This is a genomic window from Acinetobacter sp. SWBY1 (assembly GCF_002946595.1).
GTDB lineage: Bacteria > Pseudomonadota > Gammaproteobacteria > Pseudomonadales > Moraxellaceae > Acinetobacter > Acinetobacter towneri.
Window position 1 is genome coordinate 2,074,902 of record NZ_CP026616.1, and the last position, 115,343, is coordinate 2,190,244.

93 protein-coding genes, 2 tRNA genes and 7 pseudogenes (2 of these 102 cut by a window edge) are annotated in these 115,343 nt (G+C 40.6%); 72 read left to right on the forward strand and 30 right to left on the reverse strand.

What is annotated here, in order from left to right; translation table 11 throughout:
• From C3Y93_RS10040 to dnaJ, 3 genes are all read left to right on the forward strand, one after another.
• A protein-coding gene (locus C3Y93_RS10040; RefSeq protein WP_104852811.1) for an efflux RND transporter permease subunit crosses the window boundary here: on the forward strand, window positions 1-2,424 show its 3' portion. The gene continues 711 nt to the left of window position 1, outside the view; only the last 2,424 of its 3,135 coding nucleotides appear in the window; its start codon lies off the left edge, out of view; the stop codon is at window positions 2,422-2,424.
• 134 nt (window positions 2,425-2,558) lie between these two features.
• Complete coding sequence (locus tag C3Y93_RS10045; protein WP_026438412.1) at window positions 2,559-2,936, forward strand: hypothetical protein; 378 nt, start codon at window positions 2,559-2,561, stop codon at window positions 2,934-2,936.
• Between the two features lie 129 nt (window positions 2,937-3,065).
• Window positions 3,066-4,181: a molecular chaperone DnaJ gene (dnaJ, locus tag C3Y93_RS10050; protein ID WP_004970338.1), complete on the forward strand. Its 1,116-nt coding sequence runs from the start codon at window positions 3,066-3,068 to the stop codon at window positions 4,179-4,181.
• Between the two features lie 94 nt (window positions 4,182-4,275).
• Here the strand turns inward: dnaJ and C3Y93_RS10055 are convergent, their stop codons facing one another.
• Window positions 4,276-4,572 (reverse strand): hypothetical protein, encoded by a 297-nt coding sequence (locus tag C3Y93_RS10055; protein ID WP_104852812.1) that lies wholly within the window; start codon window positions 4,570-4,572, stop codon window positions 4,276-4,278.
• 277 nt (window positions 4,573-4,849) lie between these two features.
• Here C3Y93_RS10055 and tnpA point away from each other — a divergent pair, with 277 nt between their 5' ends.
• The 9 genes and pseudogenes from tnpA to C3Y93_RS10100 all read left to right on the forward strand — a co-directional run bounded on the left by tnpA (window position 4,850) and on the right by C3Y93_RS10100 (window position 13,738).
• Window positions 4,850-5,233: an IS66-like element accessory protein TnpA gene (gene tnpA / locus C3Y93_RS10060; protein ID WP_104851828.1), complete on the forward strand. Its 384-nt coding sequence runs from the start codon at window positions 4,850-4,852 to the stop codon at window positions 5,231-5,233.
• Entirely contained in the window at window positions 5,230-5,565 is a 336-nt protein-coding gene (gene tnpB, locus C3Y93_RS10065; protein ID WP_000618091.1) for an IS66 family insertion sequence element accessory protein TnpB, read from the forward strand. The genes tnpA and tnpB overlap by 4 nt, the downstream gene beginning before the upstream one ends.
• A gap of 74 nt (window positions 5,566-5,639) precedes the next feature.
• Window positions 5,640-7,061, forward strand: a pseudogene (tnpC, locus tag C3Y93_RS10070) (IS66 family transposase); the annotation flags it as partial.
• A 575-nt stretch (window positions 7,062-7,636) separates the two neighbouring features.
• The gene (gene ltrA / locus C3Y93_RS10075) at window positions 7,637-9,298 is read left to right on the forward strand and encodes a group II intron reverse transcriptase/maturase (protein WP_104852814.1); all 1,662 of its coding nucleotides are present in this window, start codon (window positions 7,637-7,639) and stop codon (window positions 9,296-9,298) included.
• Between the two features lie 104 nt (window positions 9,299-9,402).
• Window positions 9,403-9,630, forward strand: a pseudogene (locus tag C3Y93_RS10080) (transposase domain-containing protein); the annotation flags it as partial.
• Between the two features lie 14 nt (window positions 9,631-9,644).
• Window positions 9,645-10,723 (forward strand): IS4-like element ISAba1 family transposase gene (locus C3Y93_RS10085; RefSeq protein WP_104852815.1). Its coding sequence is split into 2 segments (ribosomal slippage): window positions 9,645-10,173 and window positions 10,173-10,723, totalling 1,080 coding nucleotides; the frame shifts between segments, so codons are not numbered across the junction.
• A 72-nt stretch (window positions 10,724-10,795) separates the two neighbouring features.
• Entirely contained in the window at window positions 10,796-11,158 is a 363-nt protein-coding gene (locus C3Y93_RS10090; RefSeq protein WP_104852816.1) for a GtrA family protein, read from the forward strand.
• Window positions 11,155-12,084 (forward strand): glycosyltransferase family 2 protein, encoded by a 930-nt coding sequence (locus C3Y93_RS10095; RefSeq protein ID WP_104852817.1) that lies wholly within the window; start codon window positions 11,155-11,157, stop codon window positions 12,082-12,084. The genes C3Y93_RS10090 and C3Y93_RS10095 overlap by 4 nt, the downstream gene beginning before the upstream one ends.
• Window positions 12,074-13,738, forward strand: coding sequence for a DUF6044 family protein (locus C3Y93_RS10100; protein WP_104852818.1), 1,665 nt, complete (start codon window positions 12,074-12,076; stop codon window positions 13,736-13,738). The genes C3Y93_RS10095 and C3Y93_RS10100 overlap by 11 nt, the downstream gene beginning before the upstream one ends.
• A 272-nt stretch (window positions 13,739-14,010) precedes the next feature.
• On the opposite strand, the gene C3Y93_RS10105 is transcribed toward C3Y93_RS10100, so the two are convergent.
• On the reverse strand, window positions 14,011-15,336 hold the full coding sequence (locus C3Y93_RS10105) for an ISNCY family transposase (RefSeq protein WP_104852819.1): 1,326 nt from the start codon (window positions 15,334-15,336) through the stop codon (window positions 14,011-14,013).
• A 155-nt stretch (window positions 15,337-15,491) separates the two neighbouring features.
• On the opposite strand from C3Y93_RS10105, the pseudogene C3Y93_RS10115 reads away from it, so the two are divergent.
• A pseudogene (locus C3Y93_RS10115) lies at window positions 15,492-15,752 on the forward strand (integrase core domain-containing protein); the annotation flags it as partial.
• A gap of 28 nt (window positions 15,753-15,780) precedes the next feature.
• Here C3Y93_RS10115 and C3Y93_RS10120 read toward each other — a convergent pair.
• A pseudogene (locus C3Y93_RS10120) lies at window positions 15,781-16,050 on the reverse strand (IS4 family transposase); the annotation flags it as partial.
• Between the two features lie 66 nt (window positions 16,051-16,116).
• Here C3Y93_RS10120 and C3Y93_RS10125 point away from each other — a divergent pair.
• From C3Y93_RS10125 to C3Y93_RS10135, 3 genes are all read left to right on the forward strand, one after another.
• Window positions 16,117-17,049, forward strand: coding sequence for an IS5-like element IS17 family transposase (locus tag C3Y93_RS10125; RefSeq protein WP_104852821.1), 933 nt, complete (start codon window positions 16,117-16,119; stop codon window positions 17,047-17,049).
• 329 nt (window positions 17,050-17,378) lie between these two features.
• On the forward strand, window positions 17,379-18,200 hold the full coding sequence (gene dapB, locus C3Y93_RS10130) for a 4-hydroxy-tetrahydrodipicolinate reductase (protein ID WP_104852822.1): 822 nt from the start codon (window positions 17,379-17,381) through the stop codon (window positions 18,198-18,200).
• 131 nt (window positions 18,201-18,331) lie between these two features.
• Window positions 18,332-18,979, forward strand: a complete 648-nt coding sequence (locus tag C3Y93_RS10135; RefSeq protein ID WP_104852823.1) for an START domain-containing protein — start codon at window positions 18,332-18,334, stop codon at window positions 18,977-18,979.
• A 93-nt stretch (window positions 18,980-19,072) separates the two neighbouring features.
• Here C3Y93_RS10135 and C3Y93_RS10140 read toward each other — a convergent pair whose 3' ends face one another.
• The 4 genes from C3Y93_RS10140 to C3Y93_RS10155 all read right to left on the reverse strand — a co-directional run bounded on the left by C3Y93_RS10140 (window position 19,073) and on the right by C3Y93_RS10155 (window position 24,612).
• Complete coding sequence (locus tag C3Y93_RS10140; RefSeq protein WP_104852824.1) at window positions 19,073-20,515, reverse strand: capsule assembly Wzi family protein; 1,443 nt, start codon at window positions 20,513-20,515, stop codon at window positions 19,073-19,075.
• A 349-nt stretch (window positions 20,516-20,864) separates the two neighbouring features.
• The gene (locus C3Y93_RS10145) at window positions 20,865-23,051 is read right to left on the reverse strand and encodes a polysaccharide biosynthesis tyrosine autokinase (RefSeq protein WP_104852825.1); all 2,187 of its coding nucleotides are present in this window, start codon (window positions 23,049-23,051) and stop codon (window positions 20,865-20,867) included.
• A gap of 50 nt (window positions 23,052-23,101) precedes the next feature.
• Window positions 23,102-23,530 (reverse strand): low molecular weight protein-tyrosine-phosphatase, encoded by a 429-nt coding sequence (locus tag C3Y93_RS10150; RefSeq protein WP_104852826.1) that lies wholly within the window; start codon window positions 23,528-23,530, stop codon window positions 23,102-23,104.
• On the reverse strand, window positions 23,530-24,612 hold the full coding sequence (locus C3Y93_RS10155) for a polysaccharide biosynthesis/export family protein (protein WP_213064875.1): 1,083 nt from the start codon (window positions 24,610-24,612) through the stop codon (window positions 23,530-23,532). Before C3Y93_RS10155 ends, C3Y93_RS10150 begins: the two co-directional genes overlap by 1 nt.
• A gap of 294 nt (window positions 24,613-24,906) precedes the next feature.
• Between C3Y93_RS10155 and C3Y93_RS10160 the strand changes: the two are divergent.
• From C3Y93_RS10160 to galE, 25 genes and pseudogenes are all read left to right on the forward strand, one after another.
• Window positions 24,907-25,786: pseudogene (locus C3Y93_RS10160) on the forward strand (IS5 family transposase).
• 190 nt (window positions 25,787-25,976) lie between these two features.
• Window positions 25,977-27,254 carry a Vi polysaccharide biosynthesis UDP-N-acetylglucosamine C-6 dehydrogenase TviB gene (gene tviB / locus C3Y93_RS10165; RefSeq protein WP_104852828.1) on the forward strand — a complete coding sequence of 426 codons (1,278 nt, stop codon included), beginning with the start codon at window positions 25,977-25,979 and terminating at the stop codon, window positions 27,252-27,254.
• Window positions 27,255-27,294: 40 nt separating this feature from the next.
• A complete protein-coding gene (locus C3Y93_RS10170) occupies window positions 27,295-28,326 on the forward strand; it encodes an NAD-dependent epimerase/dehydratase family protein (RefSeq protein WP_104852829.1) in 1,032 nt (343 codons plus the stop codon).
• Window positions 28,327-28,587: 261 nt separating this feature from the next.
• The gene (locus tag C3Y93_RS10175; protein ID WP_104852830.1) at window positions 28,588-30,387 is read left to right on the forward strand and encodes an ABC transporter ATP-binding protein; all 1,800 of its coding nucleotides are present in this window, start codon (window positions 28,588-28,590) and stop codon (window positions 30,385-30,387) included.
• 63 nt (window positions 30,388-30,450) lie between these two features.
• A complete protein-coding gene (gene pseB, locus C3Y93_RS10180; RefSeq protein ID WP_104852831.1) occupies window positions 30,451-31,449 on the forward strand; it encodes a UDP-N-acetylglucosamine 4,6-dehydratase (inverting) in 999 nt (332 codons plus the stop codon).
• 1 nt (window position 31,450) lies between these two features.
• Window positions 31,451-32,611: a UDP-4-amino-4,6-dideoxy-N-acetyl-beta-L-altrosamine transaminase gene (gene pseC / locus C3Y93_RS10185; RefSeq protein WP_104852832.1), complete on the forward strand. Its 1,161-nt coding sequence runs from the start codon at window positions 31,451-31,453 to the stop codon at window positions 32,609-32,611.
• Between the two features lie 2 nt (window positions 32,612-32,613).
• Window positions 32,614-33,306 carry a pseudaminic acid cytidylyltransferase gene (pseF, locus tag C3Y93_RS10190; RefSeq protein WP_104852833.1) on the forward strand — a complete coding sequence of 231 codons (693 nt, stop codon included), beginning with the start codon at window positions 32,614-32,616 and terminating at the stop codon, window positions 33,304-33,306.
• Window positions 33,279-34,409 carry a UDP-2,4-diacetamido-2,4,6-trideoxy-beta-L-altropyranose hydrolase gene (gene pseG, locus C3Y93_RS10195; protein WP_228153764.1) on the forward strand — a complete coding sequence of 377 codons (1,131 nt, stop codon included), beginning with the start codon at window positions 33,279-33,281 and terminating at the stop codon, window positions 34,407-34,409. Before pseF ends, pseG begins: the two co-directional genes overlap by 28 nt.
• Window positions 34,403-34,915 (forward strand): UDP-4-amino-4,6-dideoxy-N-acetyl-beta-L-altrosamine N-acetyltransferase, encoded by a 513-nt coding sequence (gene pseH / locus C3Y93_RS10200; protein WP_104852834.1) that lies wholly within the window; start codon window positions 34,403-34,405, stop codon window positions 34,913-34,915. Before pseG ends, pseH begins: the two co-directional genes overlap by 7 nt.
• 2 nt (window positions 34,916-34,917) lie before the next feature.
• Window positions 34,918-35,967, forward strand: a complete 1,050-nt coding sequence (pseI, locus tag C3Y93_RS10205; RefSeq protein ID WP_104852835.1) for a pseudaminic acid synthase — start codon at window positions 34,918-34,920, stop codon at window positions 35,965-35,967.
• Between the two features lie 199 nt (window positions 35,968-36,166).
• Entirely contained in the window at window positions 36,167-37,120 is a 954-nt protein-coding gene (locus C3Y93_RS10210) for a glycosyltransferase family 52 (RefSeq protein ID WP_104852836.1), read from the forward strand.
• Window positions 37,121-37,193: 73 nt separating this feature from the next.
• Entirely contained in the window at window positions 37,194-38,147 is a 954-nt protein-coding gene (locus C3Y93_RS10215; protein WP_104852837.1) for a glycosyltransferase family 2 protein, read from the forward strand.
• 4 nt (window positions 38,148-38,151) lie between these two features.
• On the forward strand, window positions 38,152-38,880 hold the full coding sequence (locus tag C3Y93_RS10220) for a hypothetical protein (protein ID WP_104852838.1): 729 nt from the start codon (window positions 38,152-38,154) through the stop codon (window positions 38,878-38,880).
• A 118-nt stretch (window positions 38,881-38,998) separates the two neighbouring features.
• Window positions 38,999-39,976: a glycosyltransferase gene (locus C3Y93_RS10225; protein WP_213064876.1), complete on the forward strand. Its 978-nt coding sequence runs from the start codon at window positions 38,999-39,001 to the stop codon at window positions 39,974-39,976.
• Window positions 39,977-39,981: 5 nt separating this feature from the next.
• A complete protein-coding gene (locus tag C3Y93_RS10230) occupies window positions 39,982-41,073 on the forward strand; it encodes a glycosyltransferase (protein WP_104852840.1) in 1,092 nt (363 codons plus the stop codon).
• 244 nt (window positions 41,074-41,317) lie between these two features.
• Window positions 41,318-42,514, forward strand: coding sequence for a hypothetical protein (locus C3Y93_RS10235; protein WP_213064877.1), 1,197 nt, complete (start codon window positions 41,318-41,320; stop codon window positions 42,512-42,514).
• The gene (locus C3Y93_RS10240) at window positions 42,511-43,653 is read left to right on the forward strand and encodes a glycosyltransferase family 4 protein (protein WP_104852841.1); all 1,143 of its coding nucleotides are present in this window, start codon (window positions 42,511-42,513) and stop codon (window positions 43,651-43,653) included. The genes C3Y93_RS10235 and C3Y93_RS10240 overlap by 4 nt, the downstream gene beginning before the upstream one ends.
• Window positions 43,653-44,264: a sugar transferase gene (locus tag C3Y93_RS10245; RefSeq protein WP_104852842.1), complete on the forward strand. Its 612-nt coding sequence runs from the start codon at window positions 43,653-43,655 to the stop codon at window positions 44,262-44,264. Before C3Y93_RS10240 ends, C3Y93_RS10245 begins: the two co-directional genes overlap by 1 nt.
• On the forward strand, window positions 44,257-44,913 hold the full coding sequence (locus C3Y93_RS10250) for a NeuD/PglB/VioB family sugar acetyltransferase (RefSeq protein WP_104852843.1): 657 nt from the start codon (window positions 44,257-44,259) through the stop codon (window positions 44,911-44,913). Before C3Y93_RS10245 ends, C3Y93_RS10250 begins: the two co-directional genes overlap by 8 nt.
• Before the next feature lie 38 nt (window positions 44,914-44,951).
• Window positions 44,952-46,127, forward strand: a complete 1,176-nt coding sequence (locus tag C3Y93_RS10255; RefSeq protein WP_104852844.1) for a DegT/DnrJ/EryC1/StrS family aminotransferase — start codon at window positions 44,952-44,954, stop codon at window positions 46,125-46,127.
• 254 nt (window positions 46,128-46,381) lie between these two features.
• Window positions 46,382-48,256 (forward strand): nucleoside-diphosphate sugar epimerase/dehydratase, encoded by a 1,875-nt coding sequence (locus tag C3Y93_RS10260; protein ID WP_104852845.1) that lies wholly within the window; start codon window positions 46,382-46,384, stop codon window positions 48,254-48,256.
• An 88-nt stretch (window positions 48,257-48,344) separates the two neighbouring features.
• Entirely contained in the window at window positions 48,345-49,226 is an 882-nt protein-coding gene (galU, locus tag C3Y93_RS10265) for a UTP--glucose-1-phosphate uridylyltransferase GalU (RefSeq protein ID WP_104852846.1), read from the forward strand.
• Between the two features lie 141 nt (window positions 49,227-49,367).
• Window positions 49,368-50,636 carry a nucleotide sugar dehydrogenase gene (locus tag C3Y93_RS10270; protein WP_104852847.1) on the forward strand — a complete coding sequence of 423 codons (1,269 nt, stop codon included), beginning with the start codon at window positions 49,368-49,370 and terminating at the stop codon, window positions 50,634-50,636.
• A 14-nt stretch (window positions 50,637-50,650) separates the two neighbouring features.
• Window positions 50,651-52,357, forward strand: coding sequence for a glucose-6-phosphate isomerase (gene pgi, locus C3Y93_RS10275; protein ID WP_171287423.1), 1,707 nt, complete (start codon window positions 50,651-50,653; stop codon window positions 52,355-52,357).
• Window positions 52,350-53,375 (forward strand): UDP-glucose 4-epimerase GalE, encoded by a 1,026-nt coding sequence (gene galE, locus C3Y93_RS10280; RefSeq protein ID WP_104852849.1) that lies wholly within the window; start codon window positions 52,350-52,352, stop codon window positions 53,373-53,375. Before pgi ends, galE begins: the two co-directional genes overlap by 8 nt.
• Before the next feature lie 90 nt (window positions 53,376-53,465).
• On the opposite strand, the gene C3Y93_RS10285 is transcribed toward galE, so the two are convergent.
• Window positions 53,466-54,836: a phosphomannomutase CpsG gene (locus C3Y93_RS10285; RefSeq protein WP_104852850.1), complete on the reverse strand. Its 1,371-nt coding sequence runs from the start codon at window positions 54,834-54,836 to the stop codon at window positions 53,466-53,468.
• Between the two features lie 250 nt (window positions 54,837-55,086).
• Here C3Y93_RS10285 and C3Y93_RS10290 point away from each other — a divergent pair, with 250 nt between their 5' ends.
• Complete coding sequence (locus C3Y93_RS10290) at window positions 55,087-56,316, forward strand: hypothetical protein (protein ID WP_104852851.1); 1,230 nt, start codon at window positions 55,087-55,089, stop codon at window positions 56,314-56,316.
• A 465-nt stretch (window positions 56,317-56,781) separates the two neighbouring features.
• Here C3Y93_RS10290 and C3Y93_RS10295 read toward each other — a convergent pair.
• From C3Y93_RS10295 to C3Y93_RS10310, 4 genes and pseudogenes are all read right to left on the reverse strand, one after another.
• Window positions 56,782-56,955 (reverse strand): annotated as a pseudogene (locus C3Y93_RS10295) (VF530 family DNA-binding protein); the annotation flags it as partial.
• Window positions 56,956-57,424: 469 nt separating this feature from the next.
• Window positions 57,425-58,807 (reverse strand): IS200/IS605 family accessory protein TnpB-related protein, encoded by a 1,383-nt coding sequence (locus tag C3Y93_RS10300; protein WP_104852852.1) that lies wholly within the window; start codon window positions 58,805-58,807, stop codon window positions 57,425-57,427.
• 218 nt (window positions 58,808-59,025) lie between these two features.
• On the reverse strand, window positions 59,026-59,289 hold the full coding sequence (locus C3Y93_RS10305) for a Txe/YoeB family addiction module toxin (protein ID WP_000203952.1): 264 nt from the start codon (window positions 59,287-59,289) through the stop codon (window positions 59,026-59,028).
• The gene (locus C3Y93_RS10310; protein ID WP_016658858.1) at window positions 59,276-59,539 is read right to left on the reverse strand and encodes a type II toxin-antitoxin system Phd/YefM family antitoxin; all 264 of its coding nucleotides are present in this window, start codon (window positions 59,537-59,539) and stop codon (window positions 59,276-59,278) included. Before C3Y93_RS10310 ends, C3Y93_RS10305 begins: the two co-directional genes overlap by 14 nt.
• Window positions 59,540-60,181: 642 nt before the next feature.
• Here C3Y93_RS10310 and C3Y93_RS10315 point away from each other — a divergent pair.
• Entirely contained in the window at window positions 60,182-63,529 is a 3,348-nt protein-coding gene (locus C3Y93_RS10315) for a DEAD/DEAH box helicase (RefSeq protein ID WP_075167630.1), read from the forward strand.
• Window positions 63,530-63,594: 65 nt separating this feature from the next.
• Here the strand turns inward: C3Y93_RS10315 and C3Y93_RS10320 are convergent, their stop codons facing one another.
• Window positions 63,595-63,906: a helix-turn-helix domain-containing protein gene (locus C3Y93_RS10320; protein ID WP_104852853.1), complete on the reverse strand. Its 312-nt coding sequence runs from the start codon at window positions 63,904-63,906 to the stop codon at window positions 63,595-63,597.
• 349 nt (window positions 63,907-64,255) lie between these two features.
• A tRNA-Gly gene (locus C3Y93_RS10325) sits at window positions 64,256-64,331 on the reverse strand.
• A gap of 235 nt (window positions 64,332-64,566) precedes the next feature.
• Between C3Y93_RS10325 and C3Y93_RS10330 the strand changes: the two genes are divergently transcribed.
• From C3Y93_RS10330 to C3Y93_RS10350, 5 genes are all read left to right on the forward strand, one after another.
• Window positions 64,567-64,878 carry a BolA family protein gene (locus C3Y93_RS10330; protein WP_104852854.1) on the forward strand — a complete coding sequence of 104 codons (312 nt, stop codon included), beginning with the start codon at window positions 64,567-64,569 and terminating at the stop codon, window positions 64,876-64,878.
• 13 nt (window positions 64,879-64,891) lie between these two features.
• Window positions 64,892-65,284: a SirB2 family protein gene (locus C3Y93_RS10335; RefSeq protein ID WP_104852855.1), complete on the forward strand. Its 393-nt coding sequence runs from the start codon at window positions 64,892-64,894 to the stop codon at window positions 65,282-65,284.
• 101 nt (window positions 65,285-65,385) lie between these two features.
• On the forward strand, window positions 65,386-66,222 hold the full coding sequence (locus C3Y93_RS10340) for a ParA family protein (protein WP_104852856.1): 837 nt from the start codon (window positions 65,386-65,388) through the stop codon (window positions 66,220-66,222).
• Window positions 66,223-66,237: 15 nt separating this feature from the next.
• The gene (locus C3Y93_RS10345; RefSeq protein WP_104852857.1) at window positions 66,238-66,633 is read left to right on the forward strand and encodes a hypothetical protein; all 396 of its coding nucleotides are present in this window, start codon (window positions 66,238-66,240) and stop codon (window positions 66,631-66,633) included.
• 225 nt (window positions 66,634-66,858) lie between these two features.
• Window positions 66,859-67,449, forward strand: a complete 591-nt coding sequence (locus C3Y93_RS10350; protein ID WP_104852858.1) for a LysE family translocator — start codon at window positions 66,859-66,861, stop codon at window positions 67,447-67,449.
• 101 nt (window positions 67,450-67,550) lie between these two features.
• On the opposite strand, the gene C3Y93_RS10355 is transcribed toward C3Y93_RS10350, so the two are convergent.
• Entirely contained in the window at window positions 67,551-68,186 is a 636-nt protein-coding gene (locus tag C3Y93_RS10355; RefSeq protein WP_019837132.1) for a DedA family protein, read from the reverse strand.
• A 231-nt stretch (window positions 68,187-68,417) separates the two neighbouring features.
• On the opposite strand from C3Y93_RS10355, the gene C3Y93_RS10360 reads away from it, so the two are divergent.
• Together C3Y93_RS10360 and guaA are read left to right on the forward strand one after the other, a co-directional pair.
• A complete protein-coding gene (locus C3Y93_RS10360) occupies window positions 68,418-68,840 on the forward strand; it encodes a DoxX family protein (RefSeq protein ID WP_104852859.1) in 423 nt (140 codons plus the stop codon).
• A 224-nt stretch (window positions 68,841-69,064) separates the two neighbouring features.
• Window positions 69,065-70,633 carry a glutamine-hydrolyzing GMP synthase gene (guaA, locus tag C3Y93_RS10365; RefSeq protein WP_104852860.1) on the forward strand — a complete coding sequence of 523 codons (1,569 nt, stop codon included), beginning with the start codon at window positions 69,065-69,067 and terminating at the stop codon, window positions 70,631-70,633.
• Between the two features lie 232 nt (window positions 70,634-70,865).
• Here the strand turns inward: guaA and C3Y93_RS10370 are convergent, their stop codons facing one another.
• Entirely contained in the window at window positions 70,866-72,158 is a 1,293-nt protein-coding gene (locus C3Y93_RS10370) for a GGDEF domain-containing protein (RefSeq protein WP_171287398.1), read from the reverse strand.
• A 246-nt stretch (window positions 72,159-72,404) separates the two neighbouring features.
• Here C3Y93_RS10370 and C3Y93_RS10375 point away from each other — a divergent pair, with 246 nt between their 5' ends.
• The 3 genes from C3Y93_RS10375 (at window position 72,405) to C3Y93_RS10385 (ending at window position 74,553) form a co-directional block, all read left to right on the forward strand.
• Window positions 72,405-73,352 carry a pirin family protein gene (locus C3Y93_RS10375; protein ID WP_104852862.1) on the forward strand — a complete coding sequence of 316 codons (948 nt, stop codon included), beginning with the start codon at window positions 72,405-72,407 and terminating at the stop codon, window positions 73,350-73,352.
• A 32-nt stretch (window positions 73,353-73,384) separates the two neighbouring features.
• Window positions 73,385-73,783, forward strand: a complete 399-nt coding sequence (locus tag C3Y93_RS10380; RefSeq protein ID WP_104852863.1) for an OsmC family protein — start codon at window positions 73,385-73,387, stop codon at window positions 73,781-73,783.
• Between the two features lie 122 nt (window positions 73,784-73,905).
• Complete coding sequence (locus C3Y93_RS10385; RefSeq protein ID WP_104852864.1) at window positions 73,906-74,553, forward strand: glutathione S-transferase; 648 nt, start codon at window positions 73,906-73,908, stop codon at window positions 74,551-74,553.
• Between the two features lie 102 nt (window positions 74,554-74,655).
• Here the strand turns inward: C3Y93_RS10385 and C3Y93_RS10390 are convergent, their stop codons facing one another.
• Both C3Y93_RS10390 and argS read right to left on the reverse strand, forming a co-directional pair.
• Window positions 74,656-75,264, reverse strand: a complete 609-nt coding sequence (locus C3Y93_RS10390; protein WP_104852865.1) for an SPOR domain-containing protein — start codon at window positions 75,262-75,264, stop codon at window positions 74,656-74,658.
• A gap of 34 nt (window positions 75,265-75,298) precedes the next feature.
• Window positions 75,299-77,089, reverse strand: coding sequence for an arginine--tRNA ligase (gene argS, locus C3Y93_RS10395; protein WP_104852866.1), 1,791 nt, complete (start codon window positions 77,087-77,089; stop codon window positions 75,299-75,301).
• A 195-nt stretch (window positions 77,090-77,284) separates the two neighbouring features.
• Here argS and C3Y93_RS10400 point away from each other — a divergent pair, with 195 nt between their 5' ends.
• A complete protein-coding gene (locus C3Y93_RS10400; protein ID WP_104852867.1) occupies window positions 77,285-77,566 on the forward strand; it encodes a DUF2798 domain-containing protein in 282 nt (93 codons plus the stop codon).
• 204 nt (window positions 77,567-77,770) lie between these two features.
• Complete coding sequence (locus C3Y93_RS10405) at window positions 77,771-79,471, forward strand: NAD-dependent malic enzyme (protein ID WP_004970216.1); 1,701 nt, start codon at window positions 77,771-77,773, stop codon at window positions 79,469-79,471.
• A gap of 88 nt (window positions 79,472-79,559) precedes the next feature.
• On the opposite strand, the gene C3Y93_RS10410 is transcribed toward C3Y93_RS10405, so the two are convergent.
• Together C3Y93_RS10410 and C3Y93_RS10415 are read right to left on the reverse strand one after the other, a co-directional pair.
• Window positions 79,560-80,327 carry a hypothetical protein gene (locus C3Y93_RS10410; RefSeq protein WP_104852868.1) on the reverse strand — a complete coding sequence of 256 codons (768 nt, stop codon included), beginning with the start codon at window positions 80,325-80,327 and terminating at the stop codon, window positions 79,560-79,562.
• 536 nt (window positions 80,328-80,863) lie between these two features.
• The gene (locus C3Y93_RS10415) at window positions 80,864-84,355 is read right to left on the reverse strand and encodes a PAS domain-containing hybrid sensor histidine kinase/response regulator (RefSeq protein WP_104852869.1); all 3,492 of its coding nucleotides are present in this window, start codon (window positions 84,353-84,355) and stop codon (window positions 80,864-80,866) included.
• 185 nt (window positions 84,356-84,540) lie between these two features.
• Here C3Y93_RS10415 and C3Y93_RS10420 point away from each other — a divergent pair, with 185 nt between their 5' ends.
• The 3 genes from C3Y93_RS10420 (at window position 84,541) to C3Y93_RS10430 (ending at window position 87,493) form a co-directional block, all read left to right on the forward strand.
• On the forward strand, window positions 84,541-84,873 hold the full coding sequence (locus C3Y93_RS10420) for a DUF485 domain-containing protein (RefSeq protein ID WP_096902224.1): 333 nt from the start codon (window positions 84,541-84,543) through the stop codon (window positions 84,871-84,873).
• A gap of 1 nt (window position 84,874) precedes the next feature.
• Window positions 84,875-86,584, forward strand: coding sequence for a cation acetate symporter (locus C3Y93_RS10425; protein ID WP_004970210.1), 1,710 nt, complete (start codon window positions 84,875-84,877; stop codon window positions 86,582-86,584).
• Between the two features lie 210 nt (window positions 86,585-86,794).
• Window positions 86,795-87,493 carry an ion channel gene (locus C3Y93_RS10430; RefSeq protein WP_104853272.1) on the forward strand — a complete coding sequence of 233 codons (699 nt, stop codon included), beginning with the start codon at window positions 86,795-86,797 and terminating at the stop codon, window positions 87,491-87,493.
• Between the two features lie 90 nt (window positions 87,494-87,583).
• Here the strand turns inward: C3Y93_RS10430 and omp33-36 are convergent, their stop codons facing one another.
• Entirely contained in the window at window positions 87,584-88,471 is an 888-nt protein-coding gene (gene omp33-36, locus C3Y93_RS10435) for a porin Omp33-36 (protein ID WP_104852870.1), read from the reverse strand.
• A 1,106-nt stretch (window positions 88,472-89,577) separates the two neighbouring features.
• Between omp33-36 and C3Y93_RS10440 the strand changes: the two genes are divergently transcribed.
• Window positions 89,578-91,275 carry a GGDEF domain-containing protein gene (locus C3Y93_RS10440; RefSeq protein ID WP_171287424.1) on the forward strand — a complete coding sequence of 566 codons (1,698 nt, stop codon included), beginning with the start codon at window positions 89,578-89,580 and terminating at the stop codon, window positions 91,273-91,275.
• Between the two features lie 77 nt (window positions 91,276-91,352).
• Here C3Y93_RS10440 and uvrA read toward each other — a convergent pair whose 3' ends face one another.
• Window positions 91,353-94,187 carry an excinuclease ABC subunit UvrA gene (uvrA, locus tag C3Y93_RS10445; protein WP_104852872.1) on the reverse strand — a complete coding sequence of 945 codons (2,835 nt, stop codon included), beginning with the start codon at window positions 94,185-94,187 and terminating at the stop codon, window positions 91,353-91,355.
• 142 nt (window positions 94,188-94,329) lie between these two features.
• A complete protein-coding gene (tenA, locus tag C3Y93_RS10450) occupies window positions 94,330-95,004 on the reverse strand; it encodes a thiaminase II (protein WP_104852873.1) in 675 nt (224 codons plus the stop codon).
• Between the two features lie 304 nt (window positions 95,005-95,308).
• Between tenA and C3Y93_RS10455 the strand changes: the two genes are divergently transcribed.
• The 7 genes from C3Y93_RS10455 (at window position 95,309) to C3Y93_RS10485 (ending at window position 103,319) form a co-directional block, all read left to right on the forward strand.
• Window positions 95,309-96,394 carry a DUF475 domain-containing protein gene (locus C3Y93_RS10455; protein WP_004970195.1) on the forward strand — a complete coding sequence of 362 codons (1,086 nt, stop codon included), beginning with the start codon at window positions 95,309-95,311 and terminating at the stop codon, window positions 96,392-96,394.
• A gap of 215 nt (window positions 96,395-96,609) precedes the next feature.
• Window positions 96,610-97,974, forward strand: a complete 1,365-nt coding sequence (locus tag C3Y93_RS10460; protein WP_104852874.1) for an MFS transporter — start codon at window positions 96,610-96,612, stop codon at window positions 97,972-97,974.
• 51 nt (window positions 97,975-98,025) lie between these two features.
• Complete coding sequence (ssb, locus tag C3Y93_RS10465) at window positions 98,026-98,577, forward strand: single-stranded DNA-binding protein (RefSeq protein ID WP_004970192.1); 552 nt, start codon at window positions 98,026-98,028, stop codon at window positions 98,575-98,577.
• A 238-nt stretch (window positions 98,578-98,815) separates the two neighbouring features.
• Window positions 98,816-99,379 carry an alkyl hydroperoxide reductase subunit C gene (ahpC, locus tag C3Y93_RS10470; protein ID WP_004970191.1) on the forward strand — a complete coding sequence of 188 codons (564 nt, stop codon included), beginning with the start codon at window positions 98,816-98,818 and terminating at the stop codon, window positions 99,377-99,379.
• 316 nt (window positions 99,380-99,695) lie between these two features.
• Entirely contained in the window at window positions 99,696-100,460 is a 765-nt protein-coding gene (locus C3Y93_RS10475) for a pirin family protein (protein WP_416224605.1), read from the forward strand.
• A 423-nt stretch (window positions 100,461-100,883) separates the two neighbouring features.
• A complete protein-coding gene (locus C3Y93_RS10480; protein WP_004970183.1) occupies window positions 100,884-102,191 on the forward strand; it encodes an FAD-dependent oxidoreductase in 1,308 nt (435 codons plus the stop codon).
• 297 nt (window positions 102,192-102,488) lie between these two features.
• Window positions 102,489-103,319 (forward strand): SAM-dependent methyltransferase, encoded by an 831-nt coding sequence (locus C3Y93_RS10485; protein ID WP_104852875.1) that lies wholly within the window; start codon window positions 102,489-102,491, stop codon window positions 103,317-103,319.
• A gap of 70 nt (window positions 103,320-103,389) precedes the next feature.
• On the opposite strand, the pseudogene C3Y93_RS10490 reads toward C3Y93_RS10485, so the two are convergent.
• From C3Y93_RS10490 to C3Y93_RS10500, 3 genes and pseudogenes are all read right to left on the reverse strand, one after another.
• Window positions 103,390-103,647, reverse strand: a pseudogene (locus C3Y93_RS10490) (PAAR domain-containing protein); the annotation flags it as partial.
• Between the two features lie 363 nt (window positions 103,648-104,010).
• Window positions 104,011-104,086: transfer RNA gene (locus C3Y93_RS10495), tRNA-Thr, on the reverse strand.
• Between the two features lie 205 nt (window positions 104,087-104,291).
• Complete coding sequence (locus tag C3Y93_RS10500; RefSeq protein ID WP_004970172.1) at window positions 104,292-104,519, reverse strand: hypothetical protein; 228 nt, start codon at window positions 104,517-104,519, stop codon at window positions 104,292-104,294.
• Between the two features lie 394 nt (window positions 104,520-104,913).
• On the opposite strand from C3Y93_RS10500, the gene C3Y93_RS10505 reads away from it, so the two are divergent.
• The 3 genes from C3Y93_RS10505 to C3Y93_RS10515 are packed head-to-tail and all read left to right on the forward strand — an operon-like array spanning window position 104,914 to window position 110,100.
• On the forward strand, window positions 104,914-107,796 hold the full coding sequence (locus C3Y93_RS10505) for a type VI secretion system Vgr family protein (protein WP_104852876.1): 2,883 nt from the start codon (window positions 104,914-104,916) through the stop codon (window positions 107,794-107,796).
• Window positions 107,796-109,409, forward strand: a complete 1,614-nt coding sequence (locus tag C3Y93_RS10510) for a glycoside hydrolase family 19 protein (RefSeq protein ID WP_104852877.1) — start codon at window positions 107,796-107,798, stop codon at window positions 109,407-109,409. Before C3Y93_RS10505 ends, C3Y93_RS10510 begins: the two co-directional genes overlap by 1 nt.
• Window positions 109,396-110,100 (forward strand): hypothetical protein, encoded by a 705-nt coding sequence (locus C3Y93_RS10515; RefSeq protein ID WP_004970164.1) that lies wholly within the window; start codon window positions 109,396-109,398, stop codon window positions 110,098-110,100. Before C3Y93_RS10510 ends, C3Y93_RS10515 begins: the two co-directional genes overlap by 14 nt.
• A 54-nt stretch (window positions 110,101-110,154) precedes the next feature.
• Here the strand turns inward: C3Y93_RS10515 and C3Y93_RS10520 are convergent, their stop codons facing one another.
• On the reverse strand, window positions 110,155-111,075 hold the full coding sequence (locus C3Y93_RS10520) for a Dyp-type peroxidase (protein ID WP_104852878.1): 921 nt from the start codon (window positions 111,073-111,075) through the stop codon (window positions 110,155-110,157).
• Between the two features lie 160 nt (window positions 111,076-111,235).
• On the opposite strand from C3Y93_RS10520, the gene C3Y93_RS10525 reads away from it, so the two are divergent.
• Together C3Y93_RS10525 and C3Y93_RS10530 are read left to right on the forward strand one after the other, a co-directional pair.
• Window positions 111,236-111,856, forward strand: coding sequence for a LysE family transporter (locus C3Y93_RS10525; protein WP_104852879.1), 621 nt, complete (start codon window positions 111,236-111,238; stop codon window positions 111,854-111,856).
• A gap of 114 nt (window positions 111,857-111,970) precedes the next feature.
• On the forward strand, window positions 111,971-112,357 hold the full coding sequence (locus C3Y93_RS10530; RefSeq protein WP_158660400.1) for a hypothetical protein: 387 nt from the start codon (window positions 111,971-111,973) through the stop codon (window positions 112,355-112,357).
• A gap of 8 nt (window positions 112,358-112,365) precedes the next feature.
• Here the strand turns inward: C3Y93_RS10530 and znuB are convergent, their stop codons facing one another.
• From znuB to C3Y93_RS10545, 3 genes are read right to left on the reverse strand one after another with little or no spacing between them, the layout of a single operon-like run.
• Complete coding sequence (znuB, locus tag C3Y93_RS10535) at window positions 112,366-113,166, reverse strand: zinc ABC transporter permease subunit ZnuB (RefSeq protein WP_104852881.1); 801 nt, start codon at window positions 113,164-113,166, stop codon at window positions 112,366-112,368.
• A 3-nt stretch (window positions 113,167-113,169) separates the two neighbouring features.
• Complete coding sequence (znuC, locus tag C3Y93_RS10540) at window positions 113,170-113,958, reverse strand: zinc ABC transporter ATP-binding protein ZnuC (RefSeq protein WP_104852882.1); 789 nt, start codon at window positions 113,956-113,958, stop codon at window positions 113,170-113,172.
• Window positions 113,934-114,428 carry a transcriptional repressor gene (locus C3Y93_RS10545; RefSeq protein WP_004970151.1) on the reverse strand — a complete coding sequence of 165 codons (495 nt, stop codon included), beginning with the start codon at window positions 114,426-114,428 and terminating at the stop codon, window positions 113,934-113,936. The genes znuC and C3Y93_RS10545 overlap by 25 nt, the downstream gene beginning before the upstream one ends.
• Before the next feature lie 135 nt (window positions 114,429-114,563).
• On the opposite strand from C3Y93_RS10545, the gene C3Y93_RS10550 reads away from it, so the two are divergent.
• Window positions 114,564-115,343, forward strand: partial view of a metal ABC transporter solute-binding protein, Zn/Mn family gene (locus C3Y93_RS10550; protein WP_104852883.1) — the 5' portion only. It continues 60 nt past the right edge of the window; the window shows 780 of its 840 coding nt (coding positions 1-780); the start codon lies at window positions 114,564-114,566; its stop codon lies off the right edge, out of view.

Genomic DNA, 115,343 nt, shown 5'->3' on the forward strand with positions numbered 1-115,343 from the left:
CATAGTGTTGATGAACTGAAACAAATGCCATTGTTGGTGAATGGCACCACTATTCAACTGGGCGATGTTGCCGAGGTCTATCGTGGGTTTAGCGAGCCGGCTCAGCCACGTATGCGCTTTATGGGCGAAAATGGCATCGGCATTGCCGTGTCTATGCGTAAAGGCGGTGACATTCTGGCTTTAGGTGAAAATCTGGAAGCTGAATTTGCTCGTTTGCAGAAGACTTTGCCTTTAGGGATGCAGTTGCAAAAAGTGTCTGATCAACCTGTTGCGGTCAAACACAGTGTGAATGAGTTTATGAAAGTCTTGGCCGAAGCAGTGATTATTGTATTGCTGGTCAGCTTCTTTTCACTGGGTTTTCGCACAGGTTTGGTGGTGGCATTTTCCATTCCACTGGTCTTGGCGATGACTTTTGCAGGTATGCATTTGTTTGATGTCGGGCTGCATAAGATTTCACTTGGTGCGCTTATTCTAGCCCTCGGATTGTTGGTGGATGATGCCATTATCGCCATTGAAATGATGGCAATTAAGATGGAGCAGGGCTATAGCCGCTTGCAAGCCGCAGGTCATGCGTGGCGAACGACTGCTTTCCCTATGCTGACTGGGACATTGATTACCGCAGCAGGTTTTTTACCCATTGCCACGGCAGCCTCAAGTACAGGGGAATATACCCGTTCAATTTTCCAAGTGGTGACCATTGCTTTGGTGGTGTCATGGTTTGCTGCCGTGCTGTTTGTACCCTATCTGGGCGATAAATTATTGCCAGATTTTCAGCGCCATGCACAGCGAGCGCCGTGGTATCAACGTCTTTGGGCGCGTGTACGCAAACAAGCTGAACCGCAGCCTGTGCTACAGCACGCAGGTGAATTACACGACCCATATCAAACCCGCTTTTATCAAGTGTTTCGTGGATGGGTTAATACTTGTGTGCGCTATCGAAAAACCGTCATTGCAATCACAGTTGGCATATTTGTACTGTCAATTGCGATGTTTAAATTGGTACCACAGCAATTTTTCCCACCTTCCAATCGGGCAGAAATTTTAGTCGATTTAAAACTTGAAGAAGGTGCGTCTTTAACAGCCACAGAAGCAGCCGTTAAAAAAGTTGAAAAGTTCTTGGCGCAACAACAAGGCATCGACAATTATGTAGCCTATGTTGGCACAGGTTCGCCGCGTTTCTATTTGCCTTTAGATCAGCAATTACCGCAGGCCAGTTTTGCCCAATTTGTGGTATTGGTATCGTCTTTAGAAGACCGCAATGAAATTCGCCGTAATTTATCTGAACAAATTCGCTTGTTATTGCCAGAGGTGCGTACTCGCGTGTCATTATTGGAAAATGGCCCACCAGTGGGTTATCCATTGCAATTCCGCGTGTCAGGAGAAGACTTGGCACAAGTGCGACAATGGGCACAGCAAGTCGCAGCCACCATCAGTGCCAATCCAAACAGTACCAATGTGCATTTAGATTGGGGTGAGCCGAGCAAAGTCATTCAATTGCAGATTGATCAAGACCGTGCCCGTCAAATGGGGGTGTCGAGTCTGGATTTAGCTAACTTCCTTAATAGCTCTATCAGTGGCGCGGCTATTAACCAGTATCGTGAAAAACGTGAACTGATTGAAATCCGTTTACGTGGTGATCAAACCGAGCGCCTAGATGTCGCATCTTTAAGCAGTTTGGCTATACCGACTTCACGTGGAACATCGGTGCCGTTGGCGCAAATTGCACAAATTGAATACCGTTTTGAAGAAGGCTTAATTTGGCATCGTAACCGCTTGCCGACCATTACCGTACGTGGTGATATTCGTAGCAATTTGCAACCTGCAACGGTGGTGGCAGAACTGTCTGAACCGATGGCGGCCCTGCGTGAAAAGTTGCCAAGTGGCTATTTAATTGAAGTGGGTGGCACGGTTGAAGAATCGGCACGTGGGCAAAAGTCAGTCAATGCAGGCATGCCATTTTTCCTTGCCGTGGTGATGACTTTGTTGATGATTCAGCTGCGTAGCATGTCCCGTGCATTCATCGTGTTTTTAACTGCACCGCTCGGCATTATTGGCGTGGTATTGTTCCTGTTGCTGTTTAACAAACCCTTTGGTTTTGTGGCGATGCTCGGCACCATTGCCTTATCGGGCATGATCATGCGCAATTCTTTGATTTTAATTGATCAGATTGAGCAGGATATTCGGGCTGGGGAATCGCAGTGGGACGCGATTATTAACGCTACGGTGCGCCGTTGTCGTCCAATTGTACTGACCGCTTTGGCGGCAGTATTGGCCATGATTCCACTTTCTCGCAGTATTTTCTTTGGCCCGATGGCTGTGGCGATTATGGGCGGATTAATTGTCGCGACCCTATTAACCCTGTTCTTTTTACCTGCGTTATACGCCCAGTGGTTTAAAGTGAAAAAAAATCCACATAATCTGTAAAAGTGACATAATAACGGGTGCGAAACTTGGAAAATTTCAATATAGTAGCACCTTATATTTTCAGCCTTTGCATACGTTACAGCATGCGCCAGATTAAAAAATAAAGCATGGCACAGATGGGGTTAAATCACATTATGAAGCAAGATAACTTGGTAAAGTTTCGCCGGTCTGTCGCGATCTCTTACGTGTTTATGTTTTTTGCTTTATTTACTGTGGTGAGTGGTGCATTGGCGTATTGGTATGCACGAAAAGTGATTGTGGTCGATAGCACTGAAGTCTGGTTACAGGCACAGGCTTTATGGATCATGCGTAATGTGGTGATTTACAGTGTATTGGCATTGTTTGCTGCATTGTGGTTTATTCCATTGGCCTTCTTTCCTTGGGATGCCTTTTTATGGGTCAAAGCCTGCACCGTAGCAGGTGTGGTCTTTGCCGTGATTGCCTTCTTATTTTTAATCAATGCTTGGATTAAAGGGCTATCCAAATTTTTGAAAAATAAAGCTGTGTTCTAATGGCTTGAACTTCATCTAAAGCACTTCAGCTAAAATTTTTAACAGCTTTCCCTTGTAAAACTCAGTTTGACCCCAATTTCAGACTTCAGTTAAGTTTTAAATAGAATTCCGTGAGGAGCATCGCCAGACATGGCTAAACGTGATTATTATGAGGTTTTGGGCGTCTCTAAAACCGCTAGTGATGATGAAATTAAAAAAGCCTACCGTAAGTTGGCGATGAAATATCATCCAGACCGTAACCCGGACAATCCTGAAGCTGAAGAGAAGTTTAAAGAAGCTTCAGAAGCGTATGAAGTTCTGTCAGACAGCGAAAAACGCAGCATGTACGACCGTATGGGCCATCAAGCCTTTGAAGGTGGTATGGGCGGTGGTGCTGGCGGCTTCGGTGGTTTCAGTGCGGAAGATATTTTCAGCCAGTTTGGGGATATTTTCGGTGGAGCCTTTGGTGGGGGGGGGCGTGGCCAGCAACGTCAACGCCGTGGTTCAGACTTACGCTATGTGATGGAATTGACGCTTGAAGAAGCAGTCAAAGGCGTTAAGAAAACCATCACCTTTACAGCACCTGCGCCATGTGAAGCTTGTGATGGTAAAGGCTCAGAAAATCCAAATGATGTTGAAACTTGTCCAACCTGTCATGGTGCGGGTCAAGTACGCATGCAACAAGGGTTCTTCTCGGTACAGCAAACTTGTAGTACCTGTCGTGGTCAGGGCAAAATCATCAAGAATCCATGTAAAAAATGTCATGGTTCGGGGGTGTCAGACCGTCAGCAAACTCTTGAAGTGACCATTCCTGCAGGGGTGGACAACGGCGACCGCGTACGCTTAACAGGTAAAGGTGAAGCCATTCGTGATGGTCAATCGGGCGACCTATATGTAGAAGTGGTGGTGCGTGAGCACGAAATCTTCCAGCGTGATGGTGCTGATCTGTATATGGATGTGCCTGTTAGCATTGCCGATGCTGCTTTAGGTAAGGAAATTGAAATTCCGACTCTAGATGGTCGCGTGAGCCTGAAAGTACCTGAGGGAACACAAACGGGTAAATTGTTCCGTTTGCGTGGTAAAGGGGTAAAACCTGTGCGTACCAGTATGCAGGGCGATTTACTCTGCCGTATTGTGGTGGAAACACCTGTGAATTTAACGGCACGTCAGCGTGAATTGTTAAAAGAGTTACAGACGACGATGGAAGGTGAGGGCAGTCAGTCATCACCAAAGAAAAAGTCTTTCTTTGATCGTTTGTTTGATTAAGGAAACCTAGGTTAGGTATGTCAAAGCACGACCTGATCTAAACTCAAAAATAAAGGCGATCTTGAAGATCGCCTTTGTTGTATCTGCTGTACTCTTATTCGACTTCAGGTACATCTATTTCTAAAACATCTGCATTTTCTGAGCTTGCAGTTTCAACGGCAGTTTGTGGCTGAGCTGTATTTTCAGGCGCTACAACATTTACAGTTTGCGCTGCTTCTGTTTCAAGCTCAGGTGCATCCACATCAACTGCTAACGGTTCTTGTAGCGTTACGCTAATACGGACTTTAGATAGGCTTTCTAGTGTATCGCCTGCTTGAATTGCTGGTTCTGCCAAAACGTGTCCTGCGGTCATACTGAGCAGTAATGCTGCGACCATTTTCTTTGAATGCATGTAAATCCCCTTTCATTTTTGCAATTGTTCTCATGCGTGCAGGCTAGTCTGCGCATACAAGTTTGCAAATTTGTGAAATTCACCTCTGTACACGACAAAAATAGATAACTCATTGAAATAATGTCACAATAATTGTTCTCTAACGACGAATACTATGACACATCTCAATGAGTTATATCTTATCTTAAACAGTAAGCGTCCGCTGAACACACCTTCTGAATTCATCCTATAAGCCTTAATTTAGTCCCCACTTAGAAACAAGTGGGGACTTAAATTTATGACTACAAATAATCAGACATCCATCGCATCTCTTGCGAAAAAACGAAGAACATACAGTGCTGAATTTAAACAGCAGATCGTTCAGGCTTGTAAAGCACCGGACGTTTCAATTGCTTCAGTCGCTTTGCAACATGGATTGAATACAAATCTTGTATCCAAATGGATTCGCTTAATTGATGCTAAGCCAGGGAGTGATCGCTCACCACTACCGAATAAACCTGCATTTATTGCCTTATCTTGCTCTGCACCATTAGATCCTACTCCTACTGACATGTTAAAAGTTCAAATTACTTTACCCCACTCAAAAGCAAAAATTGGCTTGAAATGGCAAGTATCGAAAATATCTGCTTTAGCAGAATTACTCAAGGTACTTGCAACATGATCCGCATTGATGAAATCTGGTTGTCTACTCAGCCCATGGACATGCGTGCAGGTATGGATACGACCATGGCTCAGGTGGTGAGAGCCTTTGGCTACATCAAACCGCATTGTGCTTACCTGTTCTGTAATAAACGTGGCCATCGCATGAAAGTACTGGTACATGATGGACTGGGCATCTGGCTGTGTGCCCGGCGGCTGGAACAGGGCAAATTTCACTGGGCTCAAGTTCACCAAGGTGAAACCGTGGCCCTCAGCCCGGAACAGTTACAGGCACTGATCCAAGGTTTGCCCTGGCAGCGCATTGGACGACAGCAGGTGGTGACGATGCTTTAAACCAGGCTGTTCCATTCTGCTATTCTCCAAACGTTCTATTTCATTCTTCTCATGACCTCAGGCATACTGCGGTCATGAATACGCTGCCTGACTTAAGCCAACTGACCCATGAACAACTGCTGGAATTCACCAGGCAGTTGGCGATGCAGCATCAGTCTCTGGCACAATCAAATCAAGAATTAGAAAAATCAAACCAGCAATTAGATGCCAGAGTTCAACATCTTGAAGTCACCAATCAGCAATTAGATTCTAAAGTTCAACATCTTTCTATTCTCAATCAAAAATACGAGCATGAACTCGCACTATTTAAACAGCACAAATTCGGCAGTAAAAACGAACATCTCACTGCAAAACAAATCCACCTGTGGGATGAAGCGGTTGAAGAAGATATTGCCGCGGTTGATCTAGAACTGGAACGGCTAAATGCAGATAAAACCGATGCAGTGACACACAAAGCCAAAACCAATAAACCTAAACGTCGACCACTGCCCGATCATCTACACACCATCCGTATTGAGCATGAACCTGCATCAACCCAATGCAGTTGTGGCTGCCAGTTACGTCGTATCGGCGAAGATATCAGTGAAAAACTGCATTTCAGACCGGCACAGTTCTACAAGGAACAGCATGTCCGTGGCAAATGGGTCTGTGATCAGTGTGACACCCTGACTCAGCAAGCGATGCCTGCCTATGTGATTGATAAAGGCATTGCTTCACCTGAACTGCTCAGCCATGTGCTGGTATCGAAATATGCCGATCATTTGCCGCTGTACCGTCAACGCCTGATCTATCAGCGGGCGGGAATCGAACTTTCTAGATCAACTTTATCTGACTGGATAGGTCGCTGCGGTGTAGAACTGGAACCTCTGGCCAATGCCTTAAAAGAGGTGGTACTACAACAGCAGGTGCTGCATGCAGATGAAACACCGGTTACCATCATGCGGATGGGTGAGAATGATAAAAAACCGAAGAAAGGTTATGTCTGGGCCTATGCCACTACACAGTACAATCCAGTTCAGGCGGTGATCTATGACTTTCAGGATAGTCGTTCAGGCCAGCATGCTGCAGAGTTCTTGAAAGGCTGGCAGGGCCATCTGGTCTGTGATGATTACAGTGGTTATAAAGCACGCTTTAAATCAGGCCAGGTCATAGAGGTGGGCTGCATGGCCCATGCACGTCGTAAATTCCATGAACTGCATGTAACTGGGAAAAGTCAGGTCGCTGAACAGGCATTAGTGCTGATTCAGAAACTGTATGCGATAGAAGCAGAGCTCAGGAAAAAGACCGATGGTACAGCGGAAGACCGCCGCGAATACCGACAACAGCATAGTCAACCAGTGATGCAACAACTATATGAATGGCTCAACCAACATCATCTGACAGTGCCATCGAGTTCTCCCACCGCCAAGGCGATCAATTACACTCTGAAGCGTTGGCCAGCTTTAAGCCGCTATCTGGATGATGGCAATCTACCTATAGATAATAATTGGGTGGAAGTGCGACACGAAGTCGCTTAATGAAGTTGTTCCCCCTGCGGGAACCACCCGTGTCACCGGGTGAATCTAGAAGGCTGAATAAAGAGCGCCTTCGACAATGTAACGAGGCACCGTAAGGTGCGGGGTATCAATCGTGAGAGGCGTACTCTTCTGGCAGCCATAGCCGGACAAGGGCTAGATAATCGGTATGGTGAACACATGTGAATCTGCGCAACGATCGTTAAATTGAACGAGCGGAAATGGCTAATACGCTCGAACCAAAACGGTAATGGAGGTGGGAATCGCGTCTTTCTACTACGCATTCGTGACCCATACGCCTCCCGGTCGATAGCAGGCACCTAAGCCGATGTACTTCAGTAAGCGGAACGTGGAAATCCCGTATTACCCCCATTGGGAAAGCAGTTTGCAAAAACTGCCCATGGTGATGCGGGCGAAGGAACGAGGAAAAAGCGAATGCCAGTCTGTAATGGGTTGGATAGAGGTTGAAACATTACCCCACGCGAAAGCGGGCTGACGTCCTTATGGTCTCTCATCACAAGAGAGTGTGTAGAACCCTTTTAATGGAGGGAGAGCAAATGAATGCAGCAGTATCAGCGTGTGCACCTTCCAGCACATCGTGGGACAGCATCGATTGGATTGCTGTACAGCGTCATGTCAGAGGGCTGCAAGCGCGTATTGTGAAGGCGGTACAAGACGGCAGGCATAACAAGGCGAAAGCTTTGCAATGGCTGCTGACTCACTCGTTTAGTGGCAAAGCATTGGCCGTCAAACGAGTGTCTGAAAACAAAGGCAAAAACACGGCTGGGGTCGACAAGGTGACTTGGAATACACCCAAGGCCAAGACCGGTGCGATGATGTCGTTGAAGAGGCGAGGTTACACGCCCCTTCCGCTTCGGAGAGTCCTTATTCCGAAGAAAAATGGCAAGATGAGACCTCTCGGGATACCCACGATGAAATGCCGGGCCATGCAGGCGCTCCATCTGCTGGCTTTGGAACCCATCGCGGAGACCATCGCTGATCGGAACTCTTATGGGTTCAGACCGCAACGCTCAACCGCGGATGCTGCAGCACAGTGCTTTGGTGTGCTGTCAAGAAAAGTAAGTGCGGAGTGGGTGCTAGAGGGTGACATTCAAGGCTGTTTCGACAATATCAGCCATGAATGGATGATCGCCAACCTCCCAATGGACAAGGTGATTCTACGGAAATGGCTCAAAGCCGGTTACGTCTACCAAAGCAAGCTGTTTCCCAGTCTTTCCGGAACACCGCAAGGAGGTATTATCTCCCCGGTGCTGGCCAACATGACCTTGGACGGACTGGAAACGATGCTGGCTAAGAGGTTCTCTAACGCCAAATGGACAGGCAAAAAGCTGCAACTGGTACGGTATGCGGATGATTTCATCATCACGGGGTATTCTAAAGAGTGGCTCGAAAATGAAGTTCGTCCTGCCGTGGTTGAATTTCTGGCGCAGCGCGGTCTCGTGCTCTCTCAGGAAAAGACCAAAATCACGCACATAGGGAACGGGTTCGATTTTCTTGGCTGGAACGTACGTAAGTACAACGGCAAGCTACTGATCAAGCCGTCAAAGGCAAACATCAGCGCTCATCTTGACAAGCTGCGAGCATTAATCAATGCAAACAAAGCGACACGACAGGCCACTTTGATCGGTTTGCTCAACCCGATTCTAAGGGGTTGGGCCAACTATCATAGTCATGTCGTTGCCAAGAAGGTTTTCAACCAGGTAGACAACGCAGTGTGGGAAATGCTCTGGCGATGGGCTGTACGTCGCCACCCTCGCAAGACACTCCGATGGGTCAAAGATCGGTATTTCAAAGTACAAGGAGCGCGTCGATGGGTGTTCTCATGTGATGAACAGTCCGCCGATGGTCGGAAGCGACAATACACATTAGTGTCTGCCTCGGACACGCCAATTGTGCGACATATCAAGATCAAGGCTGCTGCTAACCCTCATGACCCCGCATGGGATGAGTACTTCGAATCCCTATGGGGTAAAAGAATGCTGGTCTCCGCAAAGGGGCGAGCCAAGCTGTATCGGGTGTGGCTAAAACAAGGTGGTCGCTGCTGCGCCTGTCTTAAACCAGTCACCAAAGATACACCATGGCACAGCCGTCATATTGTGAAGCTAAGTCATGGTGGAACGGATGCAGTTGCTAATCTTGAGATTTACCATCTGTATTGTCCGAGGAGTGTTCAGTTTGCCAATGTCAACGATGTATAACCGGGTGCCGAATGGCGCCTTAGCAGAGGCTTGAGCCGTGTGCTGGGAAACTCGCATGCACGGTTCTTAGGGGGTTGGACGTAGGTAACTGCGTCTGACTACCCGACAACCAGATGCGACCTTGGGCGTTGGGACGTAAGAATTGGCTATTTGCAGGTTCGCTGCGCAGCGGTCAGCGAGCAGCCAATATCATGACATTAATCCAGTCAGCAAAGCTGAATGGGCTGGATCCGTATGCCTATTTAAGTGATGTTCTGAAAAGGTTGCCGACACATAAAGTGACCCAAATAGAAGAATTACTGCCACACCGCTGGAAATCCGACCAAAATTAAAAAATAGGCATGAGATTCAGCGGACGCTTACCTTAAACAAATCTCTAAAATGGAACAAGTCACATTTAAAGTGCTTTGCGCTCATCATGCTTGTGATTATTTTAAAGCAAACATGTAATCTTTCTTCTGCATCTAAAGCCTTGCCCATCAAGTGCTTACCACAATCATTTTATCGACGTATACAGCGCTTCTTTGCAGGTCAGTATTTTGATTATCGTCAAATTTCTCAGTTGATTTTCAATATGTTTTCATTCGACCAAGTGCAACTGACTTTAGATAGAACCAATTGGAAATGGGGAAAACGAAATATTAATATCCTGATGCTCGCAATCGTTTATCGTGGAATAGCGATACCTATCCTTTGGACATTGCTTAATAAACGTGGAAATTCAGATACGAAAGAGCGTATTGCTTTGATTCAACGCTTTATAGCCATTTTTGGTAAAGACCGTATTGTGAATGTGTTCGCAGACAGAGAGTTTATCGGTGAGCAGTGGTTTACATGGTTAATTGAACAAGACATCAACTTCTGCATTCGTGTTAAAAAAACTTCATTGTCACCAATCATTTAGGAAAGAATCATAAAATTAGTGATTTATTTCGCCATCTTAAAGTTGGTCAAATTGAATGTCGTAAACGACGGATTTTGGTTGGTCGGGTGAAACTATATATAAGTGCACTACAGTTAGAAAATGGAGAGCTTTTACTCGTCGTTTCTCCTCAGTTTAATGCCAATGCTATTCAGGATTATGCATTACGCTGGGAAATTGAAACCTTATTCAGTTGTCTCAAAGGACGCGGGTTTAATCTTGAAAATACGCGCTTGACAGACCCTAGACGAGTGAAAAAATTGATTGCGGTGTTAGCTATAATCTTCTGTTGGTGTTACTTAACGGGTGAATGGCAACATAATCAAAAAAAAGCGATAAAAATAAAGAAGCATGGACGACTCTCAATGAGTTTATTTCGCTATGGTTTAGACTATGTTCAAATGGCGATTCAGCGTTTAATTGGTTTTGGGAAAAAAGAAGAGTTTAAGGAAATTTTGGCAATTTTAAGAAAGCAGAATCCTGATAGGATAAGGGTTCTGTGAAATTTGTCGTGTACAGAGACATGAATTATATGTAATAATTGCGACTTTATTTACAATAAATAATTGAAACAAATGTTTAAACTATTTAGTCGATATTTTTCGATTGGTATACTAAACACATCTCTTCATTGGATAGTTTTTCTCCTTTTAGTAGTCTCTTTAGATATTTCACAAATGATTGCTAACCTTTTAGCATTTTCTGTTGCTGCTACATTCAGTTTTTTTGCAAACTCCAAATGGACATTTAAATCTGATGTAACTTTATTCCGTTATTTTAGTTTTGTAATTTTTATGGGGACTATGGCAGTAACTTTAGGATATATTGCAGATAAATTGAATTTACCGGCCTTAGTTACTTTAATGACTTTCTCTATGATAAGTTTGTTTCTTGGTTTTATTTATTCTAATTTTTTTGTATTTAGAGATAAAAAATGAAAATTTCGTTAGTTGTTCCTGTTTTTAATGAGGAAGAAGCTATTCCTATTTTTTATGAGTCAGTAAGAAATTATGAAGGTTTACAAAAATATGATGTGGAAATCATTTTTATTAATGATGGTAGTAAAGATCTAACAGAATCAATTATTCACAAACTATCAACTACAGATAATCTAGTTAAGGTATTAAGTTTTACTAGAAACTTTGGAAAAGAACCGGCTTTATTTGCAGGGATAGAGCATGCAACGGGTGAAGCTGTAATTCCAATTGATGTTGATCTTCAGGATCCCATTGAAGTTATTCCACTATTGATTGAAAAGTGGCAGGCCGGAGCTGATATGGTTTTAGCTAAACGAAGTGACAGAAGTACTGATAGCTATTTAAAAAGATCGACAGCTTTGGCATTTTATCGATTACACAACAAAATTAGCTCGCCGAAAATTGAAGAAAATGTTGGTGACTTTAGGTTAATGTCTCGGGAAATTGTGGAAAATATTAAGAGGCTTCCTGAAATAAATCTTTTTATGAAAGGAATTCTTTCGTGGGTTGGCGGAAAAATTGAGGTTGTTGAATATGTCCGTCCTACAAGAAGTGCTGGTCAAACCAAATTTAATGGATGGAAACTTTGGAATCTTGCGTTAGAGGGTGTAACAAGTTTTTCAACCATACCATTAAGAATTTGGACGTATGTTGGACTTCTAATTGCAACCTTATCATTTTTATACGGTTCTTGGTTAATTATAGAAACAATTATTTGGGGAAATGATGTAAAAGGATATCCATCATTACTAGTTTCAATCTTATTTCTAGGGGGAATTCAACTAATAGGAATAGGTGTTTTAGGTGAATACATAGGTAGAATCTATATAGAAACTAAGAATAGACCAAGATATATTTTAAAAAGAGATTTTAAAAATGAAATATAAGCTAGAACTATATTTTTACTTTTTTAGTGTATTTATTTTAATACTATTTTTTAGCTTAAATTACTCAAACCTTTTTATTGAGATACATGATAATTTAGATCAGCATTTTGGTTGGTATAAACTACTATCAGACAATAATGCATGGTTTTCTAAAAATAACTATTTATTGCCATATATGGGGGAAACTGAAAGAGGTATTCTCTTACCAGAAACACAACTTGTTAACTTCATATTTATATATTTGGATCCATTACTTGCACATTGTGTTCTTATAGTTACCAAATTTACAATTGGTTTTTTTTCATTTTTAATTCTAGCAAATTATCTTTTTAGCAACAAAAATATTCCAACAATCTATGTATGTTTAATTGCTATTTCATTTGCATTAATGCCTGGTAATGAAAACTTGTATATAGCTCAGGCTTCTGTACCACTGATTTTATATTTATACTTAAAATATATTAATAAACAAAGTATAGTTTTTTTAATTTTAATACTTGCATACCCAATACTCTCTGAGTTAACAAGATTTGGAATGTTTATTTTGGTTTACATGGGATTCCATTTTATATATTTAATATATAAAAAAGATTCTCGATATAAATATAGTTTTTTATCCTTGATTTTCTTATCTTTAGGATACCTTTTAGTAGAATACAGACTAATATTTAGTATGGTTTTATCTAGTGAAGATACGATCAGAAAAACAATGATATTGCTAAAAGAAGGTAATTTATTAAAAGTATTTATTAAATCGATAGTCTCTGGACAATATCATTTTTCAAATTTAACTTTTGTTTTTATACCTTTCACGCTGTATCTTATTTTTATAAAAATAAAACAAGATATTAAACTACCAACACCAATTTATCTGCTTTTCGGACTAATAATTGTTAACTGTTTCATATATGCAGTGTATACCACAACTGATGTTAAGTATCTAGTATGGGAATATGTTTCACCGCTATCTGGTTGGAACTTTTCTAGATTTATATGGTTTAATTCTTTCTTTTGGTGCTTGGCAACATTATCATTAATCTCATACCTACACAAAAGCTCTAATAAATTTATAATATTATTTTTTCTATTTGCTCAATTAGTACTTACCATCGTGTATCCAACATATGGAAATGATTTTTATAGGACAATTAAATGCAACTACCTATCGAAGTGCGAGAATCAATTCTCGTACAATGAATTTTATAGCATTAATTTATTTGATAAAATCAAAAACACAATAAAATATAATAAAGATGAAAGAGTTATAGCTTTTGGATTTCATCCAAGTGTTCTTACTTATAATGGTTTTTATACTATGGATGGATACCACAATGCATATTACCAAAAATATAAAAATGAATTTAGAGGCTTGATTAAGCCTGGACTAGATCAATCTGAAAAATATAAAGCATATTTTGATAATTGGGGTGGTCGAGCTTATATTTTTTCAAAGGATTCAGATTATAAACCACATAGATCAATTAACACAAAATTCGTTTACTTACCAATTGACTTTGAAGCCGCTAAAAATATGAACATTAAATATGTTATTTCGAATGATCCAATTGTTTTAAATAACAAATTAAAATTTATTGGATTATTTTCGGATCCGAGTTCTCCATATAAATTAAGAGTATATGAGTTGGTTTACTAGATAAATAATAGACTTCTTGCGTTAGTCAAAATTTAAACAGCCCAAAGCTACATTTTATAAGGTTTTATCCAATTCAAAAATTAGGTAAAACGATACTTTCGCAAGAGGTCTAATCTATTACGATAAAAATGGAAGCAATTTGCTTCTATTTTTAAATTAATTAGGTGGTTTATGTCGCACTTCAAGTTTTACTCTGCGGAGATTTGTAATAAACCTACTTAACATAATGGCGGTTATACGCAATTTTTGTGTTATTCCTAAGTAGAAATGTCCTATATGGACAATTCCAAGTCAAGCACAGGATTTAGATTTCGTTCTTTGATTGCTATTTTCTGTGCACGTCTGCTTGGCATCTTTTGAGAACGATTGCGTTTGTTTTGTTGTTCCAGTTCTTCATGCTGTTGCTGGATATGATTCAGAACAGCACCCAACCGTTTATTCTCAACAATCTCTCGCTGATTCAGCTGACTTAATTTATCGAAGAGGCTGTAATTGATCTTTCGGCCATCATGCATGAGGGCTACAGTACCATCCGGGTATTCCAGGAACTCAAGATACTTACCGATCAACCTTTGATTTTCTTCGGTGTTTTCCAGGAGATATACGCATTTATCATAAGTAATCGTCAGGCTATTCGTGACTCTGCGGGGTTCACGCCAAGTAAAAATATCATCTAATTCTTCGGCTGTTTCAGTGATAGGCCGATGTAGATCCTTAGGATTAAAAGCCATCTTGGCGAACTTCTGATTGAACTGCTCAATGCAGCAGGGTAGCCAGGCATTAGCTTGCTCAATCGAGCTGATACCTTCCAGACGCATCTCCTTGATCAGACGGTCCTGAAGGGTTCTGTTGGCACGTTCCACACGGCCTTTGGCCTGTGGTGAATTGGCGAAGATGATATCGATATTCAGGGTACTGAGTACGCGTCCAAACTGGGTAATCTTGGTGTCTTTCTTGCTGCTTTGATTCACCCTGAAGACTGAATGTTTGTCGCTGTAAAATGCCAACGGCTTACCATGCTGCTCAACATACAAGCGTGTTGAAATCATATAGTCAAAGGCTGATTCTGATTCACAGAAGCGTAAATGCTGCAATTTTCCTGTAGCATCATCGATAAACACCAGCAGACAGCATTTAGCAGCGCGTCCTTCAAACCAGTCATGATATGAGCCATCAATTTGGATCAGTTCACCAAAGCAATCCCGGTTGTAACTAGGCTGATACGGGCGTTTCAGGCGCTTGGATCGAGGAATCCATAAGTCAGCTGCAGTCATCCAGGAACGCAGGGTTTCTACTGAAAGATCGAATCCATGTACGGTGGTGAGCTTTTCATGCGCTAAAGTGGGTCCGAAACCATGGAGTTGGTCAGAAACAATATTGAGGCACTTGAGTCTGAGTTCTTCAGGAAGTTTGGAATTGCTGATTTGGCCACGACCGGCATGGGCTAATGCAGCGGGACCTTGAGCTTTGTATTTCTGCAGTAAGCGTCTGATCTGACGTTCTGAAATATGAAGTAGCTGAGCAGCCTGGGATTGAGTTATGCGTTGATCGCAGATTTCCTGCAAGACCGACAATCGTTTAAGTTCTTTATCCGACATAGACACCAACATATCAAACCGTCCGCTAACGAAATTGCAAAAGTGCATATTCTAAAAGCGGACATTTTTACTTTGGAGAAACCGGACATTTCTATTTTGGAGTTACATTTTGACTTCGCATAAGGTGTATTATGTTAATTGTAGGAAAACTTCAAATTAGAGCATCAGTCGGTACAACTGGTGATTCATACGATAATGCTCTGGCTGAAACAGTGAATGGCTTATACAAAACAGAGGTGATTGAATATTTAAAAGCAGATTGGCAAGGTTTAGCAGATGTACAACTTCCGACACTAAACTGGGTAGATTGGTTCAATAAAAAGTGTGTACACAGTGCACTGGGTTATGTATCGCCTTTTGAGTTTGAAGCAATGTACTATGATAAGATTAACCCGTTATTAGGTCTGGTGGCCTAACTTAAATAAAAAAGTCTCCGACAAACCCGGTACGGTTCACTTTGTCGAATGAAAAAATATTGAAAATCAACTGAGAAATTTGACGATAATCAAAATACTGACCTGCAAAGAAGCGCTGCATACGTCGATAAAATGATTGTGGTAAGCACTTGATGGGCAAGGCTTTAGATGCAGAAGAAAGATTACATGTTTGCTTTAAAATGATCACAAGCATGATGAGCGCAAAGCACTTTAAATGTGACTTGTTCCATTTTAGAGATTTGTTTAAGATAAGATATAACTCATTGAGATGTGTCATAGTATTCGTCGTGGCTTTGTTGCACAAACCTATCTGTAAAGGCTTTTTCAGCGATATAATTTTCAAATGAAGAAGCCTACACACAAAATCTACCGCACAACCAATTGGCCCGCATATAACCGAGCACTCATGAGTCGCGGAAATATTGCCATTTGGTTTGATCCTGCTACGCAATGGTATGCTCCATCAAAAGGCAAACAAGGGCGAAATCAAACCTACTCCGACGCAGCTATCCAATGCTGCTTAATGATTAAATCCTTATTCCGTCTATCTTTACGTCTGGTCACTGGCTTTGTGCAAAGTCTGATTAAACTTTGCGGATTAAATTGGACCGCACCAGATTACAGTACGCTTTGTAGAAGACAAAAGCATATTGATATTGCAATCAGCTACCCAAAAAGTAGCGATGGGCTGCATCTACTCGTAGACTCTACAGGCATGAAGTTTCTAGGTGAGGGCGAATGGAAACGCAAGAAACATGGAGCTGAATATCGTCGCCAATGGCGTAAACTACATATTGGTATAGATGCCAAAACCCTTCAAATACTCGCTATTCAACTCACTACAAATAATGTGAGTGATTCACAAGTACTTGGTGATTTACTCGATCAGATTCCTCAAGATGAGCAGATTGACTCTGTTTATACCGATGGAGCTTATGACACCAAGCAATGCCGTCAGGTCATTGCAGATCGGCAAGCACATGCGGTGATTCCACCTAGAAAAAATGCGAAACCATGGAAAGATACAAAGAGTAGCTCGCTAGCGCGAAATGAATTACTTCGAACAGTTAAACGTTTAGGCAGGACACTATGGAAAAAATGGTCAGGCTATCATCGCCGCAGTTTGGTGGAAACCAAGATGCATTGCATCAAATTATTAGGCGATAAATTAATGGCAAGAAGCTTTCCTAGTCAGGTGAATGAAATTCATGCACCTGTAGCAGTCCTCAACAGATTTACGGAATTAGGTCGACCACTTACCCAAGTTACGCCTTAAATTTGGCTCAATTAGGGGCGCTTTGCATTTCAAATCTTTGTGCAACAAAGCCATTCGTCGTTAGAAAACAATTATTGTGACATTATTTCAATGAGTTATCTATTTTTGTCGTGTACAGAGGAAATTCACATAAAAAACAGCTTTTTGCTGCTAAATTTTTAATGGAAATCTCCTAAAAATTAGCCAGTATGATCTAAAGTCTGACTTACTCCCCCAAAGACAGTAATTTTCCGATAAAAATAAACCCAGAAACTTGGCAGACAAACTTAGTCTAGGCAGCGAGTTTTGCTATAGTAAGCACAATTTAGAATCTATTTTAGGAATATGCTATGTCAGCAACTCCACGCATTGGTGTATTAGGCGCAGGCGGCCGTATGGGACGCATCTTAATTCAAGCCGTTCAAGAAGCAGGTTACCAGTTGGCAGCCGCAGTAGAACGTCCAGAAAGCAGCTTATTGGGTGCAGATGCAGGAGAGTTGGCAGGTGTAGGTACACTCGGTGTGAAAGTCGTGGGCAGCCTAGAACAAGTATTAGCTGACTGCGATGTCGTGATCGACTTTACCGCACCAGCCGCCACTGCACAGCACTTAAAGCTTTGTCGTGAAGCAGGCGTGGCGATTGTGATTGGCACCACAGGCATGAATGATGAACAAAAAGCATTCTTAGAAGAATCGGCTCAACAGACGCCAGTGGTGTATGCCGCCAACTATTCAGTTGGTGTAAACGTATCTATTAAACTGCTGGAATTGGCAGCCAAAGTCTTTGGTGATAGTGTAGATATTGAAGTGATTGAAGCGCATCATCGTCATAAAGTCGATGCACCATCAGGCACGGCATTAATGATGGGCGAGGCCATTGCAGCAACCTTAGGTCGTGATTTAAAACACGATGCTGTTTACTGCCGCGAAGGACACACAGGGCCACGTGAACGTAAAAGTATTGGTTTCCAAACCATTCGTGGTGGCGACATTGTGGGTGAACATACCGCGATGTTTATTGCCGATGGCGAGCGTGTGGAAATTACCCACAAAGCTACCAACCGCATGAACTTTGCTGCAGGTGCAGTCCGTGCTGCAGCGTGGGTGGTGGGACGCGAAGCGCGTAAATACGATATGAAAGATGTCCTTGGATTTAGCGATATACAGATTTAAAACTGCGCAGTAATACGAAATAGATAAAAATTACTTGAACAATTTTTAATCTACCGCTAAAACTAGGGTCTGATGTCATGGATGATAAAGCATCAGACCCGATCTAAAACTAAAATAAGATGTAAAATAAAATGAAAAAATCTCTGCTCATGCTTGGGTTAAGCACCTGTATTTGTGCAGCTTCTGCGCAAAATATTGAACATGCCAAACTGAGCATACATAAAAACAATATTAAAGTCTGGACCTTTCAACAGCAGTCTAGCCCTGTATTCTTATACAGGGCAGAAACGACCTTTAATGTGCCTTTAGAAAAAGCCGCTGCCTTAATTTTAGATGTCGATCATGCCGTGAAATGGGTGCCTTATGTGGGCAGTGTCAAAGTCTTGTCACGCGATGACCAAAAAGGTGAGTTCTTGCTGTATATGGTGCTGGATTTTCCTTTTCCACTAAAAGATCGTGATTTGGTGGTCAAAGGCAAAATGAGTAAAGATGCGCAAGGTATGATTAGTATTCAAAATAAAGCCATTGAGGGTGGCTATCCATTGAACCCAGATTATGTGCGTATTCAGGACTACGAAGGCGACTGGACCTTTCAGAAACTGGGCAATCACAAAGTCAAAGTCAGTACCTATGGCTATGCCAACCCTGAAGGCTCGATTCCTTTAAGTTTTGTGAATATGTTTGTGCAGCAGCAACCGTATCAAATGCTGCAGAAAATGAAAATTGAATTAAGCAAAAGCGGTAGTTATAAGACATTGCCTGAAATTTTGCGTCAATGAATATTTGAGTTACGCTGAATTTGTAATCTTAGAAAAAATGGATGAAATCGGTGCCGATCTCATCCATGAAGTATTTCGGTCTAGCGGGTAGGCTTAATATGAAAACAGCCCTTTTTCTAAAGGAAACTCAATACCAATAGACGCACCACCATCATTGTCATGAATATCTGAATCGCTGATCCAGCCATTCAGTTTAAGTGGAATATCTGGGCGTAAATAATGCGTCCAAGTTAAATCTAAAGCCTTTAACTCATCTTTTTCAGGGAAAGCTTGGTTGGTTGTGCGGTTTGATTCATTCAATTTGGCAAACAGCATACGTGCATTCACGCGGTTGATACGATCAAAACGTATATCCCCACCCACTGAAATCATTTGTCCATCACCGCCCATGGCATGCGCTAAAGGATAGCCATGTTGGTAGAAGCCACCTTTATAGGTGCTATGATTATAAGTGATACCTTGTGCTTTACCGTTAGTACGGGTATCTGCCCATTCGGTATAGAGTTGGAACGGCATATCTTGATAGCTTGATGAGTAATCTACCCCAGCTAGATACATTTTTTTAGCGGGTAAGCCACCCGCTTCATCTTCACCTGCATATTGTGCATAGACAGCCATTGGAAATTGTAGCAAGGGCTGTAGGTTCAAACGCGCATCAAAGCCTGCAATTTGGTTAGATGGGTCGGGTTCGCCTGTGCCGCCGTTGTCTTTATTGCCAACAAAAGCATCCCAAAGTGAGTTCAAGCTTTCTGGACGATCTTCACCCCCCCATTGAAAGGCACGTGAAGCACCCAATTCCAAATAAGGTAGCGGTTGTGCAGTGACACGTAAACCAATCAATTTGGCATCGGGTACAGTATCATAATCATGCAACTGACCTGCAAAGGCTTGATATTGCCATGGACCAATCCATGACAACCATTTGTTGCTGAAAGCTTGTTGTTCAGCACGTTGCATGGTTACGCCGTAAACTGGGCGGCTAGCATCGCCACGAATTAAACTGCCGTCATGTGCAGGCCCCCAGTAGGTTGGAATTTGCCCTGCAATGAGCCATTGATTCCAAAGCTTGGCTGCAATATAGGAACCTTCAATATTGACATCTTGATCGTTATCAATTTGTGGGTCTTTTTCTGCATTGACCCGAATTTTAGCATCCCAGTGTTGATTGCCTGCATTGAGTTCCAAGCCTGCTTGATATTGCGCTTTTTGTTGGTCGCCAAACGCTTGTGGAATATTTTTTTGATCAGTTTCTGCAAAAAGCGAGGCTTTGAACACTTGGTTATTGGCATTTAAATGTGCCACCACTGCATCGATGACTTTTTGTTGATTGTTGTTGCTGACTTTGGCTTGAGAAAGTGCACGTTGAATTTCATCACCACTCATAGGCCAAGTTGAAGTACTAATTTGAATCACGCCTTGCTGATTTAGCCAGTTTAAATCGGTACGAAGGTTTTGGTCATTTAAGACAATGCCTTGGGCAAAGGTTAAGGATGAGCTTAATGCCAGTGTCGCCAACAGCGCTTTGGGTGGAAACATGCTTATATATTCTCAGCGTTTATAAACTGTAACCAAGATAGGTTTTTGAGTGGATTTTTGCAATGTGAATTGTTGAGTATTGTTGTAAATTTCAACAGAAAATTCTTCTGTAAAAGGGGGGGAGAGGTTAGCACAAGCATAAACTTTGTAATGGAGCTCATCCCTGAGGAAGAGTTTAAGCACAGCTTTAAACTCTTGCGTAAGAAAGGGAGGTTAGGAGGGATTTTTAACTTTTGTGGCTTGCATCATATATTATTCACCCTTAGTAAAAATCCCCCTCTTTGCGCCATACATGGCTCATCTTTGACAAAGAAGGAAGCCTAGCAAAAAGGGAGGTTGAGTAAATAGTTTAATCATCATCCTTATTGGCTTTATAGGCATAAGCATAGTTATAACCATAGCCATAACCACCCGCTTCACGTTGAATATCATTCAAAATAAAGCCATTTACTTTCACACCAGCTTGTTCAAAACGGTTGACAGTCAGTTCAAGCTCTTTCATTTGAGTCTTGGCATAACGTGCCACCACCAAATTCACACCCGCATATTGTGAAATAATAATCCCATCGGTGACGGCAAGAACTGGCGGGGTATCAATCAGAATATGGTCAAACTGGCTCGACAAGTGCGTGAGCATGTCTGCAAATTTTTGCGTGCTTAACAATTCTGATGGATTAGCAGGACTTTTACCACGGCTGATGAAGCTTAAATTTTCAACTTCAGTATCGTGCACAACACTGCCTAACTCTTGTTGACCATTCAGGTATTCGGTTAAGCCAGGCTTAGGGTCGTAATTAAAGTATTTGTGCATATAACCACGACGTAAATCGGCTTCAATCAGTAATACGCGCTTATCACTTTGCGCCAAAATGGTCGCTAAGTTGGTCGAAATAAAAGATTTACCTAATTCGGGTGCAGGACCAGAAATCATAATGATATTGTTTTTGGCACTGCTTAAAGCAAAGTGAATCGCAGTACGCATGCTGCGTAGACTTTCAATCGCAATATCATCACTGTTTTTCACTGCAAGAATAGGAATATTCTTCTTCTTTTTCAGATTTTTAATACGGCTTTTTTGCACAGATGAATGTGGCACAGTGGCATAAACAGGTAAATCCAGTTCATTTTCAATTTGATTCGAGTCTTTAATACCTGAGCGCAACATATTACGCATAAGTGCAAATAAAAGGCCAATAAACGTTCCCATAAATAATGAGATAACGAGAACTCTCATTTTTTGAGGTTTAATAGGTGCAATAGGTTCAACAGCTTGGTCTACAATTCTTACGTTACCAATTTCACCTGCTTTTACAATGCGCAGTTGTTGGTAAGAGTTAAGCAAGCCTGTATACAGCTGTTGTTTGACTTCTACTTCACGGAATAGTTGTAAATATTGGCGTTGTAATTCTGGCAAGCGTTTAAGGGTGCCATCTAATTCTGCAATACGTTTATTAATCACATCCAATTGTGCATTCATTTGCTGCATAGCTGGGTGTTCATTAGTGTATTTAGCTGAAGTTTCTGCGATTTGTTGTTCAAGAGACGCTTTTGTGGTTTCAAGGCTAATACTTTGAGAAATATAGAGATTTGATTCTTGTGTAACATCGACCGTATTATATTGTTGGCGGAATCGGTTAAATTCACGTTCTGCCACATCTAACTGTTGTTGCAGTTCAGGGAGTTGATCTTCCAAAAACTTTAAGGTTTGTGCCGTTTCTGCAGTACGACGTTCAATATTTTGTTGAGTATAGGTTGTTAGAATAGCATTGAGTACCTGAGTAATATGTTTTTTATCAACACCTTGATAGGTTAAACTAACAATACCTGCCCCATTCCCTTTTTCTGAAACTTGGTATTGAGATAACAAAGATCTAACAGCAGCAGGCAAGCTTTGCTTAGATATATTATAACTTGTATCAAAATGGTCTTGACTAAAAATAGCCACTTTCCACAGCCCAAATTCAGACTGTAATTGATTGGCTTGGTTTAAAGGTGCAGAAAAAACCACCTTTTCGGTTGCTGCATCGGTTAGGCTGTATTTGCCTTGTGCAAATTTTAAAATTAAGTTTTTATCTTGAAAATATTGCGGGATATCGAACTGACGAATATCAAAACTTTTTTGATTGTCTTTAAATAGCACTGACTGAGATGAATATTCAATGTCATATTCATGCTTGGCAATTAAACGATTCCAGAAACTGTCTTCTGTACCCGAAACGCGGATATTTAAATTCAGATGGTCAATCACGTTACCCAACACCAAACGTGATTTTAAAATTTCAATCTCTGCTTGAGCTGGCGATGCTTGATCAATCGCTGTGGCTAAATTTGCTGATAGGACTGAGGAAGCACCTTTATTGCTTTCAACTTGAATGAGAGCATCAACCTGATAGATATTTGGTGTGGTTCTTAAATACAGTAAAGCGCAGAAGATACTGAGTAGAGCGCAAAGGGTAATCAGTTTCCATTGCGCAATTAAGGAAAAAAATAATTCCTTTAAATCAATGCTGTCTTCGGTGTTGGCGGTTTGGCTCATAGTTTAAACATCAAAAAAGTAGAATTTTAAAAAAGTTGGAATATCAAAAATTAGATATATTTTTTCCAGTCCGCAATATAGGTTTTAATCAACTGACAGGTTTCATCAAATACGGCTTGATCGGACCGATACGGGTCAGCCACGTTTTTACTTTGCCAGTGCCCTAATCTAAAGGTTTTGCCCTTGGCAAAGGGCCAAGTTTGTTCCACATGCTTTTGTTGATTTTGGCTCATCACCAAAATCAAATCGGCTTTTTTAATCAGTTCTGCATTGAGTTTTTTGGCTACGTGTGGACTCATGTCTATACCGTGACGTTGCATACATAAACGTGCTTTGTCATCGGCTGAATTGCCCACCAAGCCTGAAATGCCCGCAGATTCAATCTGTAAGTGTGGATATTGCTGTTTTAAAAAGTATTCTGCCATGGGGCTACGGCAAATATTGCCAATACACACCACCAAAATGTGATTAATTTTCATTAATTCCCCAAGCGTTCAAAACCAGAAATAGCATTAGAGAATGGGACAATTTGATTAATAATACGTTGCCAGCGGACTAAACCTGTCGGATCAACGTAAACAATATCATTGCTGCGCATTTTAAATTGATTGGCAAGACCAAAGTCTCCTATACTGGTCAAGTCAAGATTATAAATTTCGGTTATTTGATTGTTTGGTTGGTAGCGTACTACATAAATTTTACTGCGGCTTGCAGTAAAAGGATTGACACCTAAACTTTCACCCAAAACATCGCCTAAACTCATACCTCCTGTACGCATCGCTAAAGCGTGGTTTTTTCCAGCCTCACCCATCACGTATACTTTTTGATCTTCTCTGGCATTGACGTAAATGGTATCGTTAGCCTGAATAAGTAGATTATGTAAAGAATATCCAGCCCTTTCTAATTCGATACTGTTAAGGATGTAACTTCTTCCGTCACGAATTAGAGTAATCGAAGCATTGTCACCTTGTTGGGCATTAATACCACCCGCCATACCTAAAGCATTATATATACTGACAGGCTGGTCTGTTAAATAATATACACCACTCTGCCCAATATTCCCTTGAACTGAGTAGCGTTGTCCTTGATAAGAGGAAACTCGAGCAATCACATCTGGGGTTTTTAAATAACGGGATAACTGACCACGAAGTTCACGGTTAACTTGGCTTAAAGATTTACCAGCAGCTTTATAGCGGCCAATAATCGGAAACTGAATATAGCCGCTTTGGTCAATTTGATAACTATTTTTAGCGTCAGAATTACTTCCCGAAATTTCAGGATATGCCCATAAATAAATAGAAATAATATCGCCTGAACTTAAGGTGTATTGACGCTGTGGTGTATGAAATAAATGCGCATAGTCTTGTTGAATATTGTGAACTGCAGGCTGCACCGTAAGCATTGAGTCTTGGGTGAGTTTAATAACATTGACTGCGGTGCCCAAGTCGGTGGTATAGACTCCTTCATTTGGTAAGTCATAAGTTTGTAAGCCAGAGGTGACAGCGCACCCCGTAGTGGCAATGCCACATGCCAATAAAACAGCCAGTTCAAAGTGTCGCACGCGAAATTCCATTATTAATTTTTTAAAATATTTTAAATCAATTGCTGCCATTTTACCGAACTTGTCAAATAGGTACATAGCAATTTGTAATCATTTTGTAGATTTAGTCACAACTTTAAAGCAAAACAAGATAATCTAGGACTTATGCATTGACGAATTCAAAAAATTATTAAAATACTTGGCTTTGTTGCACAAACCTATCTGTAAAGGCTTATCTAGCAATATAATTCTTTAATGAATAAGCCCGCACCTAAAACCTATCGCACAACCAATTGGTCTTCTTACAACTGAGCTTTGGTGAATCGAGGAAATATCTTGATCTGGTTTGACCCGACTACTCAATGGTATGCACAACCAAAAGGCAAACATGGTAGAAATCAAACTTATTCTGATGCGGCTATTCAATGCTGCCTTATGATCAAATCACTATTTCGACTCGCTTTACGCATGGTCACTGGCTTTGTTCAGAGCCTCATTAAACTTTGCGGCTGAGCAGCCCCGAATATCAGTGATATTCGTATTCGACTATTTGTAGAAGACAAAAGCATATTGATATTGCAATTCGCTATCAAAAAAGTCGTGATGGTTTCCACCTACTCGTCGACTCTACTGGCTTGAAGTTTTAGGTGAAGGTGAATGGAAACGTAAGAAACATCAGCCTGAATATCGTCGCCAATGGCGTAAACTTCACATTGGTATAGATGCTGAAACGCTGCAAATACGGGCTGTTCAGCTCACGACAAACAATGTCAGTGATTCACAAGTACTCGAGGATTTACTTGATCAAATTCCACTTGATGAGCAGATTGATTCTGTCTATACAGATGGTGCTTATGACACGAAACACTGCAGAAAAGTCATTTCAGATCGACAGGCACATGCGGTGATTCCGCCAAGAAAAAATGCGAAGCCCTGGAAAGACAAAAAGCTGAGATCTTTAGAAAGAAATGAATTGTTGAAAACGGTTAAATGCCTAGGAAGAGCAATTTGGAAAAAGTGGTCTGGGTATCATCGCTGAAGCTTGGTAGAAACCAAGATGCATTGCATCAAATTATTGGGAGATAAACTCAGTGCACGGAGTTTTCAAAGCCAGGTGAATGAGATTCATGCACGTGTGGCAGTATTAAATAAATTTATGGAATTAGGCCGAGCTCATACCCAAGTTGTCACTTAAATTTGAGTCGCTTAGAGTAGTTCTATTTTTTAAATCTTTGTGCAACAAAGCCATATTGCACCATTAAAATCTGGGACTAAACACCTAATTTGAGCACAAATCATAATAGAAATTTCATAAATTTCTGCTAGTATCCCTGCCGAAAGATTCATTCTTCATAAAATACAGATATAAATTTAAAGGCGCTAAAATGCTACAACTCTCTGAGCTAAAAATTGCCGTTATTGGTTTAGGCTATGTCGGTTTACCCTTGGCAGTTGAATTCGGAAAAAAATTGCCAGTGGTGGGTTTTGATATTCAACAAAAACGTATACAAGAATTACAAAGTGGGCAAGATCACACTTTAGAAGTGTCGCCAGAAGAGCTACAACAGGCGACTCAGCTCTCTTATTCAGCCAATTTAGAAGACTTAAAAAGCTGCAACTTTTTTATTGTAACGGTTCCTACGCCCATTGATGACTATAAACAACCTGATTTAACCCCACTTATTAAAGCCTCTACCAGTATTGGGAAAGTACTTAAAAAAGGCGATGTGGTGGTGTACGAGTCTACGGTATACCCAGGTGCAACTGAAGAAGCCTGTATTCCAGTTTTGGAACAAGTGTCAGGCTTAAAATTTAATCAGGATTTTTTTGCAGGCTATAGCCCAGAACGGATTAACCCAGGCGATAAGCTACACCGAGTCACCAATATTTTAAAAATCACTTCAGGCTCTACTCCAGAAGTAGCAGATTTTGTAGATCAGGTTTATAACTTGGTGATTGAAGCAGGTACACATAAAGCCGCGAGTATAAAAGTGGCTGAAGCAGCCAAGGTCATTGAAAATACCCAGCGTGATGTGAATATTGCTTTAATTAATGAATTGGCCGTTATTTTTAATAAGTTGGGTATAGATACTGAAGCGGTATTGCAGGCTGCGGGAACCAAGTGGAATTTTTTACCTTTCCGTCCAGGTTTAGTCGGTGGGCACTGTATTGGGGTGGATCCATATTATTTAACCCATAAAGCACAGTCTATTGGTTATCATCCTGAAATTATTTTAGCGGGTCGTCGTTTAAATGATGGTATGGGCGCTTATGTGGTGACTCAGTTAGTCAAAGGGATGATTAAAAAGAAAATTCAGGTAGAAGGTGCTAAAGTTTTAGTCTTAGGCTTAAGTTTTAAAGAAAACTGCCCCGATATTCGCAATACAAAAATTATTGATATTGTGACTGAACTGAAAGAATATCAAATAGATGTAGATGTGCATGACCCTTGGGTGGATATGCAGGAAGCCGAGCATGAATATGGCATCAGCCCTGTACAGTCAGTGAGTGACAATAGCTATGATGCGATTATTTTAGCGGTGGCACATGAGCAGTTTAAACAGATGGGTGCAGCGCAAATTCGTGCTTTGGGTAAACAAGCGCACGTGCTATATGATTTAAAATATGTGCTAGATGCGAAAGAAGCCGATATTCGACTTTAAGTAAAGTGCAAATAAATAAAGAATAAGGAATGATAAGTTAATGAGCCAATATCGAACAGTATGTGAGCAATTACAACAAGCACCAAAAACTTGGTTAGTGACAGGCGTGGCAGGTTTTATTGGCTCAAATTTGTTAGAAACTTTACTTAAGCTGAATCAGAAAGTTGTGGGTTTAGATAACTTCGCGACAGGTCACCAGCATAATTTAGATGAAGTACAAAACTTGGTAAGTGCAGAGCAATGGGCAAACTTTAAGTTCTATGAGGGTGATATTCGTAACCTAGAAGATTGCCAAAAAGCCTGTGCAAATGTGGACTATGTATTGCACCAAGCAGCTTTGGGTTCTGTACCACGTTCTATTGCAGACCCAATTACTACAAATGCTGCCAATATTACGGGTTTTTTAAATATGTTGGTGGCAGCCCGTGATGCAAATGTATCTAGCTTTACTTATGCTGCCAGTAGTTCTACCTATGGTGATCATCCTGCATTGCCAAAAGTGGAAGAAAACATTGGTAACCCACTTTCACCTTACGCTGTTACCAAATATGTAAATGAGTTGTATGCAGATGTATTTGCACGCACATATAGTTTTAAGGCCATTGGTTTACGTTACTTTAATGTGTTTGGAAAGCGTCAAGACCCGAACGGTGCATATGCAGCGGTGATTCCTAAATGGACGGCTGCCATGATTGCAGGTGATGATGTTTTTATTAATGGTGATGGTGAAACCAGTCGAGATTTTTGTTTTATTGAAAATACCGTTCAAGCCAATATTTTAGCTGCTGCCACACAAAATGAAGAAGCGAAAAACCAAGTTTATAATGTGGCAGTGGGTGACAGAACAACATTAAATGATTTATTCAATGCGATAAAAGCAGCGCTCAATGAAAATGGTGTGATTTATGCAAAAGAACCAATATATCGTGAATTTCGGGCAGGAGATGTACGGCATTCGCAAGCTAGTATTAACAAAATTAAAACCTTATTAGGTTATGAACCTGAGTTTTTGATTTCTCATGGTATAGAGGAAGCAATGCCTTGGTATATACAGTTTTTAGGAACAAAGTAAAAGAGTTGTATTTGTTCTATAACTCATTTTTATATAGCTGGCTATTATGATTCCATGTTCAAATAACAACCATTTTAGCTTTGATATCTTAATAGACCTTTTGCGAAAGTATAGTTTTATCTAATTTTGAATTGGCTAAAACCTTATAAAATATAGCTTTTGACTGATTAAAATTTGACTAACGCAAGAAGTCTAATTTATGTATTTAAAGAATGTATGTGTGTTATTAATAATTTAGTTATTTTAAAATAGAGTTGTAGAATGTTGAAAATGATTCGAGAGCTATTCTCTCTCCTTAGTGCCCGCCAGCGGAAACAGTTTTACATTTTGCAAATACTGATTGTAATTATGGCATTCACTGAGTTAATTGGGATTGCTTCTATTGCACCATTTATGGCATTGGTTGGTGACATAAGTTTGCTTGAAAAAGAGGGTGTATATTCCAAACTCTATCAATTATCGGGCATTGAAAATCCGGCAGATTTTTTATTCTATTCTGGTTTATTTGTACTATTTACTCTTGCATTTTCGACAATTATTTCTATGTTTACTATTTGGCGATTGTCTTTATTTGGTGCAAAAGTTGGAGTAGAGATTGCAGATCAATTATATGAGCATTATATGCAGCAGAATTGGTTGTTTCATGCAGGTGGAAGTAGTGCTCAATTGACAAAACAGATTTCCATAGAAACAATGAGAGTTACCAGTGGTATAATCCAACCCTTAATGCAAATAAATGCAAAAGTAGTATTAGTTATCTTTATTACGATTACATTACTCATGCTTGATCCAGTAATTGCTCTCACGGGATTGATGATATTTGTAAGCGCATATATTTTATTATACAAATTGGTAAAAAAACGCTTACAAAAAAATGGACAAAACCTATCTGATGTATCTATTGAACGCTTTCGTTTGATGAATGAAGGTTTTGGAGGGATCAAAGATGTTCTGTTGCTAAATCGTCACTATGATTTTATCGAGCGGTTTCAAAAGTCTGGGAAAATATTAGCCTATGCTCAAGGTGGTAATATTTCAATAAGTCAAGTACCCCGTTACTTTATGGAGTTAATTGCTTTTGGTGCGATGATTGGCTTGGTATTGCTATTACTTAAATTACATCAGGGGAATCTAGGCGAGGTACTTCCAGTATTGGCAGTATATGCTTTGGCTGCATTCAAGCTACTTCCTGCATTACAGCAAATTTATTCGAGTATTACTCAAATAAAGGGTAATGCTGCTGCATTTGAATCAATTAAAAAAGATCTTGCAATGACATTGAAAAAGTCAGAGTCATCAGCAGTAAATCATAAATTACAACAATTACTACTTAAAGAAAAAATCAGATTACAAAATGTAACTTTTAGCTATCCTGGTAAATCTAAACCCGCAGTACATGACTTAAATATGGTAATACCTGTGAACAGTGTTGTAGGTGTTGTGGGGTCATCGGGTTCTGGAAAGTCAACAACAATAGATTTGTTATTGGGTTTGCTTACACCACAGCAAGGTGAAATATATATTGATAATATACGTATCACTGAAACTAATATACGTACATGGCAAAATACAATAGGTTTCGTTCCACAAAGTATATATTTAAGTGAAGGTACAATTGCAGAAAACATTGCATTTGGTTTACCAGCCAAAGATATTAATCTAGATCAAGTACAGAAAGCTATTGAGTTAGCTAACTTAACCGAATTAGTAAAGCAATTGCCTAATGGTATAAATACGAAAGTGGGGGAGCGAGGTGTACAACTCTCCGGGGGGCAACGCCAACGTATTGGTATCGCAAGAGCACTTTATCATGAAGCAAATGTGCTTATCTTTGATGAGGCAACTAGTGCTTTAGATGGAATTACTGAAAAAATTATTATGGATGCGATTCATGATTTTAGTGGTAAAAAAACGATTATTATGATTGCCCATCGACTAAAGACAGTGCGTAAATGTGACGTTATTTTCATGATGGAACAGGGTAAAATTGTTGATCAGGGGACTTATCAGCATTTGTTAGAAACTAACCCAAAATTTAAAGAAATGGCTGAGCATGCTTAATGTATAGCCTGTTAAACCATCAGGACTTAAGAGTGAAAGTTAAAATTCAAGAAGGTAAACTTAATGTTAAGTAATAGTACAATTCTTATTACCGGAGGTACGGGTTCATTTGGTAACACCTTTGTGCCGATGACACTTGCAAAATATAATCCTAAAAAAATTATTATTTTCTCACGCGATGAAATGAAGCAATGGGACATGGCCAAAAAATATCAAGGAGATGACAGAGTTCGTTTCTTTATAGGTGATGTCCGTGATAAAGAGCGTTTGTACCGTGCTTTAGATGGGGTGGATTATGTAGTTCATGCGGCTGCCACAAAAATTGTACCTACGGCCGAATACAACCCATTTGAATGTGTGAAAACAAATATTAATGGTGCGATGAACTTGATTGATGCCTGTATTGATAAAGGTGTAAAAGGTGTCGTTGCACTTTCAACAGATAAAGCAAGCAGCCCAATTAACTTGTATGGTGCGACGAAGCTTGCATCAGATAAATTGTTTGTAGCAGGTAACTCCTATTCTGGCGAGCATGGCACTAAGTTTTCTGTTGTGCGTTATGGGAACGTCATGGGTTCGCGTGGTTCGGTCATTCCATTCTTTTTGTCTATTAAAGATAGTGGTGTATTACCTATTACCGATGAGCGTATGACGCGCTTTATGATTTCTTTAGAGGACGGAGTTGGGCTAGTCTGGCATGCATTTGAAGACATGATTGGTGGTGAAATCTACGTTAAGAAAATTCCATCAATGAAAATGACGGACTTAGCTCGTGTGGTTGCACCTGAAGCTAAGCAAGAAGTTATTGGTATTCGCCCTGGCGAAAAACTGCATGAGCAAATGATTAGTGCGGAAGATGCTTATTATACTTATGAATACCCAGAGCATTTTAAAATTTTACCGACAATTAATAAGTGGGCAACAGATCCAGCGCGTATTAAAGATGGCAAAAAAGTACCAGAAGGTTTTGTATATGCAAGTGATAACAATACCGAATGGATGAGCGATGTTGAATTGCAAACTTGGATAGAAGCTAACCGTGAGAAAATAGGAAATATTTAATATGTTTATCCCATATGGCAAGCAAAATATTAATCAGCAAGATATTGATGCTGTTATTCAAGTGCTGCAGTCAGATTTTCTTACGCAAGGTCCACAAGTTCCTTTATTTGAAAAAACTGTCGCGGAATACGTTGGAGCAGAATATGCATTGGCGGTGAATAGTGCAACTTCTGCTTTGCATATTGCTTGCTTGGCATTGGGATTGCAAAAAGGAGATGTATTGTGGACGTCTCCTATTACTTTTGTGGCTTCTGCGAATTGCGCTCTTTATTGCGGTGCAGACATCGATTTTGTAGATATTGATCCACAAACTTATAATTTGTCTGTAGATGCACTACAGAAAAAACTAGTACAGGCTAAGTTGGAAAATAAATTACCTAAAATAGTGATACCTGTGCATTTGTGTGGACAGTCATGCGATATGGAAAAAATTCATGCGCTGTCTAAAGAATATGGCTTTCGTATTATTGAAGATGCATCTCACGCGATTGGAGGAAAGTATCAATCAGCCTATGTAGGTGCATGTAAATATTCTGATATTACAGTTTTTAGTTTTCATCCAGTCAAGATTGTGACTACTGCTGAAGGTGGGATGGCATTAACCAATAATGCAACCTTGGCACAGAAGATGGACTTGCTTAGAAGTCATGGGGTTACCCGTAATACGGCATTAATGAATAAAGAGACAGAAGGACCGTGGTATTATCAACAGGTAGAGTTGGGTTTTAATTATCGTATGACAGAGTTACAGGCGGCTTTGGGCGTTTCTCAAATGCATCGATTAACTCAATTTGTAGAAAAACGTCATATAATTTCAAATAAATATAATGAAATTTTGAAAGATTTACCTGTCATTTTACCGTACCAGATTCCTGAAAGTTATTCAGGTTTGCACTTATATGTAATTCGTCTGAAGTTAGATGAACTAAAAGCTTCGCGTAAACAAGTTTTTGAAGCATTACGCGCCAAAGGTATTGGTGTAAATGTTCACTATATTCCTGTACATACGCAGCCCTACTATGAAAATCTAGGTTTTAAATTGGGAGATTTTCCTGTAGCTGAAGCCTATTATGATTCAGCGATCAGCTTACCAATGTACCCTGATTTGACAGATGCTCAGATTCAATATGTGTATGAGTCACTGAAAGAGGTTTTGGTATAACAATGCAGTTGGCTGTGATTCCTGCACGTGGTGGAAGTAAAAGAATACCACGTAAAAATATAAAGATGTTTCATGGCCAACCTATGATTGCATGGTCAATTCAAGCAGCTATAGAGAGTGGTTGTTTTGATGAGGTTTGGGTATCTACAGACGATGAAGAAATTGCGGAAGTTGCACAAGTTTATGGTGCGAAGGTGCCTTTTTTAAGACCTGTACATTTGTCGGATGATTTTGCAACCACTGCAGATGTAATGTCACATGCAGTAGAGGAATTTGGCAAGATAAATCATGCTTTACCAGATTATATTTGCTGCTTATATGCGACTGCTCCGTTTGTGACCAAAGCAGATTTGGTGCAGGGGCTAGAAAAGATTAAAAATAATAGTAATTTGAATTATGTATTTAGTGCAACAACTTACCCATTCCCAATTCAACGTGCAATCAAATTGAATGAAAATGACACAGTAGAAATGTTTTCACCACAATATTTTAATGTTCGCTCTCAAGATTTAGAAGAATCTTGGCATGATGCTGGGCAGTTCTACTGGGGTACTGCGGGAGCTTGGTTTAATAAAGAGATGATTTTTTCCACTCAATCTAGTGTTGTAGAGTTACCGCGTTTTAGAGTACAAGATATAGACACACAAGAAGACTGGGATCGTGCTGAATGGTTATTCAAAGCAATACAGCAATGAACGTTGTCTTTCGGGTAGATGCCTCTATTCAAATGGGTACAGGGCATGTCATGCGGTGTTTGACTTTAGCTGATGCTTTGAAGAATCGGGGGGCAGAATGCTATTTTATTTGTCGTGAGCACCCTGGCAACTTGATTGGTCTAATTACCCAACGAGGCTATCATGTTGATGCATTGCCTTATATGGATTTATCTCAAGAAGATAAGTTGCAAAACCATAATGCTGATCTTGCGCATGCTGCTTGGCTAGGCGCAACACAAAAAGCAGATGCGAGTTTATGTATTCCTATTATGGAAGCATTAAAGCCAGATTGGTTGATTGTTGATCATTACGCTTTGGATATACGCTGGGAACAAGTATTGCGGCCATATTGCAAACGAGTAATGGTTATTGATGATCTAGCCGACCGTGAACATGACTGTGACTTGCTGTTAGATCAGACATTTGGGCGAGATTTAAAGGATTACATAGCACGAGTTCCAGTCTCTTGTGAAATTTTGTGTGGTGCTGAATATGCTTTATTACGTCCTGAGTTTTCTCAGTGGCGTGAGTATAGTCTTGAACGTAGAGAAAACAGTCAACTTAAACATCTGCTCATTAATTTAGGTGGGGTGGATAAAGACAATATCACGACCCAAATACTTATAGCACTTAAGCAATGCGCTTTACCTTCTGAATTAAAAATTACAGTGGTGATGGGTGGGACTGCACCATGGATTAAAGAGGTGCGCCAACAAGCTCAAGATATGCCTTGGACAACCGAAGTTGTGGTGGGTGTAAATAATATGGCTGAGTTAATGGCAAAAAGTGATTTAGCTATAGGCGCTGCTGGTTCTACTTCTTGGGAGCGGTGCTGTTTAGGGCTTCCTTCTATCATGGTCGTATTGGCTGATAATCAGAATTTGATTGCAAAAGATTTACATAATTGGGGGGCCGCTATTTCGATTCAGCAGAAAGAGATAGAGCACAATTTGCCATTTATTCTGAATCAGTTATCGACTTCTCAGCTAAAACATATGCAATGTAAAGCATTACAAGTTACGAAAGGCTTAGGTGTGAAAATATTGCTAAGTTATATTAATAGTGAGTCAGACTTATGCTAGATCACACTAAAGCTAAGCTTAGAAAATTAGAAAATAAAGATTTGAGTACCATTTTAGAATGGCGCAATCATGATGATATTCGCAAATGGATGGTGAATACGTCAATTATTTCTTACGATGATCATTTAAAGTGGTTTATTCGCAATCAAAACCGTACAGATAGACATTTTTTTGTTTTTGAATATATGGAGCAACAGGAAGGTTATATATCTTTCCAAAAAATTGAAAATAGTAAAGCTTATGAGTGGGGATTTTATATAAAACCGAATACTCAAAAGGGTATGGGTTTTCTATTGGGTGAGGTGAGTTTGGCATTTGCATTTAGACACTTGAATATTGGTAAAATATTTGGTCAAGTGCTTTCATTTAATCAGAAATCGATAAAATTTCATCAAAATCTAGGCTTTTTTCAAGAAGGTATTTTAAGAAAGCATTTTAAAGATGAGCGTGGTGAATTTGATATTTTTCAGTTTGGATTGTTCCAATCTGAATGGTTGGAGAGATAAGAGTGAATAAGAAAATACAGATCAATGGTCGAGATATTGGAACTGATTTTCCTCCTTATATTATTGCTGAATTGTCCGCCAATCATAATGGTCGTTTAGAAACAGCATTAAAAATTATAGAACAGGCAAAAATCTGTGGTGCTGACGCTATTAAGTTACAAACCTATAAGGCAGACACTATTACCCTAAATAGTAAAAATGAAGAATTTATGATTCGTGGAGGGCTATGGGATGGCCAGTCATTATATGAGCTTTATCAAAAGGCACATATGCCTTGGGAGTGGCATAAGCCTTTGTTTGATTATGCTCGTGACCTAGATATTACTATTTTTAGTTCTCCTTTTGACCGAACAGCGGTAGATTTACTGGAAGACTTAAATGCTCCTGCATATAAAATTGCTTCTTTTGAAGCTGTAGATTTGCCTTTAATTAAATATGTGGCTGCTACAGGTAAGCCAATGATTATTTCTACAGGTATGGCAGATAAAGAAGAAATTGCAGAAGCAGTACAAGCCGCCTATGATGGTGGATGTAAAGAGTTGGCAATTTTACATTGTGTGAGTGGTTATCCTGCACCAGCAGAAGATTATAATTTAAGAACGATTCAGGATATGGCTTCAAGTTTTAATATTCCTGTTGGTTTGTCTGATCATACTTTAGATAATACAACTGCTATTGCCTCCGTTGTATTGGGTGCTTCTATTATAGAAAAGCATTTTACTTTAGATCGTAATGGCGGTGGGCCTGATGATAGTTTTTCATTAGAACCTGAAGATTTGAAACAATTGTGTAATGGTGCCAAAACTGCATGGCAGGCTTTGGGTCAGGTAGATTATGGTCGTAAATCTAGTGAGCAAGGCAATGCACAATTTAGACGTTCACTTTATTTTGTGAAAGATATGAAAGCTGGTGATGTTATTGATGAAACTTGTATCCGTAGTGTACGTCCAGGTTTTGGTTTACCGCCAAAATATTATGATGAGCTGATGGGTAAAAAAGTGCTTCAGTCGATTGAAGCTAATACACCTGTATCTCAAAGATTTATTAAATAATTTGCATTGGACCTCTTGCGAAAGTATAGTTTTATCTAATTTTTGAATTGGCTAAAGCCTCATAAAATATAGCTTTTGGCTGCTTAAAATTTGACTAACGCAAGAAGTCTATTATTTATGTATATTTTTAAACCAACTGATTTCTTGAAATTTTTACACTTTATTTATTTTATAGTTTTAAAAGGCAACCCTATTCGCTATGTATTTTAAACCAGTTGAAACAGTTTTTCTATGCAGAACACCTTTGCAAGCACGAATCTGTTTGGAGATTATAAAAAATAATAAAATCATTGAGTTTGATTTTATTTATTTTACTCAAAATAATAGCGAGTCAGATAAAAGGTATTTTTTAGAAATTTCAAGAAGAGCAAATAAGTCTGCTTATATTTTTGTTAAAAAACAAAAAAAAGATATTATTAATCATATTATTTCTGTTTGGAATTTTAGCAAGGAAGGCTTTGAAAAAAACTATCTGAATATCTATATAGCTAGTATAGATAGTTTGTTATTTAGGTTTATTATTAAAAAAAATCCTCAGGCTTCAATTTATGGTTTTGATGATGGTACAGCAAATATTACTCAATCCAGTTCATATCATAATGTAAATGAATCGGGAAAAATTTGTTTTTATAATAAGTTATTTGGAATATCAAGCATTAATGATATTAAATCTAGAATATTGATGCATTATACTATCTATTCAGATTTTTGTAATATTGTTTCAGAAGATAAACTTTGTTTTTTAAATTTATTTGATAGTATAAGATTAAACCCAAGAAATGAGAAAGAGATAACTTATTTTATTGGGCAACCATTTCATGAATATTTAGCTTTAAGTGAAATAAGTAAATTAAAATCCTGGTTGATTGGGCAGTCAATAGATTATTACGTTATGCATCCTCGAGAAACAACGCCATTGTTAGAAGTTAAATTATTGAATAAAGAGGGTATGATTGCTGAAGATGCAATCTTTAAAAATGCAGGTGAGTCAAAAGTGCGTATAATATCAGCATATAGTACAGTATTATTCAATATAAGTTCTCAACATGCAGAAAAAATTTATATTTCATTAAAAAACGATAACTCAGAAATTAAGCGTCGTTCTTTGATTGAAAAAACAGGATCACAAATTATTGAAATTTTTCATAAATAAATTGTAAAGAAAAAACTTTAACTAAATAATTGGAAATTTGGTTGAGTACTCAATTTAATGTAGGATAGTCTAAATGTTTAGTGTGGTAATACCCTTATATAATAAGGAAAAGTACATAGGCCGTGCTGTCGAAAGCGTATTAGCTCAAACCTATCAAGACTTTGAACTAATAGTGGTGGATGATGGTTCAACCGACGCAAGTGTAAGCCAAATAAACAGCATTTTTGATCCAAGGTTGCGAATAATCCAGCAAAAAAACCAAGGTGAGGGACCTGCAAGAAATGCTGGTATACAAGTAGCTAATAGAGAATGGATTGCTTTTTTGGATGCAGATGATGCATGGCTCCCTGATCATTTGGATGAATTAAGTAATATAATTAATAAGCATCCTAACGCTAAAATGCTTTCAACATCATGTGCTCAAATTGAAGACAGTAATGAAAAATTTAATGTAAAAAATTCTTTAAACAGTCATATTAGAGAGATTGATTATTTTTATGAAGCCTCTATAAAAATAGGCATTATTAACTCTACATCATTAGCTATAAATAAGTGTGTTTTTTTAGATGTTGGTGGATTTAATCAATTTAAAGCTGGTGCGGATCTAGAGTGTTGGGCAAGAATTGCACTAAAGTATAATGTTGCAATATCTAATAAAATAACATGTTGTTATTTCAGAGATACGGGAGGCGTGATGCAATCACTTGCTGCTAAAAAGGCTACAAAACCAGTAACGACTTTGTCAGATATTTCTCCTTCAGTAAATATGTTGGTTCAACAAAGTAAAAGAGATTCCTCTATTCTCCATAATCAAAGTATTCGTCGATATATCAATAGTCGCCTTTTTAATGGAGTAAAGGCAAGTTTGTTTAAAAATGAATATTTGAATGCAAAGAGTGTCTCTAAATTAGCACTACCTCAGTTGAATTTGTTATACACCTTGCTTTTTATCTTCTCTTATACCCCGACCTTTTTTTTAAAAGCTGGTGTAAAATTAGTACAATTTTTAAGGAATAAGAAGAGATGATAATATGATACAGCGTAAAATATTTTGTTTTTGGACCGGTGATAATGAAATCCCAGAGATTAGAAGAAGATGTGTTGAGTCCCTTGCCGACTCTGGGCTTATGGTATGCTTAGTCACTAATCATAACCTTCATGAATTTATCCCAGAAGACAAACTTCACCCAGCATATTATGCTTTGAATTTAGCACATAGGGCAGACTACTTAAGAGCTTACTTTATGCATCACTTTGGTGGTGCATATTGTGATATCAAGCCATTAACAAGTTCGTGGTTAGATGTTTTTCAAGAATTAGAAAACAGTAATACCCTACTTGCTGCTGGATACCCAGAAGTCGGTCGTTGGGGAGTCGGAAATTGTTACCAAAATGCAATTTTGCTAAATGAAGATGGGATATTTAATAAGTTTTATTATTATGTGAAGTGGCGATTCTTGCAGTTGAATTACAAAAAGCTTATTGGCAACGGGGCTTTTATTTTTAAGCCACAAACCCCTATTACTCAGGAATGGTGGAATGAACTCAATTCTCGGTTGGATAAAGTACATGATAAGTTATTAGCACATCCTGCTAAATATCCAAAAGAGCGTATGGGACTTGTTTATGATGGAGTTGTTTCCCAGTACCCAGTTCCATGGAGTTACTTGTTAGGTGATATTCTCGCTCCCATTATATTAAAACACTCCTCTAAAGTACTAAAAAATTTACCTCCACCATCATTTGAAAACTATCAATGATTTATAAATTAAATATAGGCGATTTAAAATGATATGTATTTATTCCCCAAGTTCGAATATATGGGGTGGGGGGCAGATTTATATAGAAAACTTATGTCGTTATATGAATGAGAATGGCTTGCCTACAGTTATTTCAACATCAGAGCCAGAGACTTTTTCTTGTCCAACTATATCTATGCCAGCAGTTTCCTCTAAAATTAAACGATTATCTACATCATTTTCTTTAGCGAGGTCACTCAAGAATCACGGTATTAAGATTATAGTACTGAATGATCTTTCATCGCTTTGGTTGGCACCTATATTTCGATTATATGGTTTAAAAGTGGTTTCACTCTTACATATATATTTACAGAAGCAAAATTCTGCGGGTTTAGGTCATGGAACTATAGAATATTATTTATTAAAATTTTCCAGTTTCTTCTGTAATAAAATATTTACTGTTAATAAGGAAAATATGAGGGTATTCCCTAAAGATATGGAATTTGTAGGGAATTTTATCTCTCCGTGGTTTTTTAGTTCACCTATTCAGCCTAAAAAATATGATATAGCGATTATCTCAAGGCTTTCAAGAGAAAAGAATATTCCTTTATTTATAAAATTGGTTGCCCAATTAAATACAATAAGTAGCAAGCCGATTAAAGCATTGATTCTTGGTAAAGGAAGTGAACGAGAAACAATCCAAAAAGAGATTGAGACTCTAAATCTCCAAGATAATATTGAGTTACGTGATTGGGCAGATCGAAAAGACTTACCTGCTATTTACGATAGTATCAAGTGTTTTGCGATTACCAGTCATCATGAGGGGTTTGCGACTACTTTACTTGAAGCTCACGCAAGAGGAGTGCCAGCAATAACGACCAAGAGTGCAGGTTATTGTGCTGAATTCTTAGAGAATTTGGGTGGAGTCACCGGACAGTCTTTTATTCCTGAAGATGTGGCAGATACCGAATTTCAAAAGAAGGTACTTGTGTTGATTGATAATGCTCAAGATTACCACGATGCCTGTATTAGCAAAGCGAAGCTATTTAGTGAGGAAAAAGTATTAGGGAAAATCAGTGCTGGTATTGAGTCCCTTTTGAAAAATACCAAAGAGTGATTTAAATGAAAATTCTAATGATCATAACCGGGTTAGGGATGGGCGGGGCTGAGCATCAGGTGTGTAACTTAGCAGATGACCTAACGTCCCGCGGTCACAGTGTTAAAATTGCTTATTTGTTGAAGCCTGTAATCGTAAAACCTAAATCGGAAAAAATTGATTTAATTTGGTTGGGGGGGGGTAAATCATTACTCTCTATATTCAGTGCTTTTTTTTGTTTAGTAAAAATTATCAAAAAATATAAGCCGGATGTTGTACATAGCCATATGTTTCACTCCAATATTTTGTCACGTTTAGCGAGAATTTTTATTTCCATTCCTCATTTAATAGGTACTACTCATAGCAATAATGAAGGTAACAAACTGCGTATGTTTGCTTATAGAATAACTAATTCCTTGACTGATATATTTACCGGTGTTAGTCAAAGTACTATAGCTTCATTTGAAGCTAAAAAGGCTGTACATAAAAATAAAATGATTTCTATCTATAATGGTGTTGATATTAATTATTTTAAATTTAACGAAAACTCTAGGAAACAACTAAGAACAGAATATAACTTGCAAAACAAAAAAGTATTTATTGCAGTTGGTCGGTTTCATGAGGCTAAAGATTATCCTAATTTACTCAATGCATTTGATATACTCCTAAAAACACATATTAATATTCATTTGTTAATAGTGGGTGATGGAGAACTCCGTAATACCATAGAAAAAGTAATTTTAGAAAGAAATTTAGGTGGTTATATTACATTACTAGGTATTAGAAAGGATATCCCTGAGTTATTGTCTGCAGCTGATATATTTGTTTTACCTTCAGCTTGGGAAGGGTTTGGTCTAGTTGTTGCTGAAGCTATGGCTTGTAAACGTATAGTAGTTGCAACAGATTGTGGTGGCGTAAATGAAATAGTTGGTGAAGCAGGCTTTCTGGTCACGCCCAAAGATTCTAAAGCTCTTGCTTCTGGACTGGATCAAGCTTTGAAATTAAACCTTGAGGAGCGAAAAAAATTAGGTGAAACTGCACGATTTAGGATTGTGCAACACTATGGATTAGAGGCAGCGACAGAAAAATGGTTGTCGGTTTATTCAGCACGATCATGAAATGTAGTGATTGAATCAAATCATATGTTTGAAACTTAATCTTACATAACTAAAGTAAATATCAGTTATGAATAGTATAGTTTGTGATGTTTTTTAAATATCTTATTCTGAATGTTAATATATTGATTTGTTTAATTCAATTTACTATAAGTGATCATTCCTGTTAAAAACACATCCTATTTAACCTTGATTATTCGTATTATTCTTATTTTAATACGGATCTCATTAATAATAAGTGGTATTCATGGCACTATTTTCAACAGCATGGCATTTAGTTGGGATATTTTTTGTTTTCTTGTTAGGGGCATTAATTGCTCTTAGTATAAGACGTTTGTTTTATTGTAATCCTGTTCGCACATTAGCTCTTTATTGTTGGCATGCTTTTTTTTCAATAGTCTATGCAATTTATGTTGTAAATAAAGGGGGAGATGCAACTAGATACTATAATAATAGCTTATTAGATGGAACAAGTTTTGCGTTCGGAACACGTGGTATAGAGTTCTTTACATCATTTTTTAGCCAAGGTTTAGGGCTATCTCTTCTAGGTACTTTTTTTGTCTTTCAAATTTTTGGTTTTATTGGTTTATTGGCTTTTGATGCAGCTTTAAGAGAGGTTACAAAGAATAAAACAAAAAAAACCCGCCAGCTTGCAAGTTTGATAGTTTTTTTACCATCAATTAGTTTTTGGTCAGCTGCTATAGGTAAGGATTCTTTATCCTTTATGGCAACTGGTTTAGCATTATGGGCTGCTTTAAAGCTTAATAAGCGTATTGCCACTATGGCTGTTGCTATATTAGTTATGTTATTTGTTAGACCGCATATAGCGGCAATGATGGTAATTGCTTTAGCCGGCTCATTTGTTTTTCAATCTAACATTCCTACTTTGCAGCGTATTTTTTTTGGTTCTATTGCTTTGGTTTCAACAGTTATGTTAGTGCCTTTTGCTCTAAACTATACTGGGATTGGAGATAATGCTGGTGCAGAAGAAGTAATGACTTATATTGAAGGCCGACAAGCTGAAAATTTATCTGGTGGTTCAAGTGTTGATATTGCCAATATGAGTCTTCCAATGCAATTATTTACTTATTTGTTTCGCCCTATTATTTTTGAGGCAAGGAGTATTTTTTCTTTATTAGCAGCTATAGATAATTTAATTTTACTTTATTTGTTCGTTATCGGTTTTAAAGCCGTAATTAAAAAACCTTTACCTATTCATTTATTAGAACATAATAGAATGTTTTTATGGATTTATTCTTTATTGGCGTGGTTTATATTGGCTTCGACTACAGCCAACTTGGGAATTGCAATCAGACAAAAATGGATGTTTACACCGATTCTAATTTTCTTATTGATCTCACTGATTGGTAAAGAAAGAAAAATGAATAAAGGGGATAATCTTGCATCCAATAAACTCTCTTTTAGAAAGCGAAATAATTTATGAAATTTTTAATGATTTCCAGCTTTCTCCCCTCTGTGCTTAACTTCAGAGGAAAACTACTCGAAGCGATCCATCAGCAAGGCTATGAAATCCATATTATTGCCCCTGAGGTTGCGTTATTTAAAGCAGAGCAGCAAAAACTTGAAGGTTTGGGCTATTATATACATGAAGTACCTATGCAACGTACAGGTACAAACCCCATCGCAGACCTAAAAACATTGTGGGCAATGTATAATATAATAAAAAAAATCAAACCAGACTATGTACTGTCTTATACCATTAAGCCCGTAATTTACGGTACACTGGCTGCATGGTTAGCTAAAGTACCCTATCGTTTTGCACTGATTACAGGTTTAGGTTATGCCTTTCAAAATGTCGAACACGGCAGCAAGCGTAGTTTCTTCCAAAAAATAGTACATGGTTTATATCAGCAAGCCCTTTCACATAGCAATAAAGTCTTTTTCCAAAATCCTGATGACTTAAAACTTTTTCAAGATTTAAAACTTTTGCAACTCAATTTGCCTACAGTGGTGGTGAATGGTTCAGGGGTGAATGTTACGGACTTTAATGTATTACCTTTTCCTGTGAATGCACAAAATAATCCTAAACTTTCATTTTTACTCATTGCTCGGTTATTGGGTGATAAAGGTGTACGAGAATATGCAGAAGCAGCGAAGCTAATTAAACAACAGCACTCAGAAGTTGAATTCAACTTGGTGGGTTGGATTGATGAAAACCCTGCAGCAATCCAACAATCAGAATTGGATACTTGGGTTACTGATGCAAGACTGAAATATTGGGGTAAGCTTTCAGATGTACGACCCGCTATTGCAGAAAGTTCAGTTTATGTTTTACCTTCTTATAGAGAAGGAACACCGCGTACAGTTTTGGAAGCGATGGCAATGGGACGTGCAATTATTACCACAGATGCTCCTGGCTGTCGAGAAACTGTAATTCAGGGCGAAAATGGCTTTTTAGTTGAAGTAAAATCTGTGACGAGTCTAGTCGATGCGATGCAAGAGTTTATAAATAAGCCTGAATTAATTGAGCAAATGGGGCAGCGATCTAGAGAAATAGCTTTAAATAAATATGATGTACATCAAGTGAACCGACATATGATGCAAGAAATGGGTTTAATATAATGCTAAAACGCCTCCTCGATATTATTATTGCTTCTATTGCCCTGATTTTACTGTCACCGTTGTATTTTTATGTGGCACATAAAGTGAAAAAAAATCTAGGTTCACCAGTTCTATTCCGTCAGGTACGCCCGGGTTTACACGGCAAACCTTTTGAAATGATTAAATTTCGCAGCATGAAAGACGCGGTAGATGCACAAGGCAAACCCCTACCAGACAGTGAGCGACTAACCCCTTTTGGCAAAATGCTGCGTTCTAGTAGTCTGGATGAAATGCCAGAATTATGGAACGTCATTAAGGGCGATATGAGCATCGTCGGACCACGCCCACTACTCATGGAATACTTACCATTATATAACCAAGAACAAGCCAAACGCCATTTAGTCCGCCCAGGTATGACAGGGCATGCACAGGTCAATGGACGTAATGCCATTAGTTGGGAAGAAAAATTTAAACTCGATACGTGGTATGTAGAAAATCAATCGGTTTGGTTAGATTTTAAAATTATGCTGAAAACGGTTAAAAAAGTGCTCGCCAAAGATGATATTAACGAAGCAGGCGAAGCGACTATGACTAAATTTACAGGTACACAGTCGGATCAACAGCATGACTGAACTGTATGCAATCTATGGTGCTTCAGGGTGTGGGCGTAGTTTAATGCCAGTGGCAAGAGCCCAATTAAAGCGTTTGGGCAATCCTGCTGAAATTGTATTTATAGATGATAGCTTAGTTGTAGAAACTATAATCAATTCGCATCGTGCCATGAATTATGCAGCATTTAAAGCACACCCAGCGACTCAAAAACAGGTGTTGATTGCGATTGCCAATAGTCAAGTACGTGAAAAAATTTCAAGACAACTTGAACAAGATGCAATTGAGCTCTGGAGTGTTCAGGCAGATAATGTCGTACTGATGGATGAGGTTGAAATTGCCGCAGGTGCAGCACTCAGCCCTTTTGTGAGCATTACCTCAAATATAAAAATTGGTAAATGCTTTCATGCCAACTTATATAGCTATGTAGAACATGATTGTGTGATTGGTGACTTTGTGACTTTTGCCCCAGGGGTTCAGTGTAATGGCAATATTCACATTCATGACCATGCCTATATTGGTGCGGGTGCGGTGATAAAACAAGGTACGCCAGACCAACCTTTAATTATTGGTCGGGGGGCGGTGGTTGGTATGGGCGCAGTAGTGACTAAAAGTGTACCTGCAGGTGTGACCGTTGTTGGTAACCCTGCGCGATTGTTGAAAAAGAACTAATTTTTAAGACGAATACGATTAATATTTTAGGATAAAGCATGTTAAATACTGCATTTGAACCATGGCCAAGCTTTACTCAACAAGAGGCAGATGCCGTATCTCAAGTTTTACTGTCCAACAAAGTTAACTACTGGACAGGGCAAGAATGCCGCGAATTTGAAAAAGAATTTGCCCAATTTGCGAAAACCCAATATGCCGTGGCACTTGCCAACGGTACTGTCGCTTTGGATGTTGCACTAAAAGCCCTGAATATTGACGCGGGTGATGACGTGATTGTCACTTCACGCACCTTTTTGGCATCTGCCAGCTCGATTGTGACTGCCGGGGCCAATCCAGTTTTTGCCGATGTAGAACTCGACTCGCAAAATATTTCTGCCCGTACTATAGAAGCAGCACTGACCCCAAATACCAAAGCGATTATTTGCGTGCATTTAGCGGGCTGGATGTGTGATATGGATCCGATTATGCAACTGGCGCAGGACAAAGGCCTGTATGTTATTGAAGACTGTGCACAGGCACATGGTGCCATGTACAAAGGCAAGCCTGCCGGATCAATTGGCCATATTGGTGCCTGGTCCTTCTGTCAGGACAAAATTATGACCACCGGTGGCGAAGGTGGCATGGTCACCACCAATGATGAACAGCTCTGGAAAAAAATGTGGTCATATAAAGACCATGGTAAAAATTACGACAGCATTTATAACAAACAGCATCCACCAGGGTTTCGCTGGTTACATGACTCCTTTGGCACCAACTGGCGCATGATGGAAATGCAAGCTGTGATTGGACGTATACAATTACAGCGCATGCCAAAATGGACACAAAAACGTACCGAGCATGCACAGCGCATTTTGGCAGCCTTTCAGGACAGTCCATATTTTACTGTGCACTATCCAGACAGTGACTATGTACATGCCAACTACAAGTGCTATGTGCAGGTCAATAGCGAACAGTTACCTGCAGATTGGTCACGTGATCGTATCATGCAGGAAATTAATGCCCAAAATGTCCCTTGTTTTAGTGGCTCATGTTCAGAAGTATATTTGGAACACGCCTTTGATAGTACAACATGGCGACCTGCACAGCGTTTAGCAAATGCACAGCAATTGGGCGAAACCAGTTTAATGTTCTTGGTCCATCCAAACTTAAGTGATGACAGTATCACAAAAACTATTGCGGCGATTCAGCAGGTGATACAACAGATGGCAGGCTAAGCCATACTGATGATGCAGTCTTCTGGTGGTGATCTTCATCTTGTGATAGGGCTTAAAGGGCTGCGTCAGATGAGTTGGTGCATTTACATCACTAGACTATTACATGCGATAGAGTTACCTAATCTTTAAACCGAAAATAGAGTAAAATATGTAAATGATATATTTTACTTTGATAAAAATAGTGTGAACTGAGGGTTGTTTTAAGATGTCTCATCCAAAACATCCTCAGTAAAAAAATTGAGAAGCCTCATCCCGTGAAATCCATTATCGAACCTGCTGTAGAATCCCCACGCGCTGCCAAACTCGCATTTTTAGTTGTGCTGGATTTCTGTGTATTTCCTGTATTACTGTGGCTATGTTATGCCATTCGCCAGTTTGATTTAGGCGCAGAAGTGGTGCCCAACTTGGCTTTTGGTTCGGTATGGGCAAGTGTGATTGCCGTTGTATCGCTGTTTATTTTTGGGGTGTATCGCTTTATTGTGCGCACCTACAGCGAACTGTTTATGGTCAAGCTAGGGCTCGGTACATCTTTGGCTGTGGCAGGGTTGTATGCGTTGGCTTACTTTACCGATGCCTTTATCCCCACTTCTATTCCGCTCATGTTCGGCTTTCTCATGTTCGCTTGGGTTTGGTTTAGCCGCGGTTTTATTCGCTTTATCGTGCGTTCTTATTTACAGGCCGATGTACAAAAAAAACGTGTGGCGATTTATGGTGCAGGCAATGCAGGTCAGCAAATTGCAGGAGCACTCTACAATTCCGATGAACACTTACCCGTATTATTTATAGATGATGATCCGTCACTCACTGGGCAACAGTTGGGACGTTTAAAAGTCTATGATGCAGAAACAGCATTAAAAGTCATGCCGAAAAAGCATATTGATGAAATTTTGATTGCGTTGCCTTCTGTCGGACGCATGCGTAAAAGCGAGATTGTCAAATTTTTAGAACCTGCACATATTAAAATTACCGAAATTCCAGGACTGACCAAACTGGTCGATGGTGAAATTCACGTATCGGATATTCAGGAAGTCGATATTATTGACTTGCTCGGGCGTGACCCTGTGCCGCCAGTACCCGAACTGTTGGCTAAAAATATTCAAGACAAAATGGTCTTGGTCACAGGCGCGGGTGGTTCCATTGGTTCTGAATTGTGTCGCCAAATTGTCAAAAATAAACCCAAAGCTTTGGTAATTTATGAACTGACCGAATTTGCGTTGTATAGCATTGACAAAGAATTACGCTTAAATAGCGATGTCACGATTATCCCGATTTTAGGTTCAGTGCTCGATCAGGCCAAACTAGAGCGAGTGATGGAACAGTATAGGGTTCAAACCGTGTACCATGCGGCTGCTTACAAACACGTGCCGTTGGTAGAATGTAACCCATTGGCAGGTTTGAAAAACAACGCCATTGGTACAGCATTTAGCTTAAATGCAGCGGTCAAAACAGGTGTAGAAACCTTTGTACTCATTTCTACCGATAAAGCCGTGCGCCCCACCAATGTCATGGGGGCGTCTAAACGTATGGCAGAATTGTATTGTCAGGCGATGGCAGAAGCGCAAGATCAGACCCAAATCAGCATTGTTCGTTTTGGGAATGTTTTGGGTTCATCGGGTTCGGTGGTGCCGTTGTTTAAACAGCAAATTGCCAAAGGTGGGCCTATTACCGTGACTCATCCTGAAGTCACCCGTTACTTTATGACCATTCCAGAAGCCTCGCAATTGGTGATTCAGGCGGGTGCTTTAGGTCAGGGGGGCGATGTATTCCTGCTGGATATGGGGGAACCTGTACGCATTCAGGACTTGGCCCGTCAAATGATTGCACTGAGTGGGTTAAAAGTACGGGAAACAGGCAGCCAGGAAGGTGATATTGAAATTCAATATTCAGGCTTACGCCCAGGCGAAAAACTTTACGAAGAATTGTTGATTGATGCCGATAATACCGAAGTGACCCAGCACAGTCGTATTTTACGTTCTTATGAAAAAATGTATCCGTTGGATGAATTGCTGATGGTGTTTGAGCGTATGCATGACTTAACCGCAATTCAAAGTGATATCGACTGGGCTTTAGCACAGCTTGAACACTATGTGGATGGTTATGCCCGTGGGACAGAAATTAAGGTGAACTAAATTTCAAAAACTAAGTTGAAGTAAGTCAGTTCAACTTGCTGATGAGTAAAATTTAACTAAAAAATTTGTTTGAAATTAGGTATCTAAGATGATTAAAAAAGCCATTTTACCCGTTGCTGGTTTAGGCACCCGCTTTTTACCTGCCAGTAAATCTATCCCTAAAGAAATGGTCACCGTGGTCGATCGTCCTGCGATTGAATATGTAGTGCGCGAGGCAGTTGCAGCAGGGATTGAGCAAATTATTTTGGTGACCCATTCTTCTAAAGCCTCCATTGAAAACTATTTTGACCGTAACTTTGAGCTAGAAACCACTTTGGAACAAAAACAAAAAATGGATTTGCTCAAAGAAATTACCGAAATTTTACCTGCGCATGTCAGTGTCGTGAGTGTACGTCAGCCACAACCTTTAGGATTAGGGCATGCGGTTTTATGTGCTCAATCTGTAGTGGGCAATGACGCCTTTGCAGTGCTGTTACCCGATGTATTGGTTAAAGATGATGCTGCACAAAATGACTTGGCACGCATGATTCAGCGTTTTGAGCAAAGCAACGCTGCACAGATTATGGTCGAAGCAGTGCCAAATCATCTGGTCGATCAATACGGTATTGTCGATGTAGCCACTGCACCGGCTGAAGGTGAAAGTACAGTGATGCAGGGCATTGTTGAAAAACCTGCAGTGGGCACGGCACCTTCTAATTTATCGGTGGTGGGGCGTTATGTCTTGCCTGCAGAAATTATGACTTTGCTCGAAAATACCCCTAAAGGAGCAGGCAATGAAATTCAATTGACCGATGCCATTGCCATGTTGCAGCAAAATAGTGTGGTCGAAGCTTACCGTATGCAAGGTCAGACTTTTGACTGTGGCAGCAAGTTGGGTTACTTAAAAGCAGTGTTGCATTATGGACTCGATCATCCAAAATTAGGTGATGATTTTAAAGCTTTGATTCAAGAGTTAAAGCTTGAATCATAAAGGTGATTAATGGGGGGGGGAAGATTAGAAAATCTCTCCTAGACTCCCTTCTTACGCAAGAATTTAAAGCAGTGCTTAAACTCTTGCTCAGGGAGGAACCTTGTGAAATAAACAGCATCAACCAATGCATAGGAACACATTTTGAAAGTCGCAGTCTTTGGAAAAACCCTCTATGCAGGCGTGATGTCTGCACTCTTGGCAGAATGTGGGCATCAAGTCTATTGGTGCGATATCTTTCAGGATGCTGCCCATCCACTCGAACAGCAACATCTCAGCTTTCAAGACCAAGCCTTGAGCCTGTTATTACAACAACAATGCAGCAAGGGCTTTTTACACTATTGTGATTTTGCTGCATTGCCTTTAGACGTTGATGTGTATCTACTCAGTTTGAACCCGACTGAAGAAGCACACGCCTTAACCGTTTTGGGGCAGTTGCAACAACGTCCGATCATTCACCCTAAATTGATGATCAATGCCTCGACTTTGGGTTTAAATGGCACACAGCGCCTGCAAAAAATCTTGCCACAAGATGACTGGATGTATTTGCCCGACATGATTCAAGAGGGTAATGCCATTCAAAGTATGACCCGTGCACAGCAACTCACGGTGGGTTGTGAAAATGAACGTGCACAAGTCAAACTCAAAGAATTACTCCGCCCTTTATTTCCCCGTGCACAGCAATACCTGTTTATGCCCGTGTTGGATGCAGAATTTACCAAACTGAGTATTTCCGGCATGTTGGCGACTCGTATCAGTTATATCAATGACTTGGCAGTGGTGGCAGAAAAACTCGGGATTGATATTGAACATGTGCGACAGGGTATGGCGGCAGATAGCCGTATTGGTGCATCATATATGTATCCTGGTGCGGGGTTTGGTGGTGAAAACTTTAGCCATGATATTTTGACGCTTGCCAGTACCGTATCCACCACAGGGGTGAAAAGTCAGCTGTTGGCGCAGGTCTGGGACATTAACGAACAACAAAAAGAACTCATGTTTAGAAAGTTGTGGAATTATTATCAGGGCGATTTAAACGGCAAAACTGTGGCGATTTGGGGCGCAGCCTTTAAAGAAAATACTGCACGGGTGCAACATTCTGCCATTCATGTGATGTTGCCTGCGTTGTGGGCGCAGGGTGTGACGGTCAAATTGCACGACCCACAAGCCTTGCCTGAAATTGTGGCACAGTATGGTCAGCGCGATGATCTAATTTTATGTACAGACCAATATCAAGCCGTCGAAGGTGCATCGGCATTATGTGTGCTGACCGCGTGGAAACAATATTGGAGTTTGGATTATCCAACTTTGTTGCAGCAGATGCAGCATCCACTGATTTTGGATGGTCGCAATATTTATGATCCTGAATTTGTGAAGGCACAAGGTTTTGCTTATATGGGAGTCGGTCGCTAATGATTCGTAGCACAATGCCACAGACGCAAAGCTCGATCTCCCCAAATGACAATGCCTTGCCGCAGTTACAACAATTGCAGCAGCAGTTTCAGCAGCTGCATTTAAATCAGCTCTTTGCTCAAGATCCGCAGCGTTTTCAGCGTTTCTCGGTGGCTTTGGACAGTGTGCTGTTTGACTATAGCAAGCATCGGATTGATGCCAAGGTGTTGCAGACTCTGGTTCAGTTTGCACAGCAGAGTCAGCTTGCTGAGTGGATTGGACGTTTATTTTCAACGGCAACGGGCTCAGAGAAAATCAACTATACCGAACAGCGCGATGCGATGCATTGGGCCTTGCGTTTGCCTGCGACCAGCCCAGCATCAAGTGCTTCCGAACAGACCGATGCCTACGCTGCATTGACTGAGCAAGTCCATACCCAGCTTGAGCGTATGTATGCCTTGGTGGAAAAAATCCATGCAGGCCAATACCGTGGTGCCACGGGTGAAGTGATTCAGGATGTGGTCAATATTGGTGTGGGTGGCTCAGATTTAGGCCCATTGATGGTGACCCAAGCCTTATCTGATTTTAAAGTGGCAACTGAAAAACCACTGAATGTACATTTTGTGTCCACCATGGATGGCAGCCAGCTATCTGAATTGCTGCATCGTCTGCGTCCTGAAACTACTTTATTTATTATTTCGTCCAAGTCTTTTGGCACCATTGATACCTTATCCAATGCGCAAACGGTGAAACAATGGCTAGAAAAGGCCTTGGGTACACATGCGCAAATTCTGAAACATCACTTTATTGGGGTATCCACCAAAGCAGATAAAATGACCGCTTGGGGCATTTGTCCTGAAAATCAGCTCTTGCTTTGGGATTGGGTGGGTGGTCGCTATTCGCTATGGTCGTGTATTGGCTTACCGATTGCCCTGACCATTGGCGTTGCGGGTTTTCAACAGTTTTTAGCAGGTGCACATGCGGTTGATCAGCATTTTCAAACGGCTGCATTTGATCAGAACATCCCAGTGCTGATGGGCTTGCTGGGGGTGTGGAATAATAATTTCCTGAATATTCAGACTCATGCGGTGTTGCCTTATGATGGACGTTTAAAATACTTCGCTTCGTATTTACAGCAATTAGAAATGGAATCTAATGGCAAGTCGATTCAGCGTAATGGCGAGGCGGTTAGCTTGGATACCTGCCCGATTGTTTGGGGTGAGGTTGGGCCGAATGCACAGCATGCGTTCTATCAATTGTTGCACCAAGGGACACATGCGGTCAGCTGTGATTTTATTGCCCCTGTGCAGCGTTATAATGCCAATCAATTTACCTATGCGGAAAATGCCGAGGCTTTGGTGGAGCAGCATCATTTGGCCTTGTCCAACTGCTTGGCGCAGTCGCGGCTTTTGGCCTTTGGTAATCAGGCCTTAGATCAGCAGGAATTAGATGGCTTAGCGGCATATAAGCAGTACAGTGGTAATCAGCCAAGTAGCAGTATTTTATTGCAAGAACTCAATCCGTATAGCTTGGGCATGTTGATTGCCCTGTATGAACACAAAGTCTTTGTGCAATCGGTGCTGTGGAATATCAATCCTTTTGACCAATGGGGCGTAGAAAAAGGTAAGGAAATTGCCAATCAGCTCTTGCCTATTTTGAATGGGCAGCAACAGGATTTATCGGCACTCGATGCATCGACTCAAGGTTTATTAAAAATTTTATTAGGAAAAATAGATGGCTAATGTTTTAGTAACAGGCGGTGCGGGCTATATCGGTTCACATACCTGTGTTGAGTTGCTGAATGCAGGGCACAGCGTGGTGGTGCTAGATAATTTGTCCAATAGCTCGGCAGAGTCATTGGCGCGGGTGCAGCAACTGACGGGCAAAACCTTAGAGTTTATTCAGGGTGATATTCGTGATGCTGCTGCTTTGGATGCTGTGTTTGCTGCACATCAAATTGATGCGGTGATTCATTTTGCAGGACTTAAAGCAGTGGGAGAAAGCCAACAAATTCCACTGAGCTATTTTGACAATAATATTGCGGGTTCAATTAGCTTGATGCAGGCGATGCAACGCGCGCATGTGTTTAAACTGGTGTTTAGTTCATCGGCTACAGTATATGATGAAGCCAATATTTCGCCCTTGCATGAAGAGATGCCAACGGGCATGCCAAGCAATAACTATGGCTATACCAAACTGATTGTGGAACAGCTCTTACAAAAAGCAGCCCTTGCCGATGCACGTTGGTCAATTGCGTTATTGCGTTATTTTAACCCTGTGGGGGCGCACAAAAGTGGCTGCATTGGCGAAGACCCACAAGGTATTCCAAATAATTTAATGCCTTATGTCACCCAAGTAGCGGTGGGACGTCGTGAAAAACTGTCAATTTTTGGGCAGGATTATGCTACGCCAGATGGTACAGGCGTGCGCGATTATATTCATGTAGTCGATTTGGCCAATGCGCATTTATGTGCCTTGAATAACCGTTTGACTGCACAGGGTTGCCGTGCTTGGAATATTGGTACGGGTAATGGAATTTCGGTGCTGCAAGTGAAGAATACTTTTGAACAGGTCAATGGTGTGCAGATTCCATTTGAGTTTGCACCACGTCGTGAAGGTGATGTGGCGACCTCTTTTGCAGATAATAGCCGCGCCTTGCAAGAACTGGGCTGGACACCACAATATGCTTTAGAGGATATGTTGGCCGATAGCTGGAACTGGCAAAAGCAGAATCCGAATGGTTATCGTCAAGATGAATGATTCCAGCTATACATTCAGCCACAAAGTTTAGAGCATAAAAAATGGGAATCAGTTTTGAATCCCATTTTTATATTGCTTTGATTTTTTAGATTAAGCTTGAATCAATTGCGTCAACTCATCCACATAGTCCTGCATCGGACGTGGGTTTTGATCACGACGGCTTTCAATATTTAAGCGCAATAAAGGCTCAGTATTTGAAGCGCGCACATTAAAACGCCATGCCCCAAAGTCAAGACTCACGCCATCGGTTTGGTCAATTGTTGGGTTTTGGCTGGCATAATGCTCAAAGATTTTTTGGATGGTGGCTTGAGTATCGGCCACTTTAAAGTTAATTTCGCCCGAACATGGGAACTTGGCAATCATTTCTTCGACCAGACTGGATAGTGATTGTCCTGTTTCAGACAATACCGAAACTACCAATAACCATGGAATCATGCCGCTGTCACAATAGGCGAAATCACGGAAATAGTGGTGTGCACTCATTTCACCGCCGTAAACGGCATTGTGCTCACGCATTACATCTTTAATAAAGGCATGTCCAGATTTAGATTGAATCGCTTCACCCTGATATTGCGCGACTACATCAAAGGTATTCCAAACCAAGCGTGGGTCATGCACGATTTTTTCGCCTGCTTGTTTGAGCAAAAACGCCTGTGCCAATAAGCCGACAATATAATAGCCTTCAATAAACTGGCCTTTTTCATCGAACAAGAAACAGCGGTCAAAGTCACCATCCCACGCAATGCCCATGTCGGCTTGATGCTCTAATACGGCATTGCGGGTGCTATCACGGTTTTCCACTAAAATTGGGTTCGGGATACCATTGGGGAAAGTACCATCGGCATCATTGTGAATTTTGACAAACTCAACAGGGATATTCAGAGCTTTGAATTTTTGCTCAATTGCATCGACCACATGTCCTGCAGCGCCATTGCCTGCATTCATGACCAGTTTCATTGGGCGAATTTTGCTAGGCTCGATATAAGTCATTAAATGGTCAATAAATTCAGGCAAAATATTGTAGCTTTGAGTGCTGCCTTTGTGCTCAACTGGGGTAAATTCGCCCGATTCTGCCAAAGCCTGAATGTCTTTTAAACCTGTATCGGCACTAATCGGACGTGCATTTTCACGTACCAGTTTCATGCCGTTGTAGTCCATGGGGTTATGGCTAGCAGTCACTTCAATGCCACCTTGCACGTCTAAATGAAAGGCTGCGAAATAGACTTCTTCTGTACCTGTCATGCCTAAATCTAGCACATTGACCCCTGCATCATTTAACCCACGAATGGTGGCTTGCTTTAAGCTTTCGCAGCTGAGACGGATATCGCAGCCAATTGCAACGGTTTTGGGTTGGTAAATTTGTCCGTAAGCACGACCAATTTTATAGGCAATCTCTTCATTGAGTTCTGTGCCCAATTTTCCGCGAATGTCATAGGCTTTAAAACAAGTGAGTTTGCTCATGTATTATCCTGAATATTTGGAAAAGTCGTATTGCTGCCTATGATAATCGAACTATGTGCAATGTGCTGTACAGAATAGAAGATCAATTGCTTGAAGATGTTTCAGGTCATTAACCGTGTGTGGGGCTGTTGCAAGATGGAGCAGGTCAAAGACCATGGATGAGAAAAGGTGTTGTGATGGCAAGGGTGTTTTTTATTGAGTGAAGTTGGTTAAAATACGGCTCAGACTTATGTGTTCGATATGATTGAAGATGAAATTACAGAAAAGTACTTTAGAGCCAGAGCAGAAACTTTCTGCGCCACAGAAAAAATTTCAGAAATTATGTCAAAAAATTGAGCAGGAACAAGTACGCTTGAATGAATGGCAGACCGCACAAGCCGATATTCAGGCACGTGCCAGCCGAGAAATTTTACCAACCTATACGCAATTGCGTGAAATTATATTTCAGCAAATTCAACAATTGCTTCAGCAAAAACAACAAAAAATGACGGCAGCCCAACAAACTAAACTTGCTCAAAAAATTGAGCAACTCAGTTTGCAGCTTTTAGAATCGCAGCAGATGTCTGCCGAACAAGTTCAGTTTTTAACAGAATTGCTGAATCATTATGGCTATGATTTTGAGCGGCCAGACTTAGATGATCTAGATGAGATGTTAGAGGCTAAAACTGAGTCTGAGTTCGCAGAAGAAAACTTTGAGCAAGGTGGCTTTGAAGATGATGCTTCTGAACAAGAACGACTAGCACAGCTCAAGTTGGACAGTTTGAAACATTTTCTCTGTGAAGAATATGACCTAGATCTAGATTTTTTTGATTTTCAGCATGATCCATTAGATTTAGATGATTTTATAGAAAAATTTGAACAAAAAATGCAAGAACAAGAGGAGCTGGATTTTTTAAGTCAGTTGAGTAGTGCGCAAAAAGCTTTTGCCGAACAGCAAATTGCCCGTGAAAAAGCCAAAGCAGCAAAAAAACAGCAACAGCGTGAAGAAGCAAAGAAACTAGCAAATCAGTCCATTAAAGCGATTTACTTAAAAATTACAGCGTGGATTCACCCAGATCGTGAGCAAGATGAGCAGAAAAAACAAGAAAAAACCGTATTGATGCAGCAAGCCAATCAGGCTTATGAAGCCAATGATTTATTGACATTGTTAAATTTGCAAATTCAGTTGGGTCAGCAGCACAATCTATCTTTCGCCAATCAACAATTAAAAGCGTATAACCTGCTTTTAGAAGAACAGTTAGAAACTTTGCAAATGCAAGTAGATGACATTATTTACTCTTTTAATTGGAGTCAGTTTTTATATTCTAACCGTAAAATTAAAGTGCAGGATTTGTATCGAAAATATGAGCAAGACTATCGACATGTTCAACAAAAATTAGCTCGAGCGCAAGAGATACTGGAAAAATATCAAGACCTTAAACAATTAAAACAATTGATGCGCAGTCAATATGTGTGGGAAATGCATGCTGTGATGATGTAGACATACTGAGGTTTGGTTCTGGAATAAAGCGAAGCTTGGGCTTGGAACATCTATGTCAGTAGCCCATGCCGCCAGACTCCGTAATCAACATGTTTTCACCCTATCGCGTGATGTTGGTGAAGGAGAGGTTGAGTTTTTTTAATAAAAAAAAACCCTCATCTTTCGATGGGGGCTTTTAGAATGTGGAGCGGGAAACGAGACTCGAACTCGCGACCCCAACCTTGGCAAGAGTCACCGACATAAAATACACTAAATAACATAATTGGTACCTTAATAAACTCTATATATAACAGTTATATAGAGTTTTTATTTTGTGTGACGTAATTTAAGGTGGGGTGGGGTACTTTGATTTATGGTCACTAATTTATTGTGATAATCAACAATAATAACCAACATGCATATGCTTAATCTAAGGGTATTTTACTGACTGGTATAATTTTGTGATGAGAGAGGTGTTGCCTGAGGCTACGGTTTCTGTTTGGCCTTTTGGCGTAAGACGTACAAATATAAGCTTTCTACTTTTTCACGTGCCCATGGTGTGGTACGCAAGAATCGTAATGATGATTTAACACTTGGGTCTATGCAAAAACATGTAATTTCAATTTTGCGACTTAAGCCTTCAAAGCCACCGTAGTAATCATTGTCAACGGCATTCTTAAATTGCCCCCTTTTACCTTACAAATGGCAAAGTAAAATTGACCCCTTTGACCTCGTATTAAGTTTTAACCTGTGGCTGAATCCCTATTCTTTTTTTATCCTTCAAACGATAACTCTCACCGGCTTTGTTGCACAAAGCTGTTCTGAAGAGCTTCTTCGACAATATAATTTCCAAATGAAGAAGCCTACACACAAAATCTACCGCACACCCAAGTTGCCACTTAAATTTGAACAACTTAGGAAAGCTCTATCTTTAAAATCTTTATGCAACAAAGCCTATTGAAATTTATTTAAAGAAGTGGAGATCGATCAAATGATTAAATTTTGAATATTTATGGTGGGGTATGTACCAGATTGGCATTGGGATTGCATGAAGTTAGCTTGCATTAATTTTTCATGGAATTTGAACATATGTTAAAACCTTTAGCTTTGTCTGTTCCTTAAAATGTATTCAAACATAGTCAAGGACTAATTCGCACTCTGTTAATGTCTTGTTGTCAAGCGTGTAACTAGAGCCTGAGTCGGTCAGTTCCGACTTGTAGCGGTCAGTCCGTTCTTGCAATATACGCTTTACAGTTTTGTAAGGCGTATAACGACTTATCTCATTGTCGTTTAATCTTGCAAGCACGTTTCTCGCAGCATTCCAATCAGCTTGCACAACTTCCCCATTGAAACGGTGAAAACGATCTCCCTTACGTGTACCTATTAAAAGGCCATGCAAGAAAGAATCACTTTGCGAAGTATATGCAGAATTGACTAGATGCACCGTAGAACCTCTACGGTGAGATATACCTGTTAGGGCATTAGCTAACAAACCTTTAGCCCATGTATTTAAGCGTCTATTGGTGTTTTTGCCATAGTTGCGTTTACTTTGAATTGGGGATGTTAAATCTTCCGCAACAATCACTTTGGCTTTATCAACCAACTTGTGAGTTGCTGTAAATATTAATGTTTTGAGCTTTGCTTTTTGAGTATCTTGTCGCTTATCTAGTTTTTTTCGACCTAGATTATTTAACTCAATTTTCTGTTTCTTGTGCGGTTTGGCTTTAGAAATCGCTCTGAGCTTATTTCTACGTTTGTACTTTTGATTTAGGTAGTCTGATTCACTTGAGATCAATTTACCTAAACCATTGCCATATACTTCACCATCAGAATCCACAAAGGCTTCTGAATAACCTTTATCAACACCTACGGTTTCCTGACCACAATCCTGTGTTTCAACTGCATCATAAGTTGAGTGAACTTCAATATTGCCATTTTTTAGAATGATTCTAAGTGTGCCTTGTGGCGCAAAATCAACAGTGGTGTTTAGTGGAATTTTAATGGTTTGTCGAGGGACTAGACTCGGCACTTTAAGCCAACATTGACCATTTAACTCAAAAGTTTTACACATATCCGCACGAACAATAATTTGATTATGTGTGTGATTAACACCATGCTTAAAGTGATTACGCATTTGACGATGGAGGAAATTATCAGTCATCCATTCATCTTTTTTAAGCAAGGTGTATAGTCTTTTTTGTTCATTATTACAGGAGGTGCGTTTTCGGATCGCCTGCTTTACTTTGTCTTTTGATGCTTCTCGATAGGCTTTAATATCACCTATGCAATCACGTAGCGTTTCTTTCCACGCATTTGCAGAAACACCAAAGTCACGACTTTCTTTCATCCACGCATCACGAATAGCTCTGTCACTGATATTCAAACCTGAAATAGCACCATATTTAGCCCACACCTCGCTACGAATACGACCAAGTAAAACAGCTTGTTTCTCAAGCTGTTTGTACTTTTGCACATTCAAGTTTTTACAGTGATGAATGCGTGTTAATTTCACAAAGTCATGCCTAGGTTAAGGGATTGGATAATCAATAGATATGGATGCTAATATACCAAGACACTCACCTAAAATACAAAAGATAATCATTTAAATCTCTAATAAATACCCACCTTGCCACTACTGAATCGACATAGACAAAATGAGCACTTATGCAAATATTTGTCTATATTTTTAGTTATAGTTAATTACTCCCATACTAAGAATAGGGAATATTATTAGTAATGGAACCGACATTGAATAATGGAAATTCGTTCATCCGTCACTTCATAAACTAATCTATGCTTCTCATCAATTCTACGGCTCCAGAATCCTGAAAGATTTGCTTTTAAAGGTTCTGGTTTTCCAGTTCCTTCAAAGGGTGTTCTTTGACATTCTCTGATTAAGGTATTGATACGTTTGAGTATCTTTTTATCCTGTGTTTGCCAATAGATATATTCATCCCAGGCATTTTCAGTCCATTCGACATTACGACTCGTCATCTATAATCAACTCTCTTTGTTTGGTTTTACCTGCGCGTAATTGAGCAATTGATTCGTTTAAACGAGTGGTATTATTTGGAGATGAAAGGAGATACAACGTTTCCATTAAACTGTCGTAATGATCTTGTCCCATTACTACAGCATGACCGCCTTCTTTTCTTGTAATGAAAGCGACATCTGCATCATCAATAACTTTATCTAAAACAGATTTTAAGTTGTTACGTGCGTCTGTATATGTAAATACATGCATATATTTCTCCCTCATAAAGTAAGCTGTGTTAAAACGCTACTGACTAGATGATAGTGATCGAACTTTACAATCTAAAATGTACAGAATTCTGTACATGTTGTCAATTTTGTGTAACAGTTTTATATCAAATAGGCTTTGTTGCATAAAGATTTCATAACTATATGATTTTAAAAGTTTTGATTATTTTTTTGATCCAAAATTAAATTTATTTAAATCAGATGCTTACATACTTATACAACAGAGCCGACTGAAGATACTATTAAATTAAAGAAGTCTAATTAGATATTTACAATCTAATAGAGTCTAACAACTTGCTTTAAGCTCTATTAATTTTGCATGGTGTCACGAGGAACCGGGATTTGCTATCAGTTCAATCTGGAATATCTGGCCCCAGTAGTCTGAAGCAATGGGGTCGATGGGCAGGGCTCTGCCTTTGCTGATACCTCAGGCAGCTTAAAAGTATTTACGCCAGCCAATAGAAAAAACACCAAAGTTCACTACCAGATAGCGAGTTATAATTTAAATTTGAGTGAGTTGGGGGGATGCTTCAAATTATAAATCTTTGTGCAACAAAGCCCTACTATTCTGAAATGACAGCTTTGTCCGTTATAATTGTATAAACATTTTTAGTGTCTGGTAATTATGTCCTCATTGATCAATTTTCTATCTCGCTTTAGTACTGCAACTCTTCAGCGCAGCCAGAGCTATGCTAAACACATTGATAGGAAAACGATTGAGTTCTTTGAGGAAAATGACGATGTCACGATGTATGCCCAAATTGAAGGGACAGATTATTACGATACTGCAATTACCTATAATCTTAAAAAGGACCGTTTAATTGATGACGACTGCACTTGTCCGGTTGGATATAACTGTAAACATGCTGCTGCTTTAGCCAAATTATTTTATCAAGAATATCGAGAAGGATATCTGAAGAGCTATGTTGACTCTCAGTCATCATCTCACACTCAAAAAGATCGGGTTGCAATTAATCAAGCACAACGCTGGTTAAGTGAGTTTAAGCAGTATTTACAACATACCCAGTTAGAGCAGCAAAAGACAACGAGTAATTATTTACTTTATTATTTAGATCAGCCTTTAGGTCTATTCGGGTTAAAACTTGAGGTTCGCAAAGGTAGACGTAATAAAAGTGGGACGATCACAGGTGTCAGTTCTTATACTGAATATGGCAATATTCTAAAAAAACGTCTGTCTTTGCCTGATGGGAAGCGACAATTATTTAATCAAATTTATTATTATGCCAAGCTCAATCAGAATGAGTTTTCTTATGGAAATAGTCTTGATATATCAGGCATTGTCTTAGAGCATTTTAAATCTTTCATTCAGAGTGGTGATGTCTATTGGAAACAAAAAAGTGATGCTCCACTTACATGGTCAGAACAAAGCTATCAGCTTGAATTTTCTTGGCAAAAGAGCATTGAAAAACAGACTGAGCACTTAGATTTTGAGTTGGTCAATGGAAATGTTCGACTCAATTTAAAATCGAATCCACATCTTCAAATTCTTGTAAGTCAGCCACTTTGTTATATCGATATTCACAAGAATACGGTAGGGCAACTCTATAGTGAATATACATCGGATTTACTGTACTACCTTTGGCGGATGCCAGAGATGCCTGCGACGGTTTTGACTGAGTTTGAGCAGCTTACCCATCAATCTACAACGATACATAACTTGCCGAAACCTGGGTTTCTTCAAGAGATTGAAGTCTTACAGGGTAATCCCCAGCCAATTTTACGCTTCGGTGTTTTAGATAAATTTGATTGGAAATGGGAGGAGTCTGTTTGTGCTGAAATTGAATTCTCCTATGCAGGCGGGCGAATTAAAGCAGGTACATCAGGTGACAGTTTCATTGGTGAGCAGCATGACAAAATGGTGCGACAGCTTCGGGACTTAGTTCAGGAACAACAGTCAATCCAGCGTTTACAGCTATTGGTCGAATCACTGAAGTGGGTGAAAGATCTTAGTTATGACCAGCAATTAAAACTGGATAAACAACGTCTCGATTCTATGGTTTTTGCTTTCTATGGAGACTGGATCAAACAGCTGATGCCCATCAATCAAATTGAGTTGATGGGCTGGCAGATAGAGCATCTGGAAAACAGCCCCTTTAACCTGCAATATGTTGAAAATTTAAATATTTCTATCACTGAATCTGAAGGCCAGCAGGACTGGTTCAATATCGGGGCGACGGTTCAAGACAGTGCAGGCAATTCTTATAATTTACTTGATGCGCTCGTAGCTTTGGTGCGAGTAAATCCTGATTTACTTGATCCGCGGACTTTTATTCATCTGCATGACAGTCAAATTTTCACCGTGAAAACTGCAGTTGATCAACCTGATTTGGCGCTATCCGCTAGGGATATTAAGCCGGTATTATTGCATCTGCAGAGCATTTTACAGCAAGAAGAGCGCAGTATTGATCGCTATGATGCGAGTCAATTATTAGAATTGCAGCATAATCTTGGGATGACATGGCAGGTCAGTGATCGCCTGCAGAAATTTGTACATAAATTCAAACAAGGCTATCAGCAACAACTGCCAACACCACAAGGTTTTCAGGGGGAGTTGCGTCTATACCAGCAGCAGGGCTTAGGCTGGTTACAGTTTTTAAGGGAAACCCAGCATGGCGGGATTCTGGCAGATGATATGGGCTTGGGGAAAACAGCACAAACTTTAGCCCATTTACTCATGGAAAAGCAGGCTGGATATTTGCAGGATAGTCCCGCCTTAATTGTTGCACCCACATCGCTGATGCATAACTGGTTCAAAGAAGCGGAGAAATTTACCCCAGAGCTCAAGGTATTGCTGCTACAGGGGCCCGATCGCCATCAGTATTTTGAGCAGATTCCGCACTATGATATTGTGTTAACCACCTATCCGCTTCTGGCGAGAGATGAAGAGCAACTAAAGCAATATGAATATCATCAACTCATTTTGGATGAGGCGCAGAATATCAAAAATCCGCGCGCCAAAGCTGCACAGGTAGTACGGCAATTAACAGCGCGACATCGTCTATGTCTAACCGGTACACCTATGGAAAATCATTTGGGTGAGCTGTGGGCACTATTTTATTTCCTGATGCCAGGATTTTTATATTCACAAGAAATTTTTAATAAAAAGTACCGTCATCCGATTGAAAAGCGCGGTGATGAGCAGTTAAGACAAAAGTTGGTCAACCGGATTAAGCCCTTCATTTTACGTCGCTTGAAAACTGACGTAGCCAAAGAGTTGCCAGAAAAAACCACGATTGAAGTCAATATTGATATGAATGACCAGCAATCCAAGTTATATGAGGCTGTTCGTGCCACGATGCAGGCAAGCATTCAGAAAATTGTGGCAGAAAAAGGCTTTAAACGTAGTCAAATTCAAATTTTAGATGCCTTACTGAAGCTACGTCAGGTGTGCTGCCATCCTAGCTTACTAAAGCTGGATTCAGTGAAAATTGGGCAGGCGCATTCTGCCAAACTTGAACAGTTGATGGATATGGTCGTTCCAATGGTGGAAGAGGGGCGAAAAATTCTTATCTTCTCTCAGTTTACCTCAATGTTGGAACTGATTGAACAACAGTTCCATCACGCAGAAATTGGCTATGTGAAGCTGACTGGAAAGACCAAAAAGCGAGATGAAGTCATTACAGCGTTTCAGTCTGGACAAGTGCCGGTATTTTTAATCAGTCTGAAAGCAGGAGGGGTCGGTTTGAATCTAACTGCCGCAGATACGGTCATTCACTATGATCCATGGTGGAACCCTGCTGCTGAAGATCAAGCTTCAGATCGTGCATGGCGGATTGGACAGGACAAGCCAGTATTTGTGTATAAGCTGATTACCAATAAAAGCATAGAAGAAAAAATTCTTGCCTTACAGCAAAATAAAGCAGAACTGGCACACTCTATTCTAAGTACCGATCATGAGGGCGAAGCGAAACTGACGGAAAATGACGTGATGAACTTGTTTGAGAAATTTTAGTTTGGTTTCAGATTACCCTAATCATCTGTAAGTATCTGAAAGTCTGGATGCAATTTTTTCCACTGTTACTCTCCTCCGAGAAGACCTTTCCATGGGTTAGACATTAAGTCATCTTGATCTTCAATAGTGACTTTAATTTCATCATTCAATAATTGTCTAATCAAATGAACCTTATCATCTGGGATGAGCATCAGTTGAGCATTTAGTCCTGCCGCAATAATTTCTAAGGTATCTAATCGAGGATTGCCTTGACTTTCCAGTTTTTGGTACTGCTGTCTTGAAATGCCTGTACGTGATTGCATATCAACTTGCTTTAAACCCAATAGGGTTCGTCTTTTTTTGACTTGCTGTAGTAAAGACTTATTTAGTGTAGACATATTTATTGCTTTTTGGTGGTGTAAGAAGCATATTAGTTGCTTTTTTATTAAGAAGCAATGACAGAAATTATTAACAGGCTCCGCGGCATCAATATTTAGGATCTAGGCAAGCTGATCTTGTTTAACATAAGCCACTTAGTAGTAGCTAATACTATCTTTTGTTTTGGAGTTTTTTTTATCTTGTATGATTGATACTCTGGAGCATCATCTACACGGTTTTTTGTTCACAGTTTTGAAAGAGCACTTTTGTAAACTTACTTTTTTAAGTATAAAAATTTCTTATGAAGTAAAATATTGAATAAAACAACAATAAAAAAGCCCCAGTCATTCAACTGAGGCTTTTAGAATCTGGAGCGGGAAACGAGACTCGAACTCGCGACCCCAACCTTGGCAAGGTTGTGCTCTACCAACTGAGCTATTCCCGCATGCGGTTTATAATACATTATGCAAAAATAGGGTCAATCCATTTATGCAAAAAATTAGCTTAATTGCATAAATAAACGACATTTTTAGAACAACTGGCGATGAGATCGCCAAATTTAAGTAGAAAAACACGCTGTAACAGCACCAAGCACGAATGATTCTGCCAAAGTGCTGAGAATTGTATAGAACGCAGTTATACTGCTAGGCAGCCTTTAAACCATTTTGGGAAATACAATCATGAGTTTAGAACAACAATTGTTGCAACGCTTAGCTGCTTTAAATCCAAGTCATTTAGAAGTTGTGAATGAATCTGCAGGGCATGGCGGTTATTTCCCAGGAAAAGAATCCCATTTTAAAGTGGTGATGGTCAGTGATGTTTTTCAGGGCTTACGTTCGGTACAACGTCATCAAAAAATTTATGCCGCTGTGGGTGATCTACTCGCGCCAAATAAAATTCATGCGCTTGCGATTCATGCCTTTGTTGCCTCTGAGTGGCAAGGCCAAGATACGTCAAGCCCTGAATGTGCACATGCACCAAAAGATGCGTAAGGGAAGGCTATAGATGGAAAATTTATCAATGCTGAACAATATTCACGTTGCTGCAGTGGCTTTGTTGCTGTTGGTGATTGTGGTGCGTGCCATGACTTTATTTAAAGGTACATTGAACCACTCTCCAAACCCTAAAGCATGGAAAGTCTTTGTAGCTTTGCAGCATTCGGCACTCACGCTGATTGTGGTGACAGGAGTCATTGCCTTATTTCTGAAGGATTTTCAGGTCGAAGCTTGGTTTTATGCCAAAATTATTTTATTTTTTGTGATGCTTTCTTCTTTGATTAAAGCGTATAAAAAAGATGAGCGTATTTTGCTGGTGCAGCGCCGTGTTGGCTGGGGACTGGCCCTGATTGCTTTCATTGCCATTTTAGGTTTGGTTATGCTTAAACCAAGTTTTGGCTAGGGCAAGTTTAAGGATTGTTAGACACTATGCGCCAACAATCATAGCGGGTCGGTTAAACTGAACATATAACAAGAACTGAAGTCATTCAACGAGGGGCGACAATGCGCACACGTGTGGTGTTTAATCAGAAAGGTGGTGTTGGAAAGTCCAGTATTACCGTGAATTTGGCAGCAATCAGTGCTCATCAAGGGCTAAAAACACTGGTAATTGATCTCGACCCGCAAGCCAACTCCAGTCAATATTTACTGGGTGATGATGCGACCTATTCTGCCGATAAACCTGCACTTGAACCCAATATTGAAAATTATTTTGAAGAGGTTTTGGGGGGCAATCAGTCCAAAGGTTTATTGGGCAATGCGCTAGGCTCTATTTTAAAAAACCGCAGCAAAGGTTTAGAAGCTTATGTGCATCAGTCACCGTTTAAGAATCTGGATGTGATTCCTGCTAGCCCGCAATTAGGTGGTTTGGCACATGCCTTAGAATCTAAACATAAAATTTACAAACTACGTGATGCCTTGCAACAATTGTCCGATCAATATGACCGTGTATTTATTGATACCCCACCTGCATTTAACTTTTTTACGCTCTCTGCCTTAATTGCGGCAGATCGGGTGCTCATTCCTTTTGACTGTGATGTATTTTCTAAACGTGCCTTACAAAGCTTGATTGAAAATGTTTTGGAAACCCAAGATGATCATAATCCGCATCTGGAAATTGAAGGGATTGTGGTGAATCAGTTTCAGGCGCAGGCCAAGTTGCCGCGTGAAGTGGTTCAGCAACTCAAAGATGAGGGCTTGCCTGTCTTGAACAGCATGTTGCCGCCTTCAGTGCTGATGAAAGAATCGCATCATAAAAATTTGCCATTAATTCATTTGGCAACAGATCATAAATTGACGCAGGCCTATCAATCGTTGTTCAATGAAATTGAGCAAGTGTGATACACAGAGGTGAACATGAAAACATTTGCAATCGGTTTTTTGGCGGTCAGTAGTGTGTTGTTAGGTGCGTGTGCGACTACAGTCAAGCCGACTTATGTGTCACCTACGCATTATCAGGCCTTGAATTGCCAGCAATTACAAAGTGAATATAACCGCATTCAACAATATATTGAAAGTGGTGTGCAGGCACCCAAACGTACAGGCGTTGGTGTAGGTGTGGGCTTAGGTGGTGGCTGGGGTAGCCGAGGTGGTTGGGGCATTGGACCAAGTGTTTCGGTGAATATGGGACAGTCATCCAATACCAAAAATACCGAATTAGCACGTTTATTGGGTGAGCAAGAAGCAATTGTGCAGGCTGCAAAATTTAAAGCCTGCCCGATTATTGTGAAGCTTAAACCTGCGACATCTTAAGAAAAAACACTATGGTTGTGCCTATATGGCACAGCCATAGCTGAAAATTTTTTAGCAAAATGTTTCAGGGTTTCCCTAAAATGAAGCATATAAAAACAAAAACTTAGATTGAATTGTCGTTATATTTATACGCTCGGGTCAGTATTGGCGTATTAGAAAAACTTGTCTTTTTTTATGGCTTTCATATAAGGTGTGCTCCTGTTTGACTGGCGTACTTTGGTGTTTATGATTGAAAGTTGGTGGTTTGTCTTGGCCATGATCGCGGTCTTGATGATTCCTGGACCGACCAATGCATTATTGGCGAGTTCAGCGCATCAACAGGGCATTGCGAAAACCAGTATGCTGATTCCTGCAGAATTATTTGGCTATGCTTATGCAATTAGCTTATGGGCTCTGCTGATTCATTTAAGCGCCCCAATTTGGCCGTATTTTATTGATATTTTACATATTTTGAGTGCGGGCTATGTATTTTGGATGGCCTTTCATTTATGGAAGCAGTCACATTTAGAGCAGCACAGTCAGAAGTATCCAACCATTCGCCCTGCGCAATTATTTTTCTCCACCTTTAAAAATCCAAAAGCCTTGTTATTTGCTGCGGGTATTTTTCCGGTAGAAACATGGAATAACCCGACCAATGTAGCGGTGGTCTACGTGCTATTTAGTTTGGTGTTGTTACCTACCGCATTATTTTGGATGTCATTTGGACGGGTGATTTTGGCCAGAGAAACTAAAAAAGTCACAGCCGATTTGCTCTATAAAGGTTCGGCCTTACTTTTAGTGGTATGTATGTTGCCTGTGGTGGCACGGTTCTTTTAAGGGTTCAAAGACAGAATCGACGTAAAGATCAAACCAAGGATGCGTAGTGCATCCTTGTAGGTCGAGTATTCAACGCTTGAATTTTTCCAATATGCGTATATTTAAGCAGGCTTTTTCTTGAGTTTTTGGCGAATAAAACCAATCACCCCTGGCAAAACACTCAGAATAATAATACCGAAAATTAAATAGGTAAAATTGTCTTTCACAATTGGCATATTTCCAAATAAGTAGCCTAGGGTAATAAACGAAGCAATCCAACAAAATGCCCCAACCACGTTATAGGTCAGAAAGTATTTATAATTCATGCTGCCTGCACCCGCCACAAAGGGCGCAAAGGTACGTGCAAAAGGCACAAAGCGGGCAAAAATAATGGTTTTTCCGCCGTGTCGCTCAAAAAACTTCTGGGTTTCGATCAAATGTTTTTTATTGATAAAACGTGATTCCAGTTCAAAAACCCGTGGACCAATATATTTACCAATATGGTAATTCAGGGTGTCACCGAGTACCGCAGCAGTAAACAATAAAATACCCAAAATCCACGGATCCATTACCCCTGTCGATGCAGCCAGTGCGCCTGCTGCAAACAGCAAACTATCGCCAGGTAAAAACGGCATGACCACCAAGCCTGTTTCTACAAAAATAATCAGGAATAAAATAGCGTAAATCCATACCCCATATTGGGTGATGAATTCGAGCAAATGCTCATCGACGTGTAAGATAAAATCAATCAGTTCCATGGGGAAAAACAAGCGAAAGTGTGCTCAAATCCTAGCAGTCCACAGGCGGAAAGTCAGTATGAAAAGGTAAATAATTTTCACAGTGATTTTAGGGATGCTAGACCAGCCACATCGGTTCTTTTTCGTTGCATAGATGCAACAACATGTCTTTTAAATGCGTATTTATCCTGAATTTTGAAAAAACTAAGATGTATTTGTCTTCAAGAATGAATCAAAAATATAGGTGATCTGATGTTTAATCCAAATGTTGTGTTAAAAAGTGTGGTCGAAAAAGCAAGTGTGCAAGCCATTGTAAGTTTATTTGCACGTGCTTTTTTAGCGTATTTATTTATTGTATCTGGTTGGGGAAAAATTGCAGGCTATGATGCAACAGTGGGCTATATGCAAGCTATGGGTGTTTCAGGTTCATTGCTACCTTTGGTGATTTTGCTAGAACTTGGTGGTGGTTTGGCAATTCTATTCGGTTTACAAGCACGTGTCGTGGGTTTGGGTTTAAGTGTTTTTAGTCTTTTAACTGCATTTTTATTCCATGCTGCACCAGAAGATGCGCTGAATTTTATGAAAAATATTGGTTTGGCTGGCGGTTTCTTCTACATCATGCTTTACGGTGCAGGCAAAATAAGTCTAGACCATCTTTTGGAAGCAAAAAAGTAAGTCATTGATTTCCACATCAGCTCAACAATTTAAGCAATCTTCAAGAAGGTTGCTTTTTTTATGCCATAGAAAATGCATAGTCTTTTAAAACTTAGAGTATGTGGTCACTGCAATATCACGAAGAAAAATAGCCATTTTTAGGATTGTCTGAATAGTGTGCGCAAGGCGTGGAAAAATGCTAGAATAGCGCGCTTAATTCGTTTGCCTTTCTATAGTTGTTTGTCATGACTACCAATACTCAAATTACTGAAGATCGTATCCTGATTCTGGATTTCGGTTCGCAATATAGTCAGCTGATCGCACGTCGTGTTCGTGAAGCGGGCGTATATTCTGAAATGTATGCCTACGATATGTCGGAAGAAGACATTCGTGCATTTAATCCAAACGGTATTATCTTATCGGGTGGACCTGAAAGTGTTCACCAAGCGGGTAGTCCACGCGCACCTGAAATTGTATTTAACTTAGGCGTACCTGTACTGGGTATCTGCTATGGTTTACAAACCATGTCAGAACAACTGGGCGGTAAAGTTGAAGCGGGTTCAGTACATGAATTCGGTTATGCCGAAGTCGATATTTTGGTACGTGACAAACTGATTGGTAACTTGCAAGACCGTGAAAACCAATTGCACGTTTGGATGAGCCATGGCGATAAAGTGGCACGTATTCCAGAAGGCTTCCAAATTACTGCAAGCACGCCAAGCTGCCCTGTGGCAATGATTTCTGATGAAACTCGCCGTTTCTATGGGATTCAGTTCCACCCAGAAGTGACACACACTGCAAAAGGTGCAGAGTTATTGTCTAACTTCGTCCATCAAATTTGTGGATGTCGCGGTTTATGGACACCAGAACACATCATCGACCTGCGCGTAGAGCAATTACGTCAGCAAATTGGCGATGAAAAAGTATTGCTTGGTTTGTCGGGCGGTGTGGATTCTTCTGTGGTTGCGGCATTGTTGCATAAAGCCATTGGCGATCAATTAACGTGTGTATTTGTAGACAATGGTTTGTTGCGCTTGAACGAAGGCGATCAAGTGATGCAAATGTTTGCAGAAAACATGGGTATTCGCGTGATTCGTGCCGATGCAGAACAACGCTTCTTGAGCGCGTTGGCAGGTGAAGTTGATCCTGAGAAAAAACGTAAAATCATTGGTCGTGAATTTATTGAAGTCTTTGCCGAAGAAGCGCGTAAATTAGATGGCGTGAAATTCTTGGCACAAGGTACGATTTACCCAGACGTGATTGAATCTGCAGCCAGCAAACAAGGCAAGGCACACGTGATTAAATCACACCACAACGTGGGTGGTTTACCAGAAGATTTAGCCTTTGAATTGGTTGAACCTTTACGTGATTTATTTAAAGATGAAGTGCGTAAACTCGGCACGACTCTAGGCTTGCCACACAGCATGATTTACCGTCATCCATTCCCAGGTCCAGGTTTGGGCGTGCGTATTTTGGGTGAAGTGAAAAAAGAATATGCAGACATTTTACGTTTAGCCGATGACATTTTCATGCAGGAACTGCGTGCAAGTGGTTGGTATGACAAAACAGCACAAGCGTTTGCGGTATTCCAGCCTGTGAAATCTGTTGGTGTCGTCGGCGATGGTCGTCGTTATGCATGGGTAATTGCACTTCGTGCTGTAGAAACAGTGGACTTTATGACAGCACGTTTCGCACATTTACCGTACGATTTAGTCGACAAAATCTCTACCCGCATCATGAATGAAATTGCAGACGTTTCACGTGTCACTTACGACGTATCGTCTAAACCACCTGCAACAATTGAATGGGAGTAATTCAGGGATTTCACGAAGCACTGCTTCGTGCCTGAATTACGCCAAGCGCTATGCGCGCGGCAGTCGGGGTTTCAAGCAGCACTGCTGCTTGCCAGTTTTACGCCATGAGCCTATTTTAAAACACCGCTATTTAAAATGGGCGCAAGATGCGCGCAGCAGCTAGGGTTTTTTAAACATACTCTAGCCAAAAACCCAAAAAATGAGCACGTAATGTGCTCATTTTTTTATATCTTTAGATCATCCAAGATTTAACTTCTTTTTTTAAAATCGGTTCGGGTGGCTCAGACATTCCCACATCATAACTGATCACGCAGTTACGTCCGCTTTGTTTGGCTTGGTATAAGGCCAAATCGGCTTCTTTAATTAGGGTCTGTAAGTCGGTTTGTTGTGGTTTTAAACTGGATACTCCAATGGAGACAGTGAAATTAAAACATTTTTTATCAATGCACATTTCATGCTGAGCAATTTTTTGTCTTAAGCGTTCTGAAATCATCAGTGCTTCATCTAAGCTGGTTTCACTAAGCAGAGCGATAAACTCTTCACCGCCAAAGCGTGCCAAAATATCCTTGCGGCGCATTTCTTTACGAGCAATGTCTGCAATATTTTGTAAGACCCGATCTCCAATATCGTGCCCATAAGTATCATTAATTTGTTTAAAGAAATCTACATCCAACATTAATAAACAGATCGAATTCGATTTAGGCCATTCGTGAATTTTATGTTCTGCCATGTGCACAAATTGCCGACGGTTATTCAGTTGCGTCAGTTCATCGGTATGGGCTAAGGCTTGTAGGGTATGGAAATTCCAGTCATCCAGCAAACTGCGCAAAAAGTGGTGGCGTGCATTGAGGGTATTGCTCCAGCTAATATACAAACTGAGTAGCCACATGGGGATATAGACCACCATAAAAATGAGTGCATCTTGTAGGGTTGTTAAGGAGATGGCACTTAAAAAAATCAGCACACTCATGAGCAATGAGTTATACAGAGCAGGTCGGAAACGTACCTGAATACACAGATTAGCCATCACCACAAAAATAACTGAAGCGTAAAGATAATAGCCGACCCACGGACTGTGTGATTGCGACAAAATATAAAACCAGACACCGCAACACAGTGTGGCGCTGACCGGTAAAATTAAATCTAGCAGGCGAATATCTTTGATCAATTTAAAGCAGAAATAATTGCCAATCAGCGCCAATACAACAGCACTGAGACGGAGTGTGGCCGAGAGTGTAGTGACATCTGGAATGATGAAATAATCGATAAAGAAATACAGCAGGAACGTCATTTGCCCAATGTAATTGACTTGGCGTAAATAACGACGCTGATGTAAATTCTGGTGTTGATAAAAATGTGTTTCAAATTGCGGCGGGAGTTGCGCAGCAGGGTGCTGCAATGCTTTTTCAATTGCTTGTCGGTTTTCAAGATCACACTCAGTTGTTTTTAAAAGTTTTTCTGAGGCTTCCTGATTGCTTAAAATCTTCGAACGGGTCTGTTCCCCCATTCGAGCTTTTACAGACATAGCGATATTTACTCAAATTGACAACTTATAGTGAGGATTATGCGCAAAATGCAGAAAAAATAACCTCCCTAAATTTGGGTATTTTCTCTATTTTTTTAAAATTTTGGTCAAAATTATGCCATATATTTTAAGGTGCATTTCAAGTTTGAACCATAAAAATCAGAACAACAAATTTCATCTTGCTCTTCGTTAGTGATTTACTATATTTAATAGTCAAGGAATTTACAGAAATATAAGAGGTATAGGATGAGCAACAGCAATTATACCGAGCTTTCCAATTCAGACGATTGTGATAAGTACGTCAAGCAATTTATACAGAAATTTCCACTGCGTAGTGCTGAAATTGGGCAGGGAACTTTAATTAAACGTGCTTTACCGAGTCGGCATAAACGCATGATTGGGGCATGGTGTTTTCTAGATCACGCAGGCCCTGTCAATTTTCCACAAGGTGAAGGCTTAGACGTCGGGCCGCATCCACATATTGGTTTGCAAACATTCACCTGGATGATTGAAGGCAGCATTATGCATACTGACAGCTTGGGTACTAAGCAATTGATTCGTCCCAAACAGGTTAATTTAATGACTGCAGGTTATGGTATTTCACATACCGAAGTTGCTCCTGACACCGAAACACACATGCATACAGCGCAATTGTGGATTGCTTTACCTGATGATCAGCGCAATATGGCGCCACGTTTTGATCATTACCCTGACCTGCCTGTGGTTCAGCAAGATGGAGTGGAATTTACCATTTTAGTCGGTGAGTTTTTAAATACCACTTCGCCAGTATTGGTACATAGTGAGTTGTTAGGGGTGGATATTTATAGTGAAACTAGCACGACAACCCGTTTGCCGCTGAATCCTAAGTTTGAATATGGTTTGATGATGCTGGAAGGCACAGCCACTGTGCATGGGCATGAATTAAACGATGAAAATATGCTGGTGCTTGAACCGGGCTTAACCGAAATTCAGCTAGATTTACATGCGGGTGCGCGTCTGTTGCTATTGGGCGGATTACCTTTTGAGTCGCCAATTTTGTTGTGGTGGAATCTCGTCGGTCGTACCCAAGAAGAGTTAAGCATTGCACGTGAGCAATGGATCAATCATGATCCTCGTTTTGGCACAATACCAGACTACGATGGACCACGTTTAGAAGCACCGACTTTCCCCGCAAAAATGCGTGCATCAAAATAAATGATGGAATATCAATCTATAGGGAGCATCTTATGGCCAAGATTGGCACAGCACAGGTACGCAGTTTAGACACGGCATGGCAAGGTCAGATCCAAAGTGGTCAGCACCAATGGAAGGTAGATGAGCCTGAAAAGTTAGGTGGTCAAGATGCAGGTCCTGCACCTTATGATCTGTTATGTAGCAGTTTGGTCGCTTGCACCATGATTACCTTGCGTATGTATGCACAGCATAAGGGTTTGGATTTTGGCAAAATTCAGGTCGAGGCGGACTTCTTTACCAATCAGGAAGGGCAGGAGTGGATTGAACGCCGTGTGCAAACTGAAGTGGTATTGGATGTAGAATTACAGCAAAAAGTACTGAATATCTGCCAAAAAACCCCTGTCACCAAAACGCTGCTACGCAGTATGGAAATTCGTACTGAATTTGGTTAAACAGAGGTTGAATCCATCTCTTATAAATAGCCCTCTAGGACAGATCTTTTTTATAATGTTGAGTAAAATGGAAGATATACAATCACTCAAAAACATAGGCAATAAAACAAAATAGGACGTTTATGATTACTTTACACCACCTTGATCAATCCCGCTCTTTCCGCATTTTGTGGGCCCTTGAAGAGCTGGGCTTAGACTATGATATCAAGTTTTATCACCGTCAGCCCAATTTTAGTGCGCCCAATGAATTAAAGCTGATTCACCCATTGGGTAAAGCGCCAATTTTAACTGATGCAGAGCAGACCATCGCAGAATCTGCTGTCATTTTGGAGTACTTGCAGCAGCATTATGATACGCAAAGGCAGTTTAAACTGCAGCAGGCTTCAGCACAGCAAGCCTATCAATACTGGATGCATTATGCCGAAGGTTCATTAATGCCATTGTTAGTGATGCAGTTGGTATTGACCAAAGTGCCACAGCAAGTGCCATGGTTAGTTCGACCAGTGGCAAACAAAATTAGTGCAGGTATTAAAGCAGGATTTATTCAGCCTCGTTTAAAAGATCATATTGCTTATTTAGAAGATTATTTGGCCAAACATGATTATTTTGCAGGGGATTTTTCTTTTGCCGATATTCAAATGGGTTTCCCGCTCCAAGCATTGCAAAGCCGTACAGGACATCATTATCCACAGATTGCGGCTTATTTGGCCCGCGTGGAACAGCGTCCTGCATTTCAGCGTGCACGCGAACGTGAGCAGCAGTTAATGTAAATCTAGCGATGATTTTTGTGAGTACATCGTTCTATAGACCTAAAAAAAGATGCCGAGGCATCTTTTTTTTAATTGATTTTGGTCGATTGATAACAATGAGGCTTAGCGTTTCACGACAATTGAATCAATTCCACTATGCTGCAAAGTTTGCTGAGCAATCACTGCAGCATCGGCTGAATCATAAGGGCCTGAAATCACCCGATACCAAGTTTCACCAGCTTCTACACTTTTCACCACATCTGCCGATAAACCATTCAAAATAATTTCGGCACGACGTGCATCTGCAGCATCTGGGTCGGTATAGCTACGCACTTGTAGAATATAGCTGGCTTGTACCACAGGGGCAGGCATTTCTGTCAGACCAACATTGGCTTCGCTGGCCGCTGGCGCCTCTACAGCAGCAGGCGCTTCAACAATGACTACGGTATTCTGTTGCTGTGTTTCAGGCACCGCTTGCTCAGGAATTGGGGTAACCTGTTGCTGTGGCAGCAAATCATAAAAACGATAGTCTTTGTTGGTATCTTCCTGATAATGCTCAGAATTGATTTGCCCTTTAGGCTGTACAGGTGCCCACGGTTTCCATAGCATTAATGCTACAGCAAAACACAACACGATTAAAATCACCACGAGTGTGCCTAACCACGTTGGAATTAGTGGTTTTTTGGGCTTATTCGGTCGTTCAGATACACCGCGTTGCGTTTTTCCAAACACGTGGACTTCCTCTTGTTATGCTTTTATTTGGCTTTTACATTGTTTCTGGTGCAGAGACACCTAATAATTCTAAACCATTACGCAAGACTTGTTGTACGTTTACTGAAAGCAATAAGCGTGCTTGAGTCAAGGCTGCATCATCATTCAGAACTTTATGCTCATTGTACCAACCGTGGAACAATGCTGCTAATTCTTTCAAATAGTTACCTACCTGATGCGGTTCGTGGCTGTTGGCAGCACGTACTAAAATTTCAGGATACGCAGCCAGTTTGGCTAAAATTTCAGTTTCAGCATCTAGCTCAAGTTTAGCGGCAAACTGACGTGCAGTTGTCGCATTAAAATTCAATTGCGTAGCAGCAGCTTTTTCGAGCATACGACAAATACGTGCATGAGCATATTGAATATAGTAGACCGCATTGTCTTTACTTTGTGAAACGGCCAAATCTAGGTCAAAGTCAATGTGCTGTTCAGATTTGCGCATGACGTAATAGAAACGTGCAGCATCGTTGCCGACTTCTTTACGCAAATCACGCAAGGTCACGTACTGACCTGAACGGGATGACATTTGTACCATTTCACCACCACGCCATAAGCTCACGAACTGCACTAACAGTACCGTTAATTTTTTCGAGTCGTAGCCTAGTGCATCAATGGCCGCTTTCACACGTGAAATATAACCGTGGTGATCTGAACCCCAAATATCAATTAGGTCTGTGTAGCCACGTTGTAATTTATTCAGGTGATAAGCAATGTCTGAAGCAAAGTAAGTGGTTTGACCATTGCGGCGTTTCACCACACGGTCTTTTTCATCGCCAAATGCGGTCGATTTAAACCAGATATTGCCGTCTTGTTCGTATAGATAACCACGTTGATCTAGTGTTTGCAGAGCTTCATCAATTTTTTCAGTCAATGACGCTTCGCTAAACCATTGGTTAAAGGTGACACCAAACTCGCCCAAGTCATCTTTAATGTCGGCCAAAATAGCATTCAGCGCAGCCTGATGGAACACGCGGTAATCATCACCCAAGAGCGTTTGTGAATTGAAAATCAAACCATCAATGTGTTTTTCTTTGTCGCCCGACAAGACCACTTTGTTGCCATCGGCATCGAGTTCTGCCGCATATTGCACATCTTCAGGCACATTGTTATATACATCTGCAACAGGGCGTACATGGCGTTCACCATCCTGTTTTAAAATGCTTTGTGCGATGTCTTTAACGTAGTCACCCTGATACGCATTTTTGGGGAACACCAGCGTTTGACCTGCCAGTTCCAAATAACGCAAGTAAGTTGAAGTCGCCAAAATATCCATTTGACGGCCAGCATCATTGACATAGTATTCACGGTCAACTTTAGCACCTGTGGCTTCAAGTAAATTGGCAACTGTCATACCATAAGCAGCACCACGACCATGACCCACGTGTAGGCTTGAGGTTGGGTTAGCAGAAACGAACTCGACCTGAATGCGTTTTTCTGCATTGATTTGGCTGCGTCCAAATTGTTGTTTTTGTGCTTGAATTTGATCTAAAACACTAAAACGCTGGTCGGCATTTAAAAAGAAGTTAATAAAACCAGGGCCTGCAATCTCTGCTTTACTGATGTCTGCAACTTCAGGCAGAGCAGCAAGAATTTTTTCGGCTAAATCGCGTGGCTTCATGCCAGCGGCTTTAGAGGCAATCATGGCAATATTTGATGCGAAATCACCGTGGCTGCGGTCTTTGGTACGGGTTAAATTACTCGTATTGTTCCAGTCAGATGGGAGTACACCTTCAGCTTGAAGGGATTGCACTGCATGATCGAGCGCTGCTTGTATTGCCGTATTCATATTTAGTCGAAAAATAGATGTGCAGAAAAACGCTAAATATAGCAAATTTCAGGGGCTTTAGGGGAGTGCAATTGTATGCTTTATCGAATTTCAGAGATTGTAGCTAAGCATGAACAAATTGCCTGAAAAATCATCCTTTAAGCAAGCAATTCATGGCATAGTATGCGGCATTCAGTGAGGCGAAAAGGCTAGAGCATGAAACAACGTGCAATGATTTTTGGCAATGTACCCAAATTACCCATGAAATGGGCCACGGTGGTAATGCCTTTCTTTTTATCATGTTTGATGAGTGGCATCATTTCGTTGATTAATATGATCCGAAATTTGGGCTGGATTGAGGGATTTTTTACCCTGTGGTTGCATAACTGGATGATTTCTTGGGCCTTTGCTTTTCCAGTGGTGCTGTTTGTTTTGCCGATGGTGCGTAAGTTCACCAGCCTGATTGTAGATATGTCAGCTTTACAGCCACCGAAATAATCGTGATTGTATTGTTCTCTGTTTAGGTTGATTCAAAGAGCGTAGCACTCAAAAATATACGGTTATCAGAAATAAAAATCATTCAGATTTGGCTATCAAACTTCTAAATGCCCCCTTTGCTGCAAAAGGGGCTAAGCTAGTCAGATGTCAGATGGTGCATCTCAATCCATGCGCCATCAGCAACCGATTAGAATGAGATGAACAATGACAACCGCAAATTTGCAGCAGAAACGTCCTTTATATATTCCCTATGCGGGCAACGGCCTTTTAGAATTGCCTTTATTAAATAAAGGTTCTGCATTTTCAGAAGAAGAACGCACCCGTTTTAACTTGCATGGCTTAATTCCACATGCAATTGAAAATATTGAAGAACAAAGCCAGCGTTCGTATCAGCAATATTCTGCTTTTAGCGATGCCATCAACAAGCATATTTATTTGCGCAACATTCAGGACACCAATGAAACCCTGTTTTATCACCTGATTGAACAGCATTTGAGTGAAATGATGCCTATTATTTACACCCCAACTGTAGGCGAGGCATGTCAGCGTTTTTCCGATATTTACCGCCGTCATCGGGGTATTTTTATTTCCTATCCAGACCGTGCCCATATTGATGATATTGTACAAAACATCAATAAAAAGAATGTCAAAGTCATTGTGATTACCGATGGTGAGCGTATTTTAGGCTTGGGTGATCAGGGCATTGGCGGCATGGGTATTCCAATTGGAAAACTGTCTTTATATACAGCATGTGGCGGTATTAGTCCTGCCTATACCTTACCCATTACCTTAGATGTAGGCACCAATAACCCACAATTACTGAATGATCCGATCTATATGGGCTGGAATCAGCCACGTATTAGTGGTGAGGAATACTATCAATTTGTCGATCAGGTGATTGATGCGGTGAAACGCCGTTGGCCAAAGGCATTGATTCAGTTTGAAGATTTTGCTCAGAAAAATGCCATGCCCTTGCTGAATAAATATCGTGATCAGATTTGCTGTTTTAATGATGATATTCAGGGCACTGCTGCTGTATCTGTGGGCAGTTTAATTGCTGCATCACGTGCGGCAGGCAAGCAGCTGAAAGATCAAACCATTGCCTTTTTGGGCGCGGGTTCTGCAGGATGTGGTATTGCCGAGCAAATTGTGGCGCAAATGGTGGTGGAAGGCTTAAGCGATGCTGAAGCACGTGCTCGTGTGTATATGGTGGATCGTTTTGGCTTATTCACCAGCAATCAGCCAAACTTGCTCGATTTCCAACGTAAATTGGCACAAAGTCCTGACCGTGTTGCACATTGGGGCAATCCTGAAGGTGTGATTTCTCTGTTGGACGTCATTCAAAACGCCAAGCCAACGGTATTGATTGGGGTTTCGGGGCAACCGGGTTTATTTACTGAAGAGGTGATTAAAACCTTGGCTGCCAATTGCGAGCGTCCAATTGTGTTGCCATTGTCAAACCCAACCTCACAAGTTGAAGCATTTCCTGCCGATATTTTGGAGTGGACTGAAGGCAAGGCCTTAATTGCAACAGGTAGCCCATTTGAGCCAGTGAACTATCAGGGCAAACTTTATAATATTTCCCAATGCAATAACTCGTATATTTTCCCAGGTATTGGCTTAGGGGTAATCGCTGCAGGGGCAACACGTGTGACAGACAGTATGTTAATTGCATCCAGTAATGCGCTGGCGGACTGCTCACCATTGTTGCAGGATCCAAATGCAGATTTATTGCCTGATTTAAATGAAATTCAGCAGGTGTCTAAATTTATTGCATTTAGAGTCGCAAAAGCAGCAATGGATGCAGGCGTTGCAGCTGTCATGAGTGATGAGGCATTACGAGAGGCAATTGAGGCTAATTTCTGGAAGCCTGAATATCGTGATTATAAACGTGTGACGTTTTAAGCAAAATTCATTCGTGTATTGTTAATGAAATAAGCCACAAGGCGTGTTGTTGCACGCCTTGTTTTTTTAATGCAATGCTCAACAAACCCTAGGCAATATAATTCTGTTTCAGATTTAAATCGGCACAATTCAAAGGATTTAAGGCACATTGCAATTCATCAATTTGTTGCTGGCTGACATAGCCTTGTCCAATCAGGTATTTTGCAACGTGGTCATCTCTCAGGCTTATAAACGCAGCATCGTACACGCCTAAATCGACAAATAAGGCTGCCGTTTCAAGACTGTTAAAACGGTCTAAATACACGTCATTGCCATATAACAGAAAAATATGTTCGGCAGGGGCATGTGCATTAATATTCAAGCGTTCTGCCAATTCAAAGGGTGGGGTTTTAATAAACAGTAAATCGGACAGCTCATCAAATTGAGCTGTATCGAGTTGTGCCTCATCTGTTTTGACTTTGCCTAACCATGCTTTAAAGACCAGTACCGCACCACCACGTAATAACATACTCCAAATATGCTGGCGGGTGCTTTGATCTAAGCCTTGCGCTTCTTGTTCCAAAACATCCAGTAATTGCTCCTCCTGTGCTGAAAGTTTGTTGAACAGACCTAAACCTTGTGGTTGATACGCCGCAGGGCGAAACACATCAAAATTGAGTTCTTCAAAGACTTGTAGGGCTAAGGGTACTGCGGTTTGATACAGGGTATTCAGCGCTTGTAGATGAGGAGCTTTGAGTTTGCTGTTTTGAAACAGACGATCCCAGTGAATTTCGGGCAATAGCGCATTTACGCCATATTGACGCTGTAGCTGCTGTGTTTGTTCTGCGAGCTGCTGTTCATGGTTCACGGTATTCATGAGATTCTTCCTAAAACGTGGAAACAGGTCGATCAACGCTTAATAGGGCAGGAAATTTGTTTGGATGTGGCTTGAAGATGAATGCGCTGATCATTTCTTGTACTTAGTTATGCGCGCAGATAGTCAATAGATGTATAAGACTAAAGTCTAATGTATTGCAATGTGCTCAGAAAAGCCTTTACAAACTCGGCAATTAAAGAAATTGTAAGCAAGTTTGGGTGTATTTGCTTACGATCTTGTCAGACTTTGCCATAGCGAATCTGACCATGATATTTAATGTGAATTGTAGCGCATCAAAAGGCAGTGTTTTTGAAAAGTTTGGTCAATTGGTGTGCTGCATCAGGTCAATCGCTGTCAATATTGACAGCAAATGTGTTGGATTTTCATTGTGGCCATATTTCGCTATGTAAAGTGAAGCTTGGTCATCAGACTAACAAATGTAACCAAACCAGAAAATGTAACAAGGTCGGTGCGTTCATCTCAGCTTTATCTCTGTGGGATGAGCGCCCCAAATTAGCCAAAGTTAGGTATGTGAATCAAGTCTCCGAAATTTTCAGACCCGATAACCAAGAACGTAGCGATGCTGGTTTTAATGGTTTTTTCAGCAAGACGATGTTGAGTTCTTTTAAGCGTTGCGGTAGTTCTGGATCAGAGTCAGCAGTAATTAACGCCACAGGTACATCGGCTTGACGATGTTCCAGAATAAAATCTAAACCGATTTTATCGTCATTTAAGTGCTGATCGACCAACCAAACTTGAATGTGCTCACGTTGAATCAACTCAATTGCTTGTTCAGGTTCGGTGGCTTTAAATACGTGATAGCCCCATTTACTCAGCAGGGTCGCCATGCCTTCCAAAATGGTTTCATCATTGTCTAAACACAAAATTTTATAGGCTTTGGTTTTCAACGGCACCACTTGCACAGGTGCAGCCACTACTTTTGGAGCTTCGACAATCGGCACTTCAATCATAAAGCACGAGCCTTTGCCCAATTCCGAATAGACATGCACAGGGTAGTTCAGCAAACTGGTCATACGCTGCACAATCGCTAACCCAAGACCTAGACCTTGCTCACCCCAAGGCGACGTATGTCCGCAACGCTCAAATTCCTGAAACAGTTTAATACGTTGTTCTTCGGCAATACCCGGACCTGTATCCCACACCCCAATTCTAATATGTTGTGGATGTTCTGCAGAACGTAACACGCCCACGACCACACGCCCTTTGGCGGTATAGCGCAGCGCATTGCTGACAAAGTTTTGAATAATACGACGAATCCATTGTGGGTCGGTATCAATCCAGAACTGTACGTCATGCACACGGAATTCAATGCCACGTTGTGCCGCAATGGATTTAAATTGCAGGCTTAAATCGCTGAGTAAGTCATGCAGTGGATAAGCCTGACGTTTCGGCTGAATCGTACCGCCTTCCAAACGGGCAATATCCAACAAGGCCGAGAGCATACTTTCTGCACCATGCAGGGCACGATCCAGTTGTTGCAGGGTTTTATGGTCTTCATCGGACTGAATACTTTGCTCTAAAGCCGTACTGAATAAGCGCGCTGCATGCATTGGCTGTAATAAGTCATGACTGGCAGCGGCAATAAAGCGGCTTTTGGACATATTGGCTTTGTCGGCTTGTTCACGTGCCAATTGCTGTTCTGCCAAAGCATCGGCCAATTGTTGTGTGCGATCTTGTACCCGTGCTTCAAGTACGGCTTCGTTTTCACGGAAAGCGGTAATATCGGCAAAGGTGGTCACGAAACCACCGCCTTCAATTGGATTACCACGCATTTGAATTACACGACCATCTTTACGGATGCGTTCAAACTCGTGTGCACTGCCCATTTTCATCCAGTGAATACGTTTACGCACGTGTTCTTCAATTGAGCCCGGGCCACATTCACCACGTTCTGCGTTATAGCGAATCAAATCGGCAATTGGGCACCCGACATAGACAATATCTTTAGGATAATCAAATAGTTTGAGATATTGATTATTCCATGCTACCAAACACATATTTTCATCTACCACACTCACGCCTTGGGTCATGTGGTCAATCATGGTCATGATTAGGTTTTGGTTAAAGCGTTGCCATTGTGAGGCTTGGTCAAGAATATTCGCAACTTGCCCTAAAGCGAGTCCGTTATTGACCATGGCAGTGGTGAGCAAAGTACGCGCAGATGCTGCACCAATGGTGCCTGCCAAATATTGTTCGGTAAAACGCCACCACATGCCGTTGGCATTGGCATTTTCATTCAGCACCACATTATTTTGCTGACTAAACTGCTCAAAGGCTTGTCGGGTTGGAGATTCGCCTGTAATGCGTTTTGCCAGTGTGATTAAATCGCCTACTTTTAAACGCGCTACATCCTGATGTGAATAGCTGACCTCGTTGCTCATGTTCTGAGTTGGCAAAGGCTTGGTTTCATAATAAAAGAAACTTTCGGCCTGAATCTGTTCTGCCACACTTGGGCGGAAAATACGTGACACCCAAACATATAACAAAATATTTAAACCGAGCGCCCAAACCACCCCATGTGTGAGCGGGGCAAAAGATTCAAAGCCAAGCAAGGCTTCAGGGCGTAACCAGTTGATGCCTAAAGGTCCCAGCAATAAAAATTCACGGGTAAACTCGCTGAACTGACTTGGCAGGCTGCGTAAAATAGTCGGAAGTAGCAGGGTATAGGCCCACATCGCAAATCCAACAATTAAGCCTGCATAAACGCCCTGTTTACTGCCACCACGCCAATATAACCCCCCAATCAGGGCAGGGGAGAACTGTGCCACTGCACTAAAGGCCAACAAGCCAAACACAGAAAGTTGATCAATATCGTTAAAGAAGTTGAAGAACAGGAAGCCGAGCAGCATCACCGCTAAAATACAAATGCGTCGGGTGAATTTCAGTACCAAAGGCAAGCGCTTGTCATGGCGTGAGAAAATGCCCATGCGCCACAAGGCAGGCATGATCAGGTCATTACTCAGCATGATCGACAGTGCTACTGAAGATACCAATAGCATGCCTGTTGAGGCGGAGAATCCTCCCAAGAACGCCAACAGCGTCAACCAGTCTTGGTTATAACTGAGTGGCAAAGACAAAACCGCTACATCTGGGATGGCTAAATATTGCGGAGCTGCGTGCAAGGCCCAACTGGCAATTGGAACAATCGCGATGGTGGTTAAAATCAGATAAACGGCAAACCAGCGACGCGCACCCCGAATATGTTTTTCATCGCGCAGTTCGACCACAGCAACGTGAAACTGACGTGGCAAACAAATAATCGCTAATGCCGCCAATAAGGTTTGCACCCAAAAGGTTTCAGGCACACCAAACAGCTGTACTTCATGGAAGGTAATTGAAACATCATTGGCAATTTGATGAATATTGTCAGGCGCTTCAAATACAAAGAAGAAGGCCACAGCCAGCAAGGCAAATAGTTTGACAAAGGACTCAAAGGCAACCGCAAGCATTAAGCCGCCGTGTTGTTCGGTATTGGCAATTTGTCGAGTACCAAACAGCATCGCCAAAATAGCCAATAAACCTGTCAGGAACAACACCGCATTGGTGGTACTTTCCACATTGGTGCTTTGATCGAGAATGACGGCAGCACTCAGCGCAATGGCTCGTAACTGCAAGGCCAGATAGGGAATAATTGCTATTACCGCTAAAATGGTGACCAGTGATGCCAAGGGGCCGCTTTTACCGTAACGCGCAGCGACAAAGTCCGCAATCGATGAAATGGCGTGGTGTTGCCGTACTCGACCTAAACGTCGCCAAATATCATAACCAATTGCGACAAACAACAATGGCCCTAAATAAATCGGTAAAAAGATGATCCCTTCACGAACGGCTGCGCCCGTTGCGCCATAAAAAGTCCATGATGAACAATACACCCCTAAAGTTAAGCTGAACATGAGCATGCGCCCACGCGTGCTTAAACGACTGGCGTGTTTTTCCCCATAGAAAGCACAAATAAAAAGTAATGCGATATAGAGGGCTAAAACCCCCATAATGAGCCAGCTGTTCATGATGCCTTAAAAGTATCGACAATAGGGCTATGATAGCGTATTCCATTGCCTTTGCGCTGAGGTTGATCATTTTTTTAGCGACCAAAGTCTAAATTGCAAATCGGCTTCAACATTGTTAATTTTAAGTTCGAAATAATTCGAATTAAAAATTTGCGCCTAAGGCAGGGCGCTTTAAGGAGCAGGTTATGGATGAGGTACAAGTAGATCGTATTCTACAAAACCCAAAATTCAAAGAAATGGTTCGCAGAAAAAGTAACCTAAGCTGGACATTAACAGCAATCATGTTGTTTGTGTACGTAGGTTTTATGCTTTTAGTGGGCTATAACAAAGAATTCTTATTGAGTTCAATTTCAGGTGGTGTGACGACTTGGGGTATTCCACTGGGTCTGGGCATTATCGTTTTATCTTTCATTTTATGTGCAGTTTACTCATCAATTGCGAATGGCAAACTTGACCAGTTGAATGAAGAAGCGATGCGTGAAGTTGAAGCAATTACACATGAGAAAGGACCGCACTAAGATGAAATGGAATTCATTGAAAGCACTGGCTGCGTCTACTGTATTAATGTCAGGTATGGCATTTGCAGGACCAGATTTAGGTGCAGCAGAACAGCAGCCAACCAACTGGCCAGCAATTATTATGTTCTTAATTTTCGTTGGCGCAACTTTGTTCATTACTAAATGGGCAGCGAAGCAAACTACGAGCACTAAGGACTTCTATACCGCAGGCGGTGGTATTTCTGGTTTCCAAAATGGTCTAGCGATTGCAGGTGACTATATGTCAGCAGCATCGTTCCTCGGTATTTCCGCAATGGTGTTTATGTCAGGCTTTGATGGCTTGCTATATTCACTGGGCTTCATGGTGGGCTGGCCAATTGTATTGTTCTTGATCGCTGAACGTTTACGTAACTTAGGTAAATATAACCTTTCTGACGTGGTATCGTTCCGTCTAGCTGAAAAGCCAGTACGTACCCTTGCAGCATTCAGTTCACTTGTTGTAGTTGCGTTCTATCTGATTGCACAGATGGTAGGTGCGGGTCAGTTAATCAAACTACTCTTTGGTTTGAACTATAATATTGCTGTAGTAATCGTGGGTCTACTCATGATGGCTTACGTAATGTTCGGTGGTATGTTGGCAACAACTTGGGTACAGATCATCAAAGCGGTGATGTTACTTTCAGGTGCAACTTTCATGGCCTTCATGGTAATGAAAGGTGTGGGCTTCAGCTTCACTAACATGTTCGAGCAATCAATCCAAGTATTCTCTAAAGTACATGACTTGAGCTTGGCAGATGCTGCAAACATTATGGGTCCTGGTAAGCTAGCTTCTAACCCAATTGATGCAATCTCACTTGGTCTTGCATTAATGTTCGGTACTGCAGGTTTACCACACATCTTGATGCGTTTCTTTACTGTAAAAGATGCAAAAGAAGCGCGTAAATCAGTTGTAGTTGCTACAGGTTTCATTGGTTACTTCTACCTATTAACGTTCATCATTGGTTTTGGTGCGATCCTTTATGTATCCAACAACCCACAATTCCTTGATGTTGCGAAAATGGCAGTGACTGGCAAGTTAGAACTTGTTGGTGGTAACAACATGGCTGCGGTGCACTTGTCTGATGCAGTTGGCGGTGACTTGTTCATGGGCTTCATTTCAGCGGTAGCATTCGCAACAATTCTTGCGGTTGTAGCTGGTTTGACATTGTCTGGTGCTTCAGCAATCTCTCACGACTTGTACGCTAACGTATTCAAGAAAGGTCAAACGACTCCTGAATCTGAACTTCGCATGTCTAAAATTGCAACTTTAGGCTTAGCAATCTTCGCAATGATCTTGGGTATTCTTTTCGAGAAACAAAACGTTGCGTTCATGGTCGGTTTAGCATTCTCTGTAGCAGCATGTGCAAACTTCCCAGTACTTGTATTGTCTATGTTCTGGAGAGGCTTAACGACTCGCGGTGCAGTGATTGGTGGTGTAGCAGGCTTAGCTTCAGCAGTAACCTTAATTATATTGTCTAAAGCAGTTTGGGTAGATACGCTTCAAATTTCTGACACACCAATCAACCCATTTAACGGTCCTGCGATCTTTGCAATGCCACTTTCATTCTTCTGCTGCTGGTTGTTCTCTATCACTGACAACTCTGCGCAAGCACAAGCTGAACGTAAAGCATTCGATGCACAGTTCGTACGCTCACAAACTGGTATTGGTATCTCTGGTGCATCTGACCACTAAGGTCTGAAACACCTCAAAAAAGTCCCAGCAATGGGACTTTTTTTATGGCTGAAATTTTGTGGATGATCTATCTAGCATCTAGGAGGGCTATTTCATCTAAAGCATAGAGAGAGGTTTTATATATGCAATTTTGATACAGAGTCCATGCATGCAGTGATCTGGCAGCATGTTATGTTAGAAATCAAAACAATAAAAAGGCAGCCGAGGCGTATGCAAGCACTACAAAATGTATGGAAAGGTTTTCGGATATTACCTTCGGCATGGCTGTTGTTCTTGCAATTTGTGATTTTGCTGCTATCACTTTTTGCACATCACAACATGCCCTATAAAGTCATAACATGGATGGTCGGCGTACTGGTCTTGTTATTGATTGCTAAAGTTATTCGTCAGACTCCTATGCTGAGTGTGCTGGGACTAAGTTTTGTATATGCTGCACTATTTTTTTCAGTATTGATTTTATTGGGGGTGCGGCATCCGCTGGTATTGGTACTGAGTCATGCCTGCGAAGCGGCTGCATATTTTAGTGCTGCTTATGGTTTATTGCGCTATATGTTTCATGATCGCTATTTAACCAAAGATGAGCTGTTTGCTGCTGCAGCGGTGTTTACCTTAATCGCTTGGGGTTTTGCCTTTTTATATAGCATCTGTCAAATTTTGATTCCGCAAAGTTTTCAGAACCCAAATGCTGCAGGTTTGCAAAGCTGGCTTGATTTACTGTTTTTAAGTTTTAGTTTGCAGTCCGCGACAGGCTTATCCGACCTTATACCGATCAGTCCCGAAGCACGGGTGATTGCCATGTTGCAAATGTTCTGTGGAGTAATGTATTTGGCATTGATCGTGTCACGTTTAATCGCATTGCAGTACATTCGCCACCTACCGCATCATCACCATGATGATTCATCTGAGTAAAACAGCGTGTAAATTTTTCATGACATATTTCAGGCATAAAAAAAGACGCTCAGATGAGCGTCTTTTTTAACTTCAGTGTCTAATGTGAAATTAGAAACGGAATTTAGCGTTAACACCAACAGTTTGAGTGTCAACAGCTTCGCCTACAGCATTCGCATTTACATAGCTAGCACCTACTGCAATTGCAGGAGTGATGAAGTAGTTTACGTTTGCACCCCAAGCAGAGTCGATAGCAACGTCAGCACTAGTTTCTGCATAAGAAGCACCTACGCTAAGCGCTGGTGTTAAGTAAAGATCTGTTTTTAAGTTATAAGCAGTGCTTTCACCGTAAACTAAACCAGCTTCAAAACCAACAGCCATATTGGTGCCGTCAATTGCGCCTACGTATTTTGTACGTGCAGTGATTGCATCTTGATCTTCATTGATTGTTAAAGCTTCACCAACTGCTTTAACTGCACCATTTGCAAGAATACCAAATGAATCAACAGCCATAGTGTCTGCAATGCTTGTATAACCTACTGCAACTAAGAAGTTAGGCGCTACTACTGCACCAAGTTCTAAAGCGTAACGATCGCCATTGTCATCAGCAGTCGCAGCATTTTTGCCATCGTTGTGTGTGTGGCTGTAAGCAACGCTTGCATATGCTGGAACCAATTGTGTTGGTACATACGCTTCAGCTTTAGCACCATAAACGTGAGATTCTACATCAGAACGACCTTCATCACGCGGAGCATCGTATTGAGCATATTGGTAAGCTAAAGCAACGTTAGATGCTTGGTTTAAGAATGCAGCTTCAGCCAATGGACCTTTAGTCGCATCAACATTTTTGAAGTAGTAAGTACCTTGAACAGCACCAGTGAAGTTTTGGTTGTTTTCAGTAGTGTCTAGAAATTCTGATTGACCTTGAACTTCGAATTGGTACGCTTGAGCACCGGTCATGGCTAATAATAATGCAGTGGCTAAACCGAGTTTTTTCATGATAGTTACCAGTTTTGTTAAAAATGGATGAAACATTGATCATTTTAGTGTAACAAATTATTAAGTCAATGAACTAAAAGGACTTTATTTAAGAATTAAGTCCAATTGACTTTGGTGTTTAAAAAATATTCAAATAAAATTTTTGCTGTCAACCTAAAAACTGTATGGATAACAAGTCGATATGTTCGTTTTTGCAACAAAAGTAGAAATAATAAGCAAAGCATTAATTGGATTAATCGATAAATTTAATTGAAATTATCTGTAATAATAATTCTTGGAGAGTGAAGAATAACGGAAAAATTCACCTGTTTTAGGGTGAAATCATGATTTTTGGATAAAAAACAAACTAAAAATAAGGTCTGTTCAGAATAAATTTGAGTGGAATAGTCGGCATAATGTGAATTTAATCACATTAATTTTGACTATTTGTATAAAAATAAATCAGACTGGTTGACTAGGCTTTACATAAACTGTGATTTATTTTATAATTCCACCATGAAGTCCTATTACTTAAGTCGGGTTTGTAAATTATGTGACTTATCTCATAATTTAACCATCAAATCCTAAGCTTGGTTCATCCAGTAGTGCGATCTGATTCTCCATAATTGTTTGCTTTTTATCTGCCCAACTTTCCCCAAGGTTGGGTTTTTTTTTGCATGTGAAAACGCAAATGGTTTTGCGAAAATTGCACCGATATGGTGCAGTATGAGGGTGTGATATGATCAAAACCCATAAAAAAATCCCAGTTTTCTTTCAAAAACTGGGATTTTTCGCCAAAATTTGCGGGTAAATTTAGTTTACTGCTGAGGAAAAACTAAACTCGCCCTAATGAGGTGCATTATGCACCCAAATGTTGCATCTGTAAAATATTTTCTGCATGCTGAAACATTATTTTTTGTATTTGTTGTTTTAGGTAAGTCGGCGCAGGGCATGCTTTTAGAAATTTTCTTGAATGAGATGACTTAGTTAGACGGCTTTAAAATATAAGTGAATTAATTATCTTTTTTGTAAGTAATTTAAAGATTGCTCATGTAATATAGTCGCCGATTAAGTGATCAAGTCCACGATTTTGCACAGTTATAATGACGTAGGTGAAACTTAGCATGATGATGAAATTGCGCACAGAGCATATCAGTCAGCGACTGTTGATCTCGATGATCATTATTATCGTGTCATTGCTTTTTATTTGCGTTCCTCTGATGGTGAATAGTTATCAGAGTTATCAAAAAACAAAACGTGCTTTAATTGAAATTTCCGTATTAGGCAAAGTGGCTGAACTGACCAATAGTATTTCGCGTGAACGAGCGCCTGCGAATAAAGTCATGTCGAGTTCAGCAGCTGAATTTCAGCAAAATTTACAAGAACTGAAAGCGTACCGTGCTGGCGTGGATCAACAAGTAGAACAGACCATCAATATTTTAAGAAAAGAAGGTTTTATTATCCATGCGCATCATTTATCGCATCAATTAAAGACCGCTTTAGAACAAGGGCGTCAGGCGGTCGATGAATATGCAGCAACTCCACAGCATTTGCGTAGCTCTCAACAGATGGATCATGCGATTCAAAAAATGTTTGCGGCATGGGACAGTTCTCAGCATGTGCTGAAACACGTCATGCTCGATTCAGTGGCAAAAGACTCATCGGTATCGACCTATTATAGTGTGATTTTTGTTCTTTCAGATTTGCGTGATCAAGCGGGAAGGGTGGCATCCAATATTATTGCCGCGGTAACGTTTGCTGAAAAAATTCCTGAAACCAATTTGGCGAGCTCTTTGCAAACCCAACGCCAAGCTTATTATTTGTGGGATTTAATCCATACCATTTTGCCTGAAGCACATAAAATTCCTGAATATAATATTTTGCATGATCAATTAAAAAAGGAGTTTCTGGATGAGGGAATTCCTATCGTCAATCAATTGATTCAGCAAAGTATTGATGGGCAACCCTATTCATTGACAGGCACTGAACTCACCCAAAAATTGGTGGATAAATTCAACACTGTGGTCAGTTTGCAGTCATTTATATTAGCGCACAGTTTGCAGGTTGCGCACAAAGATTATCATCAAGCTCAGCGTATTTTCATTTTAACCCTAGTAGCGTCAATTATTTCGTTATTGGCTGCTATTTTCACCATGGTCTATGCGCGCTCAAAGGTCTTTATTCCTTTAATTCAGGCACGCAGCCAAATTTTACGCTTGGCAGCTTATGATGATGAAGCTCAAGGGACGCAAAATCCAGACAAGGTAACGCTCTTAGAGGCCATTCAAAAATTAAAACAATGCTTAGAGCAGCGTGATATTTTAGAGTTTCAATTACGCAATATTGCCAATACAGACGCCCTAACCGGTGTTTCAAACCGTATGGCTTTGGAAGAATATTTAAAATTTTTGGAGCATAAACCTGAAAAGTTGACCAAAACAGGTTTAATTATTATGGACGTGGATAAGTTCAAGCATGTGAATGACACCTTTGGTCATATTGTTGGTGACCAAGCCTTAAAATTGATTGCCAAAACGTTAAAAGCTAATGTGCGCTCTTCAGATTTAGTGGTGCGTTATGGCGGTGATGAGTTTTTAGTGGTCATTGATAATATTGAATTTACTGAAGCGCTTTATTTGGCAGATAAGTTACGTTGTCAAATTGTCAAAGACGAAATTTATATTCCAGAAATTAATGATTATATTAAAATTTCTATTAGTGCGGGCGTTGCTGTAGGTGCTACTTCATGGAGTAGCTTGCTAGAAAAAGCCGATAAGCATTTGTTTAGAGCCAAAGCTCGTGGACGTAATGCGGTCGAGGGCTAAGTTGCACATCATCTCTAAAATCAACAAGATGATGTACAACTTGGTTCAGGTTAAAATGATTTCACTTATTTACGCGTCTAAGCTTTTAACATTGGTTTTAAGAACTTAGCAGTGTGTGAAACTTTTGATTTCGCTACATCTTCAGGGGTGCCTTTGGCAATAATTTGTCCACCACCTGCGCCACCTTCAGGCCCTAAATCGACAATCCAGTCTGCAGTTTTAATCACATCCAAGTTATGTTCAATCACCACAATGGTATTACCCTTATTGCGTAGCTCATGCAGGATGTCGAGCAATTTGGCAATGTCATGGAAATGCAAACCAGTGGTCGGTTCATCCAGTACATACAAGGTTTTTCCTGTATCTCGTTTGGCCAGTTCACGCGCCAGTTTTACGCGCTGTGCTTCACCGCCTGACAAAGTGGTAGCTGATTGTCCAAGGCGAATATAACCCAAGCCCACCTGATTTAACGTTTCCAAACGACGATGAATCACAGGAATCGCATCAAAGAAATGCATGGCATCTTCAACAGTCATTTCCAAAACATCAGAAATATTACGGCCTTTATAACTGACTTCCAATGTTTCGCGGTTATAGCGCTTACCATGACAGGCATCGCAAGGCACGTACATATCTGGCAAGAAGTGCATGGCAACTTTAATCATGCCATCACCCTCACAAGCTTCGCAGCGTCCACCTTTAACGTTAAAGGAGAAGCGTCCTGCTGCATAGCCACGTGCTTTAGCTTCAGGGGTTTGCGCAAACAGCTCACGAATTGGAGTGAACAAGCCTGTATAGGTCGCGGGGTTCGAGCGTGGCGTTCGCCCAATCGGGCTTTGGTCAATATCCACCACTTTATCTAAATATTGCAAACCATCAATCGAGTCGAATTTTTCTGCGGTTAATGTAGTTGCGCCATTTAATTGTGTTGCAGCCAAAGGCAACAAAGTACGGTTAATTAGGGTGGATTTTCCTGAACCCGACACGCCTGTGATACAAGTCATTACCCCTAAAGGCAAAGTGAGATCCACTTTTTTCAGGTTATGTCCTGCTGCGCCCATTAGCTTAATTTGTTGTTCGGGATGTGGCGGTTGGGTGCGCGTTTTCGGCACTTCAATTTTTAATTTGCCCGATAAATACTGCCCTGTTAGGGAGTCTGCATGTTCGGCCAGTTCTGCATAGGTGCCTTCGGCAATAATATGTCCACCATGCACACCTGCACCTGGGCCAATATCAATAATATGGTCGGCAGCGCGAATCGCATCTTCATCGTGTTCTACCACCAACACCGTGTTACCCAAGTCACGTAAACGAATCAGGGTTTCCAACAGGCGATCATTGTCACGCTGGTGCAAGCCAATTGAAGGTTCATCTAGCACATACATCACGCCCATAAGCCCCGCACCAATTTGAGATGCCAAGCGGATACGTTGTGCTTCACCGCCTGAAAGAGTTTCGGCGGAGCGTGACAGACTTAAATAATTCAAACCCACCGACACTAAAAAGTGCAGACGTTCACGAATTTCTTTAAAGATTTTATCTGCGACTTCACCTTTGGCCCCTTCAAGATTTAAGCCTTGATAGTAGTCTTCGGCATCGCCAATCGACATTTGGGTAATTTGAGCAATGGTTTTGTCTTTCACGCGGACATTACGAGAGATTTCATTTAAACGTGAACCACCGCAGGCATCACAGGCAGCATTAGATAAATACTGCGCCAAATCATCACGTACATAATTACTTTCGGTTTCACGGTAACGACGTTCTAAATGCGGTAACACGCCTTCAAACGCAATCACACGTTTATGGTGGCGTCCACGTTCATCAGTATAGCTCAGGTCAATTTTATCTTTACCTGTGCCATACAGGAATTTCTTTTGTGTCACGCTGTCCAGCTGATTCCATGCCGTATCGAGTGAGAGTTCATAATGTGCCGCGACTTTTTCCAGCATGCTGTAATAATACGGACGCTGTCTGTCCCAGCCGCGAATTGCGCCCTGACTAATCGACAGTTCAGGGTTTGGAATCAATTTTTCCGCACTGAAATGGCTACGTGTCCCCAAACCATCACAAGTTGGACAAGCGCCAAAAGGGTTGTTAAATGAGAACAGGCGCGGTTCAAGTTCTGCCACGGCACGGTCACATTGCGGGCAAGAGTGCTTGGCCGAAAAAATACGATCAGGTTGTTCCGCATTCATCCACGATAAAATGGCTAAATCGCCACCTAAACGCAGTGCAGTTTCAAAGCTTTCGGCAATACGGTTGCCCAAATCATCTCGGACTTTAAAACGGTCTACCACCACTTCAATGGTATGTTTTTTCTTTTTATCGAGTTCTGGTGGTGGGTCAATGTCCATGACTTCGCCATCAACTCGGGCGCGTACAAAACCCTGACTTTGTAGCTGTTCAAACAGATGCACATATTCGCCTTTACGCTCACGAATCACAGGCGCGAGTAGCATTAAGGCAGTGCCTTCTTCCAGTGCTTTTACAGCATCGACCATTTCTGAAACAGTTTGCGCCACCATTGGTAAATCATGTTCAGGACAGTAAGGTGTGCCGACACGTGCATACAGTAAACGCAAATAGTCGTAAATTTCGGTAATGGTACCCACGGTTGAACGCGGGTTATGGCTGGTCGATTTCTGTTCAATGGCAATTGCGGGACTTAGACCTTCAATCGAGTCGACTTCAGGTTTTTCCATTTGCGATAAAAACTGGCGTGCGTATGCAGAAAGCGATTCGACATAACGACGCTGTCCTTCGGCATAAAGGGTATCAAACGCCAGTGAAGATTTTCCTGAACCAGATAAACCCGTAATTACCACAAATTTATCGCGTGGAATATCAAGGTTCACGTTTTTTAGGTTATGGGTACGTGCACCTCGAATACGGATATGACTTTGGCTCATAAAAACTTCTCGATATTTTGCAAATGAAAAACCTATATATGATAGCGCATGAAAATTGTTCAAGTGTTATTTTTCATGCTTTATCGGTCATGGCTTGTCGCACTGTATGGAGTGATCCCCATACGGTGCGTGAGGGCGGCCGTTAAGCTTGATCTAAACCCGGCCACTGACGTTGATGATAGGCGCTATCCCAGAATAACCATTCCAGTTCTGCAGCTTTGGTGTAGGCGTGGTGCATTTTTTCAAGGGTATCGGCATCACAGCGCGCAGCAACACGGTCTATGGTTTGAATCACATTATTGACTGCGGTGTGGAATTCCTCGCCCGAATAGGTATCGACCCATGCCTGATACGGATTATTCGGTGCAGAATTATTGACGATATCTTTACCAACTTCGGCATAAATCCAGAAACATGGCAGTAGTGATGCCAATACCACAGGATAGCTTTCTGACCATGCGGTTGCGACTAAATAAGAAGTGTAGTGATGACAGGCAAGGGTCAGCGGAGTACTTCCAAATTCCTGTTTGGAAATATCAAACTCCTGCATAAAGCTGTCATGTAAGGTACGTTCCACCACAATTGCGATTTTGGCGGCATCTGCGAACTGAATAATATCATCTGCATCAAAAGCTTTAGCCGCACAGACTGCCAGTGCACGCCCGTAGGCAATTAAGTAATGTGAATCTTGAATCACATAATGTGCAAAAGCAGCTTTACTTAAGGTGCCTTGTGCCAACTCCTGATTAAATGGTAAAGCGAGCGTCTTGTGATAAAGGGCAAGGTTACGTTGCCAAGCGTCTTGAGAAAAGCGCATCCTAAATTCCTAATATGTCGTTGCATTTCACTATAGCAGTTTGGGAATGAAAAACACGGTTTTCACGGTATCTGATCGGGAAACCAAAAATCATACGAAGAATTTTGCCGAAGTTGAGGAAAAAGCGTCATAATTGCAGCATAAAATTTTACATTCTCAGTTTTTGTCCGATTTAAAATTCGGGCAATTCAATTTTCAGAATTTTTGTATCTGTTAAAGCTTAATCAAAACTGTACTTTGCGTTGATGGTACAGATTCGGCAGATGAAAAGTTCAGATCAAAATATAGTGATAGGTCGTTTCTCATGATGAAACATTTTGGTTTCTCAATCGTATTTTCGATTGTGTGTCTTGCGCTATCTGCATACTGGGGCTATACCCATGGCCCAGAAGCAGGTGTGCAAACCATGCTTACCGCACTAACCATTACCGCAATTTTGGCGATTATGGAAGTGTCGTTGTCGTTTGATAACGCGGTGGTGAATGCGTCAGTGCTGCGCGGTTGGGATCATTTCTGGAAAATGCTGTTTTTAACCGTGGGGATTATCATTGCAGTTTTTGGTATGCGTTTAATTTTCCCTGTGGTCATTGTGGCGGTCACTGCCGATATGGGCATGATGGAAGTGGTGCAACTGGCATTGAATGATCCGAAGCAATATTCGGCTAAACTGATGGCACATCACCCTGAAATTGCTGCTTTTGGTGGCGCATTCTTGTTGATGGTTTTCCTAAACTTTTTCTTGGATGATGAAAAAGACACGCACTGGTTTAGATGGTTTGAGCGTCGTTTGAGCAATCTGGCAAGCGTGCCTGCCATGTCGGTATTTTTGGCCTTAGTGACTTTGTTAATCATGGCGGCCAATGTGGTGGAAGATAAGCGCCTTGTGGTGACGATGGCGGGTATTTGGGGCATCGTGATTTATATTGGCGTACAAGTGCTGAGTCACATGTTGGGCGGTGAACCAGAGGTCGATGAACAGGGCAATGCTGTGCGTCATGACGAAAATGGCGTACCGACAGGCGTGGTGAAAGCGGGTATTGGGGGCTTTTTATATCTGGAAGTGCTAGATGCCTCGTTCAGTTTTGATGGTGTCATTGGTGCATTTGCAATCACCTCTGATGTGGTGATCATCATGTTAGGCTTGGCGATTGGTGCAATTTTCGTGCGTTCGATGACGATTTATTTAGTCGAAAAAGGCACGTTGGATGCCTATATTTACCTTGAACACGGTGCGCACTATGCGATTGGTGCGTTGGCCTTTATTATGATTGCCAGCGGTACAGGCTTGCATGTGCCAGAAGTGGTGACAGGTTTAATTGGTGTTGCCTTTATTGTTTGGGCGGTGATTGCATCTATTCAATTTAAAAAACGTCAGGCAAAAGCGGGTTAATGCTATGGTGATGCCCGTTGCTGTATTGCCGCGAAATTACAGAGCAATACGGTGATGAAGACTGTATAAAATATAAATTTGGGTGCACAACGTTGCGCCCTTTTTTATTGAAAAAGTAGGGTCTGTTGAATAAACATCGGGAAAAATCAGCATCCTTAAGCTGAATGTTGTAGGATATCTGCAAATTCAAAATTATTTAGTTTTAGTCGATTGATATGATGAATGCCTTAGAACGCCGCTCGACCTTTGCTTTAAGCAGTATTTTTGCATTGCGCATGTTGGGTCTGTTCATGATTATTCCTGTATTTTCAGTAGCAGGGCAGTCATATCAATACTCAACTCCTGCACTGATTGGTCTTGCCGTTGGTGTTTATGGACTCACCCAAGCCATTTTACAAATTCCGTTTAGCTTAATTGCAGACCGTTATAGCCGTAAGCCATTGGTGGTTTTTGGCTTATTACTGTTTGCTTTGGGTGGTGCAATTGCAGCCATGTCTGACACCATTTATGGCGTGATTATTGGTCGTGCCATTGCAGGTGGTGGCGCAGTATCTGCCGTGGTGATGGCATTACTGGCCGATGTGACCCGCGAAGAAAACCGCATGAAAGCCATGGCGGTGATGGGGATGAGTATCGGTATGTCCTTTGTGGTGGCCTTTAGTTTAGGGCCATGGCTTACGGGCTGGGTTGGTATTTCAGGGTTATTTTGGGTCACCACAGTGATGGGACTAGCAGCGATTCTCATGTTGTTATTGGTGCCTAAAGTCACGCGTCATCATCGTAATTTTCAGCAAGGCTATATCACTCAGTTAAAGCAAGTCCTGAAAATGGGCGATTTAAACCGTCTGCATGTATCGGTATTTACCCTACATTTATTGCTGACTGCCATGTTTATTTATGTGCCTTCGCAATTAATCCAATTTGCCGATATTCCTTTGCAGCATCATGGTTGGGTGTATTTGCCATTGTTGTTGGTCAGTCTGTTCGTGGCATTTCCAAGCATTGTTTTGGCAGAAAAATATCGCAAAATGCGTGGCATTTTCCTGACCGCGATTGCAGGTATTATTTTAGGGCTGTTGGTGCTGATTTTCGGGTTTGAATCGAAATACATCCTTTTATTGGGTTTGGGTTTATTCTTTATTGCCTTTAACGTTATGGAAGCCTTATTACCTTCGTGGTTGTCAAAGGCTGCACCAATTCAATCTAAAGCCACCGCGATGGGTGTAAATGCCAGCAGTCAGTTTTTGGGTGCATTCTTTGGTGGGATGATTGGTGGGCAGTTGTTGATGCTCAACCACACCGCAATGGGTTGGAGTATTTTGACCGCGATTGCTATAATTTGGCTATTCGTTAGTTTTGGATTGGCGCAGCCGCGCTATCTTTCGTCTTTGGTGTTGCGTTTGCCTGAGAACCGAGAAACAGATGAATGGACTTCTCAACTTTTGGCAATTCGTGGTATTGAAGAGGTCGTGGTGATGTCTGACCAGCAAGTGGCTTATGTGAAAGTGGATAAACAGCAAATTGATGATGCTGCGCGACAACAATTAACGCACTTGTTTGGGAAAGAGGTAGCCATTTAAGCATAACTCTTATAAAGTAAATAATAGAAACAAATAGGAAGAAAACGTCTAATGCGTGGTGTAAATAAAGTCATTTTAGTGGGTACTTTAGGTCGTGATCCTGAAACAAAAACTTTCCCAAATGGTGGTTCTCTCACTCAATTTTCTATCGCAACCAGTGATGTCTGGACAGACAAAAACACAGGTGAGCGTAAAGAGCAAACAGAGTGGCATCGCATTGTTTTACATAACCGTTTAGGCGAGATTGCACAGCAATATTTACGCAAAGGTTCTAAAGTATATATTGAAGGTTCATTGCGTACGCGTCAGTGGACCGATCAAAATGGTCAAGAGCGTTACACCACTGAAATTCGTGGTGATCAAATGCAAATGCTCGATTCTTCGAACCGTGGACAATCTGACCAGCAAGATGGTGGGTTTGCACAACCACGTTTTAACAATAACCAAGCTCCAGCCACAGGTTATGCGAATCAAAATCAAGGCGGTTTTAACCAAAATCAGGGTGGCGGCTATGCCAACAATAACCCGAGTGGTTTTGCACCGAAGCCACAAGCTGCGCCTGCAACTGCACCAGCAGATTTAGATGATGACTTGCCATTTTAGACTAACCATTTGATTAAAATGGAAATTATCATCCAAACCCTTTGTTTCGACAAAGGGTTTTTTTATGCAGATATTCAGCAAATATCTATTTTCTCGATTAAATTTCAAACTATGATAGGATTGTTAATTTGTAAATCCGATTATTTTTATAAAAAAGTACTGTTTTACCGATTACTTGGTTTTTCGTATTCTAGCTAAACAAGATAAGCAATCCCTGAAATGAAATGAGGAATTATCCATGAGTTTAATCAATACCCAAGTCAAAGCATTTAACGCAACCGCTTACCACAATGGTCAATTTATTGACGTATCTGAGCAAGACTTTATTGGTAAATGGTCAGTGGTGTTTTTCTACCCTGCAGATTTCACCTTTGTTTGCCCAACTGAACTTGCCGATTTAGCCGATCAATATGCTGAATTCCAAAAAATGGGTGTGGAAATTTACTCAGTATCTACAGACACACACTTTACCCATAAAGCATGGCACGACACCTCAGAAGAAATTAAAAAGATTCAATATCCAATGATTGGCGACCCAACTTGGACATTGTCTAAAAACTTTGAGGTGCTGATTGAAGCAGAAGGTTTGGCAGATCGTGGTACTTTCGTGATTGACCCTGAAGGTAAAATCCAAATTGTAGAAATCAATGCAGGCGGTATTGGTCGTGACGCGCAAGAGTTGTTGCGTAAAGTAAAAGCAGCGCAATATGTGCATGCACACCCTAGCGAAGTTTGCCCTGCCAAGTGGAAAGAAGGCGATGCAACCCTAGCACCATCTATTGATTTGGTGGGTAAAATCTAATCGAATCATCGCACTCAATTTTAAAAATCCAGAACCTCGCTTCTGGATTTTTTATGCTCATGATTTGTTTAACCATGTATAAGTTTCAGCAAGATTATTCCATTCTTGCAATGCTGTATGCCAAATTTGCACTAGGTTGTGGTGCGATGAGCGATTAAGATCAAAACATCTATTCTCCTAGCAATAGGTGTAACACATGAAAAAAATAATCGGTTTATATCGCAACCAAAACATGCATTGGGTGGGCGATGGTTTTCCAGTCAAAAATCTATTTTCTTATGACCGTTTAGGGTAGGCGATCAGTCCATTTTTACTCTTGGATTATGCAGCGCCGTATCATTTTGATGCGACTACCGCACAACATGGTGTTGGTTCGCATCCACATCGCGGTTTTGAAACGGTGACGCTTGCCTATCGGGGCGAAGTGACGCATAAAGATTCGGCAGGTGGTGGTGGCACCATCAAAACAGGCGATGTGCAGTGGATGACAGCAGGTGCGGGTGTGGTGCATGAGGAATTTCACTCCAAAGACTATGCAGCACAAGGCGGGTTGTTTGAAATGGTACAGCTTTGGGTCAATTTGCCTGCTGCAGACAAAATGACGACACCACGTTATCAAGCCATTGAATCTCAACATATTCCGACAATTGAGTTTGAAAATCAGGCGGGGCATTTACGTATTATCGCAGGTCAATATGCAGAGCAATCTGGGCCTGCCAGCACCTTTAGCCCTGTCAATGTTTGGGATGGACAATTGAAAGCTGCACAGACCCAAGCGCTGCATGTGCCAGTAGATCACAATACTTTATTGGTGGTGTTGGCAGGTGAAGTGCGGGTCAATGGCAGTCAACTTGTGCAAGATCACTCAGTGGTGTTATTTGCTCAAGATGGCGAAGCGTTAATTCAGCTTGAAACACTGCAAGATACGCAATTTTTAGTGCTGACAGGCAAGCCATTAAATGAACCTATTCAAGGCTATGGTCCATTTGTCATGAATACCAAGCAGGAAATCATTCAAGCTTTTGAAGATTTTAATCAAGGCAAGTTTGGTGAAATTCCGATTCAACATCAAGCGGGTTAAGCTTTAAAAAATCTTAGCCAAGAAAAAAGCCTCATGTCGATGTCCCGACCGAGGCTTTTGTTGTTCTGGCGCTGTCAAATTTCTAGTTTTAGCGGATTGATCATATTCCTTATGATAATTATATGTGATGTAGTTATCATTTTTGTGCTTGGTATCATAGCGTTTAGAGATTTATTTGTAAAACGAAAATTATAAAATTGGTGAATTTATCTACATGGTTTAGAACACTATTTATAGTATTAAAGAAATAATATGAATAAATTCTAAGGCTTATTTAAGCACTTTCTGATTGTTAAAAAATGTAATCATATTGCCAATGTACTTTGTGTTGTTTCTCTGTGAAAAGTACACAATCTGGTAGTTTTTAATAGCTCATTTTCCTTAGGCATGGTTCATAATTTCATAAAGTATGTAAAAAGATGGATGATCGGTTTGGATATCGCAGTGATCGGTAGTGGTATGGCTGGACTGGCTACCGCAAGAATTCTTAAAGATGCAGGGCATAACATTACAATTTTTGAGGCGCTGCCTGGTCGTGGAATGGACAGTCATAGCATCGAATTTGAGGATGGTTTAATTGATGCGCCGTTACGGGTCATGAACCCACATTTGTGGAAAAACACCCTCAGCTTGGCCACACATTTAGGCATTAAAACTTATCCTGTGCGTACTTATATGGCGTGCAGTTGGTTATTTGAAGATCGTACCGAAACTTGGCTGACCACAAGCCGTACCCGTATTGGTAATTTCCCAATCATTAACAACCGTAAAGGCATACAACAATACGGCTGGCGTTTGGTAAAAGGCATGTTGCAGTTAAAAACAGCCATCGCTAAATTTTTCAAATCTAAAAACCAAGACATTACCCTTGCGGAATTTATCAACCGTAACGAAATTGAAGAAGTGTTTTGGCATGGTGCAGTGATGCCAGTGCTTTACACCATTTGTACTTGTGACCCTAAAACCATTGGTGAATGGCCAGCAAAACCATTGTTGGTATTTTTACGCCAATTGACTGATGGTGATGCATTATTGCGTTTACAAGGTGGCACGCCTGCATTGGTTGATAAGTTGATTGAAGGTATTAATATTCAAAGTGGTGCAGCGATTACTCGTGTTCATCAACAAGAAGATGGTGTAATTGTTGAAAATTCTGAGGGTCAGTCGCAAACATTTGACCGTGTGGTGATTGCAACGCCAACCACTAAAGTCCAAGACTTCTTGGACAATCAACAATTTGCAGAAGATATTGAATTGCTTAAACAGTTCAAATTCGAGCAGGGTGATTTGGTGATTCACACTGATCAAACGGTGATGCCGCCAAAACGTAAAGATTGGTCTGTTTTAAGTTATATGATGGATCGTAAATTTACTCGTCAGCAATTTACGGTATGGCTTAACTCGATCGAACCAACTTTGGTCGGTAAATCGCCAGTGTTCCAAACATGGCGTCCAGTTACACCAATTGATCCGAAAAAGATCATTTCAACGGTAACTTTAACCCGCGCTGTGGTGGATTCAAAGACAGTGGCATTAAACAAAGAGTTGCAGCAGCGCCATCACCAAGACAATCGTAAAGTGTTCTTCTGCGGTTCATGGTCGTGCGATGGTTTACCAATTTTAGAATCTGCAGTGACTTCCGCTATGCATATTGCAGAAATTTTTGGTGCACCATTACCGTTTATTGATTTAAAACCACAAGTTGAGGTTGCGCCGCAATTAGGTTATTAAGTTTAGGGTCTGTTGATATTTCATAAATGGTTTGTGCTGTAGGCTAAAACTGAGCAGATCAGGCATGAAACGCAGGGAATAGCGAGACTATTGCCAAGTTTCATAACGCAATCTGAGAAAGTTTTAGCCACAGCCTTTCAGGACAAGCATATTTTTTGCTGCTATTGCGTTATGAGTCAGTCATTTAGAATGACTAAATTTCCTGCCTCATGCCTTATATCAGCTAAAAAATATGCGTTGTCGCAAACATAGATGAATTATCAACAGCCCCTCTTTTTTGAATTAGACTGAGTCAGTATGAAATGGCAACAGGCGATACGACAGCATTTTCCAAAACATAAATATGCCATTCAAGCGGCATATTTGGGAGATACTTCCGCACTGCCGTGGAGCAATTTAGGTTATTGGTCAGATGCAGTGGGATCTGATTATCCCGCTGCATGTCAAAATTTAGCAGCGCATTTGGCCGCAGCAGTGCATTTAAATTCAAAAGATGTTGTACTGGATTTAGGCTGTGGGCAAGGTGCCAGTCTTAAATATTGGTTGGAACACTATCAAATACAACGACTTGAAGCTGTTGAGCTACAAGATCATCATGTGCAGTCGATTCGACAACATTTAAATTCAAATATTAAAATTCACGCTGCTTCATTTTTAAATTTAAAAGCACTTTTTCCACAACCACGTTTTGATGTGGTGTTCTGTATTGATGCGGCATATCACAGTCATTTGAATTCATTTTTAAGTCAGGTCAATGCAGTTTTGAATTCAAACGGACGTTTGGGCTTTCATTATTTAATTTGGGCAGAACAAGCGCCACCACATGCATTCAAACAGCTGCAATATCGTGCCTTATTAAAATCTGCCGATGTCAATTTTAAAGATCTAATGTCCGAAAGTCAGCTTCGAGCGGTCTTGGCACAGTTTGAATTTAAACAGATTCAGGTGGAAGATTTGTCGGCACAGGTTTTGGCGGGTTTTGCTGATTATGTGCATCAGCATCTCAAGCATCAAATTCAAACGCGAGATGCAGACTGGTTTAAAATTGCCATGACCGCACGTTTATGTGCCAAGCTCTATGCAGATGGCTGGATTAAATATGTGCAGGTGAGTGCGGAAAAAGCTTAATCTATTGTAATGAGCTGTTAGATGATGGGATTTTTCGGTGTTTAGTTGTCCATGCTTAGCTTTAAATCCTACCCACCACATGAAACTGCTTCGGTAAAATTTTTGCGCCACACGTCAATTGATCTCCGACATAAGCCACGGCTTTATCATCAAAAAGAATATGATCGTGACTTTTTATAATCGTGGACCAACGTTGGCACTGAGGGCAGAAATGTCCATCACCCGCCACTAAAAATAAATTTCCCATTTGAGAAACACGCATTTGGTTGGCAAGGATGATTCCACCATGATTGGTCATGGAATGATGCGTTGCAAAGCTTTGAGCCATGAGGTATTCCTTAAACTAGAAAACTTTAGAGAAGCATTGTTTTTTATACTCAATTTTCTAAGACTTATAATTTTAAATTTTTATTTTAATTCACAAAAATATTTTTAAATGTCAGTTTATATGGATGAAACATCAACAAAATAGACCATCAATATAAAAATACGATCTGAAATATGTGTACAGCATTCTAAATCATAAAATACATTTAACAAGTGAAAAGTCACAATCTTGTATTGCAATTGAAGTTTTGCAGATACATCGAAGCCCTAAATAAATTGGAGATTCGAGCAGCATGAGGAAGATAAAAATATACGTTTATAGAAACAAAAAACCTCATAAATTAAAAACTTATGAGGTTTAATATGGTGCCGGCACACGGATTCGAACTGTGGACCTACTGATTACAAGTCAGTTGCTCTACCAACTGAGCTATGCCGGCGTTGTGTAGAGAATTTTACAGAATTTTTACGTGTGCGCAAGCCAAAAAGTAACCGTTTAATGCAGGGCATAGAGTTTTTGAAGATTTTGTACACAGTATTTTGGCGCGTTACAAACGAGGAAATCACATAGAAGGTTTTGTATGAAATGAGCCCAGCGGGTGGGCTCATTGAAGAAAATAACTTGAAATGAAGTGTGAAAAGCGATTATTTATTTCTTAAGATGCGATCTAAATCCTGTGCACATTCTTCTAAGGTAAAGGCCATATCAAGTTGCATTTGTGGTTTGAGTTCATTTGCGAGCGTTCTCCATTGTTCAATTAGGCGAATGGCTTTTTGAATCTTATGTTTGTTGATGTCTTTGGCGATGGTAGGCGTATATCCTCCACGTTTAGCATTTTTAATTTGTTTGACATAATTTTGGCTGTTATTCATGTTCGCTCCCGAATAGCAGTTATATATGTAAGGCATTTGCATGCTTTTATTATGCTAAAGCTTAATGATGACCCTTTTATGTAGAAAGCTGAGATGACGAAATAAAAATAAAAAAAGGTTTTGATAAAAAACAATAAATTTCTTCACCTCTCCTTTTTTGACGGCATAACTCAGTTGTAGCATAGCGATTGAAGATTGTCTTGACTGCAGAGTAACGCAATGTGTCATGTTTGTTGATTTTTCATCAATAGAGGGATTGAGGATTATCAAAATTGGCGATGGAGATGGTCTTAACTGCAAATTCCGTTTATCGCTTTATCCATTTTACGCTCTAGATAATTGCCAAGTTGCTGATTAGAATAGCGCCACTATAAAAATAGCAACGATAATAACAATGCAAAGTTCACTCTTTGCTGTATTAGAAAAATTTGGCTTAAGCCCTCAACACCGCACCATTCATATCCAGTTTTCTAATTCAGCCTTAAATCATCAGGTTTTTTTACAATGCTTAAATGGCCAGCATGCCATTAATCAAGGCTTACAGATTGAAGCCTTGTGTCTTGCATCTCATGCACATGTACCCTTAAAGCAATTTATAGGTTGTGCCGTGGCAGTGGATCAACGGACTGACCAAGGCGAGATTTTTCGGCACAGCGGCATCATTACTGCTGCAGCACAAGGCCATAGTGAGGGTGCGTTGAGCTTATATAAATTACAGATTCAGGATGCAACCGCACTTTGGCATAAACGTCGCAATAGTCGGGTATTTATGAATAAAACGGTGCTGGAAGTCAGTGAAATTTTTTTTAAAGAATGGCAAAGCCGTAGCCATTTATTTGCTGCGAGTTTGAGTCTAGATTTAAGTGGTGTCAGTGATCGTTATATAACGCGGCCACTGATCATTCAATCTAACGAAACTGATTATGATTTTTTAACCCGCTTGTGGCGGAGTGAAGGAATCAACTGGTTAATTGATGAAAGTCAGCCGAGGGTTGCAGATTATCTCAGTCCAATCGTCCCACAAAAATTAAGACTGATTGAACAAAATAGTCATTTTCAGTCTTTAAAACGTCGACAGATTGCCTTTCAGCGTTCTAGTGGGGTTGAGCGCAGGGATAGTATTTACGCTTGGATGGCACAGCGTAGCTTGCAACCGAGCGAAGTACAGTTACAACGTTGGCAGCCTGATCTTTTAGCGCAAGATCAGCACTCAGTCGTGTTTTCATCAAATGTTCAAAGTGCAACGCAAAGCCAAGCAGATTTAAGTTTGGAGCAGGTATGGAATTTAAGTTCATCCTATATGCAGGATACAACTGACCAAGATCAGGCTGCTGTTACTGGTACAGCGCAGCTCAATCAATGGGGACAACAGCAAACCCAATACCATACCTTACAGTCGAAATATTTTTCTGCTCAAAGTAATTTAAGAGATGCTCAGGTCGGATATTGGTTTGAATTACAGGGGCATGCCGAAATAGACACGCATCAACAAACAGAGCGTGAGTTTTTAATTTTATCGAAACGGTTTTATAACCAAAACAACTTGGCGCAGGATGTGCACGTACAGTTGGCAGGTCTACTGCAACAAAGCCAGTGGTCTTTTGAATTGCCTGTTGCAAATCAGCCTAAACAATTTTGTGATTTGACTCTGATACGCAGGCATATTGCAGTGGTGCCTGAATTTAATCCTTTGCAGCATCGCCCTGTTGCCTATCCACAGCGTGCACGAGTGGTTGGACCAGCGCATGAAGAGGTACATGTAGATGCATGGGGACGCATTAAAGTACGATTTTTGTTTACTCGTAATGATGATCATCAACATGATGGCGGTGCGGGTGCCAATGACAATGAGAGCGATTCTGCTTGGGTAGATGTACTCACGCCTTGGGCGGGTGAGGGTTATGGTGCCAGATTTCATCCACGTATTGGTGAAATTGTGGTGGTGGATTTTTTTGAAGGTGATATTGACCGTCCGTTTGTGGTTGGACGTTTACATGAGGCAGAACGAATACCGACCCAGTTTGATATGTTGGGCAGCTTGCCCGATAGCAAAAGTTTGAGTGGTATTCGTTCACAGGAAATGCAGGGCACAGGCTTTAATCAGCTCCGTTTTAATGACAGCACAGGACAGCTGAGTGCTCAATTACAAAGCAGTCATGCGGTGAGCCAGCTCAATTTGGGGGCATTAACCCATCCGCAGCAGCATGAACAGTTGACCGATCGAGGAGAAGGCTTTGAGTTGCGCACAGATGCTTTTGGTGCAGTTAGAGCAGGTCAGGGCTTACTGCTTTCAACGCATTCACAAGAACAGGCACAGGCTCATCATTTGGATGTTAGTGCTGCAAAAACACAATTAGATAATAGTTTTGCTGCAAGTCAGAAATTAAGTGAGTTGGCACAAAAGCAGCGAGCTGATCCGTTACAAACACTGGATCATCTCAAGGCATTTATAAATCAGATAGAACAAGAAGATCAGAGTAAAGCTGCTACGTTTAAACAGGCGTTGATGCTGCTATGCGCACCGCATTCAATTGCCTTGTCAACGCATCAGGATATCCATCTTTCGGCAGATCAACAGATTTATCAAAGTGCTGCAGGCGGTATCAATTTTTCAACCCAGAAATCTGTGATTACACATGCACGTGACAAAGTCAGTTTATTTGCTGCAGAGCAAGGTATAAGTGCTTTTGCAGCCAAGGGAAAAGTCGAAATTCAGGCACAAGATGATGGTGTAGATTTTTTTGCACGGGAAGGGATTCAAATTATTTCAACTGAGGGGCGCATTGAAATCAGCAGTCCGAAAGAAATTGTGCTAACGGCAGGCGGTTCACAAATCAAAATAAATTCAAAAGGTGTGTTGAATACAACAGGTGGGAAATTTGAATGTAAGGCGGGGCAGCATTGTTTTGAGGGTGGGGAACGGGTGGCAAGCGTCCAATACAGTTTGCCTCAAGCTGAGACTGAATATAGTCATCAAATTGATTATCAGTGGGATGTTGCAACTGAAGATGAGAAAGAGATTTTTGTTGTCGGAAAGCAAGATGGAAGGCTCATTAACACGAATAAAAATATACAAGATGCAAATCAGAGTGTCAGTTCATTAAGATTTTATACGTCAGAAAAAACTGAATTCGTTGCGTTAGGGTTTAATTCATCCTATGTCTATTTAACTCAGTCGGCTGTACAAGATAATAATATTGATGAATTATGGGTTGAAATAGAAGAAGAAACAGAATTAGAAGAAGATGAAGTTTATGCAGAAGAGGATTTAGGCTAATGAGTAATTTAGTCACAATTACATCAAAATTTTATGATCGTTCAGGGCGTCGGGTGATCAACTTAAATGTTATGTCTAGATACCAAGGTTCAAAACGTGAAAATCTTCAGAAAACTGATCTTCATGGGCAGTTTGTATTTCAGGCATCTCCACAAAGAACAGTAGAAATACTGGCAAAACCACCCAATCAAAAAGATTTTACTGTTTTTAAGGTCATTCATACATCTATTGGTTCATCATCACAAGATCCAATAAAAATTCAGTTACCTAAAACAATTGAAGAATATAAACAAAAAGAATTAGGTGAAACCAAAGCTAGAATTGTTACAACTACTTTTAAAGTGGTAGATTGTGCTGGGAAAGTGGTTTCAAATTTTCCTATTCAATCAAGACCTAGAGGGCGGAAAAATGCTTATGAACGATATACCAATGAAAATGGGATCGTGGAGGTATTGTCATCACCACAGCGTGATATTGAAATTTTGGTGTTAACTTCAAATGATCAATTTGTCGTGAAATGTGAGGTAAATTCTAAAAATGGCTCACAGCAGCCGATTTTAATACAACTCGATGAACCATATAGTAATTTCAAAAGCCGATCTGAATTAAAACTAAAAGATAGAACAGGTGAGCAGTTAATTGAAACTCCAACTGATATTGAAATGTTGATGTTGGATACGGGTAAAAAACAGATAATTACCATTTTAAATGGCAGTACTCCATTGTTCAGTATGGTGGGGCAGCGTTTGCAATTTAGAGTATTAAAGCCGAATGGGGATGCTTTAAGCCCTGTGACTTATAGTGCAAAAAGAATGCGTGCAGATGCGGTTGAATTGCGTTTGGATGTGGAGGTTGTTAAAGGTATCACGGCAGAGGGTAGGCCGAGTATTGAGAAAAGTATCAAGTATAATTTAGAGGAGATAGTTTCATTAAGTTTTTTTAAAGCTGTTTATGGCTCTAATAAACTATTTTCTCATCGTGTAATGAAAGGGCGATCGACACATAATACTCCACCTGAAAAATTTGTTATAGAGTTAAACAAAAGCCTAATTAAGCATAATCTTAAAGACAAATTAATGTTATGTCATTTTTTAGCACAAATTTATCATGAGTGTGATCATTTTAATACATTGATTGAGTATGCGAGCGGTAAGGATTATGATATTTCAAATTTTCCACCATCTGTTTGTGATATAAAAAAAAGCCGAGCATGTAGAAGAAGAAAACAAATTTTGGCTGAAGGAAACTCATCTTTAGGAGATGGCCCTAAATACAAAGGGCGAGGCTTAATTCAGCTAACTTGGAAAAGTGCGTATAAAAAATATAAAAGCTATTCTGGAATTGACGTGGTTAATAATCCGGAATTACTCTGTGATGATTTATTTCATGCTGTAGATAGCTCAGTCTGGGCTTTTAATGTATTTAAAAATGCTGATAGTTTAATTCACAAAGGATATAAAGATTTAAATGGCACTTATAGTGATAACTATCATTTAAAAGTTGTTGAATCTGTTAGTAGGAGAATAAACGGTGGAAATAATGGTATGGCTGAAAGAAAAAAATTATTTATAAAAATATTAAAAGAGGTTGAGAAAAGAGATGGGTTTAAATAAATTTTATCTATTTTTTTTATTGCTTTTTACTTGTTATGTATCGGCAGAAGAAATATTGATTAAAGAAAAAAATAGTATTTATTATAATGAAAACGGAGAAAATTTCTTATTATTTAATAAAAAAGACTATTGTTTTGATAAAGATGCTTTTTCAGTAGAGTATTTTGGTATTCCTTTAAAAAAATATGTAGTGGTCAATTATACTGAAGACTGTAATCCAAGTGGGCAGTATCGAATATTTGAAATTTCTTCCCTGAAGGCAAAAGAATTTTATTTAAGTCCTTTGTATGATCCTGAATTTATAAATAATCAGATTATTGAAAGGTTCAAAGATGGAGCAATCAGCTACAAAAGAATCTATACATTAAAGTCTGGAAGCTATTCAAGACAAGAGGAATGGAAATCTTTGGCTCCAAACATAAATATAAGTACTTATTTTTTAAATGGTTATAAAGTTTATGTGCTTAAAGATGACTTAGGAAGAGAGATTCAAAATCTGATGATAACTTCTCCTAAAGCATTCTTGTTTGATCGTTATTTTATTCGGAAAAAGTCTTATCTCATCCAAGGGGATCGAGTCAAAATAAACCATATTGCAAAAAACAAAGATAATTTTTTCCTAAGTATTGATTATATTAGTAAAAAAAATGGAGTGGTAAAGGCATATATTATGCTGTCCGATGTTATTTGATGTATAGGATAATCCTCATGAAGTCGCTTTGTAGCAACTTCATGATAGCTTTGATCAACCTTCCATCACTTCTTCTAATAACTCTTCACTTGGGGCAAAGTAATATGCACCGTCTAGAGCAGTCACAAAGTGCAATAAACGGTCATGGATGCCATCACCTGAAGTACCAAACATACGTTCTAACATGGCATCAATAATGCTCAAATCTTTGGTATAAGCAATAAAGAATAAACCCTGATCGCCCTTGCCATCACCATAAGGTAAAGAGTGGCGCAAAATTTCCATTTCATCGCCTGCATCATCTTCAACGACTGTACGTGAAACGTGCGAATTTTCAGGTTGTACATCTTCGTCTAATTCAATCGATTCAAGTTTGGTGCGTCCAATCACGTGTTCTTGGGCATCGACTTTGAGCTTTTTCCATTTTTCTAAATCGTGACAATAGCGCTGTGCAAAAATAAAAGAACCATCGGCAAACACGCCTGCATCTTCCCCTAAAAGTGCAACTTCGGCACGATCATCTGGAAATTGTGGGTTTTCGGTACCATCAATAAATCCCGTCATGTCGCGTCCATCAAAATAACGGAAACAGACCCGTTCATCCAACACTTCAATTTTGTCTTGGATCCCCTCAAAAAAGGCCTGACTGAGCGCAAAGCAAATATCTGAACGGGCACTCGCGAGATGAATAATCACATCGGCAGGCACGACAGGCATTGGGTACGCCCCTTGAATCGGTTGTAATTGTTTAAAACCATCTGGAGATTGCTCATAGAGTTGTGCCCAAAGTTCAGGACCAAAAGCAACGCCAGTTTTAATTTGGGCATGTGGATGTTGGGTAATCAAACGATCCCGTGTGCTAAACAAGTCAGCCAATTTTTCTTTTAACTCAGTAATGCTTAAGTCTTTTAAACGAAGTACAAGAAAGCGAGCATGATCTGAAGGTAGTGGCAAAATTACAGATTGGGCAGTCATGTATAGCTCCTGAAAATTTGTTGTTTTCTATAAAGTTGACTTTATTGTGCCTGATTGTATGTAGGCTTAATAGCCTCAACCCGATTTTTATTCCACGTTTTTAGTCATGAGATTAAGTGAAATATCATATAATGCACTGTCTTGTGAAAAGCGGCGATATATGTCTTATCAAGTTTGGATTGCGTTTATGTTGGCCTGTTGGGTGATTAGTGTTTCACCTGGCGCGGGTGCAATAGCATCTATGTCGAGTGGTTTGAATTATGGTTTTCGACATGGTTATTGGAATGCGATTGGTCTACAACTGGCTTTATTATTGCAAATTGCGATTGTAGCCGCAGGGGCAGGGGTATTATTTGCGACAACGCCTTGGGCATTTCTAATTGTGAAATGGTTTGGTGTGGCATATTTGTTATATTTGGCGTATTTGCAATGGGCAGCGCCTGCACAGTCGATTGAAATTCAGCATGAGCTGACGCGAAAATCTGCTGGAAAATTAGTGATGTACGGCTTTCTAGTCAATATGAGCAATCCCAAAGCAATTGTGTTTTTATTGGCAGTTTTACCGCAATTTTTAGATTTATCTAAACCACAATGGACGCAATATGCAATTATGGCGTTGACCATGATTAGTATTGATTTGATTGTGATGGCGGGCTATACGGGCTTGGCCGCTAAAGTTTTACGTTTGTTAAGATCATCGAAGCAGCAAAAAGTCATGAATCGTACTTTTGCTGCATTGTTTGCAGGCGCTGCTTTTTTGTTGAGTTTGGTGCATCAGTAATGGCCTCAATTACACAAAAGTGTATGCTGTAATTATAAAAAAAATAGATTGAGATATACGTTGAAAATGAAAGGTATTCCGCGAGCACGTTATTGGCAACATTGGTGGATTAGCATGTTGCTTTTGAGTTTTTCAACTTTAATTGCAATTGGATTAGCGATTCACTTTTCAGTAGATCGCGTGTTTTGGCCAATTGCTTTGATGGCACACTTGAGTATCAATTTAATTTTTTCTTTTGTATTTGCCGCTTTTCAAACTTATTTTAAACATTCGGTGTGGCAAAGTGTGGTATTGATTAATATCACAGCTGTGTTGTTGATTGCCATTCATGCAATGTTTTATCTACAAACAATAGATTGGAATGCTGTATCAGAAGGTCAGCAGCAATTGAGTCTTTTACAGCAAGTGATTCACAGTGATATGGCACTGTGGATAGTGTATATGCTGCCACTTTTGGTCGTAATGCTCATTGCTGCAATAAAAAAATATAGATACTCATGAACAAAAAACTAAGCCATCGTTCTCACTTTTTGAACGCTAAAAATTACCGCAAAAATGATCGCCATAGTCATCACAATACTTAAACCTGTCGAAATATTTAAGCCCGCACTTGACCATAAACCTACGCTGACTGCAATTTGCGCTACAATAAATGCCCAAATCACCATTTGTTTAGGCGAGTGAGCCAATAAACGTGCGGTTAAAGCAGGAATCACCAACAATGCGCCCATCAATAAAGATCCGACTGCACGTAAAGCCAATACGGTAAATAATGCCAACAACAACATAAAAATCAGGCGTTGCCATTGGGCATTCACGCCTTCACTGACCGCAATATCAGGGTCAATTGCAATTTGAATTTGTGCCTGCCAAAATTTATACAGCACCGCTAAAGCAACAATAATCACTAGGGCAAATACAGGTAAATCTGCCCATGAAATGGTGAGTAAATCGCCAAATAAATAGCTCAGCAATTCAGGACGCAAACTTGGAATATGCTGAATAAAGAGCAACCCTGAACAGAGCAAGGTTGCAGAGCAGAGCGCCAATAATGCATCACTTGGCAACCGTGGATCATGTAAAATCCACAAAACACCCACCAATAATAATGCCAAGAATGTCACGCCCATCCACAGAGGCAAACTCAACGCCCCTGCAATCGCCACACCCAATAACGTACCATGTGCCATCGTATCGGCAAAAAAGGACATGCGTCGCCACAGCATTAAACAGCCCAGTGGGGCTGTCAAAAATACCAACAAACTGCCCATGATCCATGCAGGTAACAGCAATTGTAGCCAATCCATCATGGGTTAAGCTTCCGGTTCAGGGTGAATATGAGGACGTGAATCATGCTGACAAGGCTCGGCATGATCTCCATGTGCACAGTGTTCATGGTGATGTTGATAAAACACCCGATTGGTTCCAAAAATAGCTTGATATTCAGGATGTTGTTGTACATTCTCGGGCAAACCGCTGCAGCAAATATGTTTGTTTAAACAGACCACACGGTGCGTACCTTGCATGACCCATTGCAAATCATGCGACACCATCAACACCGCACAGCCATATTTGTGCGGTAAGTTGCGCACATAGTCATACAGTTCAGCTTCGGACTGAATATCCAGTCCTTGCATCGGCTCATCCAGTACCAAAACATCGGGTTGACGCAATAAAGCACGTGCCAGTAAAACCCGCTGTCGCTCACCACCAGACAGTTGTTGTACTTTCGAATCTTGCAGTTTGGCAATCCCAGTATCGCGGATAATTTCTGCTTTAATTGCGTCTGGGCATTTTTCTAAAGCCAGTAAATCTTTCACTCTTAAAGGCAAGCTGTGAGAAGGATTAAACTTTTGCGGTACATAAGAAAAGGTCAGCTTGCGAGCATTTACGAGCTTGCCTGCATTTGGTTTGACAATGCCAAGCAAGACTTTAATTAGAGTCGACTTTCCTGCGCCATTGGGGCCAATTAGCGTGACAATTTCACGTGCATGTAATTCAAAATCGACATTTTTTAAAATATCGCGCTCATCTATTCGCACCTGAATATTGTGCAAGGCGATGAGCGGTGCAGTGGTTATTTGCTGTTGCACTGCTGACATTTTCCAGAAATCTCAATAATGCTGTGATGCGGGCTAAAGCGGTCAGAGGCTGCCAACTGATCTAATTGCTCTAATAAACCTTGCGCTGAAGCTTCTTTAACGACTTTACATTCAGTACAGATCAAAAAAGCCGCTTGGTGTCCTTCACGTGGATGACAGCAAGGAATATAGGCATTGATTGAAGTCAAACGGTGAATTAGTCCTTTTTCCAGTAAAAAATCCAAAGTACGGTACACCGTTGGCGGTGCTGCAGGACGATCAGACTCACTTTTAATTTTCGCCAATAAATCATAAGCACCCATTGGTGCAGATGCCTTGAGAATGAGTTCCAACACTTCTTTACGTAGCGGTGTTAAACGAGCACCTGTTGCCGCACATAAACTTTCAGCTTCGGCAAGACGTTGATCGACATTGTGATGGTCGTGAACGCCATGTAATGCATTGTGATGCTCGTGCGAACATAAGCTCATAGCCACCCCAGTTGAACTTTAAAAGAAAAACGACAGTAAATCTTAGCATGAAGCGTTATTAGTTTCGATTATACGTAGGTATTTTTATAAATTTGTTATATTATAACATTTGTCGATTTTTCGTGATATGCCGCAATGTTTCGTTTATTTAGTTTCTGTCTTTTAGCGTTATGCAGTACTGTCAGCATGGCGCAGGCTTTGGTGGTGTCTACCCATCCTATCTATTTGATTGCCCAAAAAGTCACGCAAAATATCGAAACACCCACGTTATTACTGGCAGATCAAACAGGGCATGATGTATCGCTCACGCCTGCACATCGAAAAATCATCCAAGATGCGGATTTAATTATTTGGCTAGGTAAGGCGCATGAAGCACCGCTAGAACGTGTATTACATCAAAATCCTAAAGCGATTGCTTTATTAGATACGGGCATTATGAAAACTTTGCCGCAGCGTTCAGAACGTGGTGCAGCATTAAAAAATACAGTAGACAGCCATGTCTGGCTAGACCCAAACAATGCGGTGCGTATCGGCTTCTTTATTGCCGCGTTACGTTCTCAGCAAATGCCTGAACATCGCGATGCTTATTGGAACAACGCACGTGCCTTCGCACAGAGTTTATTCAAAAGTGCAAGTCAGTTTCAGACTCAAACTGCAGTACAGCCATATTGGGCTTATCACGATGCCTATCAATATTTAGAACGTGCCTTAAATTTAGAATTTTCTGGGTCGATGACCAATGATCCGCATATTGCGCCAACAGTCGCACAAATTAAATATTTGAACGATCACCGACCAAATCCAAAAATGTGCCTACTTGCAGAAGGACATGCCAGTAAAAATCAGTATATGAAATTGAATCCAATTGTGTTTCAAAAGGTCGATGAAAGCATGCGCGGTGCAGATGATTTTGTG

Bases quoted from the DNA above. Each gene is read 5' to 3' on its own strand.
- C3Y93_RS10045 (WP_026438412.1), top strand. From the start codon at position 2,559: ATGAAGCAAGATAACTTGGTAAAGTTTCGCCGGTCTGTCGCGATCTCT.
- dnaJ (WP_004970338.1), top strand. From the start codon at position 3,066: ATGGCTAAACGTGATTATTATGAGGTTTTGGGCGTCTCTAAAACCGCT.
- C3Y93_RS10055 (WP_104852812.1), bottom strand. From the start codon at position 4,572: ATGCATTCAAAGAAAATGGTCGCAGCATTACTGCTCAGTATGACCGCA.
- tnpA (WP_104851828.1), top strand. From the start codon at position 4,850: ATGACTACAAATAATCAGACATCCATCGCATCTCTTGCGAAAAAACGA.
- tnpB (WP_000618091.1), top strand. From the start codon at position 5,230: ATGATCCGCATTGATGAAATCTGGTTGTCTACTCAGCCCATGGACATG.
- ltrA (WP_104852814.1), top strand. From the start codon at position 7,637: ATGAATGCAGCAGTATCAGCGTGTGCACCTTCCAGCACATCGTGGGAC.
- C3Y93_RS10090 (WP_104852816.1), top strand. From the start codon at position 10,796: ATGTTTAAACTATTTAGTCGATATTTTTCGATTGGTATACTAAACACA.
- C3Y93_RS10095 (WP_104852817.1), top strand. From the start codon at position 11,155: ATGAAAATTTCGTTAGTTGTTCCTGTTTTTAATGAGGAAGAAGCTATT.
- C3Y93_RS10100 (WP_104852818.1), top strand. From the start codon at position 12,074: ATGAAATATAAGCTAGAACTATATTTTTACTTTTTTAGTGTATTTATT.
- C3Y93_RS10105 (WP_104852819.1), bottom strand. From the start codon at position 15,336: ATGTCGGATAAAGAACTTAAACGATTGTCGGTCTTGCAGGAAATCTGC.
- C3Y93_RS10125 (WP_104852821.1), top strand. From the start codon at position 16,117: ATGAAGAAGCCTACACACAAAATCTACCGCACAACCAATTGGCCCGCA.
- dapB (WP_104852822.1), top strand. From the start codon at position 17,379: ATGTCAGCAACTCCACGCATTGGTGTATTAGGCGCAGGCGGCCGTATG.
- C3Y93_RS10135 (WP_104852823.1), top strand. From the start codon at position 18,332: ATGAAAAAATCTCTGCTCATGCTTGGGTTAAGCACCTGTATTTGTGCA.
- C3Y93_RS10140 (WP_104852824.1), bottom strand. From the start codon at position 20,515: ATGTTTCCACCCAAAGCGCTGTTGGCGACACTGGCATTAAGCTCATCC.
- C3Y93_RS10145 (WP_104852825.1), bottom strand. From the start codon at position 23,051: ATGAGCCAAACCGCCAACACCGAAGACAGCATTGATTTAAAGGAATTA.
- C3Y93_RS10150 (WP_104852826.1), bottom strand. From the start codon at position 23,530: ATGAAAATTAATCACATTTTGGTGGTGTGTATTGGCAATATTTGCCGT.
- tviB (WP_104852828.1), top strand. From the start codon at position 25,977: ATGCTACAACTCTCTGAGCTAAAAATTGCCGTTATTGGTTTAGGCTAT.
- C3Y93_RS10170 (WP_104852829.1), top strand. From the start codon at position 27,295: ATGAGCCAATATCGAACAGTATGTGAGCAATTACAACAAGCACCAAAA.
- C3Y93_RS10175 (WP_104852830.1), top strand. From the start codon at position 28,588: ATGTTGAAAATGATTCGAGAGCTATTCTCTCTCCTTAGTGCCCGCCAG.
- pseB (WP_104852831.1), top strand. From the start codon at position 30,451: ATGTTAAGTAATAGTACAATTCTTATTACCGGAGGTACGGGTTCATTT.
- pseC (WP_104852832.1), top strand. From the start codon at position 31,451: ATGTTTATCCCATATGGCAAGCAAAATATTAATCAGCAAGATATTGAT.
- pseF (WP_104852833.1), top strand. From the start codon at position 32,614: ATGCAGTTGGCTGTGATTCCTGCACGTGGTGGAAGTAAAAGAATACCA.
- pseG (WP_228153764.1), top strand. From the start codon at position 33,279: ATGGTTATTCAAAGCAATACAGCAATGAACGTTGTCTTTCGGGTAGAT.
- pseH (WP_104852834.1), top strand. From the start codon at position 34,403: ATGCTAGATCACACTAAAGCTAAGCTTAGAAAATTAGAAAATAAAGAT.
- C3Y93_RS10210 (WP_104852836.1), top strand. From the start codon at position 36,167: ATGTATTTTAAACCAGTTGAAACAGTTTTTCTATGCAGAACACCTTTG.
- C3Y93_RS10215 (WP_104852837.1), top strand. From the start codon at position 37,194: ATGTTTAGTGTGGTAATACCCTTATATAATAAGGAAAAGTACATAGGC.
- C3Y93_RS10220 (WP_104852838.1), top strand. From the start codon at position 38,152: ATGATACAGCGTAAAATATTTTGTTTTTGGACCGGTGATAATGAAATC.
- C3Y93_RS10230 (WP_104852840.1), top strand. From the start codon at position 39,982: ATGAAAATTCTAATGATCATAACCGGGTTAGGGATGGGCGGGGCTGAG.
- C3Y93_RS10235 (WP_213064877.1), top strand. From the start codon at position 41,318: ATGGCACTATTTTCAACAGCATGGCATTTAGTTGGGATATTTTTTGTT.
- C3Y93_RS10240 (WP_104852841.1), top strand. From the start codon at position 42,511: ATGAAATTTTTAATGATTTCCAGCTTTCTCCCCTCTGTGCTTAACTTC.
- C3Y93_RS10245 (WP_104852842.1), top strand. From the start codon at position 43,653: ATGCTAAAACGCCTCCTCGATATTATTATTGCTTCTATTGCCCTGATT.
- C3Y93_RS10250 (WP_104852843.1), top strand. From the start codon at position 44,257: ATGACTGAACTGTATGCAATCTATGGTGCTTCAGGGTGTGGGCGTAGT.
- C3Y93_RS10255 (WP_104852844.1), top strand. From the start codon at position 44,952: ATGTTAAATACTGCATTTGAACCATGGCCAAGCTTTACTCAACAAGAG.
- galU (WP_104852846.1), top strand. From the start codon at position 48,345: ATGATTAAAAAAGCCATTTTACCCGTTGCTGGTTTAGGCACCCGCTTT.
- pgi (WP_171287423.1), top strand. From the start codon at position 50,651: ATGCCACAGACGCAAAGCTCGATCTCCCCAAATGACAATGCCTTGCCG.
- galE (WP_104852849.1), top strand. From the start codon at position 52,350: ATGGCTAATGTTTTAGTAACAGGCGGTGCGGGCTATATCGGTTCACAT.
- C3Y93_RS10285 (WP_104852850.1), bottom strand. From the start codon at position 54,836: ATGAGCAAACTCACTTGTTTTAAAGCCTATGACATTCGCGGAAAATTG.
- C3Y93_RS10290 (WP_104852851.1), top strand. From the start codon at position 55,087: ATGAAATTACAGAAAAGTACTTTAGAGCCAGAGCAGAAACTTTCTGCG.
- C3Y93_RS10305 (WP_000203952.1), bottom strand. From the start codon at position 59,289: ATGACGAGTCGTAATGTCGAATGGACTGAAAATGCCTGGGATGAATAT.
- C3Y93_RS10310 (WP_016658858.1), bottom strand. From the start codon at position 59,539: ATGCATGTATTTACATATACAGACGCACGTAACAACTTAAAATCTGTT.
- C3Y93_RS10315 (WP_075167630.1), top strand. From the start codon at position 60,182: ATGTCCTCATTGATCAATTTTCTATCTCGCTTTAGTACTGCAACTCTT.
- C3Y93_RS10320 (WP_104852853.1), bottom strand. From the start codon at position 63,906: ATGTCTACACTAAATAAGTCTTTACTACAGCAAGTCAAAAAAAGACGA.
- C3Y93_RS10330 (WP_104852854.1), top strand. From the start codon at position 64,567: ATGAGTTTAGAACAACAATTGTTGCAACGCTTAGCTGCTTTAAATCCA.
- C3Y93_RS10335 (WP_104852855.1), top strand. From the start codon at position 64,892: ATGGAAAATTTATCAATGCTGAACAATATTCACGTTGCTGCAGTGGCT.
- C3Y93_RS10340 (WP_104852856.1), top strand. From the start codon at position 65,386: ATGCGCACACGTGTGGTGTTTAATCAGAAAGGTGGTGTTGGAAAGTCC.
- C3Y93_RS10345 (WP_104852857.1), top strand. From the start codon at position 66,238: ATGAAAACATTTGCAATCGGTTTTTTGGCGGTCAGTAGTGTGTTGTTA.
- C3Y93_RS10350 (WP_104852858.1), top strand. From the start codon at position 66,859: ATGATTGAAAGTTGGTGGTTTGTCTTGGCCATGATCGCGGTCTTGATG.
- C3Y93_RS10355 (WP_019837132.1), bottom strand. From the start codon at position 68,186: ATGGAACTGATTGATTTTATCTTACACGTCGATGAGCATTTGCTCGAA.
- C3Y93_RS10360 (WP_104852859.1), top strand. From the start codon at position 68,418: ATGTTTAATCCAAATGTTGTGTTAAAAAGTGTGGTCGAAAAAGCAAGT.
- guaA (WP_104852860.1), top strand. From the start codon at position 69,065: ATGACTACCAATACTCAAATTACTGAAGATCGTATCCTGATTCTGGAT.
- C3Y93_RS10370 (WP_171287398.1), bottom strand. From the start codon at position 72,158: ATGTCTGTAAAAGCTCGAATGGGGGAACAGACCCGTTCGAAGATTTTA.
- C3Y93_RS10375 (WP_104852862.1), top strand. From the start codon at position 72,405: ATGAGCAACAGCAATTATACCGAGCTTTCCAATTCAGACGATTGTGAT.
- C3Y93_RS10380 (WP_104852863.1), top strand. From the start codon at position 73,385: ATGGCCAAGATTGGCACAGCACAGGTACGCAGTTTAGACACGGCATGG.
- C3Y93_RS10385 (WP_104852864.1), top strand. From the start codon at position 73,906: ATGATTACTTTACACCACCTTGATCAATCCCGCTCTTTCCGCATTTTG.
- argS (WP_104852866.1), bottom strand. From the start codon at position 77,089: ATGAATACGGCAATACAAGCAGCGCTCGATCATGCAGTGCAATCCCTT.
- C3Y93_RS10400 (WP_104852867.1), top strand. From the start codon at position 77,285: ATGAAACAACGTGCAATGATTTTTGGCAATGTACCCAAATTACCCATG.
- C3Y93_RS10405 (WP_004970216.1), top strand. From the start codon at position 77,771: ATGACAACCGCAAATTTGCAGCAGAAACGTCCTTTATATATTCCCTAT.
- C3Y93_RS10410 (WP_104852868.1), bottom strand. From the start codon at position 80,327: ATGAATACCGTGAACCATGAACAGCAGCTCGCAGAACAAACACAGCAG.
- C3Y93_RS10415 (WP_104852869.1), bottom strand. From the start codon at position 84,355: ATGAACAGCTGGCTCATTATGGGGGTTTTAGCCCTCTATATCGCATTA.
- C3Y93_RS10420 (WP_096902224.1), top strand. From the start codon at position 84,541: ATGGATGAGGTACAAGTAGATCGTATTCTACAAAACCCAAAATTCAAA.
- C3Y93_RS10425 (WP_004970210.1), top strand. From the start codon at position 84,875: ATGAAATGGAATTCATTGAAAGCACTGGCTGCGTCTACTGTATTAATG.
- C3Y93_RS10430 (WP_104853272.1), top strand. From the start codon at position 86,795: ATGCAAGCACTACAAAATGTATGGAAAGGTTTTCGGATATTACCTTCG.
- omp33-36 (WP_104852870.1), bottom strand. From the start codon at position 88,471: ATGAAAAAACTCGGTTTAGCCACTGCATTATTATTAGCCATGACCGGT.
- C3Y93_RS10440 (WP_171287424.1), top strand. From the start codon at position 89,578: ATGATGAAATTGCGCACAGAGCATATCAGTCAGCGACTGTTGATCTCG.
- uvrA (WP_104852872.1), bottom strand. From the start codon at position 94,187: ATGAGCCAAAGTCATATCCGTATTCGAGGTGCACGTACCCATAACCTA.
- tenA (WP_104852873.1), bottom strand. From the start codon at position 95,004: ATGCGCTTTTCTCAAGACGCTTGGCAACGTAACCTTGCCCTTTATCAC.
- C3Y93_RS10455 (WP_004970195.1), top strand. From the start codon at position 95,309: ATGATGAAACATTTTGGTTTCTCAATCGTATTTTCGATTGTGTGTCTT.
- C3Y93_RS10460 (WP_104852874.1), top strand. From the start codon at position 96,610: ATGATGAATGCCTTAGAACGCCGCTCGACCTTTGCTTTAAGCAGTATT.
- ssb (WP_004970192.1), top strand. From the start codon at position 98,026: ATGCGTGGTGTAAATAAAGTCATTTTAGTGGGTACTTTAGGTCGTGAT.
- ahpC (WP_004970191.1), top strand. From the start codon at position 98,816: ATGAGTTTAATCAATACCCAAGTCAAAGCATTTAACGCAACCGCTTAC.
- C3Y93_RS10480 (WP_004970183.1), top strand. From the start codon at position 100,884: ATGATCGGTTTGGATATCGCAGTGATCGGTAGTGGTATGGCTGGACTG.
- C3Y93_RS10485 (WP_104852875.1), top strand. From the start codon at position 102,489: ATGAAATGGCAACAGGCGATACGACAGCATTTTCCAAAACATAAATAT.
- C3Y93_RS10500 (WP_004970172.1), bottom strand. From the start codon at position 104,519: ATGAATAACAGCCAAAATTATGTCAAACAAATTAAAAATGCTAAACGT.
- C3Y93_RS10505 (WP_104852876.1), top strand. From the start codon at position 104,914: ATGCAAAGTTCACTCTTTGCTGTATTAGAAAAATTTGGCTTAAGCCCT.
- C3Y93_RS10510 (WP_104852877.1), top strand. From the start codon at position 107,796: ATGAGTAATTTAGTCACAATTACATCAAAATTTTATGATCGTTCAGGG.
- C3Y93_RS10515 (WP_004970164.1), top strand. From the start codon at position 109,396: ATGGGTTTAAATAAATTTTATCTATTTTTTTTATTGCTTTTTACTTGT.
- C3Y93_RS10520 (WP_104852878.1), bottom strand. From the start codon at position 111,075: ATGACTGCCCAATCTGTAATTTTGCCACTACCTTCAGATCATGCTCGC.
- C3Y93_RS10525 (WP_104852879.1), top strand. From the start codon at position 111,236: ATGTCTTATCAAGTTTGGATTGCGTTTATGTTGGCCTGTTGGGTGATT.
- C3Y93_RS10530 (WP_158660400.1), top strand. From the start codon at position 111,971: ATGTTGCTTTTGAGTTTTTCAACTTTAATTGCAATTGGATTAGCGATT.
- znuB (WP_104852881.1), bottom strand. From the start codon at position 113,166: ATGATGGATTGGCTACAATTGCTGTTACCTGCATGGATCATGGGCAGT.
- znuC (WP_104852882.1), bottom strand. From the start codon at position 113,958: ATGTCAGCAGTGCAACAGCAAATAACCACTGCACCGCTCATCGCCTTG.
- C3Y93_RS10545 (WP_004970151.1), bottom strand. From the start codon at position 114,428: ATGAGCTTATGTTCGCACGAGCATCACAATGCATTACATGGCGTTCAC.